Source organism: Rhizobium sp. 10PS4 (assembly GCF_032464805.1).
In the GTDB taxonomy this organism is placed as follows: Bacteria; Pseudomonadota; Alphaproteobacteria; order Rhizobiales; family Rhizobiaceae; genus Rhizobium; species Rhizobium laguerreae.
Window position 1 is genome coordinate 170244 of sequence record NZ_JAWDIW010000003.1, and the last position, 113826, is coordinate 284069.

Genomic DNA, 113826 nt, shown 5'->3' on the forward strand with positions numbered 1-113826 from the left:
TGGGATAGTACTTCGTCGACGGGACCCTCTTCGACGATCTTGCCATGCTGCATGACAATGACGCGATGGCACAGCGCCCTGACGACCTTGAGGTCGTGGGAGATGAAGAGGTAGCTCAGGCCGCGCTCGTCCTGCAGCTTGCGCAGCAGTTCGATGATCTGCGCCTGGACGGAAAGGTCGAGCGCCGATGTCGGCTCGTCGAGCAGGATGAATTCCGGCTCCAGCGCGATGGCGCGGGCAATGGCGATGCGCTGGCGCTGGCCGCCGGAAAATTCGTGCGGGAAACGCGACAGGATATTGCCCGGCATGCCGGCAGCAATCAGCGCTTCGCGCACCCGATCCTGCCGTTCGGCCTTGGTCGCGCCCAGCCTGTTGACGACGAGACCTTCCTCGATGATCTGGCCGATCGTCATCCGCGGATTGAGCGATGAGAAAGGATCCTGGAACACCACCTGCATTCGGGCGCGCAATGGCCGCATCTCGGACCTGGACAGGCCGTGGATCGGCTGATTGTCGAAACGGATCTCGCCGCTGTCGGGCGTGTTCAGCCGGAGGATTGCCTGGCCGAACGTCGTCTTGCCGGAGCCGGATTCGCCCACCAGACCGAGCGTCTCGTGACGGCGCAGCGTCAGATTGAGGCTGTCGACGGCGACAAGCTCGCGCATCGCCGGCTTGAGAAAGGTACCGTGACGCATCATGAAGGAGACCCGCACGCCCTTGGCATCGAGGATGACATCCGACCCTTCCGGCAGCGGATTGGCCTGGCCGCGCGGCTCGGAGGCGAGCAGATGCTTGGTATAGGCATCCTGCGGATTGGCAAACAGCGCTTCGGTGGTGTTGTGCTCGCGCACTTCGCCGTACTGCATCACATAGACGTAATCCGAGAACTGCCGCACCACCGTCAGGTCGTGGGTGATGAGGATGACGGCCATCCCCAGCTCTTTCTGCAGGTTGCGGATCAGGTTGAGGATCTGCGCCTGCACGGTGACGTCAAGCGCCGTCGTCGGCTCGTCGGCGATCAAAACGTCGGGATCGTTGGCAAGCGCCATGGCTATCATCACCCGCTGGCGCTGGCCGCCGGAAAGCTGATGCGGATATTGCATGAGCCGCGCGGCGGGATCGGGGATCTGCACATGTTCCAGCAGTTCGAGCGCGCGCTTTTGCGCATCCCTCTTGCTGATCCGGCGATGCACGCGGATCGCTTCGACAATTTGGCTGCCGATCGTATAGATCGGGTTCAGCGAGCTCATCGGCTCCTGGAAGATCATCGAGATGCGATCGCCGCGCAGCTTGCGGCGCGCCCGCTCGGAGAATTTCAAAATATTGCTGCCGTCATAGGCAACCGTCGATTTCTCGGAGACGACGGCACGCTTCGACAACAGCCCCATCACCGTTCGCGCCGTCACCGATTTGCCCGAACCGGATTCGCCGACGATCGCGATCGTCTCGCCGCGATAGAGCTGGAAGGAGACGTCCTTGACGGCTTCGACCATGCCGTCTTCGACCTTGAAGTTCACCGCCACGTTGCGGGCATCGATGATCGGCGTGTCCGAACGGCCATCATGATCGTGGCGGACGGGCGGAGCGAAGGAATTGACCAGTGCAAGAGCCATATCAATCACCTCAATAAGGATCGACCGCGTCGCGCAGTCCGTCGCCGAGCGCATTGAATGCGAAGACGGTGACGAGCACGAAGCCGACGGGAGCGAGAATCCAGGGATAGGAGCCGATCACCGAATAAGTCGCCGTATCCTGCAGCATCAGCCCCCAGGAGATCAGCGGCGGCTTAACCGCAAAGCCGAGGAAACCGAGGAAGGATTCCAGCAGCACGACACTCGGTATATGCAGCGTCACCGCGACGATGACGTGGCTCATCACGTTCGGCAAGATGTGCTGGAAGATGATGCGTGTGTCGGTGGCGCCGACGGCCATGGCCGCCCGGACATAATCGATGCGGGCGAGCGCCAGTGTCTTGCCGCGCACCTCGCGCGACATCTGCGCCCAGCCGAGCGCCGACATGACGACGATGACGAAGGCGAGGAAGACATTGGTCGGCGCCGTCACCGGGATCAGCGAGGTCAGCGCCAGATAGAGCGGCAATTGCGGGAAGGCCAGCACCAGCTCGACGAAACGCTGCAGCCAGACGTCGAAGGTGCCGCCGAAATAGCCCGATACCATTCCGACGGTGGTGCCGATGACGGTGACGATGAAGACCACCGTTAGGGCAATCGTCAGCGAGATGCGCGAGCCGATGATGGCGCGCGACAGCACGTCGCGGCCGAACTTGTCGGTGCCGAGAAAATGCACCGGCTTTCCGTCGGTCGAGCCGAAGAAGTGACGGTTGGCGGGGATCAGGCCGAACAGCCGGTATTCGGCGCCCTTGACGAAGAAGCCGAGCAGCCGCGGATTGTCGTAGTCGATGCCGACAATTGGCTGGAAGGTGACCGGATCAAGCTCTTCGGAATCCGACAGCGCATAGACGCGCGGCTGGAAGACGAAATTGCCGTCCTTGTCGTGGAAGCTCATCACCTGTGGCGGCGCGAAGCCGACATCGGTCGCCTTCGGATCCATCGGCGAGAAGAAATCGGCAAAGATCGCCATGAGGAGCAGGAGCACGACGAGCACGAGCCCGGCCATGCCGGTCCAGGAGCGCCTCAGCCGGCGCCAGACAAGGGCGATATAGCTCTCATGCCCACGCGATGGCTTGGCCACGATGTCGGTCGTCGGCGGTGTTGCAGAAGAGTCGAAAGCAAGCATCTCAGGCTCCTCCATATTGGCGGACACGCGGATCGAGCAAGGCGAGCAGCATGTCGGCGATGATGTTGCCGACGATCAGCGTCGCCGACAGCACCATCATGAAGGTGGCGGTGACATAGACGTCGCCGACGGCCATCGAGCCGACGATGGCCGGTCCGACGGTCGGAAGCGCGAAGATGATGGCGGTCTCGATCTCGCCGGTCAGCATGTAAGGCAGCACGACCCCCTGGTACATCACCAGCGGATGCAGCGCATTCGGCACCGCATGGCGCATCACCACCGCTCCGCCTGAAAGGCCCTTGGCCTTGGCCGTCTCGACATATTGGGCGTTCAGCGTATCGAGCAGATTGCCGCGCATGACGCGCATGTTGTAGGCGAGCCCGCCGAAGGTGGCGATCGCCACGACCGGCCAGACATGGTGGACGAGATCGACGAATTTCGCCCAGGACCAGGGCGCCCCGCCATATTGCGGCGAAAAGAAGCTGCCGATCTCGGTCACGTTGAGCTGGAAGACCAGGAGATAGACCATGATCAGCGCCATCAGGAAGCGCGGCACCGTCATGCCGAGGAAGGAAATTCCCGAAAGCAGGCTGTCGATCCAGCTGTACTGGCGGGTTGCCGCCCAGATGCCGAAACCGATGCCGAGCACCGAAGCGAAGAGATGGCAGACGAGCGCCAGAAGCAAGGTCCGCGGCAGGCGTTCGCCGACGACATCGGCGACCGGCTTGTTGTAGAACATGCTGTAACCGAAATCGCCGCGGGTCACGATTCCGCCGATCCAGTTGATGTACTGGACGACCAGCGGCTTATCGAGCCCGTGTTCGACGCGGTAAGCCTGCGCTTGCGCTTCGGCCTGGGCATAGGAGGCGCCCCCCTGGTTGATCAGCTGGGAGCGGATGTAATCGGCATAGTCGCCGGGCGGGGCCTGGATGATTGCGAAAGTCACCACGCTCAGGATGAAGAGAATGGGGATCGCGGAGGCTATGCGCACGAGCAGGAATCGTAACATCAGACGGTTCGCTTCTCCTTGCCGCCAGTCGCTCCTTGTCAGCGCGGCCGGCTCGTTGGTCATATCGGGCCGCGCGCGGCACGCGCGGCCCGGAACTCACTTCAGCTGGGAGGGAGCTCTCCAGCGCGTCGCATCACATGCGACGCGCTTTAACTCTTTGTTTCCGGGCATCATGCATCAGTTGATCGGACCCTTCTCGCCGGGCTTGCCGGGCAGCTGTTCGGGGAACAGCTCGTATTTGCCCTGCTTGTCGGCGGCCACCCACATGCGTTCGCGGATCACCGAGTCTTCAGCCCAATTGAACATCATAATCGGCGTGCCCTGCGGCACGTTCGAGAACCGCTTGTTGATGATCAGCGCGCCCGGATATTCCGTCAGGCCCACCGTGTTGACGTGCTCGGTCGAGATTTTCTGGTACTGCTTCATCAGGTCGACGCGCTCCTCGTTGCTCTGGCTCGTCCTGAACTTGTTGATGACGTCGATGAGCTCCTTCTCGAACGGCATCAGATCGAGCTTGTCATCCTTGCCGGCGCGATGGTGCCAGCTGGTGCGCGGACCGACAGGGGCAAGCTGTTCGGTGTTCTGCACCACCGACGACAATTCCGTCGTGTTGCGCTGGATCAGCCAATCGAAGCGGCCGGCGTAATGGGCGTCGTCACGCTTGGCGCCGTCGAGCGCATTGATGACGATCTTCAGCCCGAGCTTCTCCATCTGGCCGACGACACCTTCGGCGAGGCTCTTGTCGGTCGTGTACTGATTGTTGATCAGCATGACGATTTCGACATCCTTGCCGCCCGCCGTACCGGCCGGGAAGTTCACGACGCCGTTGCCGTCGGTGTCCTTGAGGCCGGCCTTGGCGAGTTCGGCCTTGGCGCCCTCAAGATCGAAGGGATAGTAGACGGTCGAGTTACGGTCGTAGAAGCTGGTGCCGGAAGAAAGCCCGCCGGGATAGATCGCGGTGAACGGTCCCTTGACCAGCGAGTCGCCGATCGCCTTGCGGTCGAGCGCCATGGTGACGGCCTTGCGGAAATCCTCGTTGCGGTTCAGTTCGCGGATCGCCTCACCGCGCTCGTCCGGATTGCCCCAGCCATTGGCGGAAAAGTTCATGCGAAGATTGTAGCCGATGAGGCGCGGGCCGAAGGCAAGGCGGGCGGGCGCCGTTTCTTCCGCGGCACGCTTCAGCGAGGCGACGAAGTTTTCCGGCTGCTCGAGGTTCGAGATGTCGGCGGATCCGGCCACGGCCTGAACGTCGCGGTCGGCCCAGGTCGAGAGCTTGTAGTGCAGCTCGTTCAGATAAGGCAGCTGATTGCCCTTCTCGTCGACCTTCCAGTAATAGGGGTTGCGGCGCATGACGATGATATCGTCGGAGCGATATTCCACCGGCACCCAGCCGCCCATGACCGGCATGTTCATGAACTCCGGCGGGAAGGCGTTCTTGAACTGGTCGTAGGTATTCTTCGAATATTTCGGATGCTTCGGCTTCAGGATATGCGACGGACCCGGGCAGAAGTTCGGGTAGGACATCGTATAGAGATATTGCTTCGGGAAGGCCTCCTTGAAGGTCCATTCGACGGTGTAGTCGTCGATCTTCTTCAGCGTCGTCCCGGTGCCGAAGGCTTCCGGCGAGGCGCCGCCGCCAAGCGGCGAGACGTTCGGGTCGATGACTTCGTCTTCCCAGTAGAACATGATGTCGTCGGCGTTGAACGGCGCGCCGTCAGACCACTTGGCGCCTTCGATCAGGTGCATGGTCAGCTTATGGCCGTCTTCAGACCAATCCCAGCTCTTGGCGAGGTTGGGCAGCGGTTCGGTGTCGGACGCCTGCACCTGGAACAGCGGCGCGGTGCGCGTCAGGCATTCGGAAAGGCCGATATCGATGCCGCCCCAGCCCTGCGTCTGGCCGGCGCCATAGTTCCAGCCTTCCGGCCGGCCGCCGATGACGTGGCGCATCGTATCGCCGTAGACACCGATGCCGTCGGGCATGTTGCCTGTTTTAAAGACCATCGGCTCCTTCGGCAGGCGATCCTTGACCGGCGGCAGCTTGCCGGAAGCGACGAAATTCTTCGTGACCCAGTCGGGCTCGTGATATTCAGGCAGCGCCTTGAACTCCAGGATGGAGTCGCGCGCGACATAGTTGATCTTGCCTTCGGCGGGGAAGTCGGCCGGCGCCGGCGGGATGGTTGGCTCGGAGGCATAGGCATTCAGCGCCGCGGCTGAGACGCTGAGCGCCAGTCCGGCCAGGATGCCTGCGTTACGGAAATTCATCATCGTTTCTCCCTCTTGTTCCGGAGCGCGGTTCCCGCGGCTCCTTTTCCTCGAACGACATGAAAGCGGGCCTGACGTCATGGATTTCCCTCCCGGAAACCCATGACGACCCATCCTTCAAGAACATCAGACGGCCTGTTTCAGCGCCGCCTTTTCCGCGCGCAGCTCCTCGATCGAGCGAACGTTGCGGCGTGCGGCCCCCGCCCAGTCGCGGGTCTGCACCTTCGATTTCGACAACCGCTCCTTGGCGGCCGGCACGGCATCGGCATATTGCGGCAGCCAGCGCGCCTGGGCAACGACCATCTCGTCGACCATCTGCCAGACCTCTTCCGGCGTCGAGACGGCGCCGACCAGCGGGTCGTGGAGCACGGCCAGCTTCAAGAGGTCGATGTCGCCTGATATCGCCGCGTGCACCGACATGCGCTGGACGTTGATCGAGGCGATGCAGGTGGCCGCACAAGCTTCCGGCAGGGTGACGCCGGAAACCATGTTGATGCCGAAGCGATCGACGAAGCCCGGCGATTCGATGATCGCATCGGACGGCAGGTTGGTGATGACGCCATTGTTCTTGACGTTGAAATGGCCGCGATAGACCCGGTTCGTCTCCAGCGCCTCGAGGATATGGCTCGCATGTTCGTTCGAGCGCTTGGCGGGATCGATCGGCTTTGCGGCGGATTCCAGGAATTGCGGATATTCCGTCTCGAACCAGTTGCGCGTTTCGGTCGAATGGCGGAGATAGCCGCCGGTCTCGCCATGGATCCAGTCGGACATGTCGATCCAACGGGTGATCTCGTCCGGCCGCTTGCGATACCAGGGCAGGTATTCCGAGAGATGGCCGTTGCTTTCGGTGGAATAGACGCCGAAACGCTTCAGCACGTCGATGCGCAATTTCTCCTGCTGCGAATAGACCGGATGCGCCTCGAAGGCGGCGATCAACTCATCCTTGCCGATCCTGCGGCCGTTGAGGCGAAGGTCGATGAACCAGGTCTGGTGATTGATGCCGGAGCAGATGTAGTCGAGCTCACTCAGCGACTTTGCGCCGAGCACCTCGGCGATCTGTTCGGCGCCATGCTGGACGCCGTGGCAGAGACCGACAGTATCGACCTTGCCATATTCGATCGCTGCCCAGGTGTTCATCGCCATCGGGTTGGCATAATTCAGGAATTTCGCGCCGGGTTCGGCGACCTCTCTTATATCCTTGCAGAAGTCGAGGATGACCGGGATGTTGCGCTGGCCATAGAGGATGCCGCCGGCGCAGATCGTATCGCCGACGCACTGGTCGATGCCGTATTTCAGCGGGATGCGGATATCGTCGGCATAGGCCTCGAGCCCGCCGACCCGGACGCAGCTGATGATGTAGCGCGCGCCTTCGAGCGCCTGGCGCCGGTTGGTCGTCGCCGTCACCTTCGTCGGCAGCCCGTTCGCCTCGACGACGCGGTCGAGGATCGCCTTGATCATTTCCAGATTATGTTCGCTGATATCGGTCAGCGCGAATTCGATGTCGCGAAACTCGGGAACGCACAATATGTCGGTGAACAGCTTCTTGGTGAAACCGACGCTGCCCGCACCGATGATAGCGATTTTGAAACTCATGATCTTCACCTCGACCCAATCGAATGCTAAGGAAAAGACGGTTATGGAGGATCAGGCCGCATGCCGCCGCATGTGGCTGAAAACACCGTAAAATCTGCCTTTTTCCTCCCGGCCGCTCTGTCGGCCGTGGTCTCTTCCTCGTGTCGGCCGGGATTATGCCCGAAATCGGCAGGGCGACCAGAGAAGGATTATGCTTTCAGGGGTAATTTTGTGCTGCAGGATTTGATCGCCAACGGACAGTCGATGAGGACGGTTTCGCTGCCCCGCGGCCGCCAGCGATTGCACGCCATGCCGACCAGCGCCGGCTATGAAGTGCGCGAGAACGAGAGCTATGACTGGGACGGTCGCCGGCGCGGCCAGACTCCCTTCACCGTGCTGCAGCACACGATCAGCGGCAGCGGCCAGCTGCGCTACCAGCACCGCAACTATCGCCTTCAGGGTGGCGATACGCTGCTCGTCCTGGTGCCGCACAATCATCGCTACTGGCTGGAGAAGGGCGATCGCTGGGAATATTTCTGGATCTCGATGAATGGCGAGGAAACCCTGCGCATCCACCAGATGGTGCTGTCGACCGCCGGCCCGGTGCTGAAGCTGCAGCCCTCGACCATCGATCATCTCGCCGATTGCAGCCTGCGGCTGGTCAAGGGCGCGACATCGCCGGGCGCTGCCTCGGCGATTGCCTATGAAGCGGCGATGGCGCTTTACGATGACGTCTTCGGCTCGCCGGCCTTCGCCGCCGAGCTCAGCCTCATGCAGCCGGTGATCGACCATATCAATGCCAATCTCGAAAAGCCGCTGCCGGTCAGCGAGCTTGCCGGCATCGTCGGCCTCAGCCGCGCGCATTTCTCGCGCAGCTTCGCCGAGAGCGAAGGCATGCCGCCGGCCGAATTCGTGCTGCAGCAACGCCTGCAGCGCGCCGTCAAGCTGCTGACCAAGGCCGACTTCCTGCCGGTCAAGGAAGTCGCCATCATGTGCGGCTTCGAAGACCCCAACTATTTCTCCAAAGTCTTCCGCCGCGTCTACGGCACCAACCCCACCGAATTCCGCACGACCGGCATGTATGCCAGCATCGGAAAACTGCGATAGCGGTTGATCCCATTCGGCGGGCTTGGCTTCAGGCCCGCACCTCGAATACCATGTTGAAAGGCGTTTCCGTGGCGCGCCGGAAATGCGTGAATCCGGCGTCGAGCGCGACCTTTCGAAGTTTCATTTCTCCGGCTTGCGCGCCGAGCCCGAGCCCCACCTCCTGGGAGAGCGATGCCGGCGTGCAGATCATCGTCGACGCGCCGTAGTAGACGCGGCCGACCGGATTGAGATTGTCCTTGAGGTGATCATGGGCAAAAGGCTCGACGATCAGCCACGTGCCGTTCGGCCCAAGCGTTTCCTTGACATGCCGGCCGGCGCCGACTGGATCGCCCATGTCGTGAAGACAGTCGAACATGGCGACCATATCATAGCCGCGTCCCGGAAATTCCGCCGCCGAGCCCTGCTGGAAGGTCACACGGTCCGCAACACCCGCATCTTCGGCGGCGGCCTTCGCCCTTTCGATCGACGGGCCATGATAGTCGAAGCCGGTGAAGCGGGAGGCGGGATAGGCCTGCGCCATCAGGATGGTCGATGCCCCATGACCGCAGCCGACATCGGCGACACTGGCGCCGGCCTTGAGCTTTTCTTCGACCCCGGAAAGAGCCGGTATCCATTCATTGACGAGATGGCTGTTATAGCGCCCGGACGAAAGAACCGCTCGGTTCCCCGGAAGAGGCAGGTGCTGTGCTCATGCCAGCCGAGACCCTTGCCGGTACGGAAGGCATCGGCGACTTTGGGCTCGTCCATCCACATGGATTGGACGACCTCGAAGGCGCCGACGAAAAAGGCGGGGCTGTTTTCCTCGGCAAACACCATCGCCTGCTCCGGCGTCAGGCTGAAACGATCGGTCTTTTCATCATAAGCAATGTAGTCGGCGGCCGCCTGGGCGCTCAGCCATTCCCTGACGCAGCGCTCCTTCACCCCCGTCTTCGCGGCGCGCGTGATAAGGATGATCTAAATTAGACTTTAATGATATTCCGTCAATTACCCGGACCTTTGCAGATGGAATACCGGCGGTCGAAGAATGTGGCGGACGGGCTAACATCACTTGTGTGGAGATGAGATTTTCGTATAGTTTTACGGAAGCAGACTACGCTTTTGATGCAAGGTTGTCGTTTTGTCTCTATCTTCTGCTCAATGTCGGGCTGCCCGCGCACTTCTGGAGTGGTCGCAGGACGATCTCTCGTCAGCCTCGAAAGTTGCCAAAGCGACGATTGCCAATTTCGAGGCCGGAAAGCGCTCTCCCTATGAACGCACACTTCAGGACATGAAGCAGGCGCTGGAAGTTGGCGGCGTCATTTTCATCCCCGAAAACGGCGGAGGGGCCGGCGTTCGCCTTGCGAAACGCGCGACCGCCTCGATCGACACGAACGAAACCCAGACGGTTCAATACGAGGAGCATCTCACAAATGACGCCCCTCCCGGTGCAGGCGGCTGAATGGCAAAGAAAGAGAAGCTTGAACACTCCGAACTGGCGGGAGAATTCACCGACGACGGAATCACCGTGCTCGTCGATATCTTCCGCACATCGGGCAGCAATGAAGACTGGACGATGGAAGTGGTCACGCAAGCGGAAGACCTGATCCGCTGGGACGAGCCATTTGCGACAGACAGGGATGCCTTCGACGAATTCCTGGCCGTCGTCGCCCGCGACGGCATTCGATCCTTTCTCGAAGAAGACGAGCCATCCGTGCATTGAGGAATATCCGTGAAAAGCATCAATGATCTCGTCGCATCGGCGAAAACCGTCTGCGATCGATACCGGGCCGGGCGGATGGAGCGTGAGACCGTGCGGGAATGGGTTCTCGGACTTGGCGCCTATCCGCCGCCGCATGGAGATCGGGTGCGCGAAGCTGCGGAATGGTTCCGGCTGCACAATCGTGAACCTGTTTCCGAAGATATCGTGCTGGTGGACATCGATCGACTTGCAGCGATCGCGGCGCCGTGATCCCGCGGCGCCGGCGCTGTTTTGCGGTTGCCCCGCCGTCTCGATCCGGACTGGCGCAATTACGCCGTTACTAGGCGGCATAGGACCACTGACGGTCATGAGCCTTCTGCATAATACCCTCATCGCAGCGTCCATGCGCAGCGGTCTTGGGGTTCCGCTGCTTCGGTAAATGTGACACCCCTACGAGGCTGACATGGCACCTGCATCTCAAGCGCGCAGCGTACGTCAAGCGCAGCTCGAGTATTTTGATTCGTGCGATAAATAGAAGGAACAGCACGTGGCAGCATTTCCGGAAAAGGCAAAGGTCGTCATCATCGGGCTCGGCGGTATCGTCGGCGCCTCCATCGCGCATCATCTCGTCGAGCGGGGATGGGACGATATCGTCGGCATCGATAAGTCGGGCATACCGACCGATATCGGCTCGACGGCCCATGCCTCGGACTTCTGTTACACCACGAGCCACGACTATCTGTCGGTCTGGACCACGCAATATTCGATCGATTTCTACGAGAAGATGGGCCATTACGCCCGCATCGGCGGCCTCGAAGTGGCGCGCACCGGCGACGATACCTGGATGGAGGAAATTAAGCGCAAGCTATCCTCGGCACGCGCTTTCGGCACGCGCGCCCATTATGTCAGCCCTTCCGAGATCAAGGAGAAGTTCCCGCTGATCGAAGAAGATCAAGTGATGGGCGGCCTTTACGATCCGGATGCCGGCCTCGTCATTCCGCGCTCGCAGACCGTTGCCGGCAAGCTGGTCGATGCCGCCGAAAAGGCCGGCAAGCTGCAGGTGTTCGGTAACACGCCGGCGAAGTCGCTGATCGTCGAAGGCGGTCGCATCAAGGGCGTCGTCACCCATCGCGGTACGATCATGGCCGACCGCGTCATCGTCTGTGCCGGCCTCTGGGGACGCCTGATCGCGGAGATGGTGGGCGAAGACCTGCCGGTCATGCCGGTCGACCACCCGCTCACCTTCTTCGGTCCATATAATGAATTTGAAGGCACCGGCAAGGAAATCGGCTTCCCGCTGCTGCGCGACCAGGGCAACTCCGCCTATATGCGCGATACCGGCGACCCGGCGACGACGGAGGGCGGCCAGATCGAGTGGGGCTATTACGAAGCCACCAATCCGCGCATGTGCCATCCGCGCGATCTTCTCGAAAAACACGAAGCGCGCCTTTCGCCCTCGCAACGCGATCTCGAGATGGAACAGATCATCGAGCCGCTCGAGCGCGCCATGGAACTGACGCCGGTCCTCGGCGAACTCGGCTATAACGAAGGTCACTCCTTCAACGGCCTGCTGCAGGTTTCCGCCGGCGGCGGCGCATCCTGCGGCGAGAGCCAGAAGGTGCGCGGTCTTTGGTATTGCGTTGCCATCTGGGTCAAGGACGGCCCGGGCTATGGCAAGCTGATCGCCGACTGGATGAGCGATGGTCGTACAGAAATCGATCACAACAGCATCGACTACGCCCGCTTCTATCCGCATCAGTTGACGGAAGAGTTCATCGAGGGCCGCTGCTACGAAGCCGCCCAGAAGATCTATTTCCCGGCTGTTCACACCCGCGAACCCTATGCATCCGGCCGCAACGCCAAACGCTCGCCCTTCTACGAGCGCGAAAAGGAGCTCGGCGGCTACTTCATGGAACTTGGCGGCTGGGAGCGTGCGCACGGCTACGCCGCCAACGAACACCTTCTGGAGAAATACGCCGACCGCGTCCCGGTCCGCGAGAATGAATGGGACAGCCGCCATTTCTGGCGCGTATCGAATGCCGAGCATCTGGCGATGAGCGAGGATTGCGGCATCGTCAATCTCAGCCACTTCCACATGGTCGATATCGAGGGACCCGACCATGTCGAACTGATGGAATGGCTGTGCGCCGCCAAGATCGGTGGCGATGCAAACATCGGCAAGGGCATTTACACCCACTTCCTCGACGACGAAGGCATGGTGCGCGCTGACTTCACAGTCTTCCGCATGGCCGATCGATGCCGTCTCGTCAACGGCGCCGATGCCGGCCCGCGCGACCTGCACTACATGAAACGCGTCGCCGAAGACCGCGGCCTCGACGTGATCATCACCGACGTCTCGGAAAAATTCGTGACGATCGGCATCTGGGGTCCGAACGCGCGCGGCACGCTGAAGAAGGCCGTGGCCGATCCGGCCGGGCTCGATCAGGAAAATTTCGCCTTTGCGGCGATCAAGCCGATCGAAATCGCCGGTAAGCCCGTCACCGCTTTCCGCATCTCCTATGTCGGCGAGCAGGGCTGGGAATTGCACATGAAGTACGAAGACGGCCTCGCCGTCTGGGATGCGCTGCGGTCGACCGGCGTGATGGCCTTCGGCGTCGAAACCTATGCAAACTCGCGCCGCATGGAAAAGAGCCTACGCCTGCAGAACGCCGACCTGCTGACCCAGTACAACCTGATCGAAGCCGATCTCGCCCGTCCGAAGGTCAAGGAAGCCGATTTCCGCGGCAAGGCAAAACATCTGGAATACAAGGCGCGCGAACACCAGCCGGCCATGCTCTGCACGCTTGTGATGACCGAGAACACCGACAAATCAGGCGTGAAGCGTTATCCCGTCGGCAACATGCCGGTTGTCGATCCCGCTACGGGAGAGGTTCTGGTCGACGAGCTTGGCCGCCGGTCCTACACGACCTCGGTCGCCTACGGCCCGACGGTCGGAAAGAACATCGCCTTGGCCTATCTGCCCTGGTCCTATTGCCAGGTCGGACGCAGGCTGAATGTCGAGTATTTCGCCGAGACTTATCCGGTCGAGGTTGTCGGCGTCGGGTACAAGCCGATCTATGACCCAGAAAATCTGAAGCCGCGCAGCTGAGCACTCACGTGCATGTGGCGCCGCGAGCACGGGGCGCCACGCTGAACGGCGGCTCGATGAGCTCGCTGGTGACACCTGTTCCAGGGGCCCAATAGCTGCTCTAAATCAAAGAAATAGAGCATGATGTTGTCGGCATCATGCTCGAGGCTATTTCCCCTGAAACTTCTTCCGCGCCGCGCGCACCACGCTCTCGGCGAGGATCAGCAGGCAGCCGAGGAGAAGCAGAGCGGCGGCGAGCAGCGCGTCGGCATGGGCGAATTTCACCAGCACGCCGACGACAGCGATCAGCAGCAGCGCCGCCAGCGCCAATGCGCCGTCGTCGATGAACATGCCGAAGAATTCCTTGAACACGACTTTAAGAATATTCGTCATGCGGCGACCTCGGCATGGGCGTTGAAATATTGGCGCAGCATCCGGACCGCGGCGAAGGAAAAGACGGTGAGCACGGCAAGGATCGCCAGGAGCGAAAGGTCGTCGCCCGGCCAGTCAGCGCCAATGCCCTCGCCGACCCAGAATATGCCGAAGGCGCTAAGCAGCAGCCCGACGACGAATTTGAGGCTGTTCTCCGGAACCGCCGAAAGCGGTTTGTGCACGAAGATGCCGATGATCAGCACCAACAGGCAAGCCGCGGCGGCCCCAAGGCTGGCATAACCGATCATGCCATGTCCGGCGCCGGTGGCGATGACAATGAACACCACTTCGATCCCCTCGAGCAGCACGGCCTTGAAGGCCGCAATGCCCGCCAGGAGATTCGCGCGGCGCTCGGAGGATTGGCGCCTCAGGCTATCCGTCTCGGCGGCAAAGGCCTTGTCCTCGTCGTTCAGCGCGATGAAGCCCGAAGCCCTGAGGATCGCCTTGCGCAACCAGCGCAGGCCGAAGAGAACGAGCAGCGTTCCGATGACGACCTGCATCAGCTCGACCGGAATGAGGCCGAGCAATGGACCGAGCGCCAGCACAAGGATTGCCAGAACGCAGAGCGCAAGACCGGTGCCGATGAAGGCCGGCCGCCAGCTTTGCGTAACGCCGACGGCGAGAATGATGGTGAATGCTTCAACGACCTCGACGAAGGAGCCGAGAAATGCGGCGGTGACCGTCGAGGTGATCGTTGTCAGAGTTGTCATGGTGCTCGTCCGTGATGCAAGCGGAGATCAAAGCGTTGTTGATGCCGGCAGCACTGTGCAACAGCTGCGAGATAGGGAAAAGGCGCGCGCTGCTAAAGATTGTGCATGAAGGATATTGAAGGATGACTTCGAAAATCTGGAATCGGCCCTGATCGAACCCCCTATCTCTCCGCCGCCTAGCGATGGACGAGACTTGGAAGAGCTATCTGCTGTCACCGTTTTCAGCTTCGGCGCCATCGTCAGGGGCGCGGCTTGGAATGAAGCGCTTCGAGATCAGCCAGCAGCCGAGCGCCCAGAGCGCGCCTGCGCACCATCCGGCGAAGACGTCCGTGGGGTAATGGACTCCGAGATAGACCCGGCTCAAACCGACAATGACGGCAAGGAAGACGCCGGCGGCCATGACGAAGATCCGCGTCGACGGATAACGCTGCGTTCGCGCGACAAGCGCGCCTAGGGTCAGATAGGTTACCGCCGACACCATGGCATGTCCGCTAGGAAAGCTGAGATCGCTCACTTCGACCAGATGCGGAACGATATCGGGACGCGGCCGGGCGACAAGGATCTTCAGTGTCGCGCTGGCCAGCCAGCCGGTCAGCACCGAGGAAAAGACGAAGATGGCGATCGGCCAGCGCCGGTCGAACAAAAGATAGATGGTGATCAGAGCCGTCAGGAGCGAGAGAACGGTGATGCCGCCAAGGGCGGTGATATCGTCGACGGCATGAGTCAGCCATCCGGGGCCGATCGGCACGGCAAGATCGTCCGCACGTCTCAACGCCAGCAGGATCACCTCATCGAAGCGAAAGGACTCGCCTTCCAGGACTTCACTCGTCAGCCGCTGGAGCACGAACAGTCCGCCCGCGATCGACGCGAGCGTAATCAGCGTCAGCGGTTCATAGGCGGTAAGCCTTGTGAGAAAACCTTGTCGTTGAACCTCAGTCATGCCTGCCGTCGAGCTCCCTTTACATGATGCCGGTCCTCGCCAGATTGGCAACGCGACCTCGGGATTCAAGGCCTAGCTGCATTCAAGGACGCTGCTAAAGGAAGTTTTTACGGTTCGCGAGGCCACCTTTGGCGGTTCATCGACACCACCAGCGAGATGGCGAAAGGCATTGTTCCGGTTGCGCTCCGACAAGGGACCGCTACTGCCGGGTCGGCAAAAACGCGCTGCCGCGGCACACCATCGAGGGCGATCGCACGCAGACCGTCATCCTTTGAAAAGCGCAGGGTCAACAGCTCACGATCGGAAGGCCTTGTTGATGGCCGCAATCAGCGCGGCTCCGGAAAACTGCTTCTGCAGATAAGCAACGCAGCCCACCTTTTCCGCCTCCGTCTTCACGGCGCCGGCTTCCAGCGCCGTGATGAAGATCACCGGAAGGGCCGTCCCCTCGGCCTTCAGCCTGCGTTGCAGATCAATGCCGGACATGCCACCGAGGTCGATATCAAGGACAAGGCAATCTATCGGCTTTTTCCGATCGCGAGCGAGAAAGTCCTCGGCGGACGCATACTCCTCAGCCAGAAACCCGTAGGCGTTGAGCAGCCGCCCGAGGCTGCGCCGCAGGCTTGCGTCATCATCGACGACAGCGACCGTGCGGCGAAGCTTCTCCACCTCATGCCCCCTCCTCTTTCGAACATATGAGAGATCGACGGTTCCTGGCCAGAGTAGGCCAGTTGGAGGTCGATTGATATTGTCCTAAGGGGAAGGAGTCACCTGTCACCCGCCGGCGATGCCGTATCCTGTTCGATGAGGCCGATATTCGCGGCGATCGACACCGCCTCTGCCAGCGAGCGCACGCCAAGTTTTTCCATGACCTGATGTCGATGTACCTTCACCGTGCGCTCCGAGATGCCGAGCGCAAAAGCGATCTGCTTGTTGAGACGGCCGCGAATGAGGAACTGGAACACTTCGGCCTCGCGCGGACTAAGCCCCGCCACCAGGGCCTGCTGGGCTCGAAGGCGGTCGTGTCCGGCCCGCTGCCTTTCATATTGGATGAGAGCGCGATCGATCGCCTCCATCAATGCCGCTGTGTTCGAACTCTTCTCCAGAAAATCCTTGGCGCCCGCCTTCATCGCCTCGACGCTTGCCTTGATGTCTCCTTTTCCGGTCAGAAAGACGACCGGCAATAGCGGCGCCAGCTCGCGCAGCCGCCGTTGGATCTGCAGGCCGGACTGGCCAGGCATCTGGAGGTCGAGAAGAACGCAGCCCGGTTCGCAAACGGAAAGGCCGGCGAGAAACTGGTCTCCGGATTCATGGGCTTCTACCTTGAGGCCGTGTGCGGAAAGCAGCCTTGCGATCGCCGTCCGGTAGGATTTGTCGTCATCGACGATATGGACAATCGGTTTCATCTCGATCGCTCCTCCCTGTGGGCGAGCGGCAGGGCCACGCGAAAGACCGCGCCTCCTTCGGGGCGGTTGTCGGCACGGATCGTACCGCCATAGGTCTCGAGAATGGCGCGGGCTATGGAAAGCCCAAGCCCGGTACCCGCCTGCTTGGTTGTATAGAACGGCTCGAAGATTCTGATCAGCCTCTCTTCGGGAATGCCGTCTCCGGTGTCGGAGACCCGCAGCTCCGCCTTCTCGTTCGCCAGTCCCGTTGCGAAGCTAAGCGTTCTCCCGGCCGGGACGGCGTTCAGCATGGCGTCCATCCCGTTGGTCGCCAGGTTGAGAATGACTTGCTGCACGTGAACCTTGTCGGCACGCACCGGTAGCTCGCCCGGCGGCTGGGTTGAGGTCAGCTTGATTCCGCGCCGTTCCGCCTCGCCGTGAATGATGCGGATTGCGCTCGATGTCACATCGTTCAGATCGAACTCCTGCCAATCGATCTCGTCTCTCTTCTTGAGCAGTCCTCTCATCCGGCTGATGATATCGCCTGCGCGCTGATCGTCTTCCTGGATGTCGAGGAGAATCTGCTGAATCAGTTCGTGATCCGGGTTCGCACTTCGCAGCAGCATCGAGGCTGCCTCGGCATTGTTCCGGATCGCCGAAAGAGGCTGATTCAGTTCGTGAGCGATGGACGAGGATAACGCACCGGCTGTCGCGGACTGATTGAGATGAACGGCTTCCAGCAAATGAAGTTGCGCGCTTCGCTCGGCGTCGCGCCGCCGCCTCCGCTCAAGCAGAAGCACCGAGATGATGATGGCTTGCGCCAGCAGGAGACCGCTCACCGCCGTCAATATGACCCAATGCTCCTCCCAGAGACTCTTCTCCTTGTGCATCTGGATCGTGCCCGGTGGCAGATCCTTTTCGGCAAGCCCCCAGCGCTGAAGTTGCCGGGCATCGGCGACATAGGTCTGGGGCGCTTCGAGATCCGACACCGTCTTGCCGGCGATCGCATCGATGACCAGGTCGCCGACGGTGCGGCCCAGCGCATCAAATGTAACGGTATTGCCGCCGACGATGCCATGATCGATGTAGGTCTGGTAGGGGCCGTAGACAGGCGCACTGGCGGTCGCTGCGATCTGCCTGATGGCGTCGCGCGGAATGAAGTTGCGCCCTGTCCGATCCTTGAAGACCGTCAATGCCAGGATGATGCTGTCGGGCGGCACGCGCGAAGCGCGTTCGACGAATTCGTCGATCGTCAGATCTTCCAGATAGGTGGTCGTATCAAAGGACTTGGAGAACTGTTTCAAATCCGCGCGGGCGGTCGTCAGCCAAGTCCGGTCGAAGTCGGACGAGCCCCCGACGATGTAGAGGTGGCGGGCGTCGGGCTGCAGGCTCCGGGCCATCTCGGCCGTCTTCAGAATGTTGAATGTCGAGAAGGCTCCGATCACGTCATCCGGCAAAGCGATTTTCTCGGCGGTGGCGGTGCCAAAACCGGCAGCGACGATTTTTGCGCCGGGAGCGATCGTGCCGCGGTTCGCGACGATGAAGCTTGCCGATTCCCGGCCGACGGCCACGACCACGTCAGGGCGGCGTGCTGCGTATTTCTCGCCTAAATATTGGGCCATGCGCGCGATATGGTCGTTTTCCGGAAACCGCGAGAGATCCAGGAACTCGGAAAACAGATCGATCTTGCCGTTGGTCGCCTGCAGCAAACGGCTCCGCAACGCCTCACCGGCAGCGGTCGTCGCCGCGACCCTCTCGTCATAAGGATAAAGAACGAGGACGCGGGGAACCCGGTCGATGACGGCAATCGAGGGGTCGGAAGCTGCTGCCTGACGACTGCACACACCCAGGGCGGCCACCGCCAACAAAAAGGCAGTGCAGCATAATCGACCTGACCATTTGCCCAAGCCCATCAGCTTTCCCCCCAAAGCCGGGCGAACAATAACAGCTTCGCGCTGCGACGTCATCTGCCCCAGCACTACTTTCGATTGCTTCCCGAGAGCGGGATTCCCCAAAGTACAATATCGGGCGAAGACCGTATTCGCTAAGGTCCAGCGCGCCGGGGCAGATATGCGGTCGGCTTCGTAACCCGCCGGAGGCAGCTACGGCAGGAACGTCATTTTCAAAGCAGTCCGGTCGAGCACGCATGCGATCGCAGACCTTTGCCGCGAGCGACACCATCATCGACCGAACTCCAACGGAGGGATTTGACATGAACGGCAGAATCCTTATCCGCTGCATCGGAGCCTTGGCTTCATCCACCATTCTGTGGTGTGCAGCCTTGCCCGTGCAAGCGCAGGACTCTCAGCGAAAACCCAACATTCTGTTCATCGTTTCGGATGATACCGGCTACGGCGATCTCGGCCCCTATGGCGGGGGTGAAGGTCGCGGGATGCCGACACCGAACATCGACAAGCTGGCCGACGAAGGCATGACCTTCTTTTCCTTCTACGCCCAGCCGAGCTGCACGCCCGGTCGCGCCGCCATGCAAACGGGACGCATTCCCAACCGCAGCGGCATGACGACGGTCGCCTTTCAAGGCCAGGGCGGCGGACTGCCTGCGGCCGAATGGACGCTCGCCTCCGTTTTGAAGCGCGGTGGCTATCACACCTATTTCACCGGCAAATGGCATCTCGGGGAGGCGGACTATGCTCTGCCGATTGCGCAAGGCTATGACGAGATGCGGTACGCCGGCCTCTACCACTTGAATGCGTACACCTATGCCGACCCCACCTGGTTTCCGGACATGGACCCGAAGCTGCGCGAAATGTTTCAAAGGGTGACGAAGGGGGCGCTTTCCGGCAAGGCCGGAGGACCTGTCACTGAAGATTTCAAAGTCAACGGTCAATATGTCGATACGCCGGTTATCGACGGCAAGGAGGGCGTCGTCGGCATTCCCTACTTCGACAGCTATGTCGAAAAAGCAGCGCTGGAATTCCTCGACGCTGCCGCCAAGAAGCCCGACGAGCCATTTTACATCAACGTAAATTTCATGAAGGTGCACCAGCCAAACATGCCGGCGCCCGAGTTCGAGCACAAGTCGCTGTCCAAGAGCAAGTATGCCGACTCGATCGTGGAACTGGACACCCGTATTGGCCGGATCATGGACAAGCTGCGTGAAACCGGCATGGACCGAAATACACTGGTCTTCTACACCACCGATAATGGCGCTTGGCAGGATGTCTATCCGGACGCCGGGTACACCCCCTTGCGAGGCACGAAGGGCACGTTGCGCGAGGGCGGCAATCGCGTCCCTGCGATCGCGGTCTGGCCGGGAAAGATCAAGCCTCGCACGTCGAACCATGACATCGTCGGCGGGCTCGATCTAATGGCGACGTTTGCCGCAGTCGGCGCTGTCCCTCTTCCGACAGAGGACCGCGAAAACAAGCCAATCATTTTCGATAGCTATGATATGTCGCCGATCCTCCTTGGCACGGGGAAGTCGGAACGGAAATCCTGGTTCTACTTCACTGAAAATGAGCTTTCGCCAGGTGCTATTCGGGTCAATAACTACAAGTTTGCGTTCAATATTCGTGGCGACGACGGAGCGTCGACCGGCGGACTGGCGGTTGATTCAAACCTCGGTTGGAAGGGGCCGGACAAGTATGTCGCGACGGTTCCCCAGGTGTTCGACCTCTGGCAGGATCCGCAAGAGCGCTATGACATCTTCATGAACAACTTTGCGGAACGAACCTGGATGGGCGTTGTCATGGGCGAAGAGCTCCAGAAGATCATGGCGACCTACATGAAGTATCCTCCCCGAAAGATGCAGAGCGTCGGCTACACGGGTCCGATCACTCTCTCGAACTACGAACGCTTTCAATGGGTGCGGGATCAACTCGCCAAGGATGGCGTGACGCTCACCCTCCCGACCGGGAATTGACAAAGAGCGGCGGCTCTCGAGGCCGCCGCCCGTTTTTTGTTTCCCTGTTGCCAACCCTGGAGAATGACCGATGTCTCTTGTCCGCTTGGCGCCGCGATTGATCTGCCTCATGATCATTGCGCTCGGTGCCGCACTGCTTCATGCCACTTCCCCATTCGCTCAAAGCGATCCTTTGCCCTCCTGGAACGATACAGCCTCGAAAGCTGCCATCGTCTCTTTCGTCGAAAAGGTTATCGGTCAGGGATCGCCCGACTTCGTCCCGGAAAACGAACGGATCGCGGTGTTCGATAATGACGGCACATTGTGGGTGGAACATCCGATGTACACCCAGCTCGCCTTCGCCCTGGACCGCGTTAAGGCACTCGCTCCGCAGCATCCGGAATGGAAGGAAACCCAGCCGTTCAAGGCGGTGCTCGAAGGCGACATGAAGACGCTCGCCGCATCCGGCGAAAAGGGCCTGATGGAACTCATCATGACCACGCATGCGGGGATGACCAGCGGCGATTTCCAGAAAGTCGTGACCGATTGGCTTGCTTCAGCACGCGACCCGAAATTCAAGCGGCCATACACGGAGCTTGTCTACCAGCCGATGATCGAGCTTCTCGCCTATCTCCGCGCCAACGGATTCAAGACCTTCATCGTTTCAGGCGGCGGCGTCGAGTTCATGCGGCCATGGGTGGAAAAGGTCTATGGCGTCCCGCCGGAGCAGGTGATCGGCTCGTCGATCAAGACCGAGTTTAGGATGCAGGACGACACACCGACCCTCTTTCGGCTCCCCGAAATCAATTTCATCGACGACAAGGCCGGCAAGCCCGTCGGGATCAACCAGCAGATCGGCAGGCGGCCGATTGCAGCCTTCGGCAATTCCGACGGAGATCTCCAAATGCTGCAATGGACGACCATGGCGGGCGCACCTGCCAGGCTCGGCGTGCTGATCCATCATACCGATGCCGAGCGCGAATACGCCTACGACCGCGAAACCGAATTCGGCCGCCTCGACAAGGCGCTCGATGCCGCCTCCATCGCCGGCTGGACCGTCGTCGACATGAAGGCCGACTGGAAGCAGGTGTTCAAGGACTAGGGGAATGCGCCGAGCGCCGGAGCCTTGCATGATGGCGCCGTGACCTTCTGGAGCGTCGACGGGGAGCGATTGAGTGGCAGCGTCTGTCCGATCAGCAGCGGTGAGAGGAGTGGCCCTCCTGCTTTTCCTGGTGCTTTCCTTTGCCAAGCACAGCCTTGCGAGTGACGCCCTCTCGACGCCCGCTGCCGACCCGCGAATATCGATCCATGAGGGTTTCGTGGACGAAAAGACGTGCGCATCCTGCCACGCCGATCAGGCGGCGGCTTTTTCGAAGTCCCACCATGCCAAGGCCATGGCGCTCGCCGACGACGAAACGGTCCGCGGCGATTTCGACAATAGCAGGTTCGAACATGATGGCGTCGTCACGACCTTCAACCGCCGCGATGGCCGCTTCTTCGTGAACACCGAGGGTGCGGACGGAGGCGAGGGCGAGTTCGAAGTCAAATATACCTTCGCCTACGAACCGCTGCAGCAGTATCTCGTCGAGATCGGAGGCGGGCGGCTGCAGGCTCTCGATATCGCCTGGGATACGGTCAGACGGCAGTGGTTCTGGCTCGGCAACGGCACCCCGGCCAAACCCGGATCGACCTATCATTGGACAGGTCCCTTCTATCGCTGGAACCGCACCTGCATCGATTGTCATTCGACCGACCCCCAGGCGAAGTTTCAACCGCAGACCAATGAATACAAGTCGACCTACGTCGCCACCAGCATCGGCTGTCAGTCCTGTCATGGCCCCGGCGCGAAACACGTGGCTTCGGCGCGTTCGGGCAATGCTTCGTCCTCCATGCCGGATACAAGCCTGCCGAAAGTCGATGCGGGCATTTGTTTCGCCTGCCACGCCAGACGCACCCGGCTGCTGGACGGCTATCAGCCGGGAAAGCCCTTTCTCGACTATTTCTCCCCCGCCCTGCTGCGACCGGATCTTTATTTCCCGGACGGACAGATACTCGACGAGGTCTTCGAATATGGCTCGTTTCAGCAAAGCAAGATGGCAAGGGCGGGCGTGACCTGTCTCGACTGTCATCGGCCGCACGATGCCGGCCTTAAGGCTGAGGGCAATGCGCTGTGCACGCAATGCCACACCGAGACGAAGCCGGAGCGCTTCGTCAACCAGGATCCGAGCGGCCTGTTCGACACGCCCGCGCATACCCGCCACCAAGCCAGTTCGACCGGTGCACAATGCGCCAATTGCCACATGCCGGAACGCACCTACATGAAGGTCGACCCGCGCCGCGACCACTCCTTCGTCATCCCCCGGCCAGACCTGTCGGCAACCCTCGGAACGCCGAATGCGTGCACGACCTGCCATGTCGACAGAACGAATGATTGGGCAGCCGAAAAGATGGACAATTGGTACGGGACGCAATGGCGCAAACGCGCGTCGATCGCCCATGCCTTCACCGGAGTTGCAAACGGCGATGGAGCCGCGGTGGAGGCTCTGCGCGACCTTGTCGGTGACCAAACCCAAGCAGGAATTGTCAGGGGAAGCGCCATCGCCGCAATGAGCGGGACTGGCGGCGCGGATATCACCGCCGACATTCAAACGGCCGCAACCGATGAAGATCCGCTCGTCAGGCTCGGCGCTGCGGAAGCGGCAGGCAACATTCCGCCGGAGCAGAGGCTGGATGCGATCGGCAAGCTGCTCGGCGATCAAACGCGCGCGGTCCGCGTTGCTGCCGCCAACGTGCTCGCCGGCACTCCTCCCCACCTCTTCGGCGATCAGCAAGTCAATTTCGAAGCCGCCGTCGCGGACCTGCGCGCCTACGTGGAGGCGAATGCTGACGTCGCGGAAACCCAAAGCAATTATGGCTTCTTCCTGTTCGCTCGACAGCGTACGGCCGAGGCCGAGGCCGCCTTCCGGCGGGCGATTTCGCTCGACTCGACACTGGAGGGAATGCGCATCAATCTCGCCGAGTTCTACCGCGCCACCGGTCAGAACGACAGGTCGGAGCAGACCTATGCCGAAGCGATCGGCATGGCGCCCCAACGCGCGGATCTGCGTTACGGACATGCGCTGTCCCTGGTACGCAATCAGGCATTGGCCGAGGCGATAACGGAACTCGCAGAAGCGGTGCGGCTCGATCCGCAAAACTCCCGCTACAAGACGACCTTGGCCGTCGCTCTGGATTCGGCTGGCCGGACGGAAGAGGCGTTGGACAGGCTCGATGGTTGGGCGGCGGGCGGAGACGCCGACGTCATCGGCTTGGCACTCCAATACAGTCTCAAGCTTCGACGGCTGCCGGAGGCGTTGAGACATGCGGAAGATCTGGCGCGACTGAGGCCTGAGGACCAGCAGATTTCAGGCCTCATCGGACAGCTGAAGCAGGCGATCAACGGAAAATAGGTATTTAAGCTTGTCCAAATCTACTTCTCGCTGCAAAGTGCCGACTCGGGACAACAGTGCCGAGGCGACAAACGAGATCGGGGGATTCTCATGAAAGCCATACACTTGCATGCCATTCTGTTACTGGCAGGCGTCTGCGCGGCGTCGGCCGGTAATGCCGCTGATGTCACGCCACTTACGCCGGAAGCAAAAACTGTCGAGAGCCAGAGCGGCTGGGAATTCACCTTCGCGCCATATTTCTGGGCTGCCGGCATATCCGGCGATATTGGCCAGTTTGGGCTTCCGGAAGTTCATATCGACGCGGATTTCGGCGATATCCTCAATAATCTCGACTTCGCTTTCATGGCGGCAGGCGAAGCAAGATACGATCGCTTCAGCATCGTCGGTGACGTGATCTACACCAAGCTCGGTGCCGACGCCGACACACCTGCCGGCATCCTCGCCGAGAGCGTCGATGTGACATCGAAGACCTTCGCGGGATTTCTTGGCGTCGGTTACGCCGTGCTCGAAGACCAAAATGGCCACCTCGACGTGGTCGGTGGCATAAAGGTCTGGTCGGCCAAAACCGAGATCTCCTTCAATGGCGGCATTCTTGCCGGAGTGGATGTCGAAGACAGCGCCACATGGGTCGATGCCGTCGCCGGCGTCCGAGGAAACTACTTCTTCACGCCGCAAATCTATGTCACCGGATGGGGCCTAGTGGGTGCTGGCGGCGCCGATATCGACTGGGACGTGGCATTGGGCCTCGGCTACAAGTTCAACGATACTATCTCGGCGGTCGCCGGGTATCGTGCACTTGGCGTCAATTACGATAATGACGGGTTCGTCTTCGACGTCGTCCAGCAGGGGCCGATTATCGGGGTTGCCGTCCGGTTCTAGCCGACGGCGAGCTTCGTACTTTCAGTGCTGGTATGCCCGCCTTGGGAAAGTAGGTGTGGTGCAGAAGCTGGAACGGCGACGCCACCAAAAAAGCAGAGAGCCGCTTTAAAACGGTCGCTCATGATCAATCTTCTACCCACGCCGTTTTCGATCTGTTGTGGAAGGAACTCGATCCCGGACTGACCGCCAAGCTGATCGACGGTCTGCCTGCCCCGCTGCGGTCTCTCTGGCCCGCCATCGCAGGCCGCTAGCGGGGCAGTTGCCTCGGCGCTCGACGCGGGCGGGCAGGTGCTTCTCGATCTCGTTGAGCGGCAGGTTGACGAGTTTTCTGTCATGTTTCGCGCGATCCGCTGCCTGATTCCTCATCAAATGCTCTTCGAACAAGGCCGTGCGCCCACGGCTAATCTCACTGGTGTCTGCGCAGGCGGCCAAAGCGAAAACCATCTGATACCGCGGCGCGGACCATCATCATTTCTCCGATTGTCTCATGCGTCATGAGGCCGATGAGATGATCTGCGCCGTCAACGACAGCGATGGCCGGCACATTTCCCTGCCGCATCAATCGCAAGCTTTCTTCCAGGCTCTTGCGATGATGGATTTTTGGAATATCGACGCGCATCGCGCTTGCGACCGGCATGTCAGGGCCTTTGTCCTTCAACCCACGGATCATGTCGTCACGCGTCAGGAGGCCTTCAAAATGACCGGCAGAATCGACCACTGGAAATTCGCGTTGTGTTGTCGCAAGCAGCATCTCGATTGCCTCGTCGATACTCGCTGAACGATCGAGCCTTGCGAATTTGGTGACCATGACATCGCTGATCAGAACGCTGCCGGAGATCTCGCGGATCTGCGCATTCTGCGCCTCCGCCGCCGCGGCGAGATAGACGAAGATACCGACAAAGATCAGCAGCGGGTTATAAAAGAGGCCAATGAAACCAAAGACAAAGGCTAGCCCCTGGCCGATCATCGCGGCAATCTGTGTCGCACGCGACCAGGTAAGACGCGAAGCGAGAGCGGCACGCAGCACCCGACCCCCGTCCATCGGAAAGGCGGGGATCATGTTGAAGAATACCAGAAAGATGTTGACGCCGGCGAGCCTCGTGAGGAAGCCGATCTTCGGGTCGTCGACTTCGATGATCTGCTCCACGCCCACCGATGCGCCGAGCACGAGAACGATCAGCCCGGCGATCACGAGATTGACCAGCGGACCGGCGATGGCAATCAGCAGTTCCTGATGTGGTTCTTCGGGCATGCGCTCAAGACGGGCGACACCCCCTATTGGCAGCAAGGTAATATCCGGCGTTTTGATCCCGAAGTAGCGCGCAGCGACAATATGGCCGAACTCGTGTAAGACGACGCAGGCAAAGACGGATAGGATGAAGGCAATGCCCTCCCAGGCCGCCGGCGCGCCGCCGACCCGATAATGCGCAAGCCATATCCAGACGAGCAGGAGCGAGAAGGTGATATGAACGCGTATCACCGTGCCGCCGACCGTCCCGATCTTGAAAGACCATCCCATCAGGCACTCCCTTCCGTTCTGGTGAAGATTTCGGACGCAATCCCTGGCAGTAAAACGGCGGCAAATTGGCTCTGACGCAGATTTGGTGCAATTCTCTCATGTCGAGCCGATCAGGCGGGCTTGAAGAAGATGGATCAAGCTTTCCGCGACCGTACACCTGGCGCTTTACCAGCTTGAGCTTGGTGATCTGCCCCTCGGTTTGTCCGTTGGACTACGGTGAGACGATCGCTGCTCGGACTGCCTGTATGTCTTTCGCAACGCCATTGGCAAAGGAGGTGACCAGACTTTCGCGAGCGCGGTCGATCCACGATGCGAGCTCGTTTTCCGATTTGCGCCAGATCATAAAATGGAAGTCGACAATGATATTGCAAGCAGCGACGAGTAAGGGAACGCCGCTTTCGATCGCGGCGACGGTGACGGTCTCGGATTTCGTCAGGTTGTCTCTGAATGCGGAGACGGTCCGGCCGCTGCCATCGGAACGTAAAAGCGACACCGAGCGCGGCCGTCGCCTGATCTCAGCCCGCTTGCTGAATAGTTCCTTAGATCGGAAATCGATTTAAGGATAAATTATGCAGCAGTTCAAACTGCTGCGGCGTCCTTTGCGTGCCTGAAAAGACGCGCGGCGCTGTAGTAGCAAAAGCTCAACCTTCTTTTGCTATTGCTGGAGCCGATTGCGTTGGAGGTGATTTCGGCGATGAAAATTCCGACAGTGATGGTTCTGATGGCGGCCCTCCTGCAGCCGGTCTCAGCCTTCGGCGAGACCGAATGGATAGGCGGCGCGAGGCAATGGTCGGTCGGCTTTGCGAACGCGAGCCCGCACCCCTATTGCCGCCTGCTGTGGGACAGCGAGATCGGCAAGACCATGGAATTCCGCCAGAGCGCAACCGAGACGTTTTGGCTCGTCAAAAAAAACACATGGGACATTCCGGCCGGCACCAAGACCGAGGTGACGCTGACCGACCGTATGGCGACGAAGGTAATCGCTGCCGATTTCTTCGACAAGAACACGCTTCGCCTCTGGGGTCCGGCCAGCAAGGGGAGCGCCGGCCTGAAGAAGATCATCAAGAATTCCTTTGCCGGAATGCCTGACGTGCAGATCAGCTTTGCCGGCGACGAAGGCGACTGGACGCTGCCGCTCTCGCGGGTGGAGCAGCTCTACCCGACCTTCGTCCAGTGCCTCAAGCGTCTCGAGGCCGGCGAAAAGCCAAAGCAGAATTCCGAAACCCAGCCGTTCTGAGGCCGATCATAGCGGCGGCGCAGTCTCGCGGATCAGCGTGCGGACAGTCTCGATATCGCCGTTGAGCGGCCGTTCGTCGCCATAATGACAAACATGCTGCCGCACCGCTTGATAGACAAGGTTCGTGCCTGGCGCCCGCGGCGCCGTCGCCGCCAGGAAATCATGCGCTTGGGCAGCCGCCATCAGCTCGATCGCCAGGATATATTCGGCATTGTCGATGACGGTGAGCAGCTTGCCGGCGGCGGCCGTAGGATGCGCGAGAAAATCTTCCTGCAGGCCGGAGGTCAGCCCGCCGTCCATGGCCGCCGGTGCGGCAAGGCGGCGGTTCTCGTTGCTGAGGGCGGCTGCGGTATATTGGGCGATCATCAAGCCGGAATGGCGGCCGGCGTCGCTGGCCAGAAACGGAGGCAGGCCGCTTACCAGCGGATTGACCAGCCGGTCCATGCGCCGTTCGCTGATCGCACCGATCTGAGCGAGCGCAATCGCCAGGCTATCGGCTGCCTGCCCGAGCGCCGGGGCGACCGCATGCGCCTCGGAGCAGACGATCGGCTGTTCCGGCGTGCCTGAGACAGCCGGATTGTCCGTCACTGAGGCAAGCTCCTGATCGACGACGCGGGCGGAATTGTCGAAGACGTCGCGGGCGGCGCCATGCGCATGCGGCACCGAACGAAGGCTGAGCGCATCCTGCGTGCGCCGGCCGAAGGCGGCGGCGACAAGGCCGCTGCCGGCAAGCCGCGCGCGCAGCGTCGCTCCCACTTTCTCTATTCCCGCCGATGGGCGCAGCGCCAGCACAGCCGCGTCGAAGGCGGCGATCTGGCAGCCCGCCGCTTCCAGCGTCAGGGCTGCGGTGGCATCGGCCCAGTCGAGCAGCCGTTCGGCGCGTGACAGCCCCACGGCGGTCAGGCCGGTGGCGCAGGCCGTGCCGTTGACAAGGCTCAAGCCTTCCTTGGCGCCGAGCACCAGCGGTTCGAGCCCGATCGCAGCAAGCGCCTCGCGACCGCTCATGCGCCGGCCGGCCACGTGAGCGCTGCCTTCGCCGATCAGAACAAGCGCAATATGGGCATTGTGGACGAGATAACCGGCAGAGCCTTTGGATGGCACGTCGGGAATGCAATCATGTTCCAGCAGAGCTGTGAGATGCTCGACGATCTCGCGCCGCACGCCGGAATGGCCATGGGCGAAATTGGCAATCTCAGCAGCGATGATAGCACGCACCTCGCGGGCAGCCAGCAATGGCCCGACGCCGCAGGCATGGCTGAGCACGATGCTGCGTGACAACAGGCTCTGCGAGGCCCGATCGACGACGGTATCCGCCAGCGCCCCGACGCCGGTATTGACGCCGTAGGCGCGCACGCCCGTCTCGACGATACGCGCAACGATGCGGCTTGCCTGCTCGACCCGCCCCCAGGCGGCCGGCGACAGCGCCAGCGCTTCCCCTGCCCCGACGCGCGCGACATCGCGCCAGGTCAGCACGGCATCGATGGTGATCGTCATTGACCGCTTCCGAAATGGCCGATGAACTGGCGGAAAGCCGGTGTCGCGCCGCCGGTGAACATCTCGTCCGGCTTGCCGCTGCTTTCGATCAGCCCCTCGCGCATGAAGACGACGCGGTTCGAGACGTTGCGGGCAAAGCTCATCTCATGGGTGACGACGAGCATGGTCATGCCTTCCTCGGCAAGCGCGCGCATGACGCGCAACACCTCGCCGACAAGCTCTGGATCGAGCGCCGAAGTCGGCTCGTCGAACAGCATCACCTTCGGCTTCATCGCCAGCGCGCGGGCGATTGCGGCACGCTGCTGCTGGCCGCCGGAAAGATGAGCCGGATAGGCGTGGCGTTTATCGGCGATGCCGACCTTTTCGAGCAGCGCTTCGGCCTCGGCGATGCAATCGGCGCGCGGCCGCTTCAACACATGGATCGGACCTTCGATGACGTTCTGCAGGATCGTCATGTGGGACCAGAGATTGAAGGACTGGAACACCATGCCGAGCTCGGAGCGGATATGGTCCACCTGCTTCTGGCTGGCCGGCTTGCTTCGCCCGCCCTTGTGCACCATGCGGACCTCCTCGCCATCGACCCAGATCTCGCCGTCGCTGGCGGTTTCGAGCATGTTGATGCAGCGCAGAAAGGTCGACTTGCCGGAGCCGGAGGCGCCGAGCAGCGAAATCACATCGCCGTCTTCCGCATCGAGGGAAATGCCGCGCAAGACCTCGTGCGTACCGAAGCTCTTGCGGATATTGCGGACCGATAGTCGGGTTACGCCTGGCATGGGTGCTCCAATCGGGTCAAAACTGCTACGCCTTCAGCGCCTGCGGGGCCGCGCGGCGGTGTCGGGAGAGCGAATATTCGAGCAGAGCCATGCCCTGCAGGATGATGAAGTTGAGGATGAGATAGATGATCGCCGCGCAGAGAAAGACTTCCATCGTGCGGTAGGTCTGCGAGATCAGCCGCTGGGCGACGCCGGTCACCTCCCAGACAGTGACGAGGCTTGCAAGCGCCGTCGACTTCATCATCAGCACGATCTCGGTGGAATAGGCCGGCAGCGCGTGGCGGAAGGCGATCGGCGCCAGGATACGGCGGACCAGCAGGAAGCCGGACATGCCGATCGAGCGCGCCGCTTCGATCTCTTTCGGGGAGACGGCGCGAATGCCGCCGCGGAAGATCTCCGCCGTATAGCCGGCGGTGCAGAGCGCCAGCGACAGCACGGCGCAGACCATCGGCTCGCGCAGGAACGTCCAGAGGAAGGAATAACGGATGAAGCCGAACTGGCCGAGGCCGTAGAACACCAGGAACATCTGGATCAGCAGCGGCGAGCCGCGGAAGATGAAGATATAGCCTTTGGCGAAACCCGAAAGTACCGGATTGCCGCTGGTCCGCATCCAGACGATGACGAGCGCCAGCAAGCCGCCTGAGATGATCGACAGCGAAAACAGGATGAGCGTCGTCGGTACGGCCTTGAGCAGGGTGACCAGGGTCGAGGCGATGAAGGTAAAATCCATTGTCGCCTCCTTACGCCTGGCCCATGGCCGATGCCGGCATGCTACGGTTGGCGCGGCGCTCCGCCCCGTTGAAGATGCGGTCTGAAAGGCTGGTCAGGATGAGATAGAGGCAGCCGCCAGCGATGAAGAACAGGAAATACTGCCGGGTCGAGCCTGCCGCCACCTGGCTGGTTCGCATCAGCTCGGCAAGGCCGGTGACGGAGATAAGCGCCGAATCCTTGAGACTGAGCTGCCAAACGTTACCGAGGCCGGGAATGGCGAGGCGAAACACCTGCGGCATGATGATGCGGCGAAGGCGCATGCCACGATGCATGCCGATCGCCGAGGCGGCTTCGAGCTCGCCCTTGGAGATGGCAAGGAAGGCGCCGCGGAAGACCTCCGCCTGGTAGGAGCCGGAGATGATGCCGACGGCAAGCGCGCCTGCGATAAAGGAGGGCAAGCCGAGGAAGCCCTCGTAACCCATTGCCTTGCCGATCGCGGTGACGGCCGAGGAGCCGCCGAAATAGATGAGATAGATGATCAACAGTTCGGGCACGCCACGAAACACGGTCGTATAGACGTTGCCAAGCGTGATGAGGATAAGATTGCCGGAGAGTTTCGCCGCCGCGACGATCGCGCCGAGCACCGCGCCGATCGCCAGCGCCGTTGCCGTGACGGCCAGTGTCATCAAGGTGGCGGCAATGAGCAGCGCGCCCCATCCCGTCGAGCCGAAGCCAAGCAGTTCCAAACTTGCCATATCGTCCGTTCCCCGTCCGCGGCAGTGTTTTGTGGATTGACAATAACACGCAGTCCCCGGCGATAAAGCCGGAGACCCGTGTCTGCGGCCGAAAGGCCGAAACGCCTACTGCTGCGGGCTGACGTCCATCTTGAACCACTTCATCGACAGGGTCTTGACCGTGCCGTCGGCAAGCGTCGACTTGATCGCCTCGTTGAACTTGTCGCGCAGGTCGGTATCGGCCTTGCGCAGGCCGAGACCTTCACCCTCGCCCCAGATCGAGCCGGCGATTTCTGGGCCGGTGAAGGCGAGCGTGTCGTTGGCGGCCTTGAACGCGTTGGCGAAATAGACGGCGTCATCGAAGCCGAAGTCGATACGGCCGTTCTGCAGGTCGAGGTCGCGATCGGCGCCGGTCTTGTATTCGCGGATCTCGGCGATGTCGCCGAAATTGTCATAGACGAACTTGGCGTAGACGGTGGCCGCCTGGATGCCGATCGTCTTGCCCTTGAAGACTTCCTTCAGCGCGTCGATCTCCTTCACGCCGGTCTGGCCGGGCGTCATCTTAATCGTGGCGCCGGTGCCGGCGGCGTTCGCCAGCGGGCTGTCCTTGGCGGCGGCGAAGGCGGCGGGCGTGGCGGCATAGGGAATGGTGAAGTCGATGATCTTCTTGCGCTCTTCGGTAATCGATAGCGCATCCATGATAACGTCGAACTTGCCGGCGTTGAGCGCCGGAATCATGCCGTCCCAGTCGGAGGCAACCAGCGTGCACTCGATCTTGGCGCGTTCGCACAGCACCTTGGCGAGTTCCGGCTCGAAGCCGCCGAGCGTGCCGTCGGCATTGGTGAGGTTCCAGGGCGCATAGGCGCCTTCGAGAGTAATAGTCGCCTTCGTCCAGTCCTTGGAAAAGGCAGGCGCGGCGAAGGCGGAAAAAGCCGCCACGCCACAAAGCAGGATTGCGCTGAATTTCATTTGTGAATTCTCCTCTGGAGTTGAAACAGACCTTGCGGCACCACGACCGATCTTCGCCGGCTTGCCCTTTCTTGTCCTATTTTTCTCAAAGGACCGATTGGGAGGTTGTATATGGTACCATATGAGATATTTTGTGATATGCAAGTGGGAAAGTTGAATTATGTGGCGAATTCCATTCGTGCAAAAGGAATAGGCAATGAAGCGTCCCGGCGAAATGAAGCGCGAACTGGCGGAAAATGACAGCACTCCGCTTTATGCCGGCGTCAAGCAGGTGATCCTCGACCGCATCCATAGCGGCGAGTGGCCGCCGAAATATCGCGTGCCCTCGGAAAACGAGCTGGTCGTCGAACTCGGCGTCAGCAAGATGACCGCCAACCGGGCGCTGCGCGAACTCGCCAATGAAGGCGAACTGATCCGCATCCAGGGCGTCGGCTCCTTCGTCGCCGAGCGCAAGGGCTATTCGGCACTGTTCGAAGTCCGCAACATCGCCGAGGAAATCGCCGAACGCGGCCATGTCCATGAGGCCGCCGTCGTCGTTCTCGCCCAGGAAACCGCCTCTCCCGAGATTGCCGACGCGCTGGAACTTGCAATTGGTGCTGCGGTTTTCCACTCGCTGATCGTCCACAGCGAAGACGGTGTTCCGGTGCAGATCGAGGATCGCTTCGTCCATCCGGAGGCGGCCCCGGAATATCTCGCCCAGGATTTCACCTCGCTGACGCCGAACGCCTATCTGACGGCCGCAGCCCCGCTCAGCGGCTCCGAGCACGTCGTCGAGGCGGCAATGCCGCAGGCCTGGGAATGCAAGCTCTTGACCATCATGAAGACCGAACCCTGCCTGACGATCCGCCGGCGCACGTGGTCGGCAAAGCAGGTGGTCTCAACAGCTCGCCTCGTCTATCCCGGCCACCGCTACCGGCTCGAAGCGCGCAGCGGTAAGATGTTCGAGGAGTGAAAACTGCCCATGTTGTATATGGAACATGGGGGATTTATTGCGATGCCGGCGTGAAACGCGCCACCAGCGCGTGACGATCACCGGGATAGGTGAAGCGCACATGCGTCACCGGGCCGGCATTGCTCCAGGTGCGGCGTTCGACGACGAGGCAGGCGGTATTGCGTGGTATATCGAGAGCCGCGGCCAGCTCGGCACCAGCTGAAATAGCGTGGATCCGATGTTCGGCCGTGCTCCACGGCACCTGGTTGAGCAGCCAGGGGCCTGGCGCCATCGTCAGGAAATCGGCATCGGCGGCTTCCGGTACGGTCGCAAGACTGATCAGCCGCTCCTCCAGGCAAAAGGGGCGCATGCCGGCATTGTGGATGCAGACGACCTCGACGACCGAGGACGCCACAGGCAGTTCCAGCCGGCGGCTGTCGTCCGCCTTGGCCTTGCGGCTCGTCTTCTTCGAAACCGCATAGGAATAGGGCAGGTTCAGCGACTGCACCTCGGCCTTGATGTCGTGGATTTCAAGAATGGCCGATTGCGCCTGTGGCTGGGTGACGAAGCTGCCGGACTTCTTCCGGCGCTCGATAAGGCCGGCCTTGGCAAGCTGGGTCAGCACCTTGTTCACCGTCATGCGCGAGCAGTCATACTGCGTGGCGAGATCGACCTCGAACGGAATGCGGTGCCCCGGCGGCCAATCGCCCGAGACGATACGGCCCTCAATGTCGCCGAGGATGCGTTGATGCAAGGTGATATCCCTGCTTTGGTTCATCGCCACGTTCCGATTGGTCTCCCGCTATCTCTTTGTTTTTACGCAATCCCGGATGCAAAACCGCTACACACTTTGCTGGAATTGCTCTAATTCGAATGCTTGGACAGGAAACGCTCTTTTCAGACGGCGAGCAACTCGTCCATCGCCGCGAGGAAACGCCGGTCGATAGCATCGCGCCTGAGATGGCGTCCGCCCTCCACTTGCTTGCGGCCATGCGCCCAGACGCAATCGACGCCGACGCCGCCTGCAAACAGCCAGTGGTCGAGGATCTGGTCGCCTGTGAGATAAGGAACGGCCGCGGCATCGAGTGAGACGATATCGGCGTAGTAGCCCTCAGCAAGACCTGTTGGCGCCTTCAGCGCGGCACCACCGCCGGCAAGTGCATGTGTGAACAGCGAAAGCGCAGTCGAACCGCCGGGTGCCGCGACGACGTTGCGGGCGCGAAGCGCCAGGCGTTGCGAATATTCGAGCTGGCGCAGTTCCTCCGGCACGGAGATCAGCACGTTGGAATCCGAACCGATGCCGTAACGCCCACCCTCCTCGAGGAAAAGCGGCGCGGCAAAGGCGCCGTCGCCGAGATTGGCTTCGGTGATCGGGCAGAGGCCGGCGATAGCACCGCTTTTCGCCATCCGCCGCGTTTCGTCCTCGGTCATATGCGTCGCATGGATCAGGCACCAGCGTTCATCCACGGGCGCATGATCGAGCAGCCATCGCACAGGCCGCGCGCCGGACCAGGCGATGCAGTCCTCGACCTCCTTCACCTGCTCGGCGACATGGATATGGATGGGACCGTTGCCCGCCATGGGCACCAGCATTGCGAGCTCGTCCGGTGTCGCGGCCCGCAGACTGTGTGGTGCCAGCCCGAGCTCGGCGCCGTCGAGACGGCCGGTCACCGCCCGGCATCCCTCCATCAGCCTTTCGAAGCTTTCGAGCGAATTGATGAAGCGCCGCTGGCCGTCGATGGGGGCGGCACCGCCGAAGCCGGAATGGGCATAGAAGACTGGCAGCAGCGTCAGGCCGATACCGGCCTCTTCGCTTGCCGCGCCGATGCGTTCGGCAAGCTCGGCGATATTGGTATAGGCGCCGCCATCCCTGTCGTGATGGAGATAGTGGAATTCGCCGACACGGGAAAAGCCTGCCTCCAGCATCTCTGTATAAAGCTTGGCCGCGACCGCTTCGACATGCTCCGGCGTCATCGCCAGGGCAAACTTGTACATGACAGTGCGCCAGCTCCAGAAGCTGTCATTTGCCGGGCCGCGCACTTCCGCAAGGCCGGCCATCGCCCGCTGGAAAGCATGGCTGTGCAGGTTCGCCATGGCGGGAACGAGGAGAGCGTGGCGTTCATCGCTGGGCTCGGGAGCAGTGCCGATTTCGATCCGCGCAATGCGCCCGGCCTCAAGCGTCAGCCGCACATCCTTCTGCCAGCCCTGCGGCGTCAGCGCCGTGTCTGCGTGAAGTGTGGTCATCGCCTTCCCTCTCCTCTTGCCGTGCCGATCTTTCTTTTCCAGAAAAGCGCACAAAATTTCTCTTGTCACCTCTCGATTATGTATATACATGTTTTGGCATAAGGAAAGGCGCAAAGCTGATGACCGGGAACAATTTTTCAGAGGAAGCCCCATCTGCCGACACCCGCCCAGTGCTGTGGCGCAATGCGCGGCTCGCCACGCTCGCGCCGACAAAATCGGGGCTCGGTATCGTCGAAAAGGGCGCCTTGCTGATCGAAAATGGCTGCATCGCCTTTGCCGGCGCTGAAAGCGAGCTGCCGGCATCGGCCATCGAACATTCCGAAATCGTCGATCTCGAAGGCCGCTGGGTAACGCCCGGTCTTATCGACTGCCATACCCATATCGTTCACGGCGGCAATCGCGCCCGCGAGTTCGAAATGCGCCTGGCAGGCGCGACCTATGAGGAGGTCGCCCGCGCCGGCGGCGGCATCGTCTCCTCGGTGAAGGCGACCAATGCGCTGTCGGTCGAGGAGCTTGTCGCCGAGGCTCTGCTGCGGCTCGACACGCTGCTTGCAGAAGGCGTCACCACGATCGAGATCAAATCCGGCTACGGGCTGAACCGGACCGGTGAAGTGAAGATGCTGCAGAGCGCCCGCCTGCTCGGCCATATCCGCCCGGTCCGCGTCGCCACCAGCTATCTCGGTGCCCATGCGACGCCCGTGGAATATAAGGGTCGCAACGGCGATTATCTCGACGATGTCGTCCTGCCCGGTCTCGACGACATGCATGGCCTCGGTCTTGCCGATGCCGTTGACGGCTTCTGCGAGGGCATCGCTTTTTCCACGACCGAGATCGCCCGCGTCTTCGACAAGGCCAAGGCGCTTGGCCTGCCGGTCAAGCTGCATGCCGAGCAGCTCTCCAATCTCGGTGGCGCCAGGCTCGCCGCATCCTATGGCGCACTGTCGGCCGATCACCTCGAATATCTCGACGAGGATGGCGTTGCGGCGATGGCCGCAGCCGGCACCGTCGCCGTGCTGCTGCCCGGCGCCTTCTACGCCATCCATGAAAAGCAGAAGCCGCCGGTAGAGGCGCTGCGGCGGGCAGGCGTGCCGATCGCGATCGCTACCGATTGCAATCCCGGCACCTCGCCGCTCACCTCGATGCTGCTCACCATGAACATGTCGGCCACACTTTTCGGCCTCACCGTCGAGGAATGCATCGCCGGCGCCACTCGCGAAGGCGCCCGTGCGCTCGGCCTGCTCGACAAGACGGGAACGCTCGAACCCGGCAAATCCGCCGATCTCGCCATCTGGAATATCGAAAGCCTCGCCGAGCTCGTCTACCGCATCGGCTTCAATCCGCTTCACACACGCGTCTTCAAGGGCGAAAGGAACGGCCGATGACCATCACGCTCCACCCGGGCTCCGTCTCGCTCAAGGATCTGGAAATCATCTACTGGACGGGCGCACCGGCAAGGCTCGATCCCGCCTTCGATGCGGGGATCGCCAAGGCCGCTGCCCGTATCGCCGAGATCGCCGCCGGCAATGCGCCGGTCTACGGCATCAATACCGGCTTCGGCAAACTCGCCTCGATCAAGATCGACAGCGCCGATGTGACCACCTTGCAGCGCAATCTCATCCTGTCGCATTGCTGCGGCGTCGGCGCGCCGCTGCCCGACAATATCGTGCGGCTGATCATGGCGCTGAAGCTGGTCTCGCTCGGGCGCGGCGCCTCCGGCGTGCGGCTGGAACTGGTACGGCTGATCGAAGGAATGCTGGAAAAGGGCGTCATTCCGCTGATCCCGGAAAAGGGCTCGGTCGGTGCCTCCGGCGATCTGGCGCCCCTTGCCCATATGGCGGCGGTGATGATGGGCGAGGCCGAAGCCTTCTTCGCCGGCGAACGGCTCTCGGGCGCGCAAGCCCTCGAAAGGGCCGGGCTGAAACCGGTGGTGCTCGCCGCCAAGGAAGGCCTGGCGCTGATCAACGGCACCCAGACCTCGACGGCGCTGGCGCTTGCCGGCCTCTTCCGCGCCCATCGGGCCGCGCAGGCGGCGCTCATCACTGGCGCCATGTCCACCGATGCCGCCATGGGCTCCTCGGCGCCTTTCCATCCGGATATTCACACATTGCGTGGCCATAAGGGCCAGATCGACACGGCGGCGGCACTTCGCGCCCTGCTCGAAAATTCCATCATTCGCCAGAGCCACATCGAGGGCGACGAACGTGTGCAGGATCCCTATTGCATCCGCTGCCAGCCGCAGGTCGACGGCGCCTGCCTCGATCTGCTGCGCTCGGTCGCCCGCACCCTTGAGATCGAGGCCAATGCGGTCACCGACAATCCGCTGGTGCTCTCGGACAATTCCGTCGTCTCCGGCGGCAATTTCCACGCCGAACCCGTCGCCTTCGCCGCCGATCAGATCGCGCTCGCCGTCTGCGAGATCGGCGCGATCTCGCAGCGCCGCATCGCGCTGCTCGTCGATCCGACCCTCTCTTACGGCCTGCCGGCCTTCCTCGCCAAGAAGCCGGGCTTGAATTCCGGCTTGATGATCGCCGAGGTGACGTCTGCGGCGCTGATGTCGGAGAACAAGCAGATGTCGCACCCGGCCTCGGTCGATTCGACGCCGACGTCGGCCAACCAGGAAGACCATGTCTCCATGGCCTGCCATGGTGCCCGCCGCCTGCTTGGCATGACGGAGAACCTGTTCGGCATCATCGGCATCGAGGCGCTGACCGCCGCCCAAGGCGTCGAACTGCGCGCGCCGCTATCGACGAGCCCGGAACTTGGCAAGGCGATCACTGCCATCCGCAGCAAAGTTCCGAGCCTCGACGTCGATCGCTACATGGCAAACGACCTTGCCGCAGCAAGCGAACTGGTGGCAACGGGCGCGCTGAACGCCTCGGTTTCATCTGGCATATTGCCGGTATTGGAGGGTTGATCGTGATGTATCTGCACTTGGTACCCCCCTCTGCCCTGCCGGGCATCTCCCCCACAGGTGGGGAGATCGGCTGGGCGGACCCGCTCGTTCCAGCATCAATTGTTTGGCAAGCTTCCATCCACGAGGCGATCTCCCCCCTTGTGGGGGAGATGTCCGGCAGGACAGAGGGGGGTAACGCCCCAAACGCCGGAGCGCTCTGCTCATGACCACTCCATACGAAATAACGCGTGGCACCTCCCCCATCATCCTCGGCTTCCCCCATACCGGCACCGAAGTGCCGCCTGAGATCGCCGACCGCCTCAACGACGACGGTGGAATCCTCGCCGACACCGACTGGCACATCCACGAGCTCTATGACGGCCTGCTCGACAATGTCACCACCGTGCGCGCCACCTTCCACCGCTACGTGATCGACGCCAACCGCGATCCAGCCGGCGTCAGCCTCTATCCCGGCCAGAACACCACCGGCCTCATTCCCCAGACGGATTTCGACGGCAAGGCGATCTGGAGGGATGGGCAGGCGCCGGACGAGGCCGACATCGCGGCGCGGCTGCGGGACTTCCATGCTCCCTATCATGCGGCGCTCGCGGCCGAGATCGAGCGCGTCAAGGCCATCCACGGCGTCGCGATCCTCTACGACTGCCACTCGATCCGCTCCCACATTCCCTTCCTGTTCGAAGGCAAGCTGCCGGATTTCAATATCGGCACCGATATGGGCAAGACCTGCGACAGCGCCATCGAGCAGGCGACGCTCACCGTCGTCGAAGCCGCCGAGGGTTACGACAGTGTGCTCAACGGTCGCTTCAAGGGCGGCTGGACGACACGCCACTATGGTCGGCCCGACACTGGTGTGCACGCGATCCAGATGGAGCTCGCGCAATCGACGCATCTCCAGACCGAGGCACCGCCCTTTGCCTACGACGCCGCCAAGGCAGACAGACTTCGCGTCCATCTCAAAAACATTCTGGTGCGCATCGAACAGATTGCGCCAGGCCTGAAACGATAACGATCACTCGACAGGGGAATCGCCATGAACAATCCACGCCACAATATCCGCGAAATCCGCGCGCCCCGCGGCAACGATCTCAATGCCAAGAGCTGGATGACCGAAGCGCCGCTGCGCATGCTGATGAACAATCTCGACCCAGACGTCGCCGAGAATCCGAACGAGCTCGTCGTTTATGGCGGCATCGGCCGCGCCGCGCGCACCTGGGAGGATTTCGACCGCATCGTCGCGACGCTGAAGACGCTGACGGAAGAAGAAACCCTGGTCGTCCAATCCGGCAAGCCGGTGGCCGTCTTCCGCACCCACAAGGATGCGCCGCGCGTGCTGATCGCCAATTCCAACCTCGTGCCGCATTGGGCGACCTGGGATCATTTCAACGAGCTGGATAAGAAGGGCCTTGCCATGTACGGCCAGATGACGGCCGGCTCGTGGATCTATATCGGCACGCAGGGCATCGTGCAGGGCACCTACGAGACCTTCGTCGAGGCCGGCCGCCAGCACTACGGCGGCAATCTCAAGGGCAAATGGATCCTGACCGGCGGGCTCGGCGGCATGGGCGGCGCCCAGCCGCTCGCCGCCGTCATGGCCGGCGCCTGCTGCCTCGCCGTCGAATGCAATCCCGATTCGATCGATTTCCGCCTGCGCACCCGCTATGTCGACTCCAAGGCCGAGACGCTCGATGAAGCGCTTGAGATGATCGACCGCTGGACCAAGGCCGGCGAGGCGAAATCCGTCGGTCTGCTCGGCAACGCCGCCGAAATCCTGCCGGAGATGGTTCGCCGCGGCATCCGCCCCGATATCGTCACCGACCAGACCTCGGCCCACGACCCGATCAACGGCTACCTGCCGAAGGGTTGGACGATGGGCGAATGGAAGGCGAAGCGCGAAAGCGATCCGAAGGCTGTGGAAAAAGCGGCGCGCGCCTCGATGCGCGAACATGTCGAAGCGATGATCGCCTTCTGGAATGCCGGCGTGCCGACACTCGATTATGGCAACAATATCCGCCAGGTCGCCAAGGACGAAGGCCTCGAAAACGCCTTCGCCTTCCCGGGCTTCGTGCCGGCCTATATCCGCCCGCTGTTTTGCCGCGGCATCGGCCCCTTCCGCTGGGCGGCCCTTTCCGGCGATCCGGAGGATATTTACAAGACCGATGCCAAGGTGAAGGAACTGCTGCCTGACAACAAGCACCTGCATCATTGGCTCGACATGGCCAGGGAGCGCATCGCCTTCCAGGGCTTGCCGGCACGCATCTGCTGGGTAGGTCTCGGTGACCGCCACAAGCTCGGCCTCGCCTTCAACGAGATGGTGAGAACAGGCGAACTCTCCGCCCCGATCGTCATCGGCCGCGACCATCTGGACTCCGGCTCCGTCGCCTCGCCGAACCGCGAGACCGAAGCGATGAAGGACGGCTCCGACGCCGTTTCCGACTGGCCGCTGCTCAACGCACTGCTCAACACGGCATCGGGCGCCACATGGGTGTCGCTCCATCACGGCGGCGGCGTTGGCATGGGCTTCTCGCAGCATTCGGGCATGGTCATTTGCGCCGATGGTACGGACGATGCCGCAAGACGCCTCGAGCGCGTGCTCTGGAACGACCCGGCGACCGGCGTCATGCGCCACGCCGATGCCGGTTACGAGATCGCCATCGACTGCGCCAAAGAAAAGGGCCTGCGCCTGCCCGGCATTCTCGGGAACTGAACCCGGTGAGGATCCTGCACGCCGGCGATCACAAACGCATGCCCTGGAAAAACGGCAAGGGAGAGACGGTGGAAATCGCCGTCTTTCCACCTGGCGCTTCGATCAACGACTTCGACTGGCGCATCAGCATGGCGACGGTCGCAGAGGACGGCCCGTTTTCGATCTTTCCCGGCATCGACCGCACGCTGGCGATCCTTGATGGCAACGGCATGGTGCTCGATGTGGCAGGCAGTTCGCCGGTGCTGCTGACAACGGCAAGCGATCCGCTGGCCTTCCCGGCGGATATCCCCGTCGCGGCCAGGCTCGAGGACGGAACGATCACCGATCTCAATGTGATGACGCGCCGTGACGGGCTCGCTCATACGCTGATCCGCATCGACGTCGATGGCGGCAAGACCGTGCGGCTTTCGCCCTCGATATGCCTGTTGCTTTGCCATCGCGGCGCATTGTCATTCCGGCGGGACAGCGAGACCGGCGCGCTTGCGGCCGGCGATGCGCTGCTGATCGAGGACGCGGCCGCAACCGCGCTGAAAATCGATGGCGAAGCCAGATGTTATCTCGCTTCGATCACCACAGGCTGATCTTCGAAGAAATAATTGAAAACATTAAACAATCTAGGATTTGGCGAAGCATGTGCATAAACCATCGCCATCGCGGGCCATGGACGTCATTCCTCGTTTCGGTCTAAACTTCGCCCTTCTGATGCAGAAGAAGACCTAGACTGCCCGCAACGTGCCGGGGAGCAAGGGAGCAGGCGTGACGGATCCATACGATATTCTCGGCGTTGAACGCGATGCGGACGAGGCGCAGCTGAAGGCCGCCTATCGGCGCCTGGCAAAGGTTGCCCACCCCGATTCGGGTGGTGATTCGGAAGCCTTTGCCAATCTGCAGAAAGCCTATGGGCTGCTTCTCGATCCGGTCCGGCGCAAGGTCTACGACGATACCGGCTACGACGTCGAATTCGCCGATGCCGCCGAGTTGCAGGCACTCGTGATGATCGAGAAACTCGTCACAGACGCGGTGCTCGACGAGCGCGCGCCCGGAAGTTTCGACCCCGTTGCCGTCATGCAGGACAGCCTTTCCGAAGAACTGCGCAAGGCGCGTTTCAGCAAGAGCGAGCTGGAGCGCCACGCCTCGCGCATCGGCCTGCATCTGGAGCGGCTCGAAAAACAGTCCGGCCGCGATGTGCTCGCCCACATGTTCCGCGCCCGCATCGAGGCGATCTCCAAGGCGGTCGCGGAAACCGAGGCGAAGATCAAGGCGACGGAACGCGCCGCCGACATGCTCTCCGGCTATGTCTACGACATCGACCCGCCGCTGCCGGATGCCGCGGTCACCAGCATCGAATGGGCCGAGACCTCCAGAAACCGCTCCACCGGCTGACGGCGGCCCCCCGCGACCGACCTTAATAGGACAGCTTTGGATACCAGTCCGGTGCCCGGCCTTCGGGCGTCGCATCGAGCAAGGTCCAGAGCGGCATCAGGTCGGGCGCGCCGCGCGGATCCTCGCCCGGGTCGGCCGTCGCCTCGCCCATCTCCTCACTCCAGAAATGGCGGATGGTGCCGTCGCGCCGTGTGAAGACGTTGAAGGCGGCACCGTCGCCGCCGTCCGTGCCGATCGCGCGATAGTCGCGGCTGTAATCATCCGTCATGTCGGAATAGAGCGGCAGATGGTGCCAGCCGCGCTCCTTCTTGAAGGCGAGCAGCCTTTCAATCGGCGAGCGGGCGACGACGGCAAGGGCGGCGCGCTGCTGGATATCAGGCACTTCGCCGTCCCAGGCCGACAGCAGCGAGGTGCACATCGGGCACGGGCGCTCGCGTTGCGGGCCGAACATATAGCTGTAGACGATCAGCGAGTCCTTGTCGGCGAAGAGTTCGGCAAAGGAGATCGGCCCATCGCTTCCTTCGAAGCGGTATTCTTTCGTCACTTCGCCGCCCGGCGGCAGCGCCCGGCGCTGTCTTGCCACGCGCTCGATATGCCGGCGCAATTCGATCTCTTCGGCCAGCAGCGCGTCGCGGGCGCTGCGATATTCCTCGCTCTCATTGGGGAACCGAACACCATTCTTGGCCGCGAGCACGGCGGCGGGGACCAGATGCTGATTATCCATGACGATATCCTCCTTCTATTGCCGCGCGTCTCAGACGCGCAAAGGACATGCTGAAACCACGACCGGGTCGCAGCACATCATTACAAGGACGATCGGCTGATGCGAAAATCGACAGAGCCGACGAAAAATATTCGCCCCGCGCTTTGGCCGGCTCGGCGCCGGATCGCCAAAGCCAAGCAAATCAAGATCGCGCGTTCCGAAATGCGGATCATCGAACCAGCTCATGATCAGCATCGCGCCCTTCCTAGAGGACGCCGCCGACCATGCAGCCGCTCATTGACCTGCGCATGCAGCGGAACGAGAGTGCTGTATCACGCAGGAGCCCGTGAACTCAATTCACCGTCGGCTGCGAAACTCAGTGAACGGTGATCACCGGAATGCCAGCTTCGTCGGCGGCACGGATAAGCGCAGCTCGCGCGTCCTCAGCCGGAATTTCCCCGTGAATTGCATTTCGACACGCCCTAATCGCTATAAGATATTCTTCTCCGTCGTCGATCGGCCAGCTAACCGTCAGCATCTCGGCAGCCTGGCAAAGGGTTGCGACAAGCTTGTATTTTTCCGGCCCATTCACAACGAGCATCAGAGGGGCAAACTCTCCGGATGTGTGCCAATTCATGACATTAGGTCTCCCCACGGTAAACATATTAGTAACCGTGCAAGAACCGTTCCGTGATCTTCGCAGGCGTGCCGAAGCTCGTTTCGGCGGCCGCATAATGGAAAGGAGAACATTTGCTAAAGGGCGCTTTAGTCGCCTCAGCATCGCCCGCGTCAGCATGGGCAGCTGTTGGCAGGGAAACGGTCGCCGGCCTCATTACCCGCCATGCTGAAGCCACCAAAGCCGCCGACATGTTTATACCAGACGCCTTTCCCGTTTTCTGCCTCCTCAGCAACTCCAACTGATCCGCGGCGGTATCAGCGAGCGCGGCGTGCCTCTGCAACCGGAAACACTTCATCAGCAGAGCGGCAAAAAGAGATCCCGTAGTCGCCTCCTGCTCCGGCACGACAGACGCGGGACGTCCCGCTCTGTTGCCAATGCATGAGTCTCTTTCCCGCAGTTGCCAACCTGCCGCAAGATTGCCTTTGACACGTCGCGATAAACAATATATCTACATGGCTATATAGCCATGTGGTGATATATGAAAAGCAACCTCGATACGATTTTCTCGGCACTCGCCGATCCCACGAGGCGAGCAATTCTTGGGCGGCTTGCGAACGGCAAGGCGACGGTGGCCGAACTCGCTGATCCCTTCGAGTTGTCTCAGCCTGCCATATCGAAGCATCTCAAGGTCCTGGAACAGGCCGGATTGATCCGCTCCGGCCGTGAAGCGAATTCGCGTCCCCGCGTCCTCGAGCCGGCCGCGTTGAAGACGGTTGCCGATTGGATCGCCGATTACAGACGCTTCTGGGATCAAAGCTTTGATCGTCTCGATGACTATCTGTCCAAGGTACAAGGATACGACAATGACTAATCCAGAGACCAACACCGACAACACCCGCGACCTGGTTCTTGTCCGAAAGTTCGATGCTCCATGCGATCTGGTTTTCAGGGCATGGACCGACCCAAAAGCGTTGGCACAATGGTGCGGTCCGCACGGTTTCAAGGCGGTGGGCGAGCGACTTGAAGCCTGGCCCGGCGGTAGACACCGCGCCTGTCTGATCGCGCCAGATGGAGAAGAACATTGGGTCGGCGGACAATATCTGGAGGTCGAGCCGCCGCACAGGCTTGTCTTCACACATGCCTGGGAGACCGCAACCGGCGAAAATAGCCCGGAAACAGTCGTCACCATCACCTTCAGGGACAGCGACGGAGGCACGGAAATGACTTTTCGGCAGAGTGGATTTGATAGCGCATCGTCACTTGAGGGTCATGAAGACGGCTGGTCGCAAAGTTTCGAGCGATTGAGCTTGTTTCTCGGGACTGAATCCGAAGGGCGAGATCATGCCTAAGGCGGCGATGAAGCTCTATTATTGCGAGACGCTCAATCCCCGGAAGGCCTGCGCCGCCGCTCGTTTTCTCAAAGCAGACGTCGAGTTCGTCAGGGTTGACCTGGCAAACGGAGAACAGCGCACTGCAGAATTCCTGGCGCTTAACCCGAACGGGAAAGTCCCGGTGCTGCAGGATGATGCCGGAACTTTATGGGAAGCGAACGCGATCATGTGCAGGCTGTCTGACAGCGTCGCATCGGATTTTTGGCCACATGACCACCGCCAGATCTACGTGCTGCGCTGGTTGAGTTGGGATGCCAGTCACTTCACCCAGCACGGGGCAACGCTGTGGTTTGAAACCTTGATCAAACCGTTGTTCGGCGGGGAGCCTGACGTCACCGTGATCGAAAATGCGAAGACGAGTTTTCGGCTCCATGCTCGCGTGCTCGACGATCATTTGGCCGAGAACAGCGTCGCCGTCGGGGAGACCCTGACTGTGGCAGACTTCGCATTGGCCGCTGCACTTCCTTTTGCAACCGCCGCCGGGATTCCACTCGCCGAGTTTCGGCATATCCAAGCGTGGTACGGACGGCTTGAACAACTAGATGCGTGGCGAAACCCTTTCCCCGCGTAACAAGGTGCGGCCGTCTCCGCTTCGCTGGCGCGAGGCCTCTCCAAAGTCTTTTCCGCCACTTGGCAAAGATGCCGGGTTCGCTTCATGCGCTATGCACTAGCTCATGCCGGTGGCCGACGCGTGTTCAGCTCTTGCACGTTTGCACGAAGGTTGGACATCAAAAAGGGCGCTCGACCCTTGCGGGGAGCGCCCTTATCCTGTCGGACAACGAACAGTTCGACGACGTCGATACCGCGCGCATCCATTTTTCAGGCAGGACGGGTATATGGACCCTTTCCGCCGGGGTTTCAAGAGGCGGTTCAGCGGTTCTACATGATAATTGACCGTAGTCGATCAGGAGGCGACCCCGGTGATCGGGTTGACCACGGGTCGTTCGCTTTTGTCCCTGACCCCAGCCGGCTGCACCACCGGCGGCGCCATCGATTCTGCGTCGGCGGACTGCGGCTTTTCAGGAACGGCGCCGACATCTTTGGGGCGCCGCTGCTCGGGCTTTACGTTTTGATCATTCGTCGACATTGTCAGTCTCCTTTCCAGGAAGAAGTCACGGCCGTCGACATGGTTCCGGCGATGGGATGGAGGACTACCGATGCTTGACAGGTTTCTGCTGCAAGGCCCTCAGGATGCGCGCTTCACGATCCTTCTTGCGCATGGCGCCGGCGCACCGATGGATTCGGCATCGATGACAGCAGCGGCAATTGCACTCGCCGGCGTTGGCTTCCGTGTGGCCCGTTTCGAATTCGCCTATATGGCCGCCCGCCGCACCTCGGAAGGCCGCAAGCCGCCGCCGCGCGCCGAAACGCTCAATCCCGAATATGAGGCGGCCATTGAAGAGATCGGCGCCAGCGGCCCTCTGATCATCGGCGGCAAGTCGATGGGCGGCCGGGTTGCCAGCATGATCGCCGACGATCTTCATCGCCAGGGGAAGATCGCCGGCCTGCTCTGCCTTGGCTATCCCTTCCATCCGCCCGGCCAGCCGGAGAAGCTGCGCACCGGCCATCTGACAGGGCTAACGACGCCCGCGCTGATCTGCCAGGGAACACGCGACGAATTCGGCACGCGGGACGAGGTGCCGGGCTACGATCTGTCCGACAGGATCGAGATCCTCTGGCTCGAGGATGGCGACCACGATCTCAAGCCGCGCAAGACGATCTCCGGTTTCTCTAGTGCCGATCACCTCGCCACGATGGCGAAGACGGCAAAGGCATGGGCCGAACGATTGCCGGTTTGAGCGTCCCTCATATCCCCGGCGCCGGCTCGCGGCCGCCGCCGTCAGGCAGCAAGCTTCCTGACATCGATGCGCCGGTCGGTGGCTGAAACGGTGATTTCGAAGTGGTCGGCCTGCACCACGCCCTGAATATTGCGCGGCCGGTGGGCGACGATGGCCACTCCGCTTCTCAGCCGGACACTGTCATAGAGGATACCGGCGCCGCCGCTCGAACGCACCTCTTCTCCCAGCATCTGCGATGCCGCATAGCTGGTGCCGTCATAAACATCGGGCCGTAGCGTCTGCTCTCCGCGAATGTCGAGATAGTCCCCAAACAGAGTGGCCGCGTAGCTTCGATAGGTGCGCGCCATCGTCACCACCCCGCGCGCGACAGCTTCGCGCCTGAGATGATGGCCAACTTCGGCGGCGGCTGTGCGGAGATCGTCGGCTGCATACCAGGCGCCGAGATCGGGGCCGTTGAAGCGCATTCCTCCCGGCGCAACATGCAGGAATGCCGCCATGACAATGCTGGCATTGGCAACGCCATAAACCCATTGGTCCTCGGGAAGCCGTTGGAGGCGGTCGGCGACGAGGCGGTCGTTGGTCCAGCCGACGAGTTCCATCACGGCTTCGAGATCGGCCGCCCTCGTCACCGTCTCAAAAAGTCCGATTGGCGGAAATTGCGACGGGATCAGCCGATACGATGGACGTGGCGCCTCAGCAAAGCGGTCGCTCACCTGAAGACGATGTCCGCATCTTCGTAAGGTGTGAAGGCTTCGTCGAGCATATTCGGCTGCATGTAGAGACCGCCGCGGGCACCGTCGAGAAACCGGCGTACGGTCATCAACCCGTCCTGGGTCCCGTTCGTCACAATATCAAGCGGCGGATGCCCGCCGAAAACCGGCGCCTGGTGCGGTGTGCGCAGCCAGGCGACGCCGGCGCGTTCATCGGAAAAAAGCACGCCGAGCGCCTGATGGATGCCGAGAACGGCCGAGATGCGGGTCAGCGTATCGACATCGAGCGTGAAAGCACCGTGCTCGCGCGCCTGTTTGGCCCAATTGTGATAGGTCGACCGAGAGGGATAGCCGAGCATGAGCAGACGCTGCTCCTCAGTCAGCCCCCAGAGATCGGCGATCGCCAGAAAGGTTCGCAGGGCCGGGGCGCTCAGCCTCTTGCGGTTGGCCGGAGCAAACCGGTCCATTTCCAGCCGCTGTGGCCCCTGGTCTTCCCGTTGCTCCCGTCGCGCGTGCTGCATGAAAGCCTCCTGTCTTGAATTAGACTTAGTCCAAATCTGGGCATTCATCAAGCGAATTTAAAGGCTCGCCTCGCCTGCCGCCTCCCGGATCGTCTGCATCAGGATCGATTGCGGCAGAGACGGCACGGCATCGGCGCGCATCGTCAACCCGACCGGCCCCCTGGTCTCGCCGGTATCGACCGGCAGAAGCGCCAGCCGTCCATCGGCGACATCGCCGGCCACGACACCGTTGGAAATGATCCAGATCGCATCGCTTGCCCGCAGGAAAGCGCGGCCGAAGGAATCCGACACCGTCTCGATCTGGTTCGGCAGGCTGGAAACGCCGCTGGCGATGAGGAAATTTTCAACCACCGGCCGGATGATCGAACCCCGCGTCGGCATCAGCACCGTGTAGTTGCCGAAGCCGGCAAACAGCGATTGCCGGCCGTCGAGCAGCGGATGGCCGGCGCGCACGGCAAACACTACTTGCTCGGAATAAAGATGTTCGAAGGAAAAGCCCGCCATCTTCTCGGCGCCGGCCAGACGTCCGACAACGAGGTCGAGATCACCGACGTGAAGCTGCTCCAGGAGCACCGCGTTCTCGCCGGTGACGATCTTCACCCGGCTCCAGGTCTTTTCCTTGAGGAAAAGTTCCATCGCCCGCGGCATGATGCGCGATGACACCGTCGGCAGCGCGCCGATCCGGATCGGCGGCGCATCGGCGAACTGCTCCTGCGAGACGGAATCGAGACCCTGGCGCAGCGCTGTCAGCGCGGCGCCAGCGTGGCGCAGAAAGACCTCGCCGTAGCGGGTGATCTTGATGCCGCGGCCGTCGCGCTCGAAAACATTGACACCCAGCACCTGTTCCAGTTCGCGGATCGTCTTGGTGACCGCCGGCTGGCTGACATGCAGCAATTCGGCGGCCTTCATGACGCTCTTCTGCCGCGCCACCTCGACAAAGGTTTGCAGATGGCGGAACTTGACCCGGCTGTCGATCATCGCTCGCATAACTCCAGGGTTATCTAAAACACGATAAATATCATTTTACCTAACCGGATCAACCATTCAATTTCCAGCCGGAACGCCACCTGTCCCGTTGGATGGGCGGCGAGAACTCTAAAATTTTGAAGCGCGCATCATTCTTTGTGAAATCCTCTATAATCCAGGGAGGCTTAGTGAAGCACCGGATGCGGTGTGCCTCGATAGGCCGGGGCAAGTTTGGCAAGAGGGCTAACCCCACTCTCCGTCATCCTCGGGCTTGACACGAGCATCCACGCCCGCTGCTGCTGGTGGATGCGTTGTGGATGCTCGTGTCAAGCCCGAGCATGACGGAGGGTGAGGCAGGCGGGAAGAGCCATTCATGGCGCAGACGCCTGAGTCAGGGAATGCCTTCCGTCAGTTAAACCAAATGCCGGTCCTCCGGCTGAACCGATTTGATGAAGGAGGAGATCGACGTGCAGTTCGCCCGCATAAACGACGTGACGATCCATTATCAGATCATTGGTGCCCCTGCCGACAGGCCGGTGATCGTCTTTACCAATTCGCTGGGCACCGATTTCCGCATCTGGCGCGACGTCGTGGTGCGGCTTGCCGGTGATTTTGCCATCGTGCTTTACGACAAGCGCGGCCACGGCCTTTCCGATGTCGGCCAGCTTCCCTCATCGATCGAGGACCATGCGACGGATCTTGCCGGCCTGCTCGATCTGCTGTCAGTCAAGGATGCCGTCATCTGCGGCCTCTCCGTCGGCGGCCTCATCGCCCAGTCGCTCTATCACCGCCGGCCGGACCTGGTCCGCGCGCTGATCCTCTGCGACACCGCCCCTAAGATCGGCACGGCGGAGAGCTGGAACGCCCGCATCGCCGCCGTCGAGCAAAACGGCATCGGCAGCATTGTCGACGCCATCATGGAACGCTGGTTCACACCCGCCTTCCGCCGGCCCGAGAACACCGCCTATGCCGGCTATTGCAACATGCTGACGCGCCAGCCCGTCGAGGGCTATGTCGCCGCCTGCGCCGCGATCCGCGATGCCGATTTTACCGAAATCGCCAAGACGATCACTGTCCCGACGATCTGCATCGTCGGCGATCAGGACGGTTCGACGCCTCCCGATCTCGTGCTTTCGACCGCGAAGCTGATATCCGGCGCCCGTTACGAGGTCATCCCTGATTGCGCGCACATTCCCTGCGTCGAGCAGCCGGAGGCGCTGACGGCGATCATCCGCGCCTTCCTCACATCCATTCCGTCTGGAGAAATCAGCCCATGAATGAGACCGCGTCCTCCTCAGAGCGCTATCGGCAGGGCATGGCGACCCGCCGCGCCGTGCTTGGCGACGCCCATGTCGACCGCGCCGCCGCCACATCGACGGAGTTCGACCGCCCCTTCCAGGAACTGATCACCGAAGCCGCCTGGGGTCATGTCTGGTCTCGCCCGGCGCTGACGAAGCGCGAGCGCTCGATCGTCACGATCGCTCTGCTTGCCGCTCTCGGCCAGGACGACGAGGTCGCCATGCATATGCGCGCCACTGCCAATACGGGGGCGACCCGCGAGGATATCTGCGAGGCGCTGTTGCATGTGGCGATCTATGCCGGCGTTCCTGCCGCCAATCACGCGATCAAGATCGCAAAAAAGACCTTTGAACAGATGGACGCCGAAAAGGCGGCCTGAGGGAGGAACATGTCCGAACGACCGAACCGCAAGCCCGAGACCGGCGGCTTCTTCGCCCGCGACCGCGCCTGGCACGCGCCGGCGCTGACCCCCGGCTACAAGACCTCGGTGCTGCGCGCGCCGCAGCGCGCGTTGCTATCGCTCGACGGCACGATTTCCGAGACCACCGGTCCGGTCTTCGGCCATTCGATGATCGGCGAACTCGACAACGACCTGATCCTGAACTACGCGCAGCCCGGCGAAAGTGCGATTGGCGAGCGCATCATCGTCCATGGCCGCGTGCTCGACGAGCGCGCCAGGCCGGTTGCTGGCGCCTTGGTCGAATTCTGGCAGGCCAATGCCGGCGGCCGCTATCGCCACAAGAAGGAAACCTATCTGGCGGCGATCGACCCGAATTTCGGCGGCTGCGGCCGCGCCATCACCGACGAGGATGGCCGCTACCATTTCCGCACCGTCCGCCCCGGCGCCTATCCCTGGCCGAACGGCATCAACGATTGGCGTCCCGCCCATATCCATTTCTCGATCTTCGGCCATGGTTTTGCCCAGCGCCTGATCACCCAGATGTATTTCGAAGGCGATCCGATGATCTGGAAATGTCCGATCGTCGGCACCATCCCCGACAAGGCGGCGATCGAGCAGCTAATCGCGCCGCTCGACTGGGGCAACACCATCCCGATGGATTCACGCGCTTATAAATTCGATATCGTGCTGCGTGGCCGCCGCTCGACGATGTTCGAAAACAAATTGGAGGGCAACTGACCATGCAGCAGCTCGGCTACCTCAAGGAAACCCCGTCGCAGACGGCAGGCCCCTATGTGCATATCGGCCTGACGCCGAATTTCTGCGACATCTCGGGTGTCTACGACACCGATCTCGGCATCGAGATGGTCAACGGCAAGACGCTCGGCGAACGTATCACCGTCACCGGCCGGATCTTCGACGGTGCCGGCGCATTGGTGCGCGATGCGGTCATCGAGATCTGGCAGGCCGACAGCGCCGGGCTCTACAACAGCCCGTCGGAAATGCGCGGCGCCGCCGATCCCAATTTCACCGGCTGGGGCCGCTGCCCGACCCGCGCTGAGGACGGCGTCTACAGCTTCGAGACGGTCAAGCCCGGCCGTGTCCCCTTCAAGGACGGCCGCAGACAAGCCCCGCACATCACCTTCTGGATCGTCGCTCGCGGCATCAATATCGGCCTGCATACCCGCATGTATTTTCCGGAAGAGACGGAGGCCAACGCCTCCGACCCGCTGCTTTCCCGCATCGAACATCGCGAGCGCGTCGCAACGATGATCGCCACCCGCGACGGCGCAACCTGTCATTTCGACATCCATCTGCAGGGTCCGAAGGAAACGGTGTTTCTCGATATCTGAGGGCCGGCGTCGCGATCGGCTTGCTGGGGCGGCTATCTGCAGGTAGCGTCCCCTCACCCTACCCTCTCCCCGATGGAGAGGGGACTTGCCCACGCAAGATCATCTGCCCATAGGCGCCGGCGCAGCCTCGAGTCCCTTCTCCCCAGCGGGAAGAAGGTGGCGGCAGTCGGATGAGGGGGCCACCACGATAAACCGAGACGATCATGACCGCATCCCCCTTCGACCACCCCTTCCTTTCCGGCCTGCTGGGCGACGATGAAATCGCGCCGTATTTCTCCGCCGAGGCGGATATCCGGGCCATGCTCTCCTTCGAGGCCGCACTCTCCAAGGCTGAAGCTTCTCACGGACTCATTCCCGCCGAAGCGGCAAGGCGCATTGCTGAAACTTGCGCCACCTCCTCGCCCGATGTCTCCAGTCTTCAATCGGCAACGGCAAGGGATGGTGTCGTCGTTCCCGATCTCATCAAGCAGCTGCGCACTGATGTCGGCGAGGAGGCGGCAAAAAGCCTGCATCTCGGCGCGACCAGCCAGGATGTCATCGATACCAGCCTGATGATCCGCCTGAAGGCCGTCGTCTTCCTGTTTGCCGGCCGGCTTTCCATCATCGCCGCCGGACTCGATGCGCTGGATCGCCAGTTCGGCCGGAACCAGCTGATCGGTCATACCCGCATGCAGGCGGCGATCCCGATTACCGTCTCCGACCGCCTCAAGGCGTGGCGCGCACCGTTGACGACCTATCGCGACCGCCTGACCGAGCAGGGTTTTCCCGTCCAGTTCGGTGGCGCGGCCGGCACTCTGGACAAGCTGGGGTCGCAGGCCGCGGCCATCCGGGCCTCGCTCGCCCAGGAACTCGGCCTCACCGATGCAACGCAATGGCAGAGCGGGCGTCTGCCGATCGCCGATATTGCCGGCCTGTTCGCGTCGATATCTGGCAGTCTTGGCAAGATGGGCCAGGATATCGCCCTGCTCGCCCAGGTCGGCGGCGAGATCGAAATATCAGGGGGCGGCACCTCGTCGGCCATGGCGCACAAACAGAACCCCGTCTCCGCCGAGGTCCTCATCTCGCTCGCCCGCTTCAACGCCACGGCGCTCTCGGGCATCCATCATTCCCTCGTCCATGAACAGGAACGCTCCGGCGCTGCCTGGACGCTCGAATGGCTGCTGCTCCCGCAAATGACGATGGCGACCGCCGCCAGCCTGCGGCTCGCCGGGGAGCTGATAAAAAATATTAAGAGACTTGGAACGGTCTAATCCAGAACCTGGAGCCCGTGCTTCTGCACGATCGAGAGCAGCTTCAGCGCTATCCCGCTTGGCCGCTTGGCACCGCTTTCCCACTTCTGCACGGTGGATTCGCTGGTGTTGAGATATCGTGCGAAAACCGGCTGGCTGACGTGATTGCTTTCCCGCAGTGCCTTGATGGCCTCGGGACCAAGTGCGTGCGGCGAAACCAGGCAGCTTTCATCGAAGGAGCGCATCGTTTCCTTGTCAATGGTTCCTATTTTATGCATGGCCTTCGCGGACGTGTGAATCGCCTCGAACGCATCGTTCTTGTACTTAATGCTTTTTGCCATGTTCGATCTCCAGACGCTGCCCAGATCACCGGCCTTGCCTTCCGCGACCTGCCTGATAGTTTTCAATAATTCGGAATCCGATATCCGCGCTTTGCAAGCTGCCTTGGTAAACCTCCGGTTTTGAAAGCCGTTCTGCCATGCCCTCGAAGTAGCACCCGGTGCTATGTTTTTCAAGTTGACTTCCCAAGATGAGAGCAGCCCCGTGACCTTTCCCCTCTTCGATCTCTCGGGCCGTCGCGCCCTCGTCACCGGCTCCAGTCAGGGCATCGGCCGCGCATTGGCGGTCGGGCTTGCCGAGCATGGCGCTTCGATCATCATCAACGGCCGCAACGCGCAGAAGGCGGAGGCCGCCGCCGAGGATATCCGTCGCAGCCATCGCCATGCCGTCAGCGCCGCCTTCGACGTCACCGATGCGGAGGCCAGCCGCACCGCCATCGCCTATATCGAGGCGGAAATCGGCCCGATCGACATTCTCGTCAACAATGCCGGCATGCAGTTCCGCACACCGCTGGAGAACTTCCCGGTCGACAAATGGGACGAGATCTTCAAGACCAATGTCTCCAGTCTGTTCTATGTCAGCCAGCCGGTCGCCCAGGCGATGATATCGCGCGGCCGCGGCAAGATCATCAACATCGCCTCCGTCCAGGCCGAACTCGCCCGTCCCGGCATCGCGCCCTATACCGCGACCAAGGGCGCCGTGAAGAACCTCACGCGCGGCATGGCGACCGACTGGGCGAAATACGGCCTGCAGGTCAATGCGATCGCGCCCGGCTATTTCCGCACGCCGCTCAACCAGGCGCTGGTCGATGATCCCAAGTTTTCTGGTTGGCTGGAAACTCGCACGCCGGCCGGCCGCTGGGGCGAGGTCAAGGAACTCGTCGGCGCCGCCGTCTTCCTGGCCTCGGATGCCTCCTCCTTCGTCAACGGCCACATGCTGACGGTCGACGGCGGCATCACCGCCTCGCTCTAGAACAGGATATCGTCCGAAAACCGCTCACGCTTTTCGGCATCATGCTCTAAAGTCGCATCATCCGAGCTTGGCGATCGCCCGCAGATTGTCGGCCGTCGTTGTCGGGAATTCGAAGAATTCGAGATAGGCGGGGATCTGTTCGAACAACATGTCCGTCCCAACCTGGAATGCACAGCCGCGCGCCCGCACGGCCTCGAGAAAAGGGGTTATCTCCTTCGTCATCACGACTTCGCCGACGAAGGTCGATGGCGAGATGCGGTCGATATCGATCGGTAGCGGGTCACCCCGTCGCATGCCGAGAGGTGTCGCATTGACGACGATGTCGAAACCATCAGGATCGGCGGAGCCAACCGTCACTCCAAGCTGCGGATAGTATTTCTTCAGCCTGTCCAGCAGCGCAATCGCGGTCGTCTCATTGGCGTCGAAGATGGCGAGATGGTCCACGCCCGCCTGTGCCAAGGATGCCGCGATCGCCGAGCCGACGCCGCCGGCGCCTGCGATGAGCGCATGGGCTCCCTCAACCTTTTTACCCTTGCGCAACACGCCGCGAACGAAGCCCTCGCCATCGAACATGTCACCGATCAGCCTGCCGTCCGAACCAAGGCGCACGGCATTGCACGAGCCGGCGACTTTTGCGTTGGTCGACGTTTCGTCGAGCAGCGCCATCGTCGAAATCTTGTGCGGCATCGTGATCAGAGCACCGTGGATATTGGATAGCCGGAACAGAAGCTTCAGAAACGCCGGATAATCCTCCGGCCTGCAGCCCATCGGCACGACGACGGCATCAATTCCGTTCTCCTCGAAGTACGGATTGTAGATCAGCGGCGCCTTGAAGGACTCCGTCGGATAGCCGAGGTGCGCGATGAGTTTGGTCGTCCCGGTGATCATGTGGTCAGACTTTCTGGGGATCGGAAGAGGCTGGCATTAGAGAGGTGGATCATCTGTCCCCAGCGCGCCGATCTCTTGATCGCCTCGACGACCCTGAGAGTGGCGAGGCCCTCCCGGCCACTCACAAGAGGCGTGGCATCGCCACGAATGACGTCGCAAAAGTGTCTGAGCTGAACGCAAAGGGGATCGGCTGCTGCGTAAGGCACGCGCTCCTGGGCAAGCTGCTCCAGCCAATCGGGCTTCAAGGGGCTCGTCCAAAGCTTCAGATCAGGAATTCCGAGCGAGCCTTCCGTGCCGCCGATCTGGTAGCAGAATTGATCGTAACGGGGAAAAGCGGGGTTCTCCCCGGTGGTCATCTCCCAACTCCAGGGCGCGGCAACGGCATCACTGCCGTTGAGGGTGGCAAGCACCCCGTTTGCGAAACGCAGCGTGACGACGGCCGTATCCTCGACGGCATGGTTCCGCACGGCGTGCGATTCCATCGCATGGACGGCGTCGACTTCTCCGAAGAGATATCGGAAGAGATCGACGTCGTGGATCAGGTTGACGAAGACCGGGCCGGCGCCCGCTTCGCGCCGCCAGGGGATATCGAAATAGTCGTCGGGCTTGGCGACCCAGAACGTGCCGTGCACCGTGACGATCCGGCCAAGCCTTCCGCCGTCGACGATCTGCTTGACCGCCTGGATCATCGGATTGTGGCGCCTGTGATGGCCGACCAGCAGCGGTATGCCTGCCTTCTCGCCGGCGGCAACCAGTGCTGCGGCAGCATCGACATCGTCGGCGATCGGTTTCTCGATCAGGACAGGGATATCGGCAGCGACGATCTCCATCCCGTTCTCGACGTGAAGCTGGTTCGGCGTTGCCACGATCACCCCGTGAGGCCGGTCCTCGACGCGAATGTCCGAGAAGCTCCGGTACCATCGGGTGCCGACAGTCTCGGCAAAGTTGCGACCGGCGGCAGAAGGATCGATCACCGCCGAGAGAACGGTTCCGGGCTCGGACATGACACGCTCGACGTGGCGCCTGCCGATGAGGCCGGCTCCCATGACTGCAATCTCCAGCGGCTTCATTGCCGGCTCCCATAATTTGCCAGACGCATCGACCTTGAGACGCCTCATTTCCGCAGGATTTCTCCGAGGAATTTCCTGGTTCGCTCATGCTGTGGGTTTGTGAAGAACTCGGCCGGCGGGGCTTCCTCGACGATCGCACCGCTGGCCATGAAGATCACGCGATCTGCGACCTGGCGGGCAAAGCCCATCTCATGCGTGACGCAGATCATCGTCATGCCCTCGTCGGCCAGCGCGATCATCGTATCCAGCACCTCCTTGACCATCTCCGGGTCAAGCGCCGACGTCGGCTCATCGAACAGCATCACTTTCGGCCGCATGCAAAGCGCGCGGGCGATGGCGACACGCTGCTGCTGGCCGCCCGAAAGCTGCACCGGATATTTGTCGGCCTGCTCCAGGATCTTGACCCGCTCGAGCAGCCCGCGTGCCCGTTCCTCGGCCTCCGCCCTACTGACGCCAACTGCCTTCATCGGCGCCAACATGCAGTTCTGCAGCACGGTCAGATGCGGAAACAGATTGAACTGCTGGAAGACCATGCCGACCTCACGGCGGATCGCATCGATGGTCTTGGCCTGATTGCCTAGAAGAATCCCGCCGACGCGGATTTCACCTTTCTCGTAGGTCTCGAGATGGTTGATGCAGCGAATGAGCGTCGACTTGCCGCTGCCGGAAGGCCCGCACAAGACGATCCTCTCGCCGCTGCGAACCGATATGTTGATGTCGTGCAGGGCTTGAAAAGCGCCATACCACTTCTCCACCCGCTCCATGGTGATCATGGTTTGCCCGCCTTGAGCAGGACTGGGACTGGTCATCAGTAGAACTCCATATTGGCGGGCTGGACCGCATCGAAGACGAGGGATGCGGATCAGCGCGCAGAGGCGGCAAACTTTCGTTCGAGGCGCGCGCCAAGAATCGTCAGTGGGCAGCACATCAGGAAATAGAGAATGCCGACGATGCCGAAGACCGTCAGCGGTTGGAAGATCTGGTTGGAGATGATGTTGCCGGCCCGCGTCAGCTCGGTGAAGCCGACGATCGACGCAAGCGAGGTGCCTTTGATCAGCTGCACGAGGAAACCGATCGTGGCCGGCAGCGAAATGCGCAGCGCCTGCGGCAGGATGACATCCTTCATGCGCGAGATGTATCTGAGGCTGAGAGCCTTTGCCGCTTCCGTCTGGCCGCGCGGGACCGCTTCGATCGATCCGCGCCAGATCTCGCCGAGGTAAGCGCTGGCATGCAGCGTCAGTCCGATGGCGACGGCCACCCAGGCATCGAGCATCAACCCCACCAGCGCCAGGCCGTAATAGACGACGAAAAGCTGCATCAGCAGCGGGGTTCCCTGGAAGACGGCGATATAACCCGCCGTGACGCGTTCCAGCAGCGGTATGCCCGAGGCACGGGCAAGGGCGACGCCGAGCCCTGCAATGCCGCCGCAGACAAAGCCGACGGCGGACAGGACCACGGTCCATTTCAGGCCGATCAGGAGGAAGACGAGTTCTTCGTGACCCATGGAATTCCTCCTACTTGACCGGATATTTGAAGTAGCGCGCCGAAAACAGCGCGAAGATGCGCATCATCAGCCAGGAGATCACGAAATAGAAAACCGTGACGGTGAAGTAGACCTCGAAGCTCCGGAAGCTCTCCGACTCGATGCGCTGCGAAACGGACGTCAGCTCGTAGGCCGAAATCGCCGATGCAATGCTGGTGGTCAGCGTCAACAGGACGAACTGGCTGGTCAAAGACGGATAGATCGCCCGCAATGCCGGCTTGAGGATGATCAGCCGGAAAACCTGAGCCTTGTGCAGACCAAGCGCCAGACCCGCTTCCATCTGTCCCTTCGGGATCGACTGGACGCCGCCGCGAATGATCTCGATCGCGTAGGCGCCGCCGTTGATGCCGAGCGCGATAATCGCCGTCGGTGTCGGATCGAGCCTGATGCCCGTGAGCGGAAGCGCGAAGTAGATGAAGAAGATCTGCACCAGAAACGGCGTGTTGCGGATCAGTTCGACGAAGGCGATGACCAGCCATCGCGCCGGCTTCAGGGCGGAGTCGCGGAGCGCAACGCCGCCAATTCCGATGATGATCGCCAGCAGCATCCCACAAATGGCAAGCAAGAATGTCCCGAGGCAGCCGAGCAGAAGGCTCGGCAGGCCATCTATGACCGGGGTGAAATCCAACTTATAATTCATGGCGATCCTTCTGGTCCGTCTTCCTGAAAATTCAGTCCCGCTTGACCATTCCAGCCATCGCCTGGACAGCCAGTTCGTAGCCGTCGGCTCCAAAACCGATCATGATGGCGGTGGCAACGCGTGAGATCAGCGAATTGTGGTAGATGCTTTCGCGTGCATGGACATTGGAGATGTGCAGTTCGATCTTCGGCGGGTCGAACATTTTCAACGCATCGAGAAGAGCGATCGACGTGAACGTATAGCCGGCAGGATTGATGATGATGCCACAGGCGTCGGTCCGGGCCTGGTGCACGCTCTCGACCAGTTCGCCCTCGAAATTGGTCTGGCGAAACTCGACGTCGAATCCCAAAGACTTTGCCTTGATCTCACATCGTTTCCTGATGTCGGCCAGCGTCGTGGTTCCATAGATCGCCGGCTCGCGCTGGCCCAGCAGGTTCAGGTTCGGTCCGTTGAGCACAAAAATGGTTCTGGTCATGTCGTGCACCTCAAACGGGCCGGGCCATAGGCATGGCGGTTGCGTTGACGGGCATGGCTGCCCGCCTTCATTGGCAAGGTTCGTCTGGACGTCAAAATACCCGCCCCAAGGGCGATCGCCGCTCATCCGGCTGCCGCCACCTTCTCCCCGCAGGCGGGGAGAAGGGACAAGCTGCGTCCTCTCCGTCCCTCGCGCACCCCTCGCAGGGCACGTCCCCTCTCTCCGTTTTTACGGGGAGAGGGAGAGGGTTAGGGTGAGAGCCAGCCATCCTTTGCTGTTCGCTCAGTTCGCCGCGAACGGAATGCCTTCCAGCGTTTCCGGGAATTCCGGGACCGGAACCTTCATCCACTTGTCGTAGACTGCCTTGAGTTCGCCGTTTGCCTTGATCTTGTCGATGAAGGTGTTGAGCGCCGCATTGATTTCCTTTTCGCCGAGACGCGTGCAAGCGCCGTTGTAGAGCTTCTGGAACTCAAGCTTGTTTTCGAATTCGCCCGGACGGGCCTTCTCCACCCGGTCCATGTAGAAGATGTTACCGCCCAGCGTCTCGACCTGGCCGGACACCAGCGCCTGGACGCTCGGGGCATCTCCATCATAGCGCCGGATGGTCGTGCCCGCCGGTGCGTTCTTGGTGACCTGCGTGTCCTGGGCAGCCCCCTTAGCGACGCCGACCGTGAATTTGGCCATGTCGGCATTCGTCTTGATTTCAGCCGATTTTGGACCAATCAGAACAATGGCATTGGCAACATAGGGCTTGCTGAACTGCACGGCCTTTGCACGATCCGGCAGCATCGCCATCGTTGCGAACAGAACGTCGACACGGCCGGCCGTCAGTGCGGGAATGCGGTTGTTGACTTCAAGCGGCACGAACTCGACCGAAACACCCAGTTCCTTGGCAAACAGCGTTGCGATGTCGGCGTCGAGGCCGTCCTGTTTGCCGCTGCTGGTCACAAAGCCCCAAGGCGGGTTGTCACCCTGAATTCCGACGATGATCTTGCCGCGGGCCTTGATTTCATCGGGCGTGATGGCGGCGGCCGGTTGCGCCAGGGTGACGGCAGCCACCAGGGCCGCGGCTCCGAGCATCGCGTTTCGGCGCGTCAGCATAGATTTGAACATGTGATTCCTCCTCCTTTGGCGGTCACTCGACCGGACAGCCACCTCACCTTTTGACTGTGAGAGGAATAATTGCCAGAGACGAGTGCTCAAATCAACAGAGTTTTTCAAAATCATATGAGAATTTATAATAAGACACGCTATTTGAATTCCTCACGACATTTGCCATAATAGTAGCGAACGATTTTCCGGGACGCATCGTGGTGCTCGGCGTTCGTTTAATCTCGCACGGATATCGGAAGGGCTTTGAGATGAGGACCTCGATTGCGACTGTAACGATCAGCGGCGAACTTCCCGAGAAGCTCGAGGCCATCGCCGAAGCGGGCTTCGACGGCGTCGAGATCTTCGAAAATGATTTCCTTGCCTTCGACGGAAGCCCGACCGATGTCGGAAAACTCGTCCGCGACCATGGCCTGGAGATCACCTTGTTTCAGCCGTTCCGTGATTTCGAGGGCATGCCGGAGCCGCTGCGAAGCCGCACGTTTGACCGCGCGGAGCGGAAGTTCGACGTCATGCAGCAGCTTGGAACGGATCTGGTGCTCGTCTGCTCCAACGTCTCGCCGGCCGCTATCGGCGGCATCGACCGTGCGGCGGCGGACTTTCATGAACTTGGCGAGCGTGCTGCCCGGCGGGGACTGAGGGTGGGCTACGAGGCGCTTGCCTGGGGCCGCCATATCAGCGACCACCGCGACGCCTGGGAGATCGTCCGTCGCGCCGATCATCCGAATGTCGGTCTTATCCTCGACAGCTTCCACACTTTGTCGCGCAAGATCGACGTCAATTCCATCCGCTCGATTCCCAAAGAGAAAATCTTCATCGTCCAGCTTGCCGATGCCCCTGATATCGACATGGACCTGCTCTACTGGAGCCGCCACTTCCGAAATATGCCGGGTGAAGGCGACCTTCCCGTCACCGCGTTCACCGAAGCCGTCGCGGCGACAGGTTATGATGGGTATTTCTCCCTGGAGATCTTCAACGACCAGTTCCGAGGCGGTTTGTCGCGTGCGATTGCGGCCGATGGCCACCGCTCCCTGATCTATCTAGGCGATCAGGTACGACGCAATCTCGGCATCGGCAGCATGACCGGGGCGGCGATGCCGGAAAGGCCTTCCGTCAAGGGTGTCGGCTTCGTCGAGTTTGCCACCGACGAGGAAGACGAAGTCGAGCTGATTGCATTGCTGCGCACCCTCGGATTCAAAAAGACGGCGGTCCACCGCACGAAAAAGGTCTCCCTCTTCGAGCAGGGCGAGATCCGCATCCTCGTCAATGTCGATCAGGCAGGATTCGCGAACGCCGCCTACGCCGTTCACGGTACTTTTGCCTATGCCATGGCCCTGATCGTCGACGATGCGGCAAAGGCCTATGAGCGCGCGCTCGCCTTGGATGCCGAGCCATTCACCCAGCCTGTCGCGGACGGTGAGCTCGAGCTGCCCGCCATTCGGGGCGTGGGCGGCGGGATTGTCTATCTCATCGACGACAAGAGTGCATTGGGTCGCTTCTCCGAAATCGACTTTCAGCCGGTGACCGATGACAGCGCCGCGCCGTCTGCAGGCCTTTTGCGCATCGATCACGTCGCCCAGACGGTCGGCTACGATGAAATGCTCACCTGGCTTCTGTTCTACACGTCCATTTTCGAGACGCGGAAGACGCCGATGGTCGATATCATCGATCCGGCCGGGGTGGTGCGCAGTCAGGTCGTCGAGAACGACACCGGGGCACTGCGCATCACCATGAACGGCGCCGAGAATCGCCGCACTCTGGCGGGACATTTCATTGCCGAGAAATTCGGGGCCGGCATCCAGCATCTGGCGTTTTTGACCGACGACATCTTTGCAACCGCCGAAAGCCTTCGTGTTTGCGGTTTCAGATCGCTGCACATTTCGCCGAACTACTATGACGACGTCGAAGCACGCTTCGGTCTCGATCCAGCATTGACCGAGCGGCTGAAGGCGGAGAACATCCTCTATGACCGCGACGAGCACGGCGAATATTTCCAGCTCTATAGCGGAACCTATGGAGAGGGTTTCTTTTTCGAGATCGTCGAGCGCCGCGGCTACCGCGGCTACGGCGCGCCGAACGCAATTTTCCGGATCGCCGCTCTGAAGAAACAGATGCGACCGGAAGGAATTCCTAAAGACGCCTTTTGAGCTATGGTTTAGGCGATCCGGCCGCTCTTGAGCACATGTTCGACGCCGCTTTGAACGTGCCGTCTGACGACGTCGGTCGCGCCAGCGACGTCGCGCCGAATGGAAAGTTCAAACAAGAGCCTATGGTCATCGACAACAGGCTTGCCGCGAAAACTCTCGGCCAGCATATGGTAGCGGAGAAAGCGGTCGAAGACGGACGACAATGTCGCCATCAGCGTCGCCGAATTGCAGGCCGAGACGATCGCCTGATGGAACTCCCAGTCGTATCGGACCCAGTCGACCGTCCTTGAGACATCGCCCGCAAGGAGCTTGCGTTCCGCGGCAGCCAGCCGGTGATGGGCGGCGACGATGCGCCCCTCCCATTCAAGATTTCCCGCAGCGAAGGCAAGGCCGATCGCATGTGTTTCCAGAACGATCCTGAGGTCGGCGAGTTCGATGAGTTCGCGGTGCGAAGCCGGGCTGACTTCAAAGCCGCGCTGCCCCTCGGCGACGACGAGGTTTTCCGTGGTCAGGCGGCTCAGGATTTCGCGCAGCGATGAAATGCCGATGGAGTAACGCTCCTTTGCCTGCTCCAGCTTGATCTTGGCCCCCGGCGGCAATGTGCCCGATATGATATCCTCGCGTATCTGCCGGAAGACGACATCGCTTACTGTTTCAGCCGGGTCGTGGACTTGCTTGAGCATGGCTTTTCCTGGTTTCGCCGAAATGCAATTTACGTGGTGGACCTAAAGCTCGAAGAGAAACGTCCGGACCATTTCTATTTCAGCGTCCCTCTCGCCAGCGCATGTTCGACCCCGCCTTGAATATGCAGGACAAGCACCCGCTTGGCCGTCTCTGCGTCACGTCGCAAGGCCGCATCCAAAAGTTGCTGATGTTCATTGGCCGCGACATCGCCTCGATAGGACAAGGCAACCATCTGATATCTGAGATATCTGTCGAAGATCACCGAATGCGTCTCCATCAGCAGTTTCGACCCGCAGGCGGCTATCAGGGCTTGGTGGAACTCCCAGTCGTAGCGCTTCCAGTCCTCGGCCCTGCTGGTGTCGCCGGATGCCATCACCTGTTCCATCCGTGCCAATTTATAATGCGCCGATACCAGTGGAGCTTCCCACTCCACGTCGCCATGCACGAACGACTGCTCCAGCGCATGTGTTTCCAGCAGAAGCCTCAGCGCTGCCGTCTCCTTGAGGTCTGAAACCGACACCGGGGACACTTCGAAACCTTTCTGCCCCTCGGCGAGGACGAGCCCCTCGGAGGACAGCCGGTTCAGCACTTCCCGAAGTGTGCTGATGCTGGTCTCGTAGGCCTCCTTCAGGCTTTCCAGCTTCAATTTTTGTCCGGGAGCCAGCCGGCCAAAAATGATGTCGGCCCGAATGCGCCTGTAGCTGCTCTCGGCAATGGTCTCGTTGATAGCCGGCTGCAACATGGCGATTCTCTTATATTTCCTGTATCGTCTGATATATCGCTTTCTGGCATTCTCAATCAAGGAAACATTCGCAGGATGGGAACCCCATTTTCCTCAGATGATGCGGGTTTTCCCAGAGAACGCGGAGGGTCGGGTCGGCAGGGCCTGAACACAATAAACGTGCCCCATGCTTGCGGGCGCCTGACCCTTTGGCGCCAGTTTTCGTGCTGCTCTTTGAATTCGACTTTCGGCTAAACTTGGCGACAATTGTTTTTTCAATCGCGCGCAACCATCTTATAGGCATGACTTACGGGAAAATGTCCCCACCCTCAGCAGCGCGTTTACCGAAAACCAACCATACTGGCTTGCTTTCCGAGCCGAAAGCCGATTGCTTAGGAAAATCTACTTCTTCTTCCGCTAGCGGTTGGGAGAATACAAAGGGGAACAGACAAACCCGTGGAATTCTGCTGCTTCGCATAGAGACGAACTATGACTACGATGGCGATGCGGGAAGGCCGGTTTGAAGAACGATGACGACAGAACTGTTTCAGGTAAAATTTTGGGGCGTCCGCGGCAGTATTCCCGTGTCAGGTCCCGAGTTCGATCGCTACGGCGGTAACACCTCCTGCATCGAGATTCGCTGCGGAGAACATCGGATGATCTTCGACGCAGGCTCCGGCCTGCGCGAGGCCGGGCTGTCGATGCTCGCCGACAGCGTCAGCGACGTCGACCTGTTTTTCAGCCACTGCCATTACGATCACATCATCGGCCTGCCTTTCTTCAAGGCAATCTATTATCCGTCGATCAACGTCAACATCTGGTCCGGCCATCTCGATGGCAAGATGAGCACCCGGGAAATGGTCGAGCAGTTCATCAGCCCGCCCTGGTTTCCGGTCAAGACAGATATCTGTCAGGCGACGATGAATTTCAGCGATTTTCATGCCGGTCAGGTGCTGAACCCGCGCCCGGGCATCGAGATCAAGACCTTCATGCTGAACCATCCAGGTGGGGCGATTGGTTATCGCATTGAATGGCAGGGCCGTTCGATCGCTCTTATCTACGATATAGAACACACACCCGGCTCCTACGATCCGGTCGCGCTCGAGATGATGCAGGACGCTGATCTCGTCGTCTACGATTGCACCTACAATGAAGACGAGATGCAGCGTTTCAAGGGCTTCGGCCATTCGACCTGGCAGCATGGCACCGAGCTTGCGAAGATGGCAGGCGCCAAGCGCTTCGCGCTCTTTCACCACGCCCCTTCCCGGACGGACGAGCAGCTGGCGCAGATGGAAGCGCAGGCCCAGGTCGCCTTCCCCGAATCTTTTGCCGCGCGCGACAATCAGGTCGTGGTGATCTAGCAAGCTGCTGAAGGCCGCCCGCCTTCGTCTTGTGCGGTCCGAAGCTCTTCGGCAGAGAGCCTATCGATCGGACTGAGCAGGCTTGCGACGTCTCGAGGGAACAGATGCGGGGCCAGACCGTTTTCCCGGCAGCGCAAAATCAACGAAAACAGGCTCAGTCATGACCGTGCTTTCCGGAAAGTGTCTCTGCGGGCAGGTGCGCATTTCCGTCCGAGGCGAACCCTTACGCGTTGGGATCTGTCATTGCACGGACTGTCGGCGCGAAAGCGGTTCGGCCTTTACCTTCTATGGCATCTGGCCGGCCGGCCAATTCGAACATTCAGGGCAAACCGCCGCGTTTCAAGGTCGGCATTTCTGCACAAGTTGCGGTTCGCGCCTGTTTTCCGCCGATGATCATGAGGCCGAAATCAAGCTTGGCATCCTCTCCGAGGTGCCGACGCCGCTTGTGCCGAGCTACGAACTCTGGATCAAACGCCGCGAGCCGTGGCTGCGTCCGGTCGAAGGCGCCGAGCAGTATGACGAAGACCGAAAATGAAGAACGGTTCTGAGGAGGTTGCCGTGGCCACTCTTGTCCGACATCGCTGGATGACTGTTGCCGGCGTCGAAACATTTTACCGCGAGGCCGGCCGGGAAGATGCGCCGGTCTTGTTGCTGCCGCATGGATATCCCTGCTCATCCTATGAATTTCGCAATCTCATGCCGCGCCTTGCCGACCGCTGGCGCCTGATTGCGCCGGATTTCCCGGGTGCGGGCTACAGCGGCACGCCTGACGATTTCGACTACAGCTTCGATGGATACGCTGCCTGGCTGGAGGCCTTTGTCGCTGCGATGAATCTCGACCGGTTCGTCCTCTACCTCCACGATTTCGGCTCGCCGATCGGTGCCCGGTTGGCGATCAGCGCCCCACAGCGCATCGCGGGGCTGATCATCCAGAACGGCGATATCCCCTATGAGGATGCCCTTGGACCGAAATATGCGGATATCGAAGCGACGTGGACGCTTCCGAGATCGGCGATGAGGAAGGCGCTGGCGGAGGCGATCAGCGAGGAGACTTTCAAGGAGGAGTTCCTCAATGATCTGCCGCCTCCCCTCACCGATACGATCCCGCCCGATCTCTGGAAGCTGCATTGGTGGCTGATCACGCCTCAGCGCAAGGAAATCGCCATGGACCTGATCGCCGGACTGAAGGAGAACCGGGCCTGGTTTCCGGAACACCGCAAATACCTCAGCGAATACCGGCCGCCCACCTTGATCGTCTGGGGTCCGAACGACCACTACATGCCGGAAAAATCGGCGCGGGCCTATCTGCGCGATCTGCCGGATGCCGAGCTCCATCTGCTCGGCGGCGGCCACTGGCTGCTCGAGACGCATCTCGACGACGTTGTCGCGCTCATGCGCGAGTTCCTTGAACGGGTTCACGCGCCTGAGCCTTGAGAAGTGCCGACGCCGGGGACCAGCAGACGGCGGGATGCGGGGCCGTCATCGCAAACAAGGCTGACAGAAAATCCCATGCGGCCGCGTCATGCACCAGGTGGTGCGTGAGCACGCCGATCGGCTCGTCGCTGCCGGCAAACCGGTCGTCAAGCTCCGCCACCAGTTCGGCCACCAATTCCGCCTCGCTCCGTCCGCCGCGCGTGCCGTGCCAGTCGATGATGTCGACATGGGTGTTGAGCAGCGGCATCGGCCCATCCTGCTTTGCCCGCCCATAGACTGAAAGGGCAGCAAATCCGAGGCCGGGCAGCGCCGGGATCAGGGTCGCATCGATCCGGTTCCACGGCGGCACCAGCACTGGCAGGAAGCGAGCCGGATGCAGCCGCTCCAGCAACCGGAACCCTTCGCCCAATTCGCCGAGCACAGCCCCCGCCGGCCGGTCGCCGCCGAGTTCCTGCTTCTTCCGCTCCGCCCCCGCGTAATTCGTATGAGACCAACCATGCACCGAGACCGCGACGCCCGCCTCCTCCGCCAGCCGCAGGGCCAGGGCCTCGCCGGTCAGGCCGGGAATGACGGCAAGCGCCAGCGGCACCCCGGATTCGCCAGTCAGCGCCAGCAGCGTCTCCAGATCAGGCGTCGGCTCGACGGCGTCGTCATCCCGCAGCCAGAACCGCGCCACGCGGCCGGCGGCCTGCCAGCGGTCAAGCTCGCGGTGCAGGGGGTCCCAGGCTATCCCGTCGCTCATCGCGTCACTCCTGTTGCTGCATTGTCCCGCAAAATTCCGTTCAAGTCCTGCGCCGCCATCGCAAGCGAGCGTTGCCCAAGCACCAAGCGCCGCGCCGCCTGCGCCATGGCGTCGCGCCTCTGCCTGTCGTCAAGCAGGGCAGCCACGGCCTCGGCATAGGCGGCGACATCGCCATCCGGCGTCAGCAGGCCGGTTACGCCAGCCTCGACCACCGCGGGCACGCCCGCCGTTTCCTGCGCGACGACGGGCAGGCCGGCGGCCTGGGCCTCCAGATAGGCAAGACCATAGGCCTCGCCGCAGCCGGGCCAGACATAGAGGTCGCCGCGTCCGAGCAATGCGGCGATCTCGACGGCATTGCGCTCACCCAGCCATTCGATGCGACCGGGAAGACCAGCAAACAGCGCCTGCACCTCCTGGCGCATCGGCCCATCGCCGATGACGGCAAGCGTCCAGGGCCGGTCTTCGATCAGTCGCACCGCCTTTGCGAGCATCGCATAACTGTCCATCTTGTCGCCGGCCCGCATCATCGCGACCGTCATCAGCCGGCGCGGACCGGGTACCGGCGACGCCTTTTCGAACAACGCCGTGTCGATGAAGGGTTTCAGCCCGGCAAGCCGCGCTTGCGGAAAGGCGGCGGCAAGCCCAGCCTGATCGCGTTCAGTGAAGCTGATATTGACCGCCGCCTGCATGATCGCCTCACCCACCAGCTTCTGGGCAGTGGCCCAGCCGGTCCGGTCGCGTTTTGCCGCATAGGAGGCTTCGGCGGTGACATAGGGAATGGCGAATTCGGCAGAGATAACAGGCCCGAACGGATCGGGCGATTTGTAATAGGGGTGGTAGCAGAACCAGAGTTCCGGCCGCGGCGCGGATTGCCATGCCAGCCGCAGCCGCTGCAGTTCGGCGCCGGTGGCGGGTTCGAGCGCCGCTGCCGCCTCCGGTGTCGCCGCATAGGTGCGGAATTCGGAGGCGATGTCGACCTCATGCCCGCCAAGCTCCAGCGCCCGGATCAACAGCCGCGCCATCAGCCGGTCGCCTGAGGGCACCGGATGGTTCGGCGATTTCATCGGCGCGTAGAAAGCCACCCGCATTGGCACACCTCAGGTAAGACACACTGTTTACAACTTTCGCGCCGGTCGGGAAAATTCCGCTATTGTCCCTTTGCCGAAAACTTGCGCATAAGCATATGGAATGTGATCGCGATCGAAGCAATTCCGCCTCTTTGCCAATCTCTATGGGCGTGCGGTTACATCGACAAGAACGGGAATGAATGACGACGGTCTCGGCCACAGGGATTTTTTCGGAGCGTACGATCAGAAGGGCGAGGCTCGGTTCCGGCCTCGTCATTTTTGTCTTCGTCCTGCTGCATTTGTCGAACCATGCGATTGGCCTGATTTCCGTCGCCGCCGCCGATAAGGCCGCTCATCTCTTTCTGGCGATCTGGCGTAATCCCCTGGGGACCGCCGTCTTCTATTCGTCGGTCCTCATCCATATCGCGCTGGTGCTGCGCGCCATATACATGCGCCGCAGTTTGGTCATGCCGAAGGGGGAAATGGCGCAGATCGTGCTCGGCCTGATGATCCCGCTGCTTATCTTCGATCATGTCATCGGCACGCGCATCGCCCACGAGTTCTACGGCTACATTGACGACTACGAGACGGTCGTCGGTTCGCTGTGGATCAAATCTCCGGCGAATGGCGCGCGGCAGGCGCTCGCCCTCGTCGCCGTCTGGATCCACGGCTGCATCGGCATCCATTTCTGGCTGCGCTACCGCTCCTGGTACCCGGACTTCGCACCGCTCATGCTGGCGCTCGCCATCCTCGTGCCGGTGCTCGCGCTGCTCGGCTTCGTCGAAATGGGCCGGACGCTCGCCGACCCTTCCTACCAGCAGTCAATGACGGTCAGCACTTACAAGGAGGGCGTCAACACCCGTTACGCCTCGAACCCGGAAGTTCACCGTCAGATCGCCATGATCCGCGCCGGGCTCTACGGCGCCTTCTCGGCCTCGCTGCTCATCGTCGTCGCCGCCCGCGCCCGGCGCAAGCTGAAGGAGCGGCTTGACCAGGTCGCCGTGCATTATCCGGGCGGCGAGGTGATCCGTGTGCCGCGCGGCTTCTCGGTGCTGGAAGCGAGCCGGCTCGGCGGGCTGCCGCATTATGCCGTCTGCGGCGGCAAGGGCCAGTGCTCCACCTGCCGCGTGCAGATCCTTGGCGATTACGAAAGCCTGCCTGCCCCCGACAAGATGGAACAGACGACGCTGAAGCGCATCAATGCCGGCCCGGATGTCCGGCTCGCCTGTCAGCTTCGTCCGAACCGCGATGTTGCCGTCGCGCCGCTTCTCGTACCGGCGATCGAAGCGGCCCTTCCCGCCAACAGCCAGGAGACGAGCCCCGGCCGCGAGCGCGAGATCGCCGTGCTCTTCGTCGATATCCGCCATTTCACCACGCTGACGGAAACGCGCCTGCCCTTCGACGTGGTCTTCCTGCTGAACCGCTATTTCGCCATCATCGGAAAGGCGGTGGAGCAGTCGGGCGGGCGGCTCGACAAGTTCATCGGCGACGGCGCCATGGCGCTCTTCGGGCTCAACACCGCACCGGAGGAAGCCTGCAGCCAGGCGCTTAACGCGGCGGCATCGATCGTCGCCGAGATCGAGAAACTGGCCGCCGAGCTGGCCGACGAACTGGCGCTGCCGCTGCGTATCGCGATCGGCATTCACACCGGCCCGGCCGTCGTCGGCACGATGGGATACGGCCGGGTGCGCAGCATGACGGCGATCGGCGATACCGTGAATGTTGCGAGCCGGCTCGAGACCGCCGCCAAGGAGTTCGAGGCGGCGATCGTCATCTCCGAGCCGGTGGCGAGCCTCTCCGGTGCCGATCTCGCCGGCATCGAAAGCCGTGAAATCAGTGTGCGCGGCCGGGCCCTGCCCTTGAAAGTCTACGTCATTCCGAGAGAGAAAGCGGCAGAACCGCTCGAAGGGAAAGATTAATGCCCGGCAAGCCCTGGCTGACCGCCAAATACTGGAGCCGCCGGCTGCGCAAGGCGCGCAATGCCGCCGCTTCGCGCTTCTTCGACACCCGCTTCGGCCGCCGCCTGCTGATCGAGAATATCGGCCCGCGCGTCGTCTCGATGACGGTCGACGCCGGCGACCACCTGATGACCTTCTCTCCCGCCGACTATATCGGCCGCAAGGTGTTCCGGAAGGGCCATTTCGAGCGCGAGGCCGTCGACCGGCTGATCGTCATCCTGCGCGAGCGCGGCCTTTTGCGAAAGAACGCAACGCTGCTCGAGATCGGCGGCAATATCGGCACCCAGACCGTCTATTTCGCGCTCAGCGACACTTATGCCCATATGATCAGCATCGAGCCCGATCCACGCAATTTCCCGCTGCTTCAACTTAACATCCGCCAGAACCGGCTGGAGGAGAAGGTCCGGCTCGTCAACTGCGCCGCCGGCGAGTACGAAGGCGAGATCGACTTTTTTCTCAACCTCAACAACCACGGCAAGAGCAGCGCCATCCGCCAAAGCCCGACAGACAAGAAGATCAGCGTGCCGGTGAAGCCGATTTCCGAAATCCTTGCCGGACTTTCGGTCGATACGGCCTCAATCGGCCTCGTCTGGATGGATATCGAGGGCTACGAGCCGGTCGCCTGCCGCTCGATGCAACCGCTGCTTGCCCGCCGCGTGCCGCTCTACATGGAGTTCACGCCGCTCTTTTACGGGCGTGAGGGAACGAAAGCCTTCATATCGATGCTGTCGGGCTTCTACGAGAATTGCCTAGTGGTCTTCGAGGATCGCGAAGAGGAAATGAAGGTTCGTGACCTGCCGGGCGAGTTCGATCAGTACAACGTGCTGTTTTTGCCTTAGAGGCTATGCGGCCGACTGCATGACAAGCGATTGATGGCAGTGCACGCCGGCGAGCACGCCTGAGGCGGAGGCGAGCGTGGCATTGTGCATGGCGCTAGCCGCATCGCCGGCGGCAAAGACACCCTTGACGGTGGTTTCCTTGTTATCGGCGACCCGAATGATTGGCCCGAACGGGCCGTCGTCGAAGGCGCAGCCGAGCTGTTCGGCAACCGGGCTCGCCATCGTCGTTTTCGGCGCGACGAAGACGGCATCGAGCGGCACGACGCGGCCATCGGCGAGGCGAACCGCCTCAAGCTTCGGATTGTCGCCCAACAATTCCACGATAGGGCTGCGTTCGATCCGGACGCCACGGGCCGTCAGCTTCACCAATTGCTCTTCATCGGGCTCGAACAGCGCCTGGGTGAAAAAGGTCGTTGCGCCCCAATCCGGGATCATCATGGCAGAATGGGCCGAATGCGGATGGTTTGCGAGAACGCCGAGCTTGCCGCCACCGACCTCAAAACCGTGGCAATAGGGGCAGTGCAGCGCCGAGCGGCCCCATCGCTCCTTGAGGCCGGGGATTTCGGGCAGCGTGTCGCTGACGCCGGTTGCAAGCACGATGCGCGCAGCTCGTTCTTCGCCGCCGTCTTCGGTGCCGACGATGAACGCGTCACCATCGCTGTGCGCTCGGACGACTTTTCCCTCGCGGATGGCGATGGTCGGATAAAGCGAAAGCTGCCGCTTTCCCTCCTGCATGATCGCGGCCGGCGTTTGGCCGTCCTGCCCCAAGAACCCATGCGAGGCTTCAGAAAACCGGTTGCGCGGCGCGCCGGCATCGACGAGCAGCACGCGCAGCCGTGCCCGGGCCAGCTGCATCGCTGCCGACAAGCCGGCGAAGTTTCCGCCGATGACGATGGCTTCAAACGACATGGAACTCTCCCTTGATATCGAACTCATGACGCAACATAAGTTACATGACTCGGCGGCGTCAAGCATCATGTTACTTGTCTTGTTACAAGCCGCTTGCGATAATGACCCGCCCGATCGACAGGAAGAGAACGATGCGCAATGACAGCCGCCTTTCACGCATGCTGCACGTGCTGATCCACATGGATAAGCACCAGCATTCGGCGACCTCCTATATGATCGCGAAAATGCTGAACACCAATCCCGTCGTCGTGCGCCGCACCATGGCCGGCCTTCGCGAACAGGGTTACGTCCGCTCCGAAAAAGGCCATGGCGGCGGCTGGACGCTGGTGCGTCCCTTGTCTGAGATCACCCTGCTCGATATCTACCGCGCCATCGGCGAACCGCATCTCTTCGCCATTGGCCCGGCCGACGACCAGCCGCAATGCCTGGTGGAACAGGCGGTGAATGTCGCTCTCGGCGACGCGATGAAGGAGGCCCAGGCCGTGCTGCTGCAGCGGTTGGACAGCGTGACGCTGGACAAGATCGCCGCCGACTTTGAAGAAAAACTGACCGCCCGCCCCGCCACATCCTATTCCTGCGCCTCATGAGCGGGGTGACCTGCGGTAGAGGAAATAACGGCCTTTCTTGATGCCGTTTTCGGCGAACGGGGCCGGCCGAACCCTCTCTTCGCAACCGCACAAGCTGTGTCGTTTCCGCATCACCTTCCGTAAGGTTGCAAATATCCGCTTGTCAATGGCGAATTGCTTCGGTACAAAACGCTCCACCGCTTTAGTTCGAACATAAGGGAGGCGTTGCATGACACCAGCAATCATCGAAACCTTCCCGCACGGAATGTCCCGACACTAGGTCATTTCCATTCGCGGCCCGCCTCGCGCGCCCGAAATTCGGTTTTCCCTTAATTCACAGCCCGATTGATCCGACGGGATTATTTCGTCTCCCGTTTGGGCTGTGCCATCCAACTCTCTATTTTTGAGGACCGGTCGCCGACACGGCGCCGAGCGATTAAAATGACTCGCAAGAAGCTCGACTTCCGCGCCGATGCCTATCGCCATGTGCTCGGCTTTGTTTTCCATCATTGGACCCATCGGCCTCTTTTGGTGGCCATTATTATTGTGCTGGTGGTCGTCAGCACTCTGGCCGAAGTCATGGTGCCGGTGTTTTCCGGCCGGATCGTCGATGCCATTGCCGGCAGCAATGCGGCTGATGGTGCTTTGCGCGCCTTCGTCATCGTCGTGACACTCGGCCTCACCAGCGTGGTGCTGCGCTGGTTCATCTTCAACGGCATTATCCGGCTGACGCTGCGCACCATGGCGGATGTGGTCAATAACGGTTTCCACAAGGTGCAGCGGTTCTCGACCGACTGGCACGCCAACAGCTTCGCCGGCTCGACGGTGCGCAAGATCACCCGCGGCATGTGGGCGCTCGACCAGCTTAACGACTTGCTGCTGGTCGCCCTGCTGCCGTCCATCGTCATGCTGGTCGGCGCCAGCATCGTGCTCGGCAGCTACTGGCCGATCATGGGGCTGATCGTGGCTGCGGGGTCGCTGATTTATATCGGCGTGACCGTGGCGCTTTCCATGGGCTTCGTGTCGCCGGCGGCAAGGCTTGCCAATGCCTGGGACACCAAGCTTGGTGGTGCGCTGGCAGATGCCATCAGCTGCAATTCGGTGGTCAAGGCGTTCGGCGCTGAAAACCGCGAAGAGGGACGCTTGCGCCACGTGCTGACCAAATGGGACAGCCGGACGCGACGGACGTGGAAGCGCGGCACGTTGAGCGGCACGATCCAGGGCTTCATGATGGTTTCCATGCAGGCGGGTATTCTGGGAACGGGCCTTGTCATGTGGCAGCAGGGGCTGGCGACGCCTGGCGACATCACCTTCGTGCTGGCCATGTTCTTCGTTCTGCAAGGCTATCTGCGCAATGTCGGCCAGGACATCCGCAATCTGCAGCGTGCCGTCAACGACATGGAAGAACTCGTGCTGCTCGACAAGATGCCGCTCGGCATCGAGGACAAGCCGAACGCCACGCCGATCGAGATTGGCGAGGGCGAGATCGTCTTCGATCGCATCACCTTCCAGTATGGCGCGCATCCCACCCCGCTCTATGAGGATTTTTCGGTCACCATCAAGCCGGGTGAGCGCGTCGGCCTGGTGGGGCATTCGGGCTCCGGCAAGACGACCTTCGTCAAGCTCATCCAACGCCTCTATGACGTGAACTCGGGCGAAATCCGCATCGACGGACAGGATATCGCGGGGGTCAAGCAATCCAGCCTGCGCGGCCAGATCGCCATCGTGCAGCAGGAGCCCATTCTGTTCCACCGCACCCTGGCGGAAAACATCGCCTATTCCAAGCCGAACGCCTCGCGGCGCGAGATCGAGCAGGCGGCAAAACAGGCCAGTGCCCACGACTTCATCCTGGACCTTCCCAAAGGCTATGAGACGCTGGTCGGGGAACGCGGCGTCAAGCTGTCGGGCGGCGAGCGGCAGCGTGTCGCCATTGCCCGGGCCTTCCTGGCCGATGCGCCGGTGCTGATCCTGGACGAGGCGACATCGAGCCTCGACAGCGAGAGCGAAGTGCAGATCCAGCAGGCCATGGAACGCCTGATGAACGGCCGCACGACGCTGGTCATCGCCCACCGGCTGTCCACGGTGCGAGCGCTGGACCGGCTGCTGGTCTTCGACAAGGGAAAGATTGTCGAAGAAGGCGACCATCAGGCGCTGATCAGGCTCAATAACGGTATCTATCGCCGGCTGTTCGAACGGCAGGCGCTGGAACTGACCAAGGGTCTGGTGGCATGAACCGAAATGCCACCGCTGATGCCTTTACGTCCTTCGGTAGAGGAAATAACGCCCTTCCTTGATGCCGTCTGGGAGCGGCAGCGCCACCAGCTCGGGATGCTCCAGCGGCAGCCCGCTGACGGCGACGCCGTTATGGGCGAGCACGCCGGCCATCAGCTGCGGCAACCAGGTCAGCGTCACCGCGTCGATCTCGTCATGACCGGTGCCGATATCGGCATGGGCGAGTGCTGCGCCGATGCCGACGAAGGCTTGGCCGGATTCGCGGATATTGCCGGTCACCATGTCTTCTGCCTCAGGTGTCGAGGCCGAATAGGAACGGATTTCCCAGTCGAAAGCGACGATGCGGCGGCCGGGAAAGTTCTCGCGCAGATGATCATAGGTGCGGCCATTGCCGAGGCCGAACTCCAGAACCGGGCCTGGCGTTTCCCCCACCAGATTTGTGATCGAGTTCAAAATGTCGCGTTGAGCCGTCAACCGGCGAATGAAGCTGTCGAGGCGGCTCATCTAATCTATATCCGTCATGAAATCGTCAGCGATCCTGGAGGAATTCCAGCAAAAGTGCGAGAGCGGTTTTGCGTCCGGAATTGCGTAAAAACAAAAAGATAGAGCATTTCCGTGCGTCCGAAAAAGCACGAAATGCTCTAACACATGAAACCTTGCCAAGTCGATTGCCGTAAATGGGAATTGGCGTTGCAGTGGCAACATGGGTCTGTGCTAAGCTAACTGACATGAAAACCGTGACCGACGAAGATTTCTTTGCCGCCGTGCCGCTCTTCAGCGAATTCGAGGGCGTGACCGATGCCGCCAACTACCGGCCGCTGCCGGACGGATGGGTGCTGGCGCTGGCCGACATCGTCGGCTCGACGCCGGCGATCGCGGCTGGCCGTTACAAGGACGTCAACATGGCGGGCGCCAGCGTCATATCAGCGGTTTTGAATTCCGTCGGCAAGGGCGATTATCCCTTCGTCTTCGGCGGCGACGGCGCGCTGATTGCGCTTCCGGGTTCGCTGGAAAAGGCAGCCCGCGACGCCCTTGCCGCCGTGCAGATCTGGGTCGAGGAGGATTTGGGCCTGACGTTGCGCATCGCCATCGTGCCGGTCGCCGACACCCGCGCCGAGGGCCTCGACGTCCGCGTCGCACGTTACTCCGCAAGCCCTTATGTCACCTATGCGATGTTCTGGGGCGGCGGCACCAGCTGGGCCGAAAGACAGATGAAGCTCGGCCGTTACGGCATTGCCCGCGCGGCTCCGGGAACCCGCCCCGATCTCACCGGCCTTTCCTGCCGCTGGAGCCCGATCGACGCCAGGCACGGCGAGATCGTCTCGATCATCGCCGTGCCCGGCGAAGGCCGGCCGGGACAGGAATTCCGGGACCTCGTCAACGGCATCGTCGCCATCACCACCGAGCAGAACCGAGACAGCCATCCGGTGCCGGCCGATGGTCCGAACCTTGCCTTCTCGCTGCACGGCATTAACCGCGAGGCCAAGGCCACCGCGCCGGCTGGCCGGCGATTGCGGCAGAAGCTCACCATCTTCCTGCAGCTTGCCATCACGGTCGTGTGCTACAAGCTCGGCGTTCCGCTCGGCCGCTTCGACGCCCGCCGCTACAAGCGCGACGTCGCCGGCAATTCCGATTTTCGCAAGTTCGATGACGGGCTGAAGATGACGATCGATGTCGACGCCGAACATCTGAAACGGATCGAGACGCTACTGGAAGCGGCACGCGCCAAGGGCATTGCCCGCTACGGCCTGCATCGGCAGGCCTCGGCGCTGATGACCTGCTTCGTGCCGACGCCGATCTCGCGCGACCACATGCATTTCATCGACGGTGCGGCCGGCGGTTATGCGGTGGCTGCAAGCCGGATGACAGGCAAAGCGCTTGCTCCAGCGCCGAATCCAACGTGATTCATGCGGCGCGCTGTAGACTTTCTTCAGATCGTCCGGAAAAAACTAAACCCGTCGCTTTGACGGCGACGGGCTGATCGCGCACTGGTCTATGCAACGACTTATCGGGAACGACAGCGACCGGTTCTTGTGGTTTCCTTGTCGCCGTCATCGTATGCGATACCAATCTTCTCGCCGCCAAGCGAGGTGATTTTGCCAGCATACCAGTCGCCAGCACCCTTGTAGTTGCACTCGACCTTCATTCCGATGGCCCAGTTGTAAGGACGCACGTCGCTCAAGGGAACAGTTTCCTTATCGCCGTCATCATATCGGATCGTCACCTTCCCGCCGGAGGTATTGTCTATAACGCCAGGGAACCAATAACCGGCCCCCTTGTAGTTTCCGAGAACCCAGTCGCCCTTCGTCTGCGCAGATGCAACAGAAGCGCAGGAGCACATGACACCGATCGCGATGGCCGCAGCAACAAAACTTTTCAAGATATTCCTCCGTTGAAACTCATTAATCCGCCTCCCGAAATGGTCTTGGCGAGATCAGAATGCGTAAAGCTTATTGATGAAGCCTGGTTTAACGAACGAAACCTTCGGGGATTAATACTTGGAGTTGCTGTATAATTCCTTAAACTCGACTCCGATTCAAAGAGTTACGCCTTGATTACGTGATCGGCCGAGAGGCCGAGCCGGTTGAAGACGTTGCGGGTGTCGATAATCAGCGCGGCGCTTTGTGCGAGAGCCGCATAATCGATCCGGTCGTGGTCGGTCGCGACCAGCACTACATCGTAGCCGGCAATGGTATCAGGCGTCAGCGCCACCGATTTGCGGCCCTTCAGCGCCTGGTATTCGCGCGTCGGCGGAATCTCGGCGACGAAGGGATCGTGGTAATCTGCGTGTCCGCCACGCTCCTCGATGATCTCGATCAGTCGCAGGGACGGGCTCTCGCGGATATCGGCGACGTTCTTCTTGTAAGCGAGCCCAAGCACCAGCACCTTGCTACGGCTCAGCGCTTTGCCGGCGCGGATGTCGAGCGCTTCTGCGAGCTTGCCGACGACATAACGCGGCATTGCCGAATTGATCTCGCCGGCGAGCTCGATGAAGCGGGTCGGCAGCTCGTATTCGCGCGATTTCCAGGTGAGGTAGAAAGGATCGATCGGGATACAATGGCCGCCAAGACCGGGGCCGGGATAGAAGGGCATGTAGCCGAAGGGCTTGGTCTTGGCCGCGTCGATCACTTCCCAGACGTCGATGCCCATCGCCGCATAGACGGTCTTCAGCTCGTTGACGAGGGCGATATTGACCGAGCGGAAGATGTTTTCGGTGAGCTTCACCGCCTCGGCCGTCGCATTCGAAGAGACCGGGACGACGGATGATACCGCCGCACCATAGAAGGCCTTCATCAGTGCCAGCGCCTCGGGCCCGTCGCCGGCGACGACCTTCGGGATGGTGGCGGTATGATAATGCTGGTTGCCAGGATCCTCGCGCTCCGGCGAAAAGCCGACGAAGAAGTCCGAGCCGGATTTCAGCCCGGTGCCTTCGAGAATGACCTTCACCACGTCATCGGTCGTGCCGGGATAGGTGGTCGATTCCAGCACGACGAGCTGACCGGGGCGCAAATGCGCGGCGATCGAGCGCGACGTCGCCTCGACGAAGGAAAGATCGGGATCGCGATGTTTGGTGAGCGGCGTCGGCACGCAGATGATGACGACGTCGCACTCGGCAAGGCCGGCGAAATCGGTCGTCGCCTTGAAGCGGCCCGCGTCGATCTCGGCAGACAGCGCCTCGTCGCTCACCGCGTCGATATAGGAGCGGCGGGCATCGAGAGCCACCATCTTGCCCGGATCGATGTCGAAGCCGGTGACCGCAAAGCCACTGCGCGCCACCGCCATCGCCAGCGGCAGGCCGACATAGCCGAGGCCGATGATGCCGGCACGAGCCGCGCGGGTTTCGATCTTCTGCAAAAGCGTATCGAAGGTGGAGGTGGCCAAGGCGGGATCTTTCAAACGGGGAAGAGAAGGCTGATCTAATGCATGATCCAGGCAAATTAAACCCGGGCGCGGATCTTCCTCGTCTTTCCGGCGGCGCTGCCGTCCGGTTCTCTCCGATGGCTGCCCTCAGCCTAACCCTCTCGCCCATCTCGTGGGGTGGGATGTCGCGTGGCATTGATACCCAAAATCCCTTAGCCGGGTGTGGCCAAAATGACTCAGGCCGCGCCGTTTGCTGCAACTTGAGCGCACAAAAAATTGCAGCTCCCATTGTTTCGCACTTGCAGCATCCCTATTTTGACTGTTGATAATGAACCAGCTGGAAAGGACAACCCGTCCGATCCTCCTATATGGGGAGCTGAGGGCGCCACTGCCGGGCTTTCGGCAGATCCGTTGACACAATAATACCGCTCGTACATCCTGATTTCCTTGTGACCTGCGCATGAAAATGTGCCGGCCCAGGGACTTTTGGCTCTTGGGGATGGCGTGCCTTATGAGGATCATACCGAGAATGAGCACGATCGAATCCAGCGTGTCCTCCATCCTGTTGGACCGGGTCGCTGAATGGCTGACGAACTCTTCGCTGGCCGGAGACGAGCTTGAAAACATCGTCCGCGGTTTCTGCGAAAGGCTCACTGCTGCGGGGCTGCCGCTTGCGCGTGTGCATCTTTCTTTTTCGATGTTGCACCCGCTCTACGATGCGCTGAGCTTCACCTGGCGGCGCGCCAGCGGCGTCACCATCGAGGGCTTCCGCATGCCTGCCGGGCAAAAGCCGGACCGCTTCCTGCAGAGCCCATATTATTACCTGCTCGACAACAATCTGCAGCACATCCGGCGCCGACTGATGCATGATGGGCCGAACGAATTTCCGATTTTCGAGGACCTGCGCAAGGACAGCATCACCGACTACCTCGCCTTCGTGCAGCCTTTCGGCGACGGCTCCGTGCAGGGCATGATGGGTTCCTGGTCGACGGACCATAATACCGGCTTTTCCGACGATATGATCGATGCGCTGCTCAGGATGCAGAACCATCTGGCGGTCGCCGCCAAGATGGCAGTGCTCGGCAAGCTCGCCAACAACATGCTGACCACCTATCTCGGCGGCGACGCCGGCAAGCGGGTGCTGAACGGCCAGATCCGCCGTGGCGACGGTGAGACGATCCGGGCAGCACTGGTCATGGGCGACATGCGCGAATCCACCATGTACGCCGAAAAGGAAGGCCGGCAGGCCTATATCGACACGCTGAACCAGTTCTTCGACGCGATCGCCGCCCCCTTCAACCGCAATGGCGGCGAGATCCTGAGTTTCCTCGGCGACGGCTTTCTCGCCGTCTATCCCTGCGGACGCCACAAGGACCCATCGAAAATCGCCTGCGAGGCGGCGCTTTCGGCCGTCCATCAGGCGCAGGCGCGGGTTGCCGAACTCAACAGGGACCGCGAGCAGAAAGGCTTGACCAGGATCGGCTACGGCATCGGCCTGCATGTCGGCAACGTGATGTTCGGCAATGTCGGCCTCAAGGACCGCCTGACCTTCTCCGCCTTCGGCTCGGCGGTCAACGAGGTGCAACGCCTGCAGATCCTGACCAAGAAATACGGCCGCGAGGTCGTCGCCAGCCAGGCCTTCGCCGGCTATTGCGGCGGCGAATGGACGACGCTCGGCGAAGAGAAGCTGCGCGGCATCCGCCAGAAGGTGACCGTGCTGCAGCCGCGCGCGCCGGCGCCCGCGATCAACGTCGACGAGAGCTTCCGCGAGGCCGTGCAGAACGGACTCTCAGAAGCCGAGCAGGTCATTCTCCTGCATCGCGATGCAAAGAAACATGTCGAGCGCACCAGCATGGAGAAGTTCATCCAGTAAGCGCCTGCAACCCCTCTCATAATCTGCGCGTCTCGCCCGGGGAACTTCGGCGGGACGTGGGGGTTTTTCTATGATTGTCATCAGCTAGACACCCCGTTTGCGGTACGGTAGTGTGCCTTAACGGGAACATAGAAGACTGGGGAATTTCATTGGTATGGCGTCTGCAGCGGATCTGTTGCGTATTGAAAATCTCGACGTCTCCTTCTCGGTTTTCGGTGACCGGCTACGCGTCGTAAAACAAGCCAATCTTCGCATCCTTCCTGGCAAGGTCACCGCTCTCGTTGGTGAATCCGGCTCGGGAAAATCGGTGATCAGTCAGTCGGTCATGGGCATCCTGCCCAATCCGGCCAAGGCGACGGGCAGCATCCTCTTCACCGATCCGCTCGACGGCAGCACGACCGATATTCTGTCCTTTCCGCGCGACAGTGAGGAAATGCGCGACCTGCGCGGCCGGCGCATGGCGACGATCTTCCAGGAGCCGATGACCTCGCTCTCGCCGCTGCATACGATCGGCAATCAGATCAGCGAGGTGCTGCTGATCCATACCAAAACCGACAAGCAGGAAGCCCGTGAAAAAACCGAGGAGATGCTTGGCCTGGTCGGCTTCGCCAATCCGCACCGCACCTACGACATGTATCCGTTCGAATTGTCCGGCGGCATGCGGCAGCGCGCGATGATCGCCATGGCGCTGATCTGCAAACCGGCGCTGCTGATCGCCGATGAGCCGACGACGGCGCTCGACGTGACGATCCAGGCGCAGATCCTGGAACTTCTCCGCGAACTGCAGGCGAAGCTCGGCATGGCGATGCTGCTGATTACCCACGATCTCGGCATCGTCGCCAACATGGCCGACGAGGTGGTCGTCATCTATCACGGCGAGATCATGGAAGCAGGACCGGTCGAGGCGATCTTCGGCGATCCGCAGCATCCCTATCTAAAGGGCCTGATGGCCGCCGTTCCGCATTTCGACATGAAGCCCGGCGAGCGGCTGAAGGCGCTGCGTGACGTACCGGTCAATCTCGAAGCCCTGGTCGGCAAGAAGAAGCCGCTCCAGGCAGAGGCGCCGGGCGTGCTGCTTTCCGTCACCAATCTCTCGAAGACTTACAAGACGCGCAAGCGCAGTTTCTTCGGCAAACATGAAGCCACCGTCCTGCGCGCCGTCGACGATGTCAGCTTCGACATCCGCCGCGGCGAATGTCTCGGCCTGGTCGGGGAGTCCGGCTGCGGCAAGACGACACTCAGCAAGATCCTGATGCGCGCCATCACACCCGACAGCGGCGCGGTGGTGTTCAACGACGGCAAGGAGGTCGTCGACGTCCTTTCCGTCAAAGGCGCCGAACTGCAGGACATGCGCACGAAGATCCAGATGGTGTTCCAGGACCCTGTCTCCTCGCTCTCGCCGCGCATGACGGTGCGCAACATTCTGAGTGAACCGCTCGAGATCCATGACCGCGGCGACAGTGACGAGCGCAAGCGCAAGGTCGAAGGGCTGATGGCGGCCATTGGCCTCGACAAGCGTTATCTCAGCCGTTACCCGCACAGTTTTTCAGGCGGGCAGCGCCAGCGCATCGGCATTGCCCGGGCGCTGGCGCTCGGGCCGAAGCTCGTCATCCTCGACGAGCCGGTCTCGGCGCTTGACGTCTCCGTGCAGGCGCAGATCCTCAACCTGTTGAAGGACCTGCAGAAGGAACTGGGTCTGACTTATCTCTTCATCTCGCACAATCTCGCAGTCGTCGATTACATGGCCGACCGCATCGCGGTGATGTGCAAGGGCCGCATCGTCGAGATCGCGCCACGCGAGATCATTCTGCGCGATCCGGTACACCCCTATACGAAATCGCTGCTCGCCGCCGTCCCCTTCCCCGATCTCGACCGGCCGCTCGATTTCAAGGCGCTCAGGGAAAACGGCGCCGCCGACAAGCAGAACTGGGGCGTGACCTTCACCGCCGAGCATGACGACGCGGCCGAGCTTGCCTATGCGGACCTCGGCGATGGCCATCTGGTGCGCGCCCGCAAGGGCGCCGATATCAGGGAGTTGCGCTGATGGTAACGCGTCGCATTTTTCTCGGCGGCCTCGTTGGTGCGGCGATCGCGCCCGCGGTGCTTCGGGCCGAACAGGCCGGCGAGCCGGAATTCCTCAAGGAGCGGCTGGCATCGGGTAGCCTGCCGCCGATGGCCGAGCGCATTCCCGCTCGCCCGCGCATCGTCAACCTGAAGGAGATGGGGCTGCAGCCCGGCACCTATGGCGGCACGGTGCGCACCATCATCGGCGGCCAGCGCGACATCCGGTTCATGACGATTTACGGCTATGCCCGCCTGGTCGGCTATGACAAGCACCTGCAGTTCCAGCCGGATATTCTGGCCGATTTCCATGCCGAGGACGAGAGGGTCTTCACTTTCACCCTACGCGAAGGCCATAAATGGTCAGACGGCCAGCCGTTCACGGCCGACGATTTCCGCTATTGGTGGGAAGACGTCATCCTGAACGAGAAGCTGACGCCCGGCGGCGGGGCGCTGGAGCTTCGTCCACATGGCAGCCTGCCGCGCTTCGAGATGCTCGATCCGCTGACGGTACGCTACACCTGGGAAAAGCCCAACCCGATGTTCCTGCCGACCCTGGCAGGGCCCTTGCCGCTCGTGATCGTCGGGCCGGCGCATTACCTGAAGCAGTTCCACAAGAAGTTTCAGTCCGACGAAGCGAAGATGGAACAGATGATGAAGGCCAGCCGCGTCAAGAAGTGGCAGGACCTGCACATCAAGATGGCGCGCTCCTACCGTCCTGAGAATCCGAACCTGCCGACCCTCGATCCCTGGCGCAACACGACGCCACTGCCGGCCGAGCAATTCGTCTTCGAGCGCAACCCGTTCTTCCACCGCGTCGACGAGACCGGCAGGCAGCTTCCCTATCTCGACCGTTTCGTCCTCAACGTCTCCTCCTCGTCGATCATCGCCGCCAAGGCCGGGGCCGGCGAAGCCGACCTGCAGGCGACCGGCATCGATTTCAACGACTACACTTTCCTGAAGGAAGCCGAGAAGCGTTTCCCGGTGAAGGTCAACCTCTGGAAGCTGGCGCGCGGCTCACGCATCACGCTCTTGCCGAACCTCAACTGTGCCGACGAGGTGTGGCGCGGCCTGTTCCGCGACGTGCGCCTGCGCCGGGCGCTGTCGCTCGCGATAAACCGGCACGAGATCAACATGGTCGCCTTTTACGGTCTGGGAACGCCGAGCGCTGACACCGTGCTGCCCGACAGCCCGCTCTTCAAACCCGAATATGCCGATGCCTTCGTCAAGTTCGATCCCGACGAGGCCAACCGCCTGCTCGACGAGCTCGGTTTGACCAGACGCGACGACGACGGCATCCGGCTGCTGCCGGACGGCCGGCGCGCCGAGATTACCGTCGAGACCGCCGGCGAAAGCAATCTCGATACCGACGTGCTGGAGCTGGTGCACGACCACTGGGCCAATATCGGCCTGGCGCTTTTTACCCGCACCTCGCAGCGCGACGTCTTCCGCAACCGCGCCATGAGCGGTTCGATCATGATGTCGATCTGGTACGGGCTCGACAATGGGGTGCCGACGGCCGATATGTCGCCCTCCGGGCTGGCGCCGACGCTCGACGATCAGCTGCAATGGCCGCTCTGGGGCATGCACTACCTCTCCGCCGGCCAGGAGGGCGTCGCACCCGACCTGCCGGAAGCCGCCGAACTGGTCGACCTGCTCAAACAATGGGGCTCGACGGCGAAGTTCGAGGAGCGCCAGGTGATCTGGCACAGGATGCTGTCGATCTATACGCAGCAGGTGTTCTCGATCGGCCTCATCAACAGCACGCCGCAGCCGATCCTTCGCGCCGCCAAGCTGCAGAACCTGCCGGACAAAGCGCTCTACGGCTTCGACCCCACCTCCTATCTCGGCGTCTACATGCCGGATGCATTCTGGTACAAGGAGGCCTGAGGCGTGCTCAGATACATTCTCTGGCGCATCGCCGCCATGGTGCCGACGCTCTTCGTCATTTCGGCGCTGGTCTTCACCATCATCGAGCTGCCGCCGGGCGACTTCTTCGAGAGCCAGATCGCCGAGCTGCGGGCCTCCGGCGAGACCGCCAATCTCCAGGAAATCGAGGAGATGCGCCAGCAATACGGCTTCGACAAGCCGGAGATCGTGCGCTATTTCTATTGGGTCGGCGGCATGCTGCACGGCGATTTCGGCTATTCCTTCGAATACCAGCTCCCGGTTTCGGACGTGGTCGGCGAACGGCTGTGGCTGACGATCCTCGTCTCCTTCACGACGATCCTGCTCACCTGGCTGATCGCCTTTCCGATCGGCATCTATTCGGCGACGCACCAGTACAGCTGGAGTGATTACGGGCTGACCTTCCTCGGCCTGCTCGGCATCGCCATTCCGAACTTCATGCTGGCGCTGATCCTGATGTATTTCGCCAATGTCTGGTTCGGTCTGTCGATCGGCCATCTGATGGATCAGCAATATCTCAACGAGCCGATGAGCTGGGAAAAGGCGCGGTCGATCCTCTCTCACCTGTGGATCCCCGTGATCATCGTCGGCACCGCCGGCACGGCCGGTATGATCCGGCGGCTGCGTGCCAACCTGCTCGACGAGATGCAGAAGCAGTATGTCGTCACTGCACGCGCCAAAGGCCTGCCGCCGCTGAAGGCGCTGGTCAAATATCCGCTGCGCATGGCGCTCAATTTCTTCGTCGCCGATATCGGCTCGATCCTGCCATCGATCATTTCGGGCGCCGAAATCGTGGCGATCGTGCTGTCGCTGGAAACGACAGGGCCGATGCTGATCAAGGCGCTGCAGAGCCAGGACATGTATCTCGCCGGCTCCTTCCTGATGTTTCTCGCCTTCCTCAACGTCATCGGCGTGCTGATCTCCGATATCGCCCTCGGCTTCCTCGATCCCCGCATCCGTCTGCAAGGCAGGAGCACCAAATAATGTCGCCCCTTCCCGCACCCGGCGCGCCGCTGCCGCACTACGTCTCGACCGCTCCCTTCGATCCCCAGGCGACCGAAAACTTGACGGCGGCGCAATCGCGCATCCATCTCGCCTCGCAGAAGCAGCTGATGTGGTGGAAGTTCAAGCAGCACAGGCTCGCCTTGATCTCCGGTTTCTTTCTCGCCGCGGTCTACCTGATGATCGTGATCGTCGAGTTTCTGGCGCCTTATGGCCTGCACACGCGCAATGTCGACTTCATCCACGCGCCGCCGCAGCGCGTCCACTTCTTCGACAAGGGCAATTTCGTCGGTCCCTTCGTCTACGGCCGCAGTATGGCGCTCGATCTCGACACGCTGCACCGCGTCTATACCGAAAGGCCGAACGACGTGCAGCCGATCCGTTTCTTCTGCCGCGGCGATGCCTACAAATTCTGGGGCCTTGTCACGTCGGACTATCATCTCGTCTGCCCGGCGATCGGCGGCCAGATGTTCCTGCTCGGTACCGACCGGCTCGGCCGCGACGTGCTTTCGCGCATCCTTTATGGCGCGCGGATATCGTTGACGATCGGCCTGATCGGCATTTCGATCAGCTTCGTTCTCGGCATCGTCATCGGCGGCCTTGCCGGTTATTGGGGCGGCTTTTTCGATCTCGTCGTCCAGCGCCTGATCGAAGTGTTGCAATCGCTGCCGAGCCTGCCGCTGTGGATGGCGCTGGCCGCCATCATGCCGGTGACGTGGAGCCCGATCGTCATCTATTTCGGCATAACGGTCATTCTCGGCATCATCGACTGGACCGGGCTTGCGCGCGCCGTGCGCTCCAAGCTGCTGGCGCTGCGCGAGGAGGATTACGTCCAGGCTGCGCAGCTGATGGGCGCCAGCACGCCGCGCATCATCGGCCGCCATCTGGTGCCTGGCTTCATGTCGCATCTCATTGCTTCGGCGACGATTTCGATCCCCAGCATGATCCTCGGCGAGACCGCGCTCTCCTTCCTAGGCCTCGGCCTTCGGCCGCCGATCACCAGCTGGGGCATTCTGCTGACGGAGGCAAAAAGCGTCAGCGTCATCGCCTTTTATCCCTGGCTGCTCTACCCGATCATTCCTGTTGTTCTTGTCATTTTGGCGTTCAACTTTCTGGGAGACGGCTTGCGTGATGCGGCAGATCCCTACAAATAGCAGGAAACGCGGCGGCCCATCACGGCACCGCCCCCGCCTCTTTGCCTCCGGACGGTGGGGGCACAAAGTATGTTGCTGACCCCAGAAGGGATGCCCATGTCCAGACGTCTCGAAGATGCGCGCATCCTCATGTACAGTCACGATACTTTCGGTCTCGGCCATCTGCGCCGCTGCCGCGCCATCGCCCATGCGCTGGTCGAGGATTATCGCGGCCTCAACATTCTCATCATTTCGGGAGCGACGATCGCCGGCGCCTTCGATTACCGCGCCCGCGTCGATTTTGTGAAGATCCCGAGCGTCATCAAGCTGCGCAACGGCGAATATACGTCGCTTGCCAGCCATATCGACCTGCACGAGACGCTGAAGATGCGTGAATCGAGCATCCGTCACACGGCCGAGACCTTCCAGCCGGACATCTTCATCGTCGACAAGGAGCCGATGGGATTGAAGGGCGAAGTCGAAGATACGCTCGCCTATCTCAAGGCCCGCGGCACGGTGCTGGTGCTGGGGCTGCGCGAGATCATGGACGCGCCGCATCTGCTCGAGGCCGAGTGGAAGAAGAACAGCATCATGCAGAAGATCGATCAATATTACGACAGCGTCTGGGTCTACGGTCCGCCGGAATTCTATGATCCGCTGATCGGCCTCGACGTGCCGCAAAGCCTGCGCCGGAAGATGGATTTCGTCGGCTTCCTGCAGCGCAGCGTCTCCAGGGGCAAGAGCTCGATCAACGCCCGCAAGGATAATTACCTGCTCGTCACCACGGGCGGCGGCGGCGACGGCTCCGATCTCGTCCACGACGTCATGAACGCCTACGAGGCCGATGCGACGCTGACGCAGAAAGCGCTCGTCGTGCTCGGGCCTTATATGCCGGCCGCCGAGCGCGCCAAGCTGGTGCAGAAGGGCGAAGCCATCCCCTATATCGAGGTGATCGAGTTCGACAACCACATGGAAGAGTTGATCGACGGCGCCACCGGCGTCGTCGCCATGGGCGGCTACAACACCTATTGCGAAATCCTCTCCTTCGATAAGCCGGCGCTCATCGTGCCGCGCGTCAAGCCGCGCGAGGAGCAGCTGCTGCGCGCCAAGCGGGCAAGCGAGCTCGGCCTCGTCGACATGTTGCTGCCGGACCAATCGGTCGACCCCACGATCATGGCCGAGGCGCTGAAACGCCTGCCCTCCCGCCAGCCGCCTTCGAAGAGCGGCGGCAACATGCGTCTCGAAGGGCTGGACCACATTTCACAGACCGTCGGCCGGTGGATCGACGGCCGCGGCAGCCACCTTTCCCTCGTCGGCGCGGAATAGGGCAAAGCCTTGCCGCCACGCCGCAAGATCCTCGTCGTGCTGAAAGGTTATCCTCGCCTTTCGGAGACCTTCATCGCCCAGGAGCTGCTCGGCCTCGAAAAGGCCGGCTTCGACCTGACGCTGATTTCGATGCGCCGGCCGACCGACAAGAAGCGCCATCCCGTGCATGACGAGATCCGGGCGCGCGTCGTCTATCTGCCGGAATATCTGCACGAGGAGCCGATCCGCGTGCTGAAGGGCCTCATCGCCGGTCTCGCGAAACCGGGCTTCAAGGCGCTGATGAAACGCTTCCTCGCCGACCTCAAGCGCGACATCTCCCGCAATCGCTTCCGCCGTCTCGGCCAGGCGCTGGTGCTGGGGCGCGAATGGCCGGACGAGGGTGAATGGCTGCATGCCCATTTCATCCACACGCCGGCCTCGGTGACGGAATATGCGAGCATCCTCACGGGCACGCCCTGGACCTGTTCGGCGCATGCCAAGGACATATGGACGTCGCCCGACTGGGAGCTGAACGAGAAACTCGGCAGCGCCCGCTGGACCGTCACCTGCACCAGGACGGGCTACGACCATATGCGGACGCTGACATCCCGCAAGGAGGCCGTGCACCTGAGTTACCACGGCCTCGATCTCGCCCGTTTCGGCCATTTCGCCGGCGAGCGTTCGAATCGCACCGGCAGCGAGCCCGGCGATCCGGCCTTGATCCTCAGCGTCGGCCGCGCCGTCGAGAAGAAGGGTTACGACGTGTTGCTGCGGGCGCTGGCACTTTTGCCCGCCGAGCTTCACTGGCGCATGGACCATATCGGCGGCGGCGAGGAGCTTGCGAAACTGAAAGTCCTGGCGACCGAACTCGGCATTTCCGGCCGCATCGTCTGGAAGGGCGCCATGGCGCAGGAAGACGTGCTCGATCATTACCGCCGCGCCGACCTCTTCGCACTTGCCTGCCGCATCGCCGCCAATGGCGACCGCGACGGCCTGCCGAACGTCCTGGTCGAAGCCTCCAGCCAGCGGCTCGTCTGCCTCTCGACCGACGTATCCGGCGTGCCGGAGCTCCTGAAGAACGGAGAAAACGGCCTCGTCGTGCCGCCGGAGGACCCGGCGCTGCTGGCCAACGCGCTGGAGGCGGCGATCCGCGACCCGGCACTGCGAAAGCGCCTCGGCGATGCCGCCGAAATCCAGGTGCGCGAATATTTCGACTATCACTCCAGCATCAGACAGCTCACCGGCCTGTTCGAGGCAGAATGGCAGAAGGCGTCATGACGGCACCGCGTATTTTCTTCTACGTCCAGCATCTGCTCGGCATCGGCCACATAGCCCGCGCCAGCCGCATCGCCAATGCATTGATCAAGGACGGTTTTGACGTGACTGTCGTGACCGGCGGCCTGCCGGTGCCGGGCTTTCCGGGCGAAGGCGTGAAGACCGTAGCCCTGCCGGCGGTCGTCGCCAGCAATGCCGGCTTCTCCGGCCTCGCCGATGCCGAGGGCCGACCGGCAGGCGAGGAATTCCTCAATATACGCCGCCAGCTGCTGCTCGACGCTTTTCATGCCGCAAAGCCCGATGTCGTCATCATCGAGGCCTTCCCCTTTGGCCGGCGACAGATGCGCTTCGAACTGCTGCCGCTGCTTGAGGCGATCGAAAAAGCCGAACTGCGGCCGAAACTCATAAGCTCGGTTCGCGACATCCTGCAGGAAAACCGCAAGGCCGGCCGCGACGCGGAGACCGTCGCGCTGGTGAAGGACCATTTCGATGCCGTGCTCGTCCACGGCGATCCCGGCTTTGTCAGGCTCGAAGACACTTTCCCGCTGACGTCAGAGATCGCCGACAGGCTGCGTTATACCGGCCTCGTCGCAGCCCCGCCGGCGCCGGAACCCGCCGAGACATTCGACATCATCGCATCGGCGGGCGGCGGTGCGGTCGGCGCCGCGCTGATCGGCGCGGCAAAAGAGGCGGCAGCGCTGCTGCCGGACAATCTTCGCTGGCTGCTGGTCGCCGGCCCGAACCTGCCCGAGGCCGATTTCGCCGCGCTGTCCGAGGACGCGGGCCCGAATGTGACGCTGGCGCGCTTCCGCAAGGATTTTCCCTCGCTGCTGCGCGGTGCGAAGGTTTCGATCTCGCAGGCCGGCTACAACACGGTCGGCGATCTCTTGCGCACCGAATGCCGGGCGATCCTCATCCCCTTCGTCGCCGGCGGCGAGACCGAGCAGACGGTGCGCGCCGAACGACTGCAGGCGCTCGGCCTCGCCGATATCCTGCCGGAGAACGGACTGACGTCGGGCCATGTGAAAGAGGCGGTCGAAAAGGCGCTTGCCGCACAGCCACGCGGGCCGGTCTTGCTCGACCTCGACGGGGCGGAGAAAACCGCCCTCATCATTCGCTCCATGATTGCCGAATCCCTCGCCTAATCCAAAATTCCTGTGATATAAGCAATGTTCCGGCGAGAATCGGCATTTTTGCAGCCGGTCGCTTCGCCTTGTTTTCATTGCGATATCGGCGGTCCGGCTGCATGGTCCTGTTCTTGAGAATCCTCCCCCGCACGGCGCCCGGATCGCGCCTCCGGAATTTCCCAGCAAGCTGACGGTTAGCCATGGAAAAAAGCCTCGCCCGCTACATCTGGAAGAACACGCGGCTGCAGCAGCTTTGGATCCTGGCCGTCGTCGCCGCATCGATGGTGCCCTATTTCCTGTCCTTCGACCTGCCGAAGCAGATCGTCAACGGACCGATTCAGGGCGACGGCTTCGAAGGTCCCGGCGCGCGGCAGACTTTCATGCACATTGCCTACGACATCCCGCTGATCGGCCATGTCGAATTCTTTGAAGGCCTGCAGCTCAACCGCTTCCAGATGCTGATGGCCCTCAGCCTGGTGTTTCTGGCGCTGGTGGTGCTGAACGGCCTCTTCAAATTCTACATCAACACCTATAAGGGCCGTCTCGGCGAGCGCATGCTGCGCCGCATCCGCTTCGAGCTGATCGACCGGGTGCTGCGCTTTCCGCCCATTCACTTCAAGCGGGTGAAATCGGCCGAGATCGCCACCATGATCAAGGACGAGGTGGAGCCGATGGGCGGCTTCACCGGCGACGCCTTCGTTTCCCCTGCTCTTCTCGGCGGCCAGGCGATAACGGCGCTCGTCTTCATCATCGTCCAGAATTTCTGGCTTGGCATGATCGCCGCCGGCATCGTCGGCGTGCAGGCCATCGTCATCCCCCGCATGCGCAAGCGCCTCTTGGAACTCGGCCGCCAGCGGCAGCTGACGGCGCGCGAACTCTCCGGCCGCGTCGGCGAAATCGTCGAGGGCATCGGCACGATCCACGGCAACGACACGTCGAATCTCGAACGCGCCGACATCGCCTCGCGGCTCGGACGGATTTTCTCGATCCGCTACGACCTTTACCAGTGGAAGTTCCTGGTGAAGTTCATCAACAACTTCCTCGCCCAGGTCACGCCGTTCCTGTTCTACGCGATCGGCGGCTATCTTGCGCTCCAGGGCCGGCTCGACATCGGCCAGCTTGTCGCCGTCATATCAGCCTACAAGGACCTGCCCGGCCCGCTGAAGGAACTGATCGACTGGGACCAGATGCGCCAGGACGTGCAGGTGAAATACCAGCAGGTCTACGAGCAGTTCAACGTCGAGCCGCTGATCGACAGCCGCATCCAGGAACTCGCAACTGCCCCGGTCGGCCCGTTGACTGGCGCGTTCGTCATCACCAATCTGACGCTCTCCGACGACAGCGGCGCCCGCATCGTCGACCACGTCTCCGTTGAGATCAAGCCGAACGAGACGGTGGCGATCGTCGGGCCGAACGGCAGCGGCGCTGAAGCCTTCGCCGAAGCGCTCGGACGCATGGTCTGGCCGGACTCCGGCCGTATCACCATCGACGGACGCGATCTCCTGGAGCTGCCAGAATCGATTACCGGCCGGCGGATCTCCTATGCCTCGGCGGACACTTTCTTCTTCCACGGGACGCTCGCCAGCAATCTGCTCTACGGCCTGAAACATGCGCCGATGACCGATCCGATTTACGACGAGCGGGAAGCACTGGAGTATAAATGGCATTCCGCCGAGGCGGAAAAGGCCGGCAATCCGACGCTCGACCTCAACAGCGACTGGGTGGACTACAAGGCTGCCGGCGCCAGCGGGCCCGAGGACCTGCTCACAGCAATCCGCCCGGTGCTCGACGCCGTCCTGATCTCGCAGGACATCCTCGATTTGGCGCTGCGCTCGACCGTCAACACCGACGTGCATGTGGCGCTCGGCGACCACGTCGTGGCGCTACGCGCCTCGCTCAGGGACCGGCTGCGCGACGAGGGGCTCGACACGATCGTCGTGCCTTTCGACTTCGATGCCTATAACGCCCAGGCGACGGTCGGCGAGAACCTGCTCTTCGGCACGATGAAGCGGCCGTTGATGACCAACCGGAGGCTGGCCGCGCATCCCTATTTCCAGCAGCTCTTCCGTGAGACCGGCCTCAGCACCGATCTCTACGCCATGGGCCTCGAGATCGCCGAAAACGCGGTGGAACTCTTCCACGACCTGCCGCCCGACCATCCATTCTTCCAGCAGCTGACCTTCATGACGGCGGACGACATCCCGACCTATCAGGCGTTGCTGCAGAAGCTGCAAAGCCGCCGCTTCGAGGACGCCACGCCGGAAGAACGTTCGGCCATCATCCGGCTGAGTTTTGCCTATATCGAGCCGCGCCATCGCTTCGGCTTGCTGCCGAACGAGCTCATGGACAAAATCGTCAGCGCCCGCAAGCAGTTCCACGAGCATATTCCGGCCGATCTCGCCGAGCTGATCGAGCGTTACGACGCCGAGCGTTTCACCCCGTCGGCAAGCCTGATGGACAATGTGCTCTTCGGCCGTATCGCCTATCAGCAGGCCGACGCTTCCGACCGCATCCGCGGCATCATGGGCGAACTCTTCGATGCGCTCGACCTTTATGACGACGTGCTGTCGATCGGCCTCGAATTCGACGTCGGCTCCGGCGGCAAACGACTGACCATGGTGCAGCGGCAGAAGCTGAACCTGGCCCGCGCGCTGTTGAAGCGCTCGGACTATTTCATCTTCAACCGGCCGCTGTCGGCGCTTGACCAGCGCGTTCAAGATCAGATCACCCGCAACATCATCGAGGGCCTGCACGAAGAAGGCCATCGGCCGGCGATCATCTGGGTGCTCTCCAACGCCCGGCAGGCCGAGATGTTCGACCGGATCCTGCTCTTTGACCGCGGCGGATTGGCGGAGGCCGGAAACTATCCGGAACTTTCCGCGAAAAACGGGATGTTCAAGGAACTGTTATCGTAATATTCTATAGGGGCGGCGATGGTGGGTGTTCCTGATGGGGACGCCTCGAAGTTTGAAGATGCCTGGTCCTGCGGGACCCTGCATCAGGGGATTGAAACGCTCATGCTGTTGAGAGACGAAGTCGAAATGCTCCGAAGGGTGCCGATCTTTTCAAGGATCGCGCCAGCAAAGCTCAAGCTTTTGGCCTTTACCTCCGATCGCATGACCTACAAGGCCGGACAGGACCTTTTCCATCAGGGCGATGTCGGTGATGCCGCCTATGTCGTCCTCTCGGGCACCGCCGACGTCGTCGTCGCATCACCGGCCGGCGAGATCAAGGTCGCTGACGTCGAACCCAATTCCATCGTCGGCGAAATCGCCATCCTCTGCGATGTCTCGCGCACGGCAACGGTCCGCGCCACCTCGTCGCTAGAGGTGCTGCGCATCAGCAAGGAGCATTTCCTGAAGCTGCTCAGCGATTTCCCCGAAATGGCCGTGGAAATCATGCGGGTGCTGGCCGACCGCCTGAACCACACCACCGCGGAACTAACCGCGGCCCGGGCGGCGAAGCAGCCTCAGATGGCGCAGTAAGGTTTTTCAGGATTTCGCCGGCCATTTCCGTGCGCCTGTACGAAGCGCAAAATTCCAGCTGTTGATCTTTTGGCGAACATGACAGCTCACCATAAAAGATGTGCGTGAGATGACCGGTTCCGTTCCAGCGATGCGTCCAGGCCGGCAGATCTCCGGCTGATGGACAAGAAAATCGGCTGACTCTCCACCTCATCAAGCTGACTTGTCGCGACACCGACATTCTGTTCGGCGATGAACTGAATTGCTTTCTTGCGATCTGATGTTGCTTTCGCACGCCGGGCAAATGCCTGCATGGCTTCCCATGCAGGCCATTTGTTCGACTGCGTCTATTCCCGCTGCTCCAGCGCCCTGCTGAAGGCAAGTGCTGCAAGCGTGCAGATGGCGCCGGACAGCAGGTAGTAACCGACGAAAGTCAGGCCGAAGCGGCTGGAGAGGCTGAGCGCCACCAGCGGCGCAAAACCCGCACCGATCAACCAGGCCAGATCCGATGTGAAGGCGGCACCAGTATAGCGGTAGCCGCGGCCGAAGCGGGACGAGATCGAGCCCGTCGCCTGGCCGAAGGAAAGGCCGAGCACGCCGAAGCCGATGATGACGAAAGCGTCATGGCCGCTGTTGCCGGATGCGATCAGGCTCGGCCCAACGAAGCTGAAGACGGCGATGATGACGGCGCAGATGGCAAGCTGGGCGCGCCGGCCGATGCGGTCGGCAATCAGTCCTGATGCAATGATGGTGATGATCCCGACCATGGCGCCGACCACCTGCACCACCATGAAGGTGCCGATCGGCTGGTTGCCATAAAGGCTCATCCAGCCGAGCGGGAAAATGGTGACGAGGTGGAACATGGCGAAGCTTGCGAGCGGCACGAAAGCGCCGATCAGAATGTCGCGGCCGTGAACGCGCAGCACGTCGAGAATGGGAGCTGCTTCCAGCTCATGCTGCTCCAGCAGCGTGCCGAATTCCTTGGTCATGACGAGCCGCAAACGCGCAAACAGCGCTACGACGTTGATCGCGAAGGCGACGAAGAAGGGATAACGCCAGCCCCAGGAGAGGAAATCCTCACTGGAAAGATTGGCGACGAAATAACCGAACAAGGTGCTGGCCAGCGCAAAACCGATCGGCGCACCGAGCTGCGGGATCATCGCATACCAGCCGCGGTGTTTGGCCGGCGCGTTGAGCGCCAGCAGCGAGGCAAGACCGTCCCAGGCGCCGCCGAGCGCGAAGCCCTGGCCGAGGCGGAAGAGCGCCAGCAACGCGATCGACCAGACGCCGATCTCGTTGTAACCCGGCAGGAAGGCGATCGAGGCCGTGGAGCCGCCAAGCAGGAAGAGCGCGATCGTCAGCTTGGTGCCACGGCCGTACAGCCGATCGATCGTCATGAAGACGACGGAGCCGACGGGGCGAGCCAGGAAGGCAAGCGAGAAGATAGCGAAGGAATAGAGCGTGCCCGTCAGCCTGTCCGGAGCGAAAGGGAAAATCAGCTGTGGAAAGACCAGGACCGAGGCGAGGCCGTAGACGAAGAAATCGAAGAATTCCGACATGCGGCCTATCACCACGCCGATGGCGATGCTGCCCGGCGAAACCGGCTTGTCGTCGTGAATGCGCCGCGCGTCGCGTTCCAGCGACGACGATGACGGTCCGTAATGCGTTGTTTCAGCCATGAAACGCCTCCCTCGTTGAGGCGCTTTCGGCAGGGCGCCTCAACCTGATCTTGATCAAACCTGCAGGCTTATCAAGTCCGTAAGACGTAAATAGTTCATCATCACGGCTCAAAATGAGGCGTGGACGGAAAAAAGAGCGTGATCCGGAGCGCGATTTTTCCCGGGAACGCTGGCTTGGCCGGCTCTTGCGGATATATTGATCTGAAACATGCGCTGGGCAAGGAATCCTTCTTGATTTCATCAGGATTCCAAAGCTGTAGTGCACCATGATTTGTGCCGCAGCGCGGCATCATTGCTGCACTGCGACCAAACACCTCATGTCGCTATCAGGTTCAGTGCGTTAGTCGCGGAACGAACGAAACAACAAGAGCTTAGAGACGTGTTAAAACTCATGAAGTTTTCCCGCCTTCTATCCGTCTTGCCGCTGCTTTTCCTGGCAGGATGCAACATGGTGGTCATGGCGCCCTCCGGCGACATCGCCGCGCAACAGCGCGATCTCATCGTCATCTCGACGGTACTGATGCTTTTGATCATCATACCGGTGATCTTCCTGACGCTGTTCTTCGCCTGGCGCTACCGCCGCTCCAATACGGCTGCAACTTACGCGCCGGAATGGCACCATTCGACCCGCCTCGAAATCGTGATCTGGTCAGCGCCGCTTGCGATCATCATTGCGCTCGGCGCCGTGACCTGGATTTCCACGCATAAGCTCGATCCCTACCGCCCGCTCGACCGCCTTGATGCCGAGCGTGCCATTCCGGCCGATACCAAGCCGCTGATCGTCGAGGTCGTGGCGCTCGACTGGAAGTGGCTGTTCTTCTATCCCGAACTCGGCATCGCCACCGTCAACGAACTGGCTGCTCCGGTCGACGTTCCGATCAATTTCAAGATCACCGCCTCCTCGGTGATGAACTCCTTTTATATCCCTGCCCTGGCCGGCCAGATCTACGCGATGCCCGGCATGGAGACGAAGCTGCACGCCGTCATCAACCGGCAAGGCGAATATGAGGGCTTCTCCGCCAATTACAGCGGAAGCGGCTTCTCGCACATGCGCTTCAAGTTCCACGGCCTCGATCAAGCGGGCTTTGACGCCTGGGTGGCGCAGGTCAAGCAGCAGGGCACGATGCTCAACCGCGACGCTTATCTGAAACTCGAGAAGCCGAGCGAGAAGGAACCGGTGCGTTATTATGCCGGCGCCGATGCCGACCTTTACAACGCCATCCTCAACATGTGCGCCACTCCGGGCAAGATGTGCATGAACGAGATGATGCACATCGACATGATGGGCGGCGGCGGCAAGGAAAGTGCGGAGAACCGCGAGAAGCTGCAATACGACAACCGTCATGCCGACGAAGGCATCGTGGCGCCCGCCGCCACCGTGCCGGCGACCGGGGCTCCGGCACGCAGCGAGCCTGCCGAGCGGACCGACGGCATGCAGCACGACATGCCCGGCATGGACATGCAGCATGAGGGTCATTCCATGCCCGGCACGGACAACGGCGCCACTCCGGCGCCGGCGCAGCTCAACAACAACAATTAACCTGGCGCTTTGCGTCGCAAGACATAATGAACGGGTTGTTCCATGTTTTCCAATCCTGACCTCCTGAAGTTCGTCTTCGGCCGGTTGACCCTCGATGCCATCCCCTATCACGAGCCGATCCTGGTCGTGACCTTCATCGGCGTCGTCATCGGCGGTCTCGCTGTGCTCGGCATCATCACCTATTTCAAGTTCTGGGGTCCGCTCTGGCGCGACTGGATCTGCAGCGTCGATCACAAGAAGATCGGCATCATGTATGTGATCCTCGCCGTCATCATGCTGCTGCGCGGCTTTTCCGACGCGATCATGATGCGCGTCCAGCAGGCGATCGCCTTCAACGGCGCGGAGGGCTATCTGCCGCCGCACCATTACGACCAGGTCTTCACCGCCCACGGCGTCATCATGATCTTCTTCGTGGCGATGCCCTTCGTCACCGGTCTGATGAACTTCGTGGTGCCGCTGCAGATCGGCGCGCGCGACGTCTCCTTCCCCTTCCTCAACAACTTCTCTTTCTGGATGACCACCGCCGGCGCGATCATCATCATGCTGTCGCTGTTCATTGGCGAATTCGCCCAGACCGGCTGGCTCGCCTACCCGCCGCTGTCGGGCGCAGCCTACAGTCCGGGCGTCGGCGTCGATTATTATATCTGGGGCCTGCAGGTGGCCGGTGTGGGGACGACGCTTTCGGGCATCAACCTGATCGCCACCATCGTCAAGATGCGTGCGCCGGGCATGACCTTCATGAAGATGCCGGTCTTCACCTGGACCGCGCTCTGCACCAACGTGCTGATCGTCGCCTCGTTCCCGATCCTGACGGCAACGCTGGCGCTTCTGTCGCTCGACCGCTATGCCGGGACGAACTTCTTTACCAATGACCTCGGCGGCAACCCGATGATGTACATCAATCTCATCTGGATCTGGGGTCATCCTGAAGTCTACATTCTCGTGCTGCCGGCCTTCGGCATCTTCTCGGAAGTCGTCGCCACCTTCTCCGGCAAACGTCTCTTCGGCTACGCCTCTATGGTCTACGCCACCTGCGTGATCATGATTCTGTCTTACATCGTCTGGCTGCACCACTTCTTCACGATGGGCTCGGGCGCTTCCGTCAATTCCTTCTTCGGCATCACCACGATGATTATCTCGATCCCGACCGGGGCGAAGATCTTCAACTGGCTCTTCACCATGTATCGCGGCCGCATCCGCTTTGAGGTGCCGATGCTGTGGACGGTCGGTTTCATGGTGACCTTCGTCATCGGCGGCATGACCGGCGTTATGCTCGCCGTGCCGCCGGCCGACTTCGTGCTGCACAATTCGCTGTTTCTCATCGCCCACTTCCACAACGTCATCATCGGCGGCGTTCTCTTCGGCATGTTCGCCGGCGTGAACTACTGGTTTCCGAAGGCCTTCGGCTTCAAGCTCGATCCCTTCTGGGGCAAGATGAGCTTCTGGTTCTGGCAGATCGGCTTCTGGTTCGCCTTCATGCCGCTCTACGTGCTCGGCCTGATGGGCGTCACCCGCCGCGTGAGCCAGTTCGAGGATCCGTCGCTGCAGATCTGGTTCATCATCGCCGCTTTCGGCGTCGGCCTGATCGCGCTCGGTATCGCCGCCTTCCTCATCCAGATCGTCGTCAGCTTCATGAAACGCGAGGAGTTGCGCGACGATAGTGGCGATCCCTGGGATGGCCGCACGCTGGAATGGTCGACCTCTTCGCCGCCGCCGGATTACAACTTCGCCTTCACGCCCGTCGTCCACGACCATGACAGCTGGTACGACATGAAGAACCGTGGTTATGCGCGTCCGCTGGAAGGCTTCCGGCCGATCCACATGCCGAAGAACACCGGCACCGGCGCAATCCTGTCGGCCATCAGCGTCGCCCTCGCCTTCGGCCTGATCTGGTATATGTGGTGGTTGGTGGCCGTCTCCTTCGTCGCCATGCTGGTCGTCGCGATCGGTCATACCTTCAACTACAGACGCGACTTTCACATCCCCGCCGAAGAGGTGACCGAAACGGAAGGCAAGCGCACGGCGTTGCTTGCCGAGCAGGTGTAATGACCATGAGCGATCAGACTATCGACACGGCCGAAAAGCCTGAATTCTACCTGACGGAAGATCATCATCCGGAAAACAGCACCAACCTCGGCTTCTGGCTCTACCTGATGAGCGACTGCCTGATCTTCGCGGTGCTGTTTGCGACGCACGGCGTGCTCGGCCGCAATTATGCCGCCGGCCCCTCGCCCGCCGATCTGTTCGATCTGCCGATCGTTGCCCTCAACACCTCGATGCTGCTCTTCTCCTCGATCACCTACGGCTTCGCGATGCTGCAGATGGAGCGGAACGCAAAGGCGGAAACGCTGTTCTGGCTTGGTGTGACCGGCTTGTTCGGTGCAGCCTTCATCGGGCTCGAACTCTACGAGTTCATCCACCTGATCCACGAAGGCGCCGGGCCGACGCGCAGCGCCTTCCTCTCCTCCTTCTTTACGCTCGTCGGCACCCACGGACTGCACGTCACCTTCGGCATCATCTGGCTAATCACGCTGATGGTGCAGGTGTCGATGCACGGGCTGATCGAGGCCAACCGCCGCCGCCTTATGTGCCTTTCGATGTTCTGGCACTTCCTCGACGTCGTCTGGATCGGCGTCTTTTCCTTCGTCTATCTGCTGGGAGTTCTCGGATGAGTTCGCAAGCACCTGCCCATGAGGATGCCCACGAGGCTCATCACGGCCACAGCCACGGCCATCAGGCCGGCCATGGCACGTTCCGCAGCTACATGACGGGCTTCGTGCTTTCCGTCGTCCTGACCGCCATTCCCTTCTGGCTTGTCATGGCCGGCGTATTCGACAGCCCGGCGTTGACGGCGGTGCTGGTGATGGGCCTCGGGGCGATCCAGATCGTCGTCCATATGGTGTTCTTCCTGCACATGAATACCAGGAGCGAGGGCGGCTGGACGATCATGGCGCTGATCTTCACCCTCATCATCGTCGCCATCGCGCTTTCCGGTTCCCTCTGGGTCATGCATCATCTCAACACCAACATGATGCCGATGAGCCCCGAGATGATGAAGAACATGCCGTGACGGTCACGAAGGGGCGGCGCCAGCCCGCAGCGGTTCAGACCACCAGCGGTTCAGCCCCGAGCAATTCAGACATAGGCAGGGCATGAGTGAGGCTCCCTCGCGAACATCGGAGAGACGGCGCTATCAGGTAAAACGCGCGATCTTCGCCGTCTGCCTGGTGCTGCTTGCCGCAGCACTTTCCGCACTCGGCACCTGGCAGGTCGAGCGCCTGGCCTGGAAACGCGACCTCATCGCCCGCGTCGACCAGCGTGTGCACGCGCCACCCGTGCCGGCACCGGCACGCGCCGACTGGGAGAAGGTCAATGCCACCGATGACGAATATCGGCGGGTGACCGCGGCCGGGATGCTGGCGAACGACAAGGAAACGCTGGTCTATGCCTCGACCGCGCTCGGTCCGGGTTATTGGGTGATGGCGCCGCTGACGCTTGCCGACGGGACATCAATCCTCGTCAATCGCGGCTTCGTGCCGACCGACCGGCGCGATCCGGCCACGCGCCGCGAGGGGCAACCATCAGGCCCGGTCGAGATCACCGGGCTGATGCGGATGACGGAGCCGAAGGGATCGCTGCTGCAATCCAATGACGTCGCGGCCGACCGCTGGTATTCGCGCGATGTCGCTGCGATCGCTGAAAAGCGCGGCGTCGGTACGGTCGCGTCCTATTTCATCGACGCCGATGCTACCGCCAATCCGGGCAGCCTGCCTGTCGGCGGCCTCACGATCATCGATTTCCCCAACAACCATCTCGTCTACGCGATCACCTGGTACGGGCTGGCGGCGATGGTGCTGGCATTGCTGGTGTTCATTCTTCGCGGCGAGAGGGGGAGCCGGGTTCGGCCAAGGCCTTAACCTCGTCGGCGATCCTTATGAAGCAACCCGGCTGATCGCTTCGGCGAGCTGCGCCTGTGAGAAGGGCTTGCCGAGGCGGGGCAAGTCGACGATGTCGGCCCCTTGCGGGATCTCGGCGTAACCGGTTGCGAGGATGATCGGTATGTCGGGCCATTCGCTGCGGATCGCCTGGGCGAGCTGCGCGCCCGTCATGCGGGGCATGGCATGGTCGCAAATCACTAGGTCGACCTGCTGTTTGCGCAGGATGTCGAGCGCCTCGGGACCCGCCATCGCCTCGAACACGGTATGGCCGAGATCCTCCAACATCAGTGTGGTATTCATCAGGACCAGACCATCGTCGTCGACGGCGACGATGCGCAGCCGGCGCGCCGCATTGTCCTCCTGCTGCGGCCGGTCGGGGGTCGCGCCGGTTACCTGTTCCATCATCGCGACCGGGAACCACAATTCGGCCGTCGTGCCTTCGCCGAGGCTGCTCTTCATCATCAGGCGGCCGCCGGACTGGGACGCAAGGCCCTGCACCATGGAAAGGCCGAGACCGGTGCCCTTGCCGACACCCTTGGTCGTGAAGAACGGCGTGATGGCCTGCTCCAGCGTCCTTGCATCCATGCCCTCGCCTTCGTCGATCACCGCGATGCGGACATAGCGGCCGGGCGACAGCGGACCCTTGCCTGATGGCAGCGATTCTTCGGAAGCGCGAAGCACGATCCGACCGCCGGACGGCATGGCGTCGCGGGCGTTGACGACGAGGTTCAGGATCGCCATCTCCAGCTGGTTCGGATCGGTCAGGATCGTCGGCAGCCTGACGGGGAAAGATGTCTCGATCACGGTGAGGGGGCCGAGCGAACGGCTCAGCATATCCATCATGCCACGGACCAGGCCGGAGACGTCGATCGGCTCCATGTGCAGTTCCTGCCGGCGGGAAAAGGCCAGCATGCGCTGGGTCAGCGCAGCACCCCGCTGGGCACCCTGCATGGCATTGTCGACCAGCGATGTCAGCGAGAGATCCTGTGGCATGCGTTTCTTCAGGATTTCGAGACTGCCGAGCACAGCCATCAGCAGATTGTTGAAATCATGGGCGATACCGCCGGTCAATTGACCGATCGCCTCCATCTTCTGCGACTGGAAGAGCTCTTCGCGCGCCTGCTCCAGTGCCCGCTGGGTCTCCATCTTCTCGGTGATATCGCGGGTGATCTTCGCGAAACCGATCACATCGCCTTCCTCGTCGCGGATGGCATCGATGACGATGCTGGCCCAGAAACGGGTGCCGTCCTTGCGGACGCGCCAGCCTTCCCTCTCGAACCGGCCTTCGGCGCGCGCGATGCCAAGCGCGGTCTCCGGCAGGCCGGCTTCGCGGTCTTCGGGGGTATAGAAGGTCGAGAAATGCCGACCGATGATTTCTTGCGGCCGATAGCCCTTGATACGCTCGGCGCCAAAATTCCAACTGCTGACATTGCCTTCGGGATCGAGCATGTAGATCGCATAGTCCGAGACGCCCTGGACGAGCCGGCGGAACTGTTCCTCGCTCTGGCGGATCGCCTTTTCGGCCGCCCTGCGCTCGGTCAGGTCGCGGGTGATTTTGGCATAACCGATGAGTTCGCCGGAGGGACGGCGGATCGGATCGATGATCACATGCGCCCAGAAGCGGCTGCCATCCTTGCGCTGGCGCCAGCCTTCCCCCTCGAACCGGCCGTGCTCGACCGCCGTGGCCAGAGCGCGCTCCGGAATTCCCGCGGCGCGATCCTCTTCCAGATAGAAACGGGAAAAATGCTGGCCGAGAATTTCGGAAGGCCTGTAACCCTTGAACCGCTGAGCGCCGGTATTCCAGCTGGTGACGATGCCTTCGGGGCTCAGCATATAGATGGCGTAGTCGGTGATGGCATCGACCAAAAGGCGAAAGCGTCCCTCTTCGTCAAGAGACGTATCATGTCGATTCAGCGCTTCCATCGGCCCCTCTGAGTCACCAGCGCTTTATAACGCCGCGACGGACAGATGGTTCCGAAACGGCGGCGAATTTTCAGACCGCCTTGACCTGGGGATAGAACCGCTCACTGATCCGCTCGGCAGCGGCATAGGCCTGCGAGACGATCTCCGGCACGAGATCGATATCGGGCAGGCTGCCGAGGCCGAGCGGGCCGACGGCAAAGAGCCCGGCGACCGTCGAACCGTCGTCGAGGAAGGGCTCGCCGCGCGCATTGACCGCCAGGCCAAGCGAGAGCTCGTCCGGCATGGCGAGGCCGGCGGAAAGCAGGCTCTGCATCAATGGCGCTGAAAGATCCGGCGCCTGGCAGCGGCAATCGATGATGCGCTCGGCATGGATGACCTCCTCAACTGTGGAACCGGCCGGCGTGAAGAATAGGCCACTCAGGCCCCGGCGGCCGGCCCGGCCGCGACGCAGCACCGTGCGGCCTTCGGCAAGCTCGCGTTTCAGGCGTAGGTGCATGGCCTCCGGCAAACGGTTGCGGTGACTGTCGTAGATCGCCCTGAGGTGGCGGTTGAACTGATGTTTGTCGCGGGCCGGCAGCGAGCGCCAAAGCGAGCGGGCATGTTTTCTGAGGCCGTTCATTACCGATTGCCAGCTTCGCCCCGCTTCCTCCGCCTCGCGGCAGGCTTCACGGATAAAGCGCACGATCTCCGGCAGGCTCTGCGGCAGCGTCTCGGCCGGAAACACCGGATCGGCGGAATTCGGCGTATGACTCTGGGGCAGGAAGCCGCGCCTTGAAATGATCGTCACCTGGCCGGCATAGCCGGAATCGCGCAGCTGTAGCAGCTGGTCGACGACGCGGATGCCGCTGCCGAGCAGCACCGCATGCGGCCGCGCGACGAGCCGCTGGGCCCTGATCGGCGAAGCGTCCTCGCCGCCGGCATCCGGCGCAGTCAGGCCGAAGCCGGTGGCGAGGATCACGGTATCGAACAGCGGATTGGCGGGATTGGCGCTTTCGAGCAGGAAGCGGTTGCCGTGGCTCCTGCGGATCGCCACGACCGGATCGTTGCAGACCTGGACCGTGATGTCCCTGCGCGCGGCGAGTGCTTCCGAAAAGCGCTGGTAGACATAATCGCTGAAGATCTCCTTCGGCACGAAGATCTGCCGAAATCCGGGAATGGCGGCCTGCACGGCGGCGCGGAAGGCGGCGTTGCTGCAGAGCCAGTCGTTGAAATCGTCGTTGTCGCCGACCGAGACCGAGAGATCGCGCACACGGGTGTTGAGGATCGTCGAGGAGCGAGCCGAGGCCAGCGCCTGCCCGCCGCTGACCGACGAATTTGGATCAAACAGCTGCAGGTGGAAAGGCGCGCGCACCGTCTTCATCAGCGCGATGGCCGTCATCATGCCGGAAAAGCCGCGCCCGACGATCGCAATACGCGGCACAGCTGATATCTGCGCTGCCGCACTGGCTCTCGCGGAAAAAAGTCCCTGAACCGTCATCGCAACTCCTTTGCGGCTTCATCCGCACCGTGTGTCGATCGAGGTTTCAACGCATAAAAAAGCGGTTCACGCGTTGATGAGGTTCATGCGGCCATTCACTACACTTGCCGCGGCATCCGGGTCCAGACCAGCGGCCCCGCAAGAGAACTAGGAGTGCAATTACGCTCGTCCATAGTCTATCAAACTGGTAGTGTATGAAAGCGGTAAATGGCGCAGGTGGCAAGAGGTTTGTTGTCACATCTTTTGAAGTTATTGAAATATAATACAATTTAGAAGTGTTCCGTGGAAGTGTGGCCGGGTTTTGCATCCCGAACTGCGAATTGATCTCAAAAATGTCAGGTCGGTAGCGACCTCAGCTGCCCTCGCCCGGATATTGTTTTGCTTTCAGCAGGCCGGCCAGATGCACCGTGTTGCGCGCCAGCATGTCGACGGCTTTGGTCACGACCTTCGGCACCTTATCAAGTTCGACGAAATTGGTGGAACCCATTGCCTCGCCGACCCAGTAGGCGACCGCATTCGCCGGAATGGTGAAGCCGACGTCGTTCAGCGCCTGGAAGAGCTCGGCCGACACGTGATGGGCGCCGTCCTCATTGCCGACGACGGCAACGGCCGCGACCCTGCCATAGGAAACCATGCGGCCCCCTTCGTCCGTCTCCTCGAGGAAGGCGTCCATGCGCTCCAGCGCCCGCTTGCAGACACTGGATGGCTGTCCGAGCCAGATCGGCGTCGCCATCAGCAGGATATCGGCGTCCAGCACCTTGGCGCGAATATCGGGCCAGTCATCGCCGGCGCCTTCGTCGGAGGTGACGCCGGCCTTGACGTTGAAATCGGCCAGCCGGACAACCTCGGTCACGACGCCGTGTGCGGACATCGCCTTGTCGATCAATCCGATCATCCGGTCGGTTGAGGACGCGTCCTTGGTATCACTGGTCTTCAGCGTGGCGTTGAGGGCGAGAGCTTTCAGAGGCATGGGTCTCTCCGGCACCGGTCGGCAGTTGGCATTTGCCTGCTGCAACCTGTTCGCGCCCAGATTGTTCCCGCCCGGACGCGAGGAGACCTCACGTAAAAATAACCAACTGGTGAATTCTTTACTTGAACCCCCAAATGGAATCGGCAAAAGTGAAGGTGCTATCAATCCCTTCATGGATTTGCCGTCTTTTCGGGCCAGCGTCCGACCACACATCTATTGGAAAAAATACCGTGAGCAGCGATGCGTTAATACGCGCGACGAAGCCTTCGGCTTCGATGGCGCTTGCAACTGCGGCAGGCTGGGGCCGAGGCCTCTACACCTTGGTCCGCATCACCATGATGGCCTTCCGCCACCCCTGGCAATCCGGCTTTGCGATCGGTGCCACGCTTGTTGCCTCCACCTTCCAGCTGATGATCCCGCGCCTTCTCGGCCAGGCCGTCGACCACACGCAAATGGCGATGAGCGGCGGTGCGGCGGGCCAGGCGGCACAGGACGCGCTTCTAACCACGGCGCTGCTGCTGCTTGGCGCCAGCGTGCTGCGCGGCCTCTTCACCATGGTGCAGAACTATTACAGCGAAGCCGTCGGCCATCACATCGGCTACGAGTTGCGGCTGGCCTGCTACGAGAAGATCCAGCGGCTCTCCTTCAGCTTTCATGACACCGTGCATTCCGGCGACTTGATCACCGTCGGTCTGCTCGATCTCGAAGGCGTGCGCATGTATTTTTCCACCGCGCTCGTCCGGATGATCCTGCTGACGATCCTGATCGGCATCGGCGCCTATATGCTACTGTCGACCGATGTCGTCCTCGGCCTGCTGGCGCTCTCCTTCGTGCCCTTCGTCGGCTGGCGCTCGTCGGTGACGCAGCTCAGGCTGCGAGCCACCTGGCTCGACCTGCAGGAGCGGCTTTCGGTGCTGACCCGCATCATGGAGGAAAATCTCGGCGGCATCCGCGTCGTGCGCGCCTTTGCCGCCCACGAACACGAGATTTCGAAATTCGAGGCGGCGTCGAAGAGCGCGCTGGCGCTCGCGCATCAGCGCGTCGGCATCCGCGTCACCAACACCAGCGCCATGACCTTCTCCTTCTTCGCGGCGATGGGCCTGGTGCTCTGGGTCGGCGGAGGCAAGGTGATGTCGGGGGAAATCACCGTCGGCACGCTGGCCTCGTTCCTGACCTTCATGACCATCCTGCAGATGCCGGTGCGCCAGCTCGGCCTGATGGTCAACGCCTTTGCCCGCGCCTCCACCTGCGGCTCGCGCCTCTTCGCCCTGCTCGACCTCGACATCGCCATCAAGGATGCGCCAGATGCCAAGCAATTGGCGGTGACGGACGGCGTGCTGCGCTTTGAAAATGTCAGCTTCGCCTATCCGGGTTCTGAAAAGCGCACCGTGCTCGACGATGTCTCCTTCGAAGCCAGGCGCGGCCAGACGATCGGCATCGTCGGGCCTCCGGGCAGCGGCAAGTCGACGATCGCCCATCTCATTCCCCGCTTCTACGACGTCAGCGGCGGCAGGATCACGATCGACGGCCAGGACATTCGCAAGGCGACGCTGCAATCGCTGCGCCGGGCGGTTGCCGTCGTGCAGCAGGATTCCTTCCTGTTCACGACGACGATCGAAAACAACATCGCCTATGGCGATCCATGGGCGAAGGAAGGCCGCATCGAACGCGCCAGCGAAAGCGCCCAGCTGCACAATTACGTGCTCGGCCTGCCCACAGGTTACGGCACCGTCGTCGGCGAGCGCGGCGTTTCGCTGTCCGGCGGTCAGCGCCAGCGTCTTTCGATCGCCCGCGCGTTGATGCTGAAACCGGCGGTGATGGTGTTCGACGATTCGACGGCGGCGATCGACGCGGCCACCGAACAGCGCATCCGCGGCGCCATGCGCCGCTATGCGGCCGACCGCGTGACGATCATCGTCGCCCATCGCCTGAGCTCGCTGATGCATGCCAACCAGATCCTGTTCGTCGAAGACGGCCGGATCGTCGAGCGCGGAACGCATGAGGCGCTGCTTTCGCTCGGCGGGCGCTACAAGGCGCTCTACGACCTGCAAGTGCGGCCGGGCGACGAGGTCTTGAGCGCCTAGCGATGAATTCCCTTCTTCTGCCCTCGGGGAGAAGAGCGGACAAGCAATGACTATGCAGGCCACCGGACGTGATGGCCGCGGGAGGAATGGCATGGCCGAAGAACTGGAAACCGAGCGTCCCGACGTTCGCGAGGATGGACGCCGCCCGCCGCGAGCGGTGGTCGGTTCACACCGCGTCGAGGAGGAGATGTTCGGCAAGGCCTTCGATGGCAACATCGTCAAGCGCATCTGGGTTTTCGTTCACCCCTATCGCCGCCAGGTCCTGTGGTCGGTCGTCGCCGTTCTGACGTTCACGATGATGCAGCTCACCATCCCGCTGATCATCCGCTATGCCATCGACCACGGCATGTCGCCGGGCGGCGACCATTCGGCTCTGGTCTGGTCTATCGTCGCCTTCACCATCGCCATATCAATCAATTATGCGGCAAGCTATGCGCAGGAGACACTGGTCGGCGGCGTGGCCGAGGACGTGCTCTTCGATATCCGCAAGGCAATGTTTTCGCATCTCCAGCGCGTCTCGCTGTCCTTCATGGACAAGACCGAAGTGGGACGGCTGATGTCGCGCCTGCAGGGCGACGTCAACTCGATGCAGGAATTCCTCGAAACCTCGGTGCTGTCAGTCGGAGACACCGTGCTGCTCTTCGGCATCGTCTTCGTCATGCTCTATCTCGATTTCAAATTGGGGCTGCTGACGCTCTCGGTGCTGCCGGTGCTGTTCATCGTCCGGCTGTTCTGGCTGCCGCTGGCGCGCAAATCCTTCATGGCCGCGCACGAGACCAATTCGGTTGCGAATGGTGCGCTTGCAGAAGCGATCCACGGCGTGCGTGCCGTCCAGAGCATGGATAGGCAGGGCGTCAACTTCACGCTTTACGACGACAAGGCGCATGCCAACCTCAAGACGCATCTGACGGCGGCGCGCTATGCGCAGGTGATGGTGCCGATCGTCGACAGCCTGACCGGCGTGGCGATGGCGCTCGTCATCGTCGTCGGCGGCGCCCGCGTTCTCAATCAGGCGCTCGATGTCGGCGTGCTCGTCGCCTTCCTGTTCTACATCCAGCGCTTCTTCGACCCGATCCGTTCGCTGACCCTGCAATATTCGGTGATGCAGCGCGCCATGGCGTCGGGCCAGCGGCTGACCGAAGTGCTCGACGTGCCTGTCGACATCAAGGACGCGCCCGATGCCAAAGCCTTGTCGCGCGACATGGACGGATCGGTGGAATTCAAGGACGTCGTCTTCGGCTACAATCCGAAACATCCGGTGCTGAAGCACGTCAGCTTCAAGGTCAATCCCGGCGAGACGGTGGCGCTGGTCGGGCCGACGGGGTCCGGCAAATCGAGCTGCATGTCGCTGATCCATCGCTTCTACGATGTGCAACAGGGTCAGGTGCTGGTCGGCGGCGACGATGTGCGTGATCTGACACAGGATTCGCTCGGAGCTGAAATCGCCATGGTGCTGCAGGAACCCTTCCTCTTTACCGGCACCGTCTTCGAAAACATCCGCTACCGCAAGCTGGAGGCGACGCGCGAACAGGTGCTCGAGGCGGCGAAGGCCGTCGGCGCGCATGACTTCGTTATGCGCCTGCCCGATGGTTACGACAGCGTTCTCGGCGAGCGCGGCGGCAACCTTTCGCTCGGCCAGCGCCAGCTTTTGAGCTTTGCCCGCGCATTGGTGGCGGACGCGAAGATCCTCGTGCTCGACGAGGCGACGGCCAATATCGACAGCTATACCGAGATGCTGATCCAGAAGGCGCTGGTGAAGCTGCTCGAAAACCGCACCGGCCTTGTCATTGCCCATCGCCTAGCGACGATCCGTGAGGCGGACCGCATCATCGTGCTGCAGAACGGCGAAATCATCGAAAGCGGCGACCACCGCCAGCTGATGAAGAACGGCAAGCTCTATTCTAAGCTCTACAATCTGAACTACTCCTCCTTCGACGACATTCCCGAAGATGTGCTGGAAGAGACGACGGCAGCGGAGTCGGCGACGTGATCTCAGGCGACATGCATTAATGCCTGTCGCAAAGTTTGAACGAACAAACGCCTTGCTGCCGCATTTATTTCCTATCGGGGACGAGTGCCACTGAGGAGAATGTTATGAAGAGAATTATTAGCAGCCTGTTGATCGCAACGGCCCTTGTTGGATCGGCCATTCAGCCCGCTGCCGCGCGTGATCGCCATCACCACGATGATACGGGCCGGGCTATCGCCGGTGGCGTTGCCGCAGGCGTCGTCGGCGGTCTGATCGGTGGCGCGATCGCCAATAGCGGCCCTCGCTACGTCGATGGTCCGCGTTATGTCGAACCCGCGCCGAGATGCTGGTATGAGGACCGCGATGTCCGCAACCGCTATGACGGCGGCTATCATATCGAAACCGTGCGGGTCTGCGAGTAGCGGGCAGACCTGGCCTTCCTATGGCGGCGCGGATCTGATTATTCGTCGTCGCCGTTGATTTTCGCCATCACCGAGGCTGCATCCGCAAGCCTCGGTTTTTCTTTGCTGGGCCAATGCAGTTAGCCTGCGGTCACTCCCATAGCAGAAATTTCTGGCTGCCTCGGCCGCCTGTCATGCGGCTGTTAGAGATGACCAATAGCTGAAGGCCGATGAATGATGGTCCAGTGAACGGCGACAAGACGCCAAAGAAAGAACGCATGCGCTTCGTCAGCGCCGAGCAGGTGGCGCAACTGGCGGGCGTTTCGCGCTCCGCCGTCTCGCGTACCTTCACGCCGGGCACCAGCGTAGCGCCGGCAACGCGCGAAAAGGTGCTGCGGGCGGCAGAGGAACTTGGCTACCACGTCAACGATCTGGCGCGCGGCGTGCTTGCCAACCAGAGCCGCCTGGTCGGCATCGTCGCGACCCGGCCGGAAGTGGGTTTTCGCGCGCATCTGGCCGCAGCGCTTGCCAAATGCCTGATCAAACGCGGCAGCATCCCGATTCTCATCAATACCGGCCAGACGGAAGACGAGCTGCTCGCCGCCCAGAAGATGCTGATCGGGCACCGTGCCGAGGCGATCATCATCCTGTCCGGCTCGCCGCCGGCGAGTTTCTTCGAACTCGCGCAGCGAAATGGCCAGCCGCTCGTGGTGATCGGCCGTTCGGAACCCGATGCCGACCATGTGCGCGCCGGCAACTCCGAGGCCTCCCGCAAGGCGGCGACGGCCTTTTACGAAAGCGGCAGACGGCGGCTGGCGGTCATCGGTTCCAACACCGGAACGCCTTCCATCATCGAGCGCGAAAGCGCCTTCCTGTCGACGGCCGGATCGCTCGGTGTATCCGTCGTCGTCGGACGCGGCGGCGATTCCGACTATGACGGTGGCGTCACCGCCGCACGCGCGCTCTTCTCGCAGACAATAAAGCCAGACGCCGTTTTCTGCGCCAACGACCAGATTGCCTTCGGACTGATGGATGTCGTGCGCCTGGAAGCGCGGCTGCGCATCCCCGAAGACGTCGCCGTCATCGGCTTCGACGACGTGCCGGAATCCTCCTGGCTGAGCTATCAGCTGACCACCTTCCGCCAGGATCCGTTGACCATGGCGCAGCGCGCCGTCGAACTGATGGAGCGGCGGCTTGAAAACCCGGGCTTGCTTCCGGGCTACGAACGCGTCATTCCGGAGCTTGTCATCCGCCAGAGCTTCAGACCCTGACCCTCCCCCACGGCTTTTCGCAGGCTCCATCCTGTGGCAAGAAGGGTTGACGCGTGAACCGGGAGGAAGATCGACGCAGATGAGGGGAATCCGCCAGCTCGCCGAGCATCTCGATATTTCGATCGGAACGGTGTCCCGTGCTCTGAACGGCAAGCCCGACGTCAACGACGAAACGCGCCGGCGCGTGCTCGCCGCCGCCGAAGAGCTCGGTTACGTCGCCAATCAATCGGGCCGCAGCCTTCGCCAGGGCATGACCAACGTCATCGGGCTGATGCTCGAAGTGAGCCGCGAGACGGTCGAAAACAGCGACGACTTCTTCCTTGGCGTCACCGACGGGCTGCAGAGCGTCTTTTCCCGCCACAAGCTCGATCTCGTCATGCTGCCCTGTCCCGATGACGAGGACCCGCATGAATATCTGAAGCGCATGGTGGCGCGCCGGCTTGTCGACGCGCTGATTATCTCGGCGACACGACGCACCGATAGGCGTATCGAGCTTCTGGAAAAGGCCCGCATCCCCTTCGTGGCGCTTGGCCGCAGCGCGTCGGGCGGCAGCTACACCTGGATGGACCTCGATTTCGAGGGCGTGGCGGCGCGCGGCGTCGACCGGCTGGTCGCCAAAGGCCACCGACGGATCGCGGTGGCCGCCCCCTCCTCCGACATCAATCTTGGCTATCTCTTCCTCGACGCCTACCGCCAGGCGCTGCAACGGCACGGTATTGCCTTCGACCCGGCCCTCGTCATCCGGGTCAAGTCAAGCGAACAGGGCGGTTATCAGGCCGGCCACGAATTGTTGATGATAGAAGAGCGGCCGACGGCGATCATCCTGATCCACGAGCTGATGGCGATCGGGCTTTACCGCCGGCTTGCCGAGGCCGGCATCGTGCCAGGCCGCGACCTCGCCGTTGTCGGTTTCCGCGAGGAGCCGCGCACGCATTTCCTGCAGCCAACGCTGACCTCCTTCCGCATGTCGCTGCGCGATCTCGGCGCGCAGCTCGGCGAAACCCTGCTCGCCACCATGCCGGCCTATGCCGATCATTATCCGCAGGGCGCCCGCAACAGGATCTGGCCGTTGGAACTCGTTCCCGGCGAAAGCGACGCTTTCACGCTCAATCAAAGAAATGGAGCATGATATCGTCGCAAAACCGTCAAGCATGATCAGCACCGGCACCACTTACCACATGCCAATGATGTACCGTATCCTGCTACCTACGCCGGACACTTAGCCATCATCCCAGCTGCGGCTTGCTGCAAAGGCGACTTTGGCTTCGGCGCTCGCGGTGCCGCTGGCCGCAAGGCCGTCGCGTTGCCTTTTCGGCAATCAAAGCATCGAAAATCGGCGCTTTTTCGCAACGCTGTCCTTTGCCATATTCGTCTCAAGTGAAGAGCGAGGTATTGCCGGATGGCCTATGTCATTACCGATCCCTGTATCGACGTTAAGGATGGCGATTGCACGGTCGCCTGTCCCGTGGACTGCATCTACGAAGGCGGACGGATGTTCTACATACACCCAGGCGAGTGTATCAATTGCGGCCTTTGCCTGTCGGTCTGTCCGGTCGATGCCATTTCATGGGACGAGGAAATTCCACAAAGCCGAGTTCAGTTCAAAGCCGTCAATCAGGACTTCTTCGGCCCCGACGTCACCGACTGGGGCTCGCCCGGCGGATGGGACAAAAACCATACGACCAATCGCGATCACCCACTCGTCGCCGCCTATGAAAGAGCCTGATCAAGACAGGTCTCTCGATCGAGAACGGAAATCGATATGACAGCAGTAAAGATCGGTGGCATCGTCGCGGCCGTACCTACCCCCTTCACCGAAAACAGAACCGTCGATACGGATGCTTTCCTTGAACACGGCCGCTGGTGCCTGGCGGAAGGATGCGATCTTCTCAATGTGCTGGGAACGACGGGCGAGGCTAACGCGCTCTCCTTCGTGCAAAGAAGCGCGCTCATGGCCGTCGCCGCAAAGGGCCTCGATGGCGGCAGGATGATGGTCGGCACCGGAACGCCCGATCTTGAAACGACGATCGCCTTGACACGGCAGGCTTACGAGCTGGGTTATGCCGCCGCGCTCGTCCTGCCGCCTTACTACTACAAGCCGGTCCAGGATGAGGGGCTTTTTGCCTGGTTCGCCGAAGT

The 113826-nt window shown here is 61.6% G+C and carries 103 protein-coding genes and 4 pseudogenes (2 of these 107 running past the window's edge); 58 read left to right on the top strand and 49 right to left on the bottom strand.

The features are described 5' to 3' along the window. The 5 genes from RWJ89_RS06580 to RWJ89_RS06600 form a co-directional block, all read right to left on the bottom strand. Positions 1-1613, bottom strand: partial view of an ABC transporter ATP-binding protein gene (locus RWJ89_RS06580; protein ID WP_316030735.1) — the 5' portion only. It extends 55 nt beyond the left edge of the window; the window shows 1613 of its 1668 coding nt (coding positions 1-1613); it begins with the start codon at positions 1611-1613; its stop codon lies off the left edge, out of view. A 10-nt stretch (positions 1614-1623) separates the two neighbouring features. Next, complete coding sequence (locus tag RWJ89_RS06585) at positions 1624-2757, bottom strand: ABC transporter permease (RefSeq protein WP_316030736.1); 1134 nt, start codon at positions 2755-2757, stop codon at positions 1624-1626. A 1-nt stretch (position 2758) separates the two neighbouring features. Further along, entirely contained in the window at positions 2759-3766 is a 1008-nt protein-coding gene (locus RWJ89_RS06590) for an ABC transporter permease (RefSeq protein WP_316030737.1), read from the bottom strand. Positions 3767-3943: 177 nt separating this feature from the next. Next, positions 3944-6031, bottom strand: coding sequence for an ABC transporter substrate-binding protein (locus tag RWJ89_RS06595; protein WP_316030738.1), 2088 nt, complete (start codon positions 6029-6031; stop codon positions 3944-3946). 123 nt (positions 6032-6154) lie between these two features. After that, positions 6155-7621 carry an alpha-glucosidase/alpha-galactosidase gene (locus tag RWJ89_RS06600; protein ID WP_131621455.1) on the bottom strand — a complete coding sequence of 489 codons (1467 nt, stop codon included), beginning with the start codon at positions 7619-7621 and terminating at the stop codon, positions 6155-6157. Positions 7622-7681: 60 nt separating this feature from the next. Here RWJ89_RS06600 and RWJ89_RS06605 point away from each other — a divergent pair, with 60 nt between their 5' ends. Next, positions 7682-8707, top strand: coding sequence for an AraC family transcriptional regulator (locus tag RWJ89_RS06605; RefSeq protein WP_222061330.1), 1026 nt, complete (start codon positions 7682-7684; stop codon positions 8705-8707). Positions 8708-8735: 28 nt separating this feature from the next. Here the strand turns inward: RWJ89_RS06605 and RWJ89_RS06610 are convergent. Beyond that, a pseudogene (locus RWJ89_RS06610) lies at positions 8736-9643 on the bottom strand (class I SAM-dependent methyltransferase); the annotation flags it as partial. A 181-nt stretch (positions 9644-9824) separates the two neighbouring features. On the opposite strand from RWJ89_RS06610, the gene RWJ89_RS06615 reads away from it, so the two are divergent. The 4 genes from RWJ89_RS06615 (at position 9825) to RWJ89_RS06630 (ending at position 13494) form a co-directional block, all read left to right on the top strand. Continuing rightward, positions 9825-10145: a helix-turn-helix domain-containing protein gene (locus RWJ89_RS06615; RefSeq protein WP_025397794.1), complete on the top strand. Its 321-nt coding sequence runs from the start codon at positions 9825-9827 to the stop codon at positions 10143-10145. Then, on the top strand, positions 10146-10406 hold the full coding sequence (locus tag RWJ89_RS06620; protein WP_131661943.1) for a hypothetical protein: 261 nt from the start codon (positions 10146-10148) through the stop codon (positions 10404-10406). A 9-nt stretch (positions 10407-10415) separates the two neighbouring features. Next, on the top strand, positions 10416-10655 hold the full coding sequence (locus RWJ89_RS06625) for a hypothetical protein (RefSeq protein WP_017957896.1): 240 nt from the start codon (positions 10416-10418) through the stop codon (positions 10653-10655). A gap of 277 nt (positions 10656-10932) precedes the next feature. After that, the gene (locus tag RWJ89_RS06630) at positions 10933-13494 is read left to right on the top strand and encodes a GcvT family protein (RefSeq protein ID WP_316030739.1); all 2562 of its coding nucleotides are present in this window, start codon (positions 10933-10935) and stop codon (positions 13492-13494) included. Between the two features lie 147 nt (positions 13495-13641). On the opposite strand, the gene RWJ89_RS06635 is transcribed toward RWJ89_RS06630, so the two are convergent. The 6 genes from RWJ89_RS06635 to RWJ89_RS06660 form a co-directional block, all read right to left on the bottom strand. Next, on the bottom strand, positions 13642-13866 hold the full coding sequence (locus RWJ89_RS06635; protein ID WP_065283859.1) for a hypothetical protein: 225 nt from the start codon (positions 13864-13866) through the stop codon (positions 13642-13644). Continuing rightward, positions 13863-14615 (bottom strand): COG4280 domain-containing protein, encoded by a 753-nt coding sequence (locus tag RWJ89_RS06640; protein ID WP_316030740.1) that lies wholly within the window; start codon positions 14613-14615, stop codon positions 13863-13865. Before RWJ89_RS06640 ends, RWJ89_RS06635 begins: the two co-directional genes overlap by 4 nt. A gap of 202 nt (positions 14616-14817) precedes the next feature. Then, complete coding sequence (locus RWJ89_RS06645; RefSeq protein ID WP_025397789.1) at positions 14818-15555, bottom strand: phosphatase PAP2 family protein; 738 nt, start codon at positions 15553-15555, stop codon at positions 14818-14820. A 294-nt stretch (positions 15556-15849) separates the two neighbouring features. Then, positions 15850-16221 carry a response regulator transcription factor gene (locus RWJ89_RS06650; protein WP_131662369.1) on the bottom strand — a complete coding sequence of 124 codons (372 nt, stop codon included), beginning with the start codon at positions 16219-16221 and terminating at the stop codon, positions 15850-15852. Between the two features lie 98 nt (positions 16222-16319). Next, a complete protein-coding gene (locus RWJ89_RS06655) occupies positions 16320-16958 on the bottom strand; it encodes a response regulator transcription factor (protein WP_131662370.1) in 639 nt (212 codons plus the stop codon). Then, positions 16955-18850, bottom strand: a complete 1896-nt coding sequence (locus RWJ89_RS06660; protein ID WP_316030741.1) for a sensor histidine kinase — start codon at positions 18848-18850, stop codon at positions 16955-16957. The genes RWJ89_RS06655 and RWJ89_RS06660 overlap by 4 nt, the downstream gene beginning before the upstream one ends. 299 nt (positions 18851-19149) lie before the next feature. Here RWJ89_RS06660 and RWJ89_RS06665 point away from each other — a divergent pair, with 299 nt between their 5' ends. The 4 genes from RWJ89_RS06665 (at position 19150) to RWJ89_RS06680 (ending at position 25127) form a co-directional block, all read left to right on the top strand. Then, entirely contained in the window at positions 19150-20820 is a 1671-nt protein-coding gene (locus tag RWJ89_RS06665; protein ID WP_131662372.1) for an arylsulfatase, read from the top strand. 109 nt (positions 20821-20929) lie between these two features. Beyond that, a complete protein-coding gene (locus tag RWJ89_RS06670) occupies positions 20930-21901 on the top strand; it encodes an HAD family hydrolase (protein WP_376775265.1) in 972 nt (323 codons plus the stop codon). Between the two features lie 73 nt (positions 21902-21974). Further along, the gene (locus RWJ89_RS06675; protein WP_410056103.1) at positions 21975-24248 is read left to right on the top strand and encodes a HEAT repeat domain-containing protein; all 2274 of its coding nucleotides are present in this window, start codon (positions 21975-21977) and stop codon (positions 24246-24248) included. A 90-nt stretch (positions 24249-24338) separates the two neighbouring features. Further along, positions 24339-25127, top strand: a complete 789-nt coding sequence (locus tag RWJ89_RS06680; protein WP_131662375.1) for a DUF481 domain-containing protein — start codon at positions 24339-24341, stop codon at positions 25125-25127. A gap of 406 nt (positions 25128-25533) precedes the next feature. Here the strand turns inward: RWJ89_RS06680 and RWJ89_RS06685 are convergent, their stop codons facing one another. Continuing rightward, on the bottom strand, positions 25534-26646 hold the full coding sequence (locus RWJ89_RS06685; protein WP_131640740.1) for a site-2 protease family protein: 1113 nt from the start codon (positions 26644-26646) through the stop codon (positions 25534-25536). Positions 26647-26742: 96 nt separating this feature from the next. Continuing rightward, positions 26743-27094 (bottom strand): annotated as a pseudogene (locus RWJ89_RS06690) (transposase); the annotation flags it as partial. A gap of 246 nt (positions 27095-27340) precedes the next feature. Between RWJ89_RS06690 and RWJ89_RS06695 the strand changes: the two are divergent. Continuing rightward, entirely contained in the window at positions 27341-27883 is a 543-nt protein-coding gene (locus RWJ89_RS06695) for a hypothetical protein (RefSeq protein ID WP_131662376.1), read from the top strand. Between the two features lie 6 nt (positions 27884-27889). Here the strand turns inward: RWJ89_RS06695 and RWJ89_RS06700 are convergent, their stop codons facing one another. From RWJ89_RS06700 to RWJ89_RS06720, 5 genes are all read right to left on the bottom strand, one after another. Continuing rightward, the gene (locus RWJ89_RS06700; protein WP_131662377.1) at positions 27890-29377 is read right to left on the bottom strand and encodes an HAL/PAL/TAL family ammonia-lyase; all 1488 of its coding nucleotides are present in this window, start codon (positions 29375-29377) and stop codon (positions 27890-27892) included. After that, positions 29374-30150, bottom strand: a complete 777-nt coding sequence (locus tag RWJ89_RS06705; RefSeq protein ID WP_003548676.1) for an ABC transporter ATP-binding protein — start codon at positions 30148-30150, stop codon at positions 29374-29376. Before RWJ89_RS06705 ends, RWJ89_RS06700 begins: the two co-directional genes overlap by 4 nt. A 25-nt stretch (positions 30151-30175) precedes the next feature. Then, a complete protein-coding gene (locus tag RWJ89_RS06710; protein ID WP_077980241.1) occupies positions 30176-30880 on the bottom strand; it encodes an ABC transporter permease in 705 nt (234 codons plus the stop codon). A gap of 10 nt (positions 30881-30890) precedes the next feature. After that, positions 30891-31616 carry an ABC transporter permease gene (locus RWJ89_RS06715; protein WP_077980242.1) on the bottom strand — a complete coding sequence of 242 codons (726 nt, stop codon included), beginning with the start codon at positions 31614-31616 and terminating at the stop codon, positions 30891-30893. Positions 31617-31721: 105 nt separating this feature from the next. After that, positions 31722-32564 carry a transporter substrate-binding domain-containing protein gene (locus RWJ89_RS06720; protein WP_316030742.1) on the bottom strand — a complete coding sequence of 281 codons (843 nt, stop codon included), beginning with the start codon at positions 32562-32564 and terminating at the stop codon, positions 31722-31724. Positions 32565-32760: 196 nt separating this feature from the next. Here RWJ89_RS06720 and hutC (RWJ89_RS06725) point away from each other — a divergent pair, with 196 nt between their 5' ends. Further along, positions 32761-33516, top strand: a complete 756-nt coding sequence (gene hutC, locus RWJ89_RS06725) for a histidine utilization repressor (protein ID WP_077980243.1) — start codon at positions 32761-32763, stop codon at positions 33514-33516. A 34-nt stretch (positions 33517-33550) separates the two neighbouring features. Here the strand turns inward: hutC (RWJ89_RS06725) and hutC (RWJ89_RS06730) are convergent, their stop codons facing one another. Then, on the bottom strand, positions 33551-34273 hold the full coding sequence (gene hutC, locus RWJ89_RS06730; protein WP_131662379.1) for a histidine utilization repressor: 723 nt from the start codon (positions 34271-34273) through the stop codon (positions 33551-33553). 119 nt (positions 34274-34392) lie between these two features. Further along, a complete protein-coding gene (locus tag RWJ89_RS06735; RefSeq protein WP_131662380.1) occupies positions 34393-35739 on the bottom strand; it encodes a formimidoylglutamate deiminase in 1347 nt (448 codons plus the stop codon). A 119-nt stretch (positions 35740-35858) separates the two neighbouring features. Here RWJ89_RS06735 and hutI point away from each other — a divergent pair, with 119 nt between their 5' ends. The 6 genes from hutI (at position 35859) to RWJ89_RS06765 (ending at position 42740) form a co-directional block, all read left to right on the top strand. After that, a complete protein-coding gene (gene hutI, locus RWJ89_RS06740) occupies positions 35859-37121 on the top strand; it encodes an imidazolonepropionase (RefSeq protein ID WP_131662381.1) in 1263 nt (420 codons plus the stop codon). Beyond that, positions 37118-38653 (top strand): histidine ammonia-lyase, encoded by a 1536-nt coding sequence (gene hutH / locus RWJ89_RS06745; protein ID WP_131662382.1) that lies wholly within the window; start codon positions 37118-37120, stop codon positions 38651-38653. Before hutI ends, hutH begins: the two co-directional genes overlap by 4 nt. Positions 38654-38855: 202 nt before the next feature. Continuing rightward, positions 38856-39659, top strand: a complete 804-nt coding sequence (gene hutG / locus RWJ89_RS06750; protein ID WP_131662383.1) for an N-formylglutamate deformylase — start codon at positions 38856-38858, stop codon at positions 39657-39659. Between the two features lie 24 nt (positions 39660-39683). Next, complete coding sequence (gene hutU / locus RWJ89_RS06755) at positions 39684-41357, top strand: urocanate hydratase (protein WP_316030743.1); 1674 nt, start codon at positions 39684-39686, stop codon at positions 41355-41357. A gap of 5 nt (positions 41358-41362) precedes the next feature. Continuing rightward, positions 41363-41938, top strand: a complete 576-nt coding sequence (locus RWJ89_RS06760; protein ID WP_131662385.1) for a HutD/Ves family protein — start codon at positions 41363-41365, stop codon at positions 41936-41938. A 175-nt stretch (positions 41939-42113) separates the two neighbouring features. Next, on the top strand, positions 42114-42740 hold the full coding sequence (locus RWJ89_RS06765) for a J domain-containing protein (RefSeq protein WP_131662386.1): 627 nt from the start codon (positions 42114-42116) through the stop codon (positions 42738-42740). Between the two features lie 22 nt (positions 42741-42762). Here RWJ89_RS06765 and RWJ89_RS06770 read toward each other — a convergent pair whose 3' ends face one another. The 3 genes and pseudogenes from RWJ89_RS06770 to RWJ89_RS06780 form a co-directional block, all read right to left on the bottom strand. Further along, positions 42763-43464 (bottom strand): DUF899 family protein, encoded by a 702-nt coding sequence (locus RWJ89_RS06770; protein ID WP_131662387.1) that lies wholly within the window; start codon positions 43462-43464, stop codon positions 42763-42765. 153 nt (positions 43465-43617) lie between these two features. Continuing rightward, positions 43618-43707: pseudogene (locus RWJ89_RS06775) on the bottom strand (nucleotidyl transferase AbiEii/AbiGii toxin family protein); the annotation flags it as partial. A 112-nt stretch (positions 43708-43819) separates the two neighbouring features. Next, the gene (locus RWJ89_RS06780) at positions 43820-44080 is read right to left on the bottom strand and encodes a DUF982 domain-containing protein (RefSeq protein WP_131662388.1); all 261 of its coding nucleotides are present in this window, start codon (positions 44078-44080) and stop codon (positions 43820-43822) included. A gap of 520 nt (positions 44081-44600) precedes the next feature. Here RWJ89_RS06780 and RWJ89_RS06785 point away from each other — a divergent pair. Genes RWJ89_RS06785 through RWJ89_RS06795 form a run of 3 tightly spaced genes read left to right on the top strand, consistent with a single transcriptional unit; the run spans position 44601 to position 46024 of the window. Further along, positions 44601-44933 carry an ArsR/SmtB family transcription factor gene (locus tag RWJ89_RS06785; RefSeq protein ID WP_131662389.1) on the top strand — a complete coding sequence of 111 codons (333 nt, stop codon included), beginning with the start codon at positions 44601-44603 and terminating at the stop codon, positions 44931-44933. Then, a complete protein-coding gene (locus RWJ89_RS06790; protein ID WP_131662390.1) occupies positions 44926-45411 on the top strand; it encodes an SRPBCC family protein in 486 nt (161 codons plus the stop codon). The genes RWJ89_RS06785 and RWJ89_RS06790 overlap by 8 nt, the downstream gene beginning before the upstream one ends. Then, a complete protein-coding gene (locus tag RWJ89_RS06795; protein WP_206105835.1) occupies positions 45404-46024 on the top strand; it encodes a glutathione S-transferase family protein in 621 nt (206 codons plus the stop codon). Before RWJ89_RS06790 ends, RWJ89_RS06795 begins: the two co-directional genes overlap by 8 nt. Positions 46025-46357: 333 nt before the next feature. Here RWJ89_RS06795 and RWJ89_RS06800 read toward each other — a convergent pair whose 3' ends face one another. Further along, the gene (locus tag RWJ89_RS06800) at positions 46358-46540 is read right to left on the bottom strand and encodes a hypothetical protein (RefSeq protein WP_131662391.1); all 183 of its coding nucleotides are present in this window, start codon (positions 46538-46540) and stop codon (positions 46358-46360) included. Between the two features lie 70 nt (positions 46541-46610). Here RWJ89_RS06800 and RWJ89_RS06805 point away from each other — a divergent pair, with 70 nt between their 5' ends. Next, the gene (locus RWJ89_RS06805) at positions 46611-47252 is read left to right on the top strand and encodes an alpha/beta hydrolase family protein (RefSeq protein WP_131662392.1); all 642 of its coding nucleotides are present in this window, start codon (positions 46611-46613) and stop codon (positions 47250-47252) included. Between the two features lie 41 nt (positions 47253-47293). Here RWJ89_RS06805 and RWJ89_RS06810 read toward each other — a convergent pair whose 3' ends face one another. Genes RWJ89_RS06810 through pcaQ form a run of 3 tightly spaced genes read right to left on the bottom strand, consistent with a single transcriptional unit; the run spans position 47294 to position 49461 of the window. Beyond that, positions 47294-47965 carry an RES family NAD+ phosphorylase gene (locus RWJ89_RS06810; protein WP_131662393.1) on the bottom strand — a complete coding sequence of 224 codons (672 nt, stop codon included), beginning with the start codon at positions 47963-47965 and terminating at the stop codon, positions 47294-47296. Further along, a complete protein-coding gene (locus RWJ89_RS06815; RefSeq protein WP_131662394.1) occupies positions 47962-48483 on the bottom strand; it encodes an MbcA/ParS/Xre antitoxin family protein in 522 nt (173 codons plus the stop codon). Before RWJ89_RS06815 ends, RWJ89_RS06810 begins: the two co-directional genes overlap by 4 nt. Positions 48484-48540: 57 nt before the next feature. Continuing rightward, a complete protein-coding gene (gene pcaQ / locus RWJ89_RS06820) occupies positions 48541-49461 on the bottom strand; it encodes a pca operon transcription factor PcaQ (RefSeq protein ID WP_131662395.1) in 921 nt (306 codons plus the stop codon). 455 nt (positions 49462-49916) lie between these two features. Between pcaQ and pcaD the strand changes: the two genes are divergently transcribed. The 5 genes from pcaD (at position 49917) to RWJ89_RS06845 (ending at position 53750) form a co-directional block, all read left to right on the top strand. Beyond that, positions 49917-50726, top strand: coding sequence for a 3-oxoadipate enol-lactonase (gene pcaD, locus RWJ89_RS06825; RefSeq protein ID WP_131662543.1), 810 nt, complete (start codon positions 49917-49919; stop codon positions 50724-50726). Further along, a complete protein-coding gene (pcaC, locus tag RWJ89_RS06830; protein ID WP_131662396.1) occupies positions 50723-51127 on the top strand; it encodes a 4-carboxymuconolactone decarboxylase in 405 nt (134 codons plus the stop codon). The genes pcaD and pcaC overlap by 4 nt, the downstream gene beginning before the upstream one ends. A 9-nt stretch (positions 51128-51136) precedes the next feature. Next, positions 51137-51886 carry a protocatechuate 3,4-dioxygenase subunit beta gene (gene pcaH / locus RWJ89_RS06835; protein ID WP_003548461.1) on the top strand — a complete coding sequence of 250 codons (750 nt, stop codon included), beginning with the start codon at positions 51137-51139 and terminating at the stop codon, positions 51884-51886. Positions 51887-51888: 2 nt separating this feature from the next. After that, positions 51889-52500: a protocatechuate 3,4-dioxygenase subunit alpha gene (pcaG, locus tag RWJ89_RS06840; RefSeq protein ID WP_131662397.1), complete on the top strand. Its 612-nt coding sequence runs from the start codon at positions 51889-51891 to the stop codon at positions 52498-52500. 203 nt (positions 52501-52703) lie between these two features. Further along, positions 52704-53750, top strand: a complete 1047-nt coding sequence (locus RWJ89_RS06845; RefSeq protein ID WP_131662398.1) for a 3-carboxy-cis,cis-muconate cycloisomerase — start codon at positions 52704-52706, stop codon at positions 53748-53750. Here RWJ89_RS06845 and RWJ89_RS06850 read toward each other — a convergent pair. Further along, positions 53747-54070: a helix-turn-helix domain-containing protein gene (locus RWJ89_RS06850; protein ID WP_131662544.1), complete on the bottom strand. Its 324-nt coding sequence runs from the start codon at positions 54068-54070 to the stop codon at positions 53747-53749. The two genes, RWJ89_RS06845 and RWJ89_RS06850, sit on opposite strands and share 4 nt — an antisense overlap. 202 nt (positions 54071-54272) lie before the next feature. On the opposite strand from RWJ89_RS06850, the gene RWJ89_RS06855 reads away from it, so the two are divergent. Next, positions 54273-55040: an SDR family oxidoreductase gene (locus tag RWJ89_RS06855; protein WP_029872176.1), complete on the top strand. Its 768-nt coding sequence runs from the start codon at positions 54273-54275 to the stop codon at positions 55038-55040. Between the two features lie 57 nt (positions 55041-55097). Here RWJ89_RS06855 and RWJ89_RS06860 read toward each other — a convergent pair whose 3' ends face one another. The 7 genes and pseudogenes from RWJ89_RS06860 to RWJ89_RS06890 form a co-directional block, all read right to left on the bottom strand. After that, complete coding sequence (locus tag RWJ89_RS06860; RefSeq protein WP_131662399.1) at positions 55098-55928, bottom strand: shikimate dehydrogenase family protein; 831 nt, start codon at positions 55926-55928, stop codon at positions 55098-55100. 4 nt (positions 55929-55932) lie between these two features. Continuing rightward, positions 55933-56998: pseudogene (locus RWJ89_RS06865) on the bottom strand (Gfo/Idh/MocA family protein). A gap of 44 nt (positions 56999-57042) precedes the next feature. Then, positions 57043-57807: an amino acid ABC transporter ATP-binding protein gene (locus tag RWJ89_RS06870; RefSeq protein WP_281411493.1), complete on the bottom strand. Its 765-nt coding sequence runs from the start codon at positions 57805-57807 to the stop codon at positions 57043-57045. Between the two features lie 53 nt (positions 57808-57860). Next, positions 57861-58502 carry an amino acid ABC transporter permease gene (locus tag RWJ89_RS06875; RefSeq protein WP_168282028.1) on the bottom strand — a complete coding sequence of 214 codons (642 nt, stop codon included), beginning with the start codon at positions 58500-58502 and terminating at the stop codon, positions 57861-57863. Between the two features lie 10 nt (positions 58503-58512). Next, positions 58513-59181, bottom strand: a complete 669-nt coding sequence (locus RWJ89_RS06880) for an amino acid ABC transporter permease (RefSeq protein WP_017991876.1) — start codon at positions 59179-59181, stop codon at positions 58513-58515. Positions 59182-59212: 31 nt separating this feature from the next. Continuing rightward, positions 59213-59656, bottom strand: coding sequence for a type II 3-dehydroquinate dehydratase (locus RWJ89_RS06885; RefSeq protein WP_131662402.1), 444 nt, complete (start codon positions 59654-59656; stop codon positions 59213-59215). A 282-nt stretch (positions 59657-59938) separates the two neighbouring features. Further along, the gene (locus RWJ89_RS06890) at positions 59939-60769 is read right to left on the bottom strand and encodes a transporter substrate-binding domain-containing protein (protein WP_003548449.1); all 831 of its coding nucleotides are present in this window, start codon (positions 60767-60769) and stop codon (positions 59939-59941) included. 248 nt (positions 60770-61017) lie between these two features. Here RWJ89_RS06890 and RWJ89_RS06895 point away from each other — a divergent pair, with 248 nt between their 5' ends. Then, positions 61018-62913, top strand: a complete 1896-nt coding sequence (locus tag RWJ89_RS06895; protein WP_131662404.1) for a bifunctional sugar phosphate isomerase/epimerase/4-hydroxyphenylpyruvate dioxygenase family protein — start codon at positions 61018-61020, stop codon at positions 62911-62913. An 8-nt stretch (positions 62914-62921) separates the two neighbouring features. Here RWJ89_RS06895 and RWJ89_RS06900 read toward each other — a convergent pair whose 3' ends face one another. Then, positions 62922-63596, bottom strand: a complete 675-nt coding sequence (locus RWJ89_RS06900) for a GntR family transcriptional regulator (protein WP_131662405.1) — start codon at positions 63594-63596, stop codon at positions 62922-62924. A 74-nt stretch (positions 63597-63670) separates the two neighbouring features. Then, positions 63671-64339: a GntR family transcriptional regulator gene (locus RWJ89_RS06905; RefSeq protein WP_168282025.1), complete on the bottom strand. Its 669-nt coding sequence runs from the start codon at positions 64337-64339 to the stop codon at positions 63671-63673. A gap of 509 nt (positions 64340-64848) precedes the next feature. On the opposite strand from RWJ89_RS06905, the gene RWJ89_RS06910 reads away from it, so the two are divergent. The 3 genes from RWJ89_RS06910 (at position 64849) to RWJ89_RS06920 (ending at position 67113) form a co-directional block, all read left to right on the top strand. Continuing rightward, positions 64849-65679, top strand: a complete 831-nt coding sequence (locus RWJ89_RS06910; RefSeq protein ID WP_077979932.1) for an MBL fold metallo-hydrolase — start codon at positions 64849-64851, stop codon at positions 65677-65679. Between the two features lie 160 nt (positions 65680-65839). Then, positions 65840-66214, top strand: coding sequence for a GFA family protein (locus RWJ89_RS06915; RefSeq protein WP_168282023.1), 375 nt, complete (start codon positions 65840-65842; stop codon positions 66212-66214). Beyond that, positions 66211-67113, top strand: a complete 903-nt coding sequence (locus RWJ89_RS06920; RefSeq protein ID WP_168282021.1) for an alpha/beta fold hydrolase — start codon at positions 66211-66213, stop codon at positions 67111-67113. The genes RWJ89_RS06915 and RWJ89_RS06920 overlap by 4 nt, the downstream gene beginning before the upstream one ends. On the opposite strand, the gene RWJ89_RS06925 is transcribed toward RWJ89_RS06920, so the two are convergent. After that, positions 67070-67855 (bottom strand): polysaccharide deacetylase family protein, encoded by a 786-nt coding sequence (locus RWJ89_RS06925; protein ID WP_131628708.1) that lies wholly within the window; start codon positions 67853-67855, stop codon positions 67070-67072. The genes RWJ89_RS06920 and RWJ89_RS06925 overlap by 44 nt on opposite strands. After that, complete coding sequence (locus RWJ89_RS06930) at positions 67852-68943, bottom strand: glycosyltransferase family 4 protein (protein WP_132613666.1); 1092 nt, start codon at positions 68941-68943, stop codon at positions 67852-67854. The genes RWJ89_RS06925 and RWJ89_RS06930 overlap by 4 nt, the downstream gene beginning before the upstream one ends. A 179-nt stretch (positions 68944-69122) precedes the next feature. On the opposite strand from RWJ89_RS06930, the gene RWJ89_RS06935 reads away from it, so the two are divergent. After that, the gene (locus RWJ89_RS06935; protein ID WP_316030745.1) at positions 69123-70841 is read left to right on the top strand and encodes an adenylate/guanylate cyclase domain-containing protein; all 1719 of its coding nucleotides are present in this window, start codon (positions 69123-69125) and stop codon (positions 70839-70841) included. Further along, complete coding sequence (locus RWJ89_RS06940) at positions 70841-71719, top strand: FkbM family methyltransferase (protein WP_316030746.1); 879 nt, start codon at positions 70841-70843, stop codon at positions 71717-71719. The genes RWJ89_RS06935 and RWJ89_RS06940 overlap by 1 nt, the downstream gene beginning before the upstream one ends. 3 nt (positions 71720-71722) lie before the next feature. On the opposite strand, the gene RWJ89_RS06945 is transcribed toward RWJ89_RS06940, so the two are convergent. Beyond that, positions 71723-72628 carry an NAD(P)/FAD-dependent oxidoreductase gene (locus tag RWJ89_RS06945; RefSeq protein ID WP_316030747.1) on the bottom strand — a complete coding sequence of 302 codons (906 nt, stop codon included), beginning with the start codon at positions 72626-72628 and terminating at the stop codon, positions 71723-71725. A 131-nt stretch (positions 72629-72759) separates the two neighbouring features. On the opposite strand from RWJ89_RS06945, the gene RWJ89_RS06950 reads away from it, so the two are divergent. Both RWJ89_RS06950 and RWJ89_RS06955 read left to right on the top strand, forming a co-directional pair. Further along, on the top strand, positions 72760-73215 hold the full coding sequence (locus RWJ89_RS06950; RefSeq protein ID WP_316030748.1) for an Rrf2 family transcriptional regulator: 456 nt from the start codon (positions 72760-72762) through the stop codon (positions 73213-73215). 420 nt (positions 73216-73635) lie between these two features. After that, entirely contained in the window at positions 73636-75426 is a 1791-nt protein-coding gene (locus RWJ89_RS06955) for an ABC transporter ATP-binding protein (RefSeq protein ID WP_221959832.1), read from the top strand. 24 nt (positions 75427-75450) lie between these two features. On the opposite strand, the gene RWJ89_RS06960 is transcribed toward RWJ89_RS06955, so the two are convergent. Further along, positions 75451-75930, bottom strand: coding sequence for a class I SAM-dependent methyltransferase (locus RWJ89_RS06960; RefSeq protein ID WP_221959833.1), 480 nt, complete (start codon positions 75928-75930; stop codon positions 75451-75453). 173 nt (positions 75931-76103) lie between these two features. On the opposite strand from RWJ89_RS06960, the gene RWJ89_RS06965 reads away from it, so the two are divergent. Further along, positions 76104-77330: a DUF3095 domain-containing protein gene (locus RWJ89_RS06965; RefSeq protein WP_221959834.1), complete on the top strand. Its 1227-nt coding sequence runs from the start codon at positions 76104-76106 to the stop codon at positions 77328-77330. A 101-nt stretch (positions 77331-77431) separates the two neighbouring features. Here RWJ89_RS06965 and RWJ89_RS06970 read toward each other — a convergent pair whose 3' ends face one another. After that, positions 77432-77806 carry a tudor domain-containing protein gene (locus RWJ89_RS06970; RefSeq protein ID WP_168286764.1) on the bottom strand — a complete coding sequence of 125 codons (375 nt, stop codon included), beginning with the start codon at positions 77804-77806 and terminating at the stop codon, positions 77432-77434. A gap of 164 nt (positions 77807-77970) precedes the next feature. Next, positions 77971-79308 carry a nucleotide sugar dehydrogenase gene (locus tag RWJ89_RS06975; RefSeq protein WP_221956000.1) on the bottom strand — a complete coding sequence of 446 codons (1338 nt, stop codon included), beginning with the start codon at positions 79306-79308 and terminating at the stop codon, positions 77971-77973. A gap of 508 nt (positions 79309-79816) precedes the next feature. Between RWJ89_RS06975 and RWJ89_RS06980 the strand changes: the two genes are divergently transcribed. The 10 genes from RWJ89_RS06980 (at position 79817) to RWJ89_RS07025 (ending at position 94456) form a co-directional block, all read left to right on the top strand. Beyond that, positions 79817-81160, top strand: a complete 1344-nt coding sequence (locus RWJ89_RS06980) for an adenylate/guanylate cyclase domain-containing protein (RefSeq protein ID WP_221956001.1) — start codon at positions 79817-79819, stop codon at positions 81158-81160. Between the two features lie 154 nt (positions 81161-81314). Then, complete coding sequence (locus RWJ89_RS06985; RefSeq protein WP_316030749.1) at positions 81315-83204, top strand: ABC transporter ATP-binding protein; 1890 nt, start codon at positions 81315-81317, stop codon at positions 83202-83204. Then, on the top strand, positions 83204-85111 hold the full coding sequence (locus RWJ89_RS06990) for an ABC transporter substrate-binding protein (RefSeq protein WP_168344290.1): 1908 nt from the start codon (positions 83204-83206) through the stop codon (positions 85109-85111). Before RWJ89_RS06985 ends, RWJ89_RS06990 begins: the two co-directional genes overlap by 1 nt. A 3-nt stretch (positions 85112-85114) precedes the next feature. Beyond that, positions 85115-86113 (top strand): ABC transporter permease, encoded by a 999-nt coding sequence (locus RWJ89_RS06995; protein ID WP_025397708.1) that lies wholly within the window; start codon positions 85115-85117, stop codon positions 86111-86113. Continuing rightward, a complete protein-coding gene (locus RWJ89_RS07000) occupies positions 86113-87285 on the top strand; it encodes an ABC transporter permease (protein ID WP_316030750.1) in 1173 nt (390 codons plus the stop codon). Before RWJ89_RS06995 ends, RWJ89_RS07000 begins: the two co-directional genes overlap by 1 nt. Before the next feature lie 96 nt (positions 87286-87381). Next, positions 87382-88590 (top strand): glycosyltransferase family protein, encoded by a 1209-nt coding sequence (locus RWJ89_RS07005; RefSeq protein ID WP_077979952.1) that lies wholly within the window; start codon positions 87382-87384, stop codon positions 88588-88590. A 9-nt stretch (positions 88591-88599) separates the two neighbouring features. Continuing rightward, positions 88600-89847, top strand: a complete 1248-nt coding sequence (locus RWJ89_RS07010) for a glycosyltransferase (RefSeq protein WP_221996145.1) — start codon at positions 88600-88602, stop codon at positions 89845-89847. After that, a complete protein-coding gene (locus RWJ89_RS07015) occupies positions 89844-90989 on the top strand; it encodes a glycosyltransferase family protein (RefSeq protein ID WP_168259264.1) in 1146 nt (381 codons plus the stop codon). The genes RWJ89_RS07010 and RWJ89_RS07015 overlap by 4 nt, the downstream gene beginning before the upstream one ends. Before the next feature lie 182 nt (positions 90990-91171). After that, positions 91172-93886: an ABC transporter transmembrane domain-containing protein gene (locus tag RWJ89_RS07020; RefSeq protein ID WP_132613648.1), complete on the top strand. Its 2715-nt coding sequence runs from the start codon at positions 91172-91174 to the stop codon at positions 93884-93886. A 102-nt stretch (positions 93887-93988) separates the two neighbouring features. After that, the gene (locus RWJ89_RS07025; RefSeq protein ID WP_077979955.1) at positions 93989-94456 is read left to right on the top strand and encodes a cyclic nucleotide-binding domain-containing protein; all 468 of its coding nucleotides are present in this window, start codon (positions 93989-93991) and stop codon (positions 94454-94456) included. A gap of 86 nt (positions 94457-94542) precedes the next feature. Here RWJ89_RS07025 and RWJ89_RS07030 read toward each other — a convergent pair whose 3' ends face one another. Beyond that, entirely contained in the window at positions 94543-94749 is a 207-nt protein-coding gene (locus RWJ89_RS07030) for a hypothetical protein (RefSeq protein WP_244735463.1), read from the bottom strand. A 33-nt stretch (positions 94750-94782) separates the two neighbouring features. Beyond that, positions 94783-96114 (bottom strand): MFS transporter, encoded by a 1332-nt coding sequence (locus tag RWJ89_RS07035; RefSeq protein WP_025397702.1) that lies wholly within the window; start codon positions 96112-96114, stop codon positions 94783-94785. A gap of 379 nt (positions 96115-96493) precedes the next feature. On the opposite strand from RWJ89_RS07035, the gene cyoA reads away from it, so the two are divergent. From cyoA to RWJ89_RS07060, 5 genes are all read left to right on the top strand, one after another. After that, on the top strand, positions 96494-97654 hold the full coding sequence (gene cyoA / locus RWJ89_RS07040) for a ubiquinol oxidase subunit II (protein WP_077979956.1): 1161 nt from the start codon (positions 96494-96496) through the stop codon (positions 97652-97654). Between the two features lie 42 nt (positions 97655-97696). Beyond that, positions 97697-99700 carry a cytochrome o ubiquinol oxidase subunit I gene (gene cyoB / locus RWJ89_RS07045; RefSeq protein ID WP_316030751.1) on the top strand — a complete coding sequence of 668 codons (2004 nt, stop codon included), beginning with the start codon at positions 97697-97699 and terminating at the stop codon, positions 99698-99700. A 5-nt stretch (positions 99701-99705) separates the two neighbouring features. After that, positions 99706-100326 (top strand): cytochrome o ubiquinol oxidase subunit III, encoded by a 621-nt coding sequence (gene cyoC / locus RWJ89_RS07050; RefSeq protein ID WP_025397699.1) that lies wholly within the window; start codon positions 99706-99708, stop codon positions 100324-100326. Beyond that, positions 100323-100724 carry a cytochrome o ubiquinol oxidase subunit IV gene (gene cyoD, locus RWJ89_RS07055; protein WP_077979958.1) on the top strand — a complete coding sequence of 134 codons (402 nt, stop codon included), beginning with the start codon at positions 100323-100325 and terminating at the stop codon, positions 100722-100724. The genes cyoC and cyoD overlap by 4 nt, the downstream gene beginning before the upstream one ends. Before the next feature lie 82 nt (positions 100725-100806). Beyond that, positions 100807-101571 carry an SURF1 family protein gene (locus RWJ89_RS07060; protein ID WP_316030752.1) on the top strand — a complete coding sequence of 255 codons (765 nt, stop codon included), beginning with the start codon at positions 100807-100809 and terminating at the stop codon, positions 101569-101571. A gap of 15 nt (positions 101572-101586) precedes the next feature. Here RWJ89_RS07060 and RWJ89_RS07065 read toward each other — a convergent pair whose 3' ends face one another. The 3 genes from RWJ89_RS07065 to RWJ89_RS07075 all read right to left on the bottom strand — a co-directional run bounded on the left by RWJ89_RS07065 (position 101587) and on the right by RWJ89_RS07075 (position 105962). Continuing rightward, positions 101587-103515, bottom strand: a complete 1929-nt coding sequence (locus RWJ89_RS07065) for a hybrid sensor histidine kinase/response regulator (protein ID WP_316030753.1) — start codon at positions 103513-103515, stop codon at positions 101587-101589. A 70-nt stretch (positions 103516-103585) separates the two neighbouring features. After that, positions 103586-104992 carry an FAD/NAD(P)-binding protein gene (locus RWJ89_RS07070; protein WP_316030754.1) on the bottom strand — a complete coding sequence of 469 codons (1407 nt, stop codon included), beginning with the start codon at positions 104990-104992 and terminating at the stop codon, positions 103586-103588. A 352-nt stretch (positions 104993-105344) separates the two neighbouring features. Beyond that, positions 105345-105962 (bottom strand): flavodoxin family protein, encoded by a 618-nt coding sequence (locus RWJ89_RS07075; protein WP_316030755.1) that lies wholly within the window; start codon positions 105960-105962, stop codon positions 105345-105347. A 122-nt stretch (positions 105963-106084) separates the two neighbouring features. Between RWJ89_RS07075 and RWJ89_RS07080 the strand changes: the two genes are divergently transcribed. From RWJ89_RS07080 to RWJ89_RS07110, 7 genes are all read left to right on the top strand, one after another. Continuing rightward, a complete protein-coding gene (locus RWJ89_RS07080; protein WP_206105837.1) occupies positions 106085-108046 on the top strand; it encodes an ABC transporter ATP-binding protein in 1962 nt (653 codons plus the stop codon). 91 nt (positions 108047-108137) lie between these two features. Beyond that, complete coding sequence (locus RWJ89_RS07085) at positions 108138-110036, top strand: ABC transporter ATP-binding protein (RefSeq protein ID WP_316030756.1); 1899 nt, start codon at positions 108138-108140, stop codon at positions 110034-110036. 104 nt (positions 110037-110140) lie between these two features. Beyond that, positions 110141-110437 carry a hypothetical protein gene (locus tag RWJ89_RS07090; RefSeq protein ID WP_017957793.1) on the top strand — a complete coding sequence of 99 codons (297 nt, stop codon included), beginning with the start codon at positions 110141-110143 and terminating at the stop codon, positions 110435-110437. A 209-nt stretch (positions 110438-110646) separates the two neighbouring features. Continuing rightward, a complete protein-coding gene (locus tag RWJ89_RS07095; RefSeq protein ID WP_131662433.1) occupies positions 110647-111687 on the top strand; it encodes a LacI family DNA-binding transcriptional regulator in 1041 nt (346 codons plus the stop codon). 79 nt (positions 111688-111766) lie between these two features. Beyond that, entirely contained in the window at positions 111767-112816 is a 1050-nt protein-coding gene (locus RWJ89_RS07100) for a LacI family DNA-binding transcriptional regulator (RefSeq protein ID WP_316030757.1), read from the top strand. Positions 112817-113086: 270 nt separating this feature from the next. Then, positions 113087-113413: a ferredoxin gene (gene fdxA, locus RWJ89_RS07105; protein ID WP_131662435.1), complete on the top strand. Its 327-nt coding sequence runs from the start codon at positions 113087-113089 to the stop codon at positions 113411-113413. A gap of 36 nt (positions 113414-113449) precedes the next feature. Then, positions 113450-113826, top strand: partial view of a dihydrodipicolinate synthase family protein gene (locus RWJ89_RS07110; protein ID WP_131662436.1) — the beginning only. 514 nt of this gene lie beyond the right edge of the window; only the first 377 of its 891 coding nucleotides appear in the window; it begins with the start codon at positions 113450-113452; its stop codon lies off the right edge, out of view.

Excerpts from the sequence above, each read along its gene's own strand:
- pcaH (WP_003548461.1), top strand. The coding sequence starts at position 51,137 with ATGTCCGAACGACCGAACCGCAAGCCCGAGACCGGCGGCTTCTTCGCC.
- RWJ89_RS06785 (WP_131662389.1), top strand. The coding sequence starts at position 44,601 with ATGAAAAGCAACCTCGATACGATTTTCTCGGCACTCGCCGATCCCACG.
- RWJ89_RS06790 (WP_131662390.1), top strand. The coding sequence starts at position 44,926 with ATGACTAATCCAGAGACCAACACCGACAACACCCGCGACCTGGTTCTT.
- RWJ89_RS06795 (WP_206105835.1), top strand. The coding sequence starts at position 45,404 with ATGCCTAAGGCGGCGATGAAGCTCTATTATTGCGAGACGCTCAATCCC.
- RWJ89_RS07090 (WP_017957793.1), top strand. The coding sequence starts at position 110,141 with ATGAAGAGAATTATTAGCAGCCTGTTGATCGCAACGGCCCTTGTTGGA.
- RWJ89_RS07020 (WP_132613648.1), top strand. The coding sequence starts at position 91,172 with ATGGAAAAAAGCCTCGCCCGCTACATCTGGAAGAACACGCGGCTGCAG.
- RWJ89_RS06955 (WP_221959832.1), top strand. The coding sequence starts at position 73,636 with ATGACTCGCAAGAAGCTCGACTTCCGCGCCGATGCCTATCGCCATGTG.
- hutC (WP_131662379.1), bottom strand. The coding sequence starts at position 34,273 with ATGAACCAAAGCAGGGATATCACCTTGCATCAACGCATCCTCGGCGAC.
- RWJ89_RS06705 (WP_003548676.1), bottom strand. The coding sequence starts at position 30,150 with ATGCCAGGCGTAACCCGACTATCGGTCCGCAATATCCGCAAGAGCTTC.
- RWJ89_RS07015 (WP_168259264.1), top strand. The coding sequence starts at position 89,844 with ATGACGGCACCGCGTATTTTCTTCTACGTCCAGCATCTGCTCGGCATC.
- RWJ89_RS06595 (WP_316030738.1), bottom strand. The coding sequence starts at position 6,031 with ATGATGAATTTCCGTAACGCAGGCATCCTGGCCGGACTGGCGCTCAGC.
- RWJ89_RS06935 (WP_316030745.1), top strand. The coding sequence starts at position 69,123 with ATGACGACGGTCTCGGCCACAGGGATTTTTTCGGAGCGTACGATCAGA.
- RWJ89_RS06900 (WP_131662405.1), bottom strand. The coding sequence starts at position 63,596 with ATGCTCAAGCAAGTCCACGACCCGGCTGAAACAGTAAGCGATGTCGTC.
- RWJ89_RS06640 (WP_316030740.1), bottom strand. The coding sequence starts at position 14,615 with ATGACAACTCTGACAACGATCACCTCGACGGTCACCGCCGCATTTCTC.
- hutU (WP_316030743.1), top strand. The coding sequence starts at position 39,684 with ATGAACAATCCACGCCACAATATCCGCGAAATCCGCGCGCCCCGCGGC.
- RWJ89_RS06890 (WP_003548449.1), bottom strand. The coding sequence starts at position 60,769 with ATGTTCAAATCTATGCTGACGCGCCGAAACGCGATGCTCGGAGCCGCG.
- RWJ89_RS06800 (WP_131662391.1), bottom strand. The coding sequence starts at position 46,540 with ATGTCGACGAATGATCAAAACGTAAAGCCCGAGCAGCGGCGCCCCAAA.
- RWJ89_RS06620 (WP_131661943.1), top strand. The coding sequence starts at position 10,146 with ATGGCAAAGAAAGAGAAGCTTGAACACTCCGAACTGGCGGGAGAATTC.
- RWJ89_RS06605 (WP_222061330.1), top strand. The coding sequence starts at position 7,682 with ATGCCGCCGCATGTGGCTGAAAACACCGTAAAATCTGCCTTTTTCCTC.
- RWJ89_RS07060 (WP_316030752.1), top strand. The coding sequence starts at position 100,807 with ATGAGTGAGGCTCCCTCGCGAACATCGGAGAGACGGCGCTATCAGGTA.
- RWJ89_RS06980 (WP_221956001.1), top strand. The coding sequence starts at position 79,817 with ATGAGCACGATCGAATCCAGCGTGTCCTCCATCCTGTTGGACCGGGTC.
- pcaC (WP_131662396.1), top strand. The coding sequence starts at position 50,723 with ATGAATGAGACCGCGTCCTCCTCAGAGCGCTATCGGCAGGGCATGGCG.
- RWJ89_RS06860 (WP_131662399.1), bottom strand. The coding sequence starts at position 55,928 with ATGATCACCGGGACGACCAAACTCATCGCGCACCTCGGCTATCCGACG.
- cyoC (WP_025397699.1), top strand. The coding sequence starts at position 99,706 with ATGAGCGATCAGACTATCGACACGGCCGAAAAGCCTGAATTCTACCTG.
- RWJ89_RS06880 (WP_017991876.1), bottom strand. The coding sequence starts at position 59,181 with ATGAATTATAAGTTGGATTTCACCCCGGTCATAGATGGCCTGCCGAGC.
- RWJ89_RS06680 (WP_131662375.1), top strand. The coding sequence starts at position 24,339 with ATGAAAGCCATACACTTGCATGCCATTCTGTTACTGGCAGGCGTCTGC.
- hutI (WP_131662381.1), top strand. The coding sequence starts at position 35,859 with ATGACCGGGAACAATTTTTCAGAGGAAGCCCCATCTGCCGACACCCGC.
- RWJ89_RS06845 (WP_131662398.1), top strand. The coding sequence starts at position 52,704 with ATGACCGCATCCCCCTTCGACCACCCCTTCCTTTCCGGCCTGCTGGGC.
- RWJ89_RS06635 (WP_065283859.1), bottom strand. The coding sequence starts at position 13,866 with ATGACGAATATTCTTAAAGTCGTGTTCAAGGAATTCTTCGGCATGTTC.
- RWJ89_RS06960 (WP_221959833.1), bottom strand. The coding sequence starts at position 75,930 with ATGAGCCGCCTCGACAGCTTCATTCGCCGGTTGACGGCTCAACGCGAC.
- RWJ89_RS07035 (WP_025397702.1), bottom strand. The coding sequence starts at position 96,114 with ATGGCTGAAACAACGCATTACGGACCGTCATCGTCGTCGCTGGAACGC.
- RWJ89_RS06895 (WP_131662404.1), top strand. The coding sequence starts at position 61,018 with ATGAGGACCTCGATTGCGACTGTAACGATCAGCGGCGAACTTCCCGAG.
- RWJ89_RS06645 (WP_025397789.1), bottom strand. The coding sequence starts at position 15,555 with ATGACTGAGGTTCAACGACAAGGTTTTCTCACAAGGCTTACCGCCTAT.
- RWJ89_RS07000 (WP_316030750.1), top strand. The coding sequence starts at position 86,113 with ATGTCGCCCCTTCCCGCACCCGGCGCGCCGCTGCCGCACTACGTCTCG.
- RWJ89_RS06925 (WP_131628708.1), bottom strand. The coding sequence starts at position 67,855 with ATGAGCGACGGGATAGCCTGGGACCCCCTGCACCGCGAGCTTGACCGC.
- RWJ89_RS07065 (WP_316030753.1), bottom strand. The coding sequence starts at position 103,515 with ATGGAAGCGCTGAATCGACATGATACGTCTCTTGACGAAGAGGGACGC.
- RWJ89_RS06965 (WP_221959834.1), top strand. The coding sequence starts at position 76,104 with ATGGGAATTGGCGTTGCAGTGGCAACATGGGTCTGTGCTAAGCTAACT.
- RWJ89_RS06780 (WP_131662388.1), bottom strand. The coding sequence starts at position 44,080 with ATGAATTGGCACACATCCGGAGAGTTTGCCCCTCTGATGCTCGTTGTG.
- RWJ89_RS06985 (WP_316030749.1), top strand. The coding sequence starts at position 81,315 with ATGGCGTCTGCAGCGGATCTGTTGCGTATTGAAAATCTCGACGTCTCC.
- RWJ89_RS06710 (WP_077980241.1), bottom strand. The coding sequence starts at position 30,880 with ATGGATTTTACCTTCATCGCCTCGACCCTGGTCACCCTGCTCAAGGCC.
- RWJ89_RS06875 (WP_168282028.1), bottom strand. The coding sequence starts at position 58,502 with ATGGGTCACGAAGAACTCGTCTTCCTCCTGATCGGCCTGAAATGGACC.
- hutC (WP_077980243.1), top strand. The coding sequence starts at position 32,761 with ATGAAGCGTCCCGGCGAAATGAAGCGCGAACTGGCGGAAAATGACAGC.
- fdxA (WP_131662435.1), top strand. The coding sequence starts at position 113,087 with ATGGCCTATGTCATTACCGATCCCTGTATCGACGTTAAGGATGGCGAT.
- cyoD (WP_077979958.1), top strand. The coding sequence starts at position 100,323 with ATGAGTTCGCAAGCACCTGCCCATGAGGATGCCCACGAGGCTCATCAC.
- RWJ89_RS07095 (WP_131662433.1), top strand. The coding sequence starts at position 110,647 with ATGAATGATGGTCCAGTGAACGGCGACAAGACGCCAAAGAAAGAACGC.
- hutG (WP_131662383.1), top strand. The coding sequence starts at position 38,856 with ATGACCACTCCATACGAAATAACGCGTGGCACCTCCCCCATCATCCTC.
- RWJ89_RS06715 (WP_077980242.1), bottom strand. The coding sequence starts at position 31,616 with ATGGCAAGTTTGGAACTGCTTGGCTTCGGCTCGACGGGATGGGGCGCG.
- RWJ89_RS06920 (WP_168282021.1), top strand. The coding sequence starts at position 66,211 with ATGAAGAACGGTTCTGAGGAGGTTGCCGTGGCCACTCTTGTCCGACAT.
- RWJ89_RS06735 (WP_131662380.1), bottom strand. The coding sequence starts at position 35,739 with ATGACCACACTTCACGCAGACACGGCGCTGACGCCGCAGGGCTGGCAG.
- RWJ89_RS07085 (WP_316030756.1), top strand. The coding sequence starts at position 108,138 with ATGGCCGAAGAACTGGAAACCGAGCGTCCCGACGTTCGCGAGGATGGA.
- RWJ89_RS06910 (WP_077979932.1), top strand. The coding sequence starts at position 64,849 with ATGACGACAGAACTGTTTCAGGTAAAATTTTGGGGCGTCCGCGGCAGT.
- RWJ89_RS06805 (WP_131662392.1), top strand. The coding sequence starts at position 46,611 with ATGCTTGACAGGTTTCTGCTGCAAGGCCCTCAGGATGCGCGCTTCACG.
- RWJ89_RS06990 (WP_168344290.1), top strand. The coding sequence starts at position 83,204 with ATGGTAACGCGTCGCATTTTTCTCGGCGGCCTCGTTGGTGCGGCGATC.
- cyoB (WP_316030751.1), top strand. The coding sequence starts at position 97,697 with ATGTTTTCCAATCCTGACCTCCTGAAGTTCGTCTTCGGCCGGTTGACC.
- RWJ89_RS06870 (WP_281411493.1), bottom strand. The coding sequence starts at position 57,807 with ATGACCAGTCCCAGTCCTGCTCAAGGCGGGCAAACCATGATCACCATG.
- RWJ89_RS06945 (WP_316030747.1), bottom strand. The coding sequence starts at position 72,628 with ATGTCGTTTGAAGCCATCGTCATCGGCGGAAACTTCGCCGGCTTGTCG.
- RWJ89_RS06905 (WP_168282025.1), bottom strand. The coding sequence starts at position 64,339 with ATGTTGCAGCCGGCTATCAACGAGACCATTGCCGAGAGCAGCTACAGG.
- RWJ89_RS07030 (WP_244735463.1), bottom strand. The coding sequence starts at position 94,749 with ATGCAGGCATTTGCCCGGCGTGCGAAAGCAACATCAGATCGCAAGAAA.
- RWJ89_RS06600 (WP_131621455.1), bottom strand. The coding sequence starts at position 7,621 with ATGAGTTTCAAAATCGCTATCATCGGTGCGGGCAGCGTCGGTTTCACC.
- pcaG (WP_131662397.1), top strand. The coding sequence starts at position 51,889 with ATGCAGCAGCTCGGCTACCTCAAGGAAACCCCGTCGCAGACGGCAGGC.
- pcaQ (WP_131662395.1), bottom strand. The coding sequence starts at position 49,461 with ATGATCGACAGCCGGGTCAAGTTCCGCCATCTGCAAACCTTTGTCGAG.
- RWJ89_RS06665 (WP_131662372.1), top strand. The coding sequence starts at position 19,150 with ATGAACGGCAGAATCCTTATCCGCTGCATCGGAGCCTTGGCTTCATCC.
- RWJ89_RS06670 (WP_376775265.1), top strand. The coding sequence starts at position 20,930 with ATGATCATTGCGCTCGGTGCCGCACTGCTTCATGCCACTTCCCCATTC.
- RWJ89_RS06930 (WP_132613666.1), bottom strand. The coding sequence starts at position 68,943 with ATGCGGGTGGCTTTCTACGCGCCGATGAAATCGCCGAACCATCCGGTG.
- RWJ89_RS06770 (WP_131662387.1), bottom strand. The coding sequence starts at position 43,464 with ATGGATAATCAGCATCTGGTCCCCGCCGCCGTGCTCGCGGCCAAGAAT.
- RWJ89_RS06700 (WP_131662377.1), bottom strand. The coding sequence starts at position 29,377 with ATGACGATCACCATCGATGCCGTGCTGACCTGGCGCGATGTCGCGCGC.
- RWJ89_RS06850 (WP_131662544.1), bottom strand. The coding sequence starts at position 54,070 with ATGGCAAAAAGCATTAAGTACAAGAACGATGCGTTCGAGGCGATTCAC.
- RWJ89_RS07075 (WP_316030755.1), bottom strand. The coding sequence starts at position 105,962 with ATGCCTCTGAAAGCTCTCGCCCTCAACGCCACGCTGAAGACCAGTGAT.
- RWJ89_RS06660 (WP_316030741.1), bottom strand. The coding sequence starts at position 18,850 with ATGGGCTTGGGCAAATGGTCAGGTCGATTATGCTGCACTGCCTTTTTG.
- RWJ89_RS06590 (WP_316030737.1), bottom strand. The coding sequence starts at position 3,766 with ATGTTACGATTCCTGCTCGTGCGCATAGCCTCCGCGATCCCCATTCTC.
- RWJ89_RS06585 (WP_316030736.1), bottom strand. The coding sequence starts at position 2,757 with ATGCTTGCTTTCGACTCTTCTGCAACACCGCCGACGACCGACATCGTG.
- RWJ89_RS07025 (WP_077979955.1), top strand. The coding sequence starts at position 93,989 with ATGCTGTTGAGAGACGAAGTCGAAATGCTCCGAAGGGTGCCGATCTTT.
- RWJ89_RS06685 (WP_131640740.1), bottom strand. The coding sequence starts at position 26,646 with ATGGGATGGTCTTTCAAGATCGGGACGGTCGGCGGCACGGTGATACGC.
- RWJ89_RS06695 (WP_131662376.1), top strand. The coding sequence starts at position 27,341 with ATGAAAATTCCGACAGTGATGGTTCTGATGGCGGCCCTCCTGCAGCCG.
- RWJ89_RS06655 (WP_131662370.1), bottom strand. The coding sequence starts at position 16,958 with ATGAAACCGATTGTCCATATCGTCGATGACGACAAATCCTACCGGACG.
- hutH (WP_131662382.1), top strand. The coding sequence starts at position 37,118 with ATGACCATCACGCTCCACCCGGGCTCCGTCTCGCTCAAGGATCTGGAA.
- RWJ89_RS06940 (WP_316030746.1), top strand. The coding sequence starts at position 70,841 with ATGCCCGGCAAGCCCTGGCTGACCGCCAAATACTGGAGCCGCCGGCTG.
- RWJ89_RS06885 (WP_131662402.1), bottom strand. The coding sequence starts at position 59,656 with ATGACCAGAACCATTTTTGTGCTCAACGGACCGAACCTGAACCTGCTG.
- RWJ89_RS07070 (WP_316030754.1), bottom strand. The coding sequence starts at position 104,992 with ATGACGGTTCAGGGACTTTTTTCCGCGAGAGCCAGTGCGGCAGCGCAG.
- RWJ89_RS06915 (WP_168282023.1), top strand. The coding sequence starts at position 65,840 with ATGACCGTGCTTTCCGGAAAGTGTCTCTGCGGGCAGGTGCGCATTTCC.
- RWJ89_RS06950 (WP_316030748.1), top strand. The coding sequence starts at position 72,760 with ATGCGCAATGACAGCCGCCTTTCACGCATGCTGCACGTGCTGATCCAC.
- RWJ89_RS06720 (WP_316030742.1), bottom strand. The coding sequence starts at position 32,564 with ATGAAATTCAGCGCAATCCTGCTTTGTGGCGTGGCGGCTTTTTCCGCC.
- RWJ89_RS06815 (WP_131662394.1), bottom strand. The coding sequence starts at position 48,483 with ATGCAGCACGCGCGACGGGAGCAACGGGAAGACCAGGGGCCACAGCGG.
- RWJ89_RS07100 (WP_316030757.1), top strand. The coding sequence starts at position 111,767 with ATGAGGGGAATCCGCCAGCTCGCCGAGCATCTCGATATTTCGATCGGA.
- RWJ89_RS07005 (WP_077979952.1), top strand. The coding sequence starts at position 87,382 with ATGTCCAGACGTCTCGAAGATGCGCGCATCCTCATGTACAGTCACGAT.